The sequence below is a fragment of the Phenylobacterium sp. LH3H17 genome (assembly GCF_024298925.1).
Lineage (GTDB): Bacteria > Pseudomonadota > Alphaproteobacteria > Caulobacterales > Caulobacteraceae > Phenylobacterium.
Genome location: NZ_CP101283.1, coordinates 2,048,066 through 2,159,290, shown reverse-complemented (window position 1 = coordinate 2,159,290; position 111,225 = coordinate 2,048,066). Strand labels below are relative to the sequence as shown.

At 67.5% G+C, this 111,225-nt stretch carries 108 protein-coding genes and 3 tRNA genes; 34 read left to right on the top strand and 77 right to left on the bottom strand.

Annotated features, from left to right (window positions below):
- Window positions 1-36: 36 nt before the first annotated feature.
- The 3 genes from M9M90_RS10660 to secG form a co-directional block, all read right to left on the bottom strand.
- Window positions 37-378, bottom strand: coding sequence for an MmcQ/YjbR family DNA-binding protein (locus M9M90_RS10660; RefSeq protein ID WP_254833222.1), 342 nt, complete (start codon window positions 376-378; stop codon window positions 37-39).
- Window positions 379-405: 27 nt separating this feature from the next.
- A complete protein-coding gene (locus M9M90_RS10655) occupies window positions 406-2,046 on the bottom strand; it encodes a CTP synthase (protein ID WP_254833221.1) in 1,641 nt (546 codons plus the stop codon).
- 154 nt (window positions 2,047-2,200) lie between these two features.
- A complete protein-coding gene (secG, locus tag M9M90_RS10650; RefSeq protein ID WP_254833220.1) occupies window positions 2,201-2,647 on the bottom strand; it encodes a preprotein translocase subunit SecG in 447 nt (148 codons plus the stop codon).
- 39 nt (window positions 2,648-2,686) lie between these two features.
- Between secG and M9M90_RS10645 the strand changes: the two genes are divergently transcribed.
- A complete protein-coding gene (locus M9M90_RS10645) occupies window positions 2,687-3,274 on the top strand; it encodes a GNAT family N-acetyltransferase (RefSeq protein WP_254833219.1) in 588 nt (195 codons plus the stop codon).
- Window positions 3,275-3,299: 25 nt separating this feature from the next.
- Entirely contained in the window at window positions 3,300-3,716 is a 417-nt protein-coding gene (locus M9M90_RS10640; protein WP_254833218.1) for a VOC family protein, read from the top strand.
- Here the strand turns inward: M9M90_RS10640 and tpiA are convergent.
- The gene (gene tpiA / locus M9M90_RS10635; protein ID WP_254833217.1) at window positions 3,713-4,456 is read right to left on the bottom strand and encodes a triose-phosphate isomerase; all 744 of its coding nucleotides are present in this window, start codon (window positions 4,454-4,456) and stop codon (window positions 3,713-3,715) included. The two genes, M9M90_RS10640 and tpiA, sit on opposite strands and share 4 nt — an antisense overlap.
- A gap of 134 nt (window positions 4,457-4,590) precedes the next feature.
- Between tpiA and M9M90_RS10630 the strand changes: the two genes are divergently transcribed.
- The gene (locus M9M90_RS10630) at window positions 4,591-6,528 is read left to right on the top strand and encodes a peptidyl-prolyl cis-trans isomerase (RefSeq protein WP_254833216.1); all 1,938 of its coding nucleotides are present in this window, start codon (window positions 4,591-4,593) and stop codon (window positions 6,526-6,528) included.
- Complete coding sequence (gene trpE / locus M9M90_RS10625; RefSeq protein WP_254833215.1) at window positions 6,525-8,057, top strand: anthranilate synthase component I; 1,533 nt, start codon at window positions 6,525-6,527, stop codon at window positions 8,055-8,057. The genes M9M90_RS10630 and trpE overlap by 4 nt, the downstream gene beginning before the upstream one ends.
- On the opposite strand, the gene M9M90_RS10620 is transcribed toward trpE, so the two are convergent.
- Window positions 8,054-8,254: a hypothetical protein gene (locus M9M90_RS10620; RefSeq protein WP_254833214.1), complete on the bottom strand. Its 201-nt coding sequence runs from the start codon at window positions 8,252-8,254 to the stop codon at window positions 8,054-8,056. The two genes, trpE and M9M90_RS10620, sit on opposite strands and share 4 nt — an antisense overlap.
- A gap of 79 nt (window positions 8,255-8,333) precedes the next feature.
- Between M9M90_RS10620 and M9M90_RS10615 the strand changes: the two genes are divergently transcribed.
- The 5 genes from M9M90_RS10615 to lexA all read left to right on the top strand — a co-directional run bounded on the left by M9M90_RS10615 (window position 8,334) and on the right by lexA (window position 12,498).
- Window positions 8,334-8,924: an aminodeoxychorismate/anthranilate synthase component II gene (locus M9M90_RS10615; RefSeq protein WP_254833213.1), complete on the top strand. Its 591-nt coding sequence runs from the start codon at window positions 8,334-8,336 to the stop codon at window positions 8,922-8,924.
- 4 nt (window positions 8,925-8,928) lie between these two features.
- Complete coding sequence (gene trpD, locus M9M90_RS10610; protein WP_254833212.1) at window positions 8,929-9,945, top strand: anthranilate phosphoribosyltransferase; 1,017 nt, start codon at window positions 8,929-8,931, stop codon at window positions 9,943-9,945.
- Window positions 9,942-10,730, top strand: a complete 789-nt coding sequence (trpC, locus tag M9M90_RS10605; RefSeq protein ID WP_254833211.1) for an indole-3-glycerol phosphate synthase TrpC — start codon at window positions 9,942-9,944, stop codon at window positions 10,728-10,730. The genes trpD and trpC overlap by 4 nt, the downstream gene beginning before the upstream one ends.
- The gene (locus tag M9M90_RS10600; protein WP_254833210.1) at window positions 10,727-11,692 is read left to right on the top strand and encodes a hypothetical protein; all 966 of its coding nucleotides are present in this window, start codon (window positions 10,727-10,729) and stop codon (window positions 11,690-11,692) included. The genes trpC and M9M90_RS10600 overlap by 4 nt, the downstream gene beginning before the upstream one ends.
- A 116-nt stretch (window positions 11,693-11,808) precedes the next feature.
- Entirely contained in the window at window positions 11,809-12,498 is a 690-nt protein-coding gene (gene lexA, locus M9M90_RS10595; RefSeq protein ID WP_254833209.1) for a transcriptional repressor LexA, read from the top strand.
- On the opposite strand, the gene M9M90_RS10590 is transcribed toward lexA, so the two are convergent.
- The gene (locus tag M9M90_RS10590; protein ID WP_254833208.1) at window positions 12,479-14,515 is read right to left on the bottom strand and encodes a ComEC/Rec2 family competence protein; all 2,037 of its coding nucleotides are present in this window, start codon (window positions 14,513-14,515) and stop codon (window positions 12,479-12,481) included. The two genes, lexA and M9M90_RS10590, sit on opposite strands and share 20 nt — an antisense overlap.
- Window positions 14,516-14,669: 154 nt before the next feature.
- Here M9M90_RS10590 and gltX point away from each other — a divergent pair, with 154 nt between their 5' ends.
- From gltX to M9M90_RS10575, 3 genes are all read left to right on the top strand, one after another.
- The gene (gltX, locus tag M9M90_RS10585) at window positions 14,670-16,073 is read left to right on the top strand and encodes a glutamate--tRNA ligase (RefSeq protein WP_254833207.1); all 1,404 of its coding nucleotides are present in this window, start codon (window positions 14,670-14,672) and stop codon (window positions 16,071-16,073) included.
- 60 nt (window positions 16,074-16,133) lie between these two features.
- Window positions 16,134-17,414, top strand: coding sequence for a citrate synthase (gltA, locus tag M9M90_RS10580; protein ID WP_254833206.1), 1,281 nt, complete (start codon window positions 16,134-16,136; stop codon window positions 17,412-17,414).
- Window positions 17,415-17,503: 89 nt separating this feature from the next.
- A complete protein-coding gene (locus tag M9M90_RS10575; protein WP_254833205.1) occupies window positions 17,504-17,878 on the top strand; it encodes a hypothetical protein in 375 nt (124 codons plus the stop codon).
- On the opposite strand, the gene lpxB is transcribed toward M9M90_RS10575, so the two are convergent.
- The 15 genes from lpxB to rpsB form a co-directional block, all read right to left on the bottom strand.
- Window positions 17,819-18,985: a lipid-A-disaccharide synthase gene (lpxB, locus tag M9M90_RS10570; RefSeq protein WP_254833204.1), complete on the bottom strand. Its 1,167-nt coding sequence runs from the start codon at window positions 18,983-18,985 to the stop codon at window positions 17,819-17,821. The two genes, M9M90_RS10575 and lpxB, sit on opposite strands and share 60 nt — an antisense overlap.
- Window positions 18,982-19,824 carry an LpxI family protein gene (locus tag M9M90_RS10565; RefSeq protein ID WP_254833203.1) on the bottom strand — a complete coding sequence of 281 codons (843 nt, stop codon included), beginning with the start codon at window positions 19,822-19,824 and terminating at the stop codon, window positions 18,982-18,984. Before M9M90_RS10565 ends, lpxB begins: the two co-directional genes overlap by 4 nt.
- Window positions 19,825-19,834: 10 nt before the next feature.
- Window positions 19,835-20,626: an acyl-ACP--UDP-N-acetylglucosamine O-acyltransferase gene (gene lpxA, locus M9M90_RS10560; protein WP_254837105.1), complete on the bottom strand. Its 792-nt coding sequence runs from the start codon at window positions 20,624-20,626 to the stop codon at window positions 19,835-19,837.
- A gap of 2 nt (window positions 20,627-20,628) precedes the next feature.
- Window positions 20,629-21,099, bottom strand: a complete 471-nt coding sequence (gene fabZ / locus M9M90_RS10555; RefSeq protein ID WP_254833202.1) for a 3-hydroxyacyl-ACP dehydratase FabZ — start codon at window positions 21,097-21,099, stop codon at window positions 20,629-20,631.
- Entirely contained in the window at window positions 21,096-22,115 is a 1,020-nt protein-coding gene (gene lpxD, locus M9M90_RS10550; RefSeq protein WP_254833201.1) for a UDP-3-O-(3-hydroxymyristoyl)glucosamine N-acyltransferase, read from the bottom strand. Before lpxD ends, fabZ begins: the two co-directional genes overlap by 4 nt.
- A gap of 40 nt (window positions 22,116-22,155) precedes the next feature.
- Complete coding sequence (locus M9M90_RS10545; protein WP_254833200.1) at window positions 22,156-22,809, bottom strand: OmpH family outer membrane protein; 654 nt, start codon at window positions 22,807-22,809, stop codon at window positions 22,156-22,158.
- Window positions 22,810-22,817: 8 nt separating this feature from the next.
- Window positions 22,818-25,211, bottom strand: a complete 2,394-nt coding sequence (gene bamA / locus M9M90_RS10540; protein ID WP_254833199.1) for an outer membrane protein assembly factor BamA — start codon at window positions 25,209-25,211, stop codon at window positions 22,818-22,820.
- A 29-nt stretch (window positions 25,212-25,240) separates the two neighbouring features.
- Window positions 25,241-26,458, bottom strand: a complete 1,218-nt coding sequence (gene rseP, locus M9M90_RS10535) for an RIP metalloprotease RseP (protein WP_254833198.1) — start codon at window positions 26,456-26,458, stop codon at window positions 25,241-25,243.
- A 23-nt stretch (window positions 26,459-26,481) separates the two neighbouring features.
- Window positions 26,482-27,675 carry a 1-deoxy-D-xylulose-5-phosphate reductoisomerase gene (dxr, locus tag M9M90_RS10530; RefSeq protein ID WP_254833197.1) on the bottom strand — a complete coding sequence of 398 codons (1,194 nt, stop codon included), beginning with the start codon at window positions 27,673-27,675 and terminating at the stop codon, window positions 26,482-26,484.
- Window positions 27,663-28,529, bottom strand: a complete 867-nt coding sequence (locus tag M9M90_RS10525) for a phosphatidate cytidylyltransferase (RefSeq protein ID WP_371876840.1) — start codon at window positions 28,527-28,529, stop codon at window positions 27,663-27,665. Before M9M90_RS10525 ends, dxr begins: the two co-directional genes overlap by 13 nt.
- The gene (locus M9M90_RS10520; protein WP_254833196.1) at window positions 28,477-29,238 is read right to left on the bottom strand and encodes an isoprenyl transferase; all 762 of its coding nucleotides are present in this window, start codon (window positions 29,236-29,238) and stop codon (window positions 28,477-28,479) included. Before M9M90_RS10520 ends, M9M90_RS10525 begins: the two co-directional genes overlap by 53 nt.
- Window positions 29,239-29,275: 37 nt before the next feature.
- The gene (frr, locus tag M9M90_RS10515; protein WP_254833195.1) at window positions 29,276-29,842 is read right to left on the bottom strand and encodes a ribosome recycling factor; all 567 of its coding nucleotides are present in this window, start codon (window positions 29,840-29,842) and stop codon (window positions 29,276-29,278) included.
- Between the two features lie 37 nt (window positions 29,843-29,879).
- A complete protein-coding gene (gene pyrH, locus M9M90_RS10510) occupies window positions 29,880-30,599 on the bottom strand; it encodes a UMP kinase (protein WP_254833194.1) in 720 nt (239 codons plus the stop codon).
- Window positions 30,600-30,697: 98 nt separating this feature from the next.
- Entirely contained in the window at window positions 30,698-31,633 is a 936-nt protein-coding gene (gene tsf, locus M9M90_RS10505) for a translation elongation factor Ts (RefSeq protein WP_254833193.1), read from the bottom strand.
- Window positions 31,634-31,729: 96 nt separating this feature from the next.
- Window positions 31,730-32,641 (bottom strand): 30S ribosomal protein S2, encoded by a 912-nt coding sequence (rpsB, locus tag M9M90_RS10500; protein WP_254833192.1) that lies wholly within the window; start codon window positions 32,639-32,641, stop codon window positions 31,730-31,732.
- Between the two features lie 335 nt (window positions 32,642-32,976).
- Here rpsB and M9M90_RS10495 point away from each other — a divergent pair, with 335 nt between their 5' ends.
- Window positions 32,977-33,282 carry a hypothetical protein gene (locus tag M9M90_RS10495; protein WP_254833191.1) on the top strand — a complete coding sequence of 102 codons (306 nt, stop codon included), beginning with the start codon at window positions 32,977-32,979 and terminating at the stop codon, window positions 33,280-33,282.
- Window positions 33,283-33,286: 4 nt separating this feature from the next.
- Here M9M90_RS10495 and M9M90_RS10490 read toward each other — a convergent pair whose 3' ends face one another.
- From M9M90_RS10490 to M9M90_RS10365, 27 genes are all read right to left on the bottom strand, one after another.
- Complete coding sequence (locus tag M9M90_RS10490; RefSeq protein ID WP_254833190.1) at window positions 33,287-33,655, bottom strand: VOC family protein; 369 nt, start codon at window positions 33,653-33,655, stop codon at window positions 33,287-33,289.
- Window positions 33,656-33,659: 4 nt separating this feature from the next.
- A complete protein-coding gene (gene dnaE / locus M9M90_RS10485) occupies window positions 33,660-37,094 on the bottom strand; it encodes a DNA polymerase III subunit alpha (RefSeq protein ID WP_254833189.1) in 3,435 nt (1,144 codons plus the stop codon).
- 17 nt (window positions 37,095-37,111) lie between these two features.
- A complete protein-coding gene (gene sidA, locus M9M90_RS21290) occupies window positions 37,112-37,201 on the bottom strand; it encodes a cell division inhibitor SidA (RefSeq protein WP_082531887.1) in 90 nt (29 codons plus the stop codon).
- 132 nt (window positions 37,202-37,333) lie between these two features.
- On the bottom strand, window positions 37,334-38,023 hold the full coding sequence (locus M9M90_RS10480; protein WP_254833188.1) for an ABC transporter ATP-binding protein: 690 nt from the start codon (window positions 38,021-38,023) through the stop codon (window positions 37,334-37,336).
- The gene (locus M9M90_RS10475) at window positions 38,016-39,308 is read right to left on the bottom strand and encodes a lipoprotein-releasing ABC transporter permease subunit (protein ID WP_254833187.1); all 1,293 of its coding nucleotides are present in this window, start codon (window positions 39,306-39,308) and stop codon (window positions 38,016-38,018) included. The genes M9M90_RS10480 and M9M90_RS10475 overlap by 8 nt, the downstream gene beginning before the upstream one ends.
- Window positions 39,309-39,598: 290 nt before the next feature.
- Window positions 39,599-39,862, bottom strand: coding sequence for a DUF1467 family protein (locus M9M90_RS10470; protein WP_254833186.1), 264 nt, complete (start codon window positions 39,860-39,862; stop codon window positions 39,599-39,601).
- A complete protein-coding gene (gene mce / locus M9M90_RS10465; RefSeq protein ID WP_254833185.1) occupies window positions 39,862-40,284 on the bottom strand; it encodes a methylmalonyl-CoA epimerase in 423 nt (140 codons plus the stop codon). The genes M9M90_RS10470 and mce overlap by 1 nt, the downstream gene beginning before the upstream one ends.
- A 47-nt stretch (window positions 40,285-40,331) precedes the next feature.
- Entirely contained in the window at window positions 40,332-42,014 is a 1,683-nt protein-coding gene (locus tag M9M90_RS10460; RefSeq protein WP_254833184.1) for a ribonuclease J, read from the bottom strand.
- Window positions 42,014-42,790 (bottom strand): type III pantothenate kinase, encoded by a 777-nt coding sequence (locus M9M90_RS10455; RefSeq protein ID WP_254833183.1) that lies wholly within the window; start codon window positions 42,788-42,790, stop codon window positions 42,014-42,016. Before M9M90_RS10455 ends, M9M90_RS10460 begins: the two co-directional genes overlap by 1 nt.
- A gap of 3 nt (window positions 42,791-42,793) precedes the next feature.
- Entirely contained in the window at window positions 42,794-43,531 is a 738-nt protein-coding gene (locus M9M90_RS10450; protein WP_254833182.1) for a biotin--[acetyl-CoA-carboxylase] ligase, read from the bottom strand.
- Window positions 43,532-44,971: an NADH-quinone oxidoreductase subunit NuoN gene (gene nuoN, locus M9M90_RS10445; protein WP_254833181.1), complete on the bottom strand. Its 1,440-nt coding sequence runs from the start codon at window positions 44,969-44,971 to the stop codon at window positions 43,532-43,534.
- A 13-nt stretch (window positions 44,972-44,984) separates the two neighbouring features.
- A complete protein-coding gene (locus tag M9M90_RS10440) occupies window positions 44,985-46,469 on the bottom strand; it encodes an NADH-quinone oxidoreductase subunit M (RefSeq protein ID WP_371876839.1) in 1,485 nt (494 codons plus the stop codon).
- Window positions 46,470-46,483: 14 nt separating this feature from the next.
- On the bottom strand, window positions 46,484-48,550 hold the full coding sequence (nuoL, locus tag M9M90_RS10435) for an NADH-quinone oxidoreductase subunit L (RefSeq protein ID WP_254833179.1): 2,067 nt from the start codon (window positions 48,548-48,550) through the stop codon (window positions 46,484-46,486).
- Window positions 48,551-48,561: 11 nt separating this feature from the next.
- The gene (nuoK, locus tag M9M90_RS10430; RefSeq protein ID WP_254833178.1) at window positions 48,562-48,870 is read right to left on the bottom strand and encodes an NADH-quinone oxidoreductase subunit NuoK; all 309 of its coding nucleotides are present in this window, start codon (window positions 48,868-48,870) and stop codon (window positions 48,562-48,564) included.
- The gene (locus tag M9M90_RS10425; protein WP_254833177.1) at window positions 48,867-49,478 is read right to left on the bottom strand and encodes an NADH-quinone oxidoreductase subunit J; all 612 of its coding nucleotides are present in this window, start codon (window positions 49,476-49,478) and stop codon (window positions 48,867-48,869) included. The genes nuoK and M9M90_RS10425 overlap by 4 nt, the downstream gene beginning before the upstream one ends.
- Before the next feature lie 84 nt (window positions 49,479-49,562).
- Complete coding sequence (nuoI, locus tag M9M90_RS10420; RefSeq protein ID WP_254833176.1) at window positions 49,563-50,054, bottom strand: NADH-quinone oxidoreductase subunit NuoI; 492 nt, start codon at window positions 50,052-50,054, stop codon at window positions 49,563-49,565.
- 7 nt (window positions 50,055-50,061) lie between these two features.
- On the bottom strand, window positions 50,062-50,271 hold the full coding sequence (locus M9M90_RS10415) for a hypothetical protein (RefSeq protein ID WP_254833175.1): 210 nt from the start codon (window positions 50,269-50,271) through the stop codon (window positions 50,062-50,064).
- Window positions 50,268-51,350 carry an NADH-quinone oxidoreductase subunit NuoH gene (gene nuoH, locus M9M90_RS10410; RefSeq protein ID WP_254833174.1) on the bottom strand — a complete coding sequence of 361 codons (1,083 nt, stop codon included), beginning with the start codon at window positions 51,348-51,350 and terminating at the stop codon, window positions 50,268-50,270. The genes M9M90_RS10415 and nuoH overlap by 4 nt, the downstream gene beginning before the upstream one ends.
- Window positions 51,351-51,353: 3 nt before the next feature.
- Complete coding sequence (gene nuoG, locus M9M90_RS10405) at window positions 51,354-53,393, bottom strand: NADH-quinone oxidoreductase subunit NuoG (RefSeq protein ID WP_254833173.1); 2,040 nt, start codon at window positions 53,391-53,393, stop codon at window positions 51,354-51,356.
- 6 nt (window positions 53,394-53,399) lie between these two features.
- On the bottom strand, window positions 53,400-54,716 hold the full coding sequence (nuoF, locus tag M9M90_RS10400; protein ID WP_254833172.1) for an NADH-quinone oxidoreductase subunit NuoF: 1,317 nt from the start codon (window positions 54,714-54,716) through the stop codon (window positions 53,400-53,402).
- Window positions 54,717-54,721: 5 nt separating this feature from the next.
- Window positions 54,722-54,928: a hypothetical protein gene (locus M9M90_RS10395; RefSeq protein WP_254833171.1), complete on the bottom strand. Its 207-nt coding sequence runs from the start codon at window positions 54,926-54,928 to the stop codon at window positions 54,722-54,724.
- Window positions 54,928-55,608: an NADH-quinone oxidoreductase subunit NuoE gene (nuoE, locus tag M9M90_RS10390; protein ID WP_254833170.1), complete on the bottom strand. Its 681-nt coding sequence runs from the start codon at window positions 55,606-55,608 to the stop codon at window positions 54,928-54,930. The genes M9M90_RS10395 and nuoE overlap by 1 nt, the downstream gene beginning before the upstream one ends.
- A gap of 7 nt (window positions 55,609-55,615) precedes the next feature.
- On the bottom strand, window positions 55,616-55,966 hold the full coding sequence (locus M9M90_RS10385) for a nuclear transport factor 2 family protein (RefSeq protein WP_254833169.1): 351 nt from the start codon (window positions 55,964-55,966) through the stop codon (window positions 55,616-55,618).
- Window positions 55,963-57,177 carry an NADH-quinone oxidoreductase subunit D gene (locus tag M9M90_RS10380; protein ID WP_254833168.1) on the bottom strand — a complete coding sequence of 405 codons (1,215 nt, stop codon included), beginning with the start codon at window positions 57,175-57,177 and terminating at the stop codon, window positions 55,963-55,965. Before M9M90_RS10380 ends, M9M90_RS10385 begins: the two co-directional genes overlap by 4 nt.
- Window positions 57,177-57,794, bottom strand: a complete 618-nt coding sequence (locus M9M90_RS10375; RefSeq protein WP_254833167.1) for an NADH-quinone oxidoreductase subunit C — start codon at window positions 57,792-57,794, stop codon at window positions 57,177-57,179. Before M9M90_RS10375 ends, M9M90_RS10380 begins: the two co-directional genes overlap by 1 nt.
- Window positions 57,791-58,372, bottom strand: a complete 582-nt coding sequence (locus tag M9M90_RS10370; RefSeq protein WP_254833166.1) for an NADH-quinone oxidoreductase subunit B family protein — start codon at window positions 58,370-58,372, stop codon at window positions 57,791-57,793. Before M9M90_RS10370 ends, M9M90_RS10375 begins: the two co-directional genes overlap by 4 nt.
- A complete protein-coding gene (locus tag M9M90_RS10365; protein ID WP_254833165.1) occupies window positions 58,342-58,719 on the bottom strand; it encodes an NADH-quinone oxidoreductase subunit A in 378 nt (125 codons plus the stop codon). The genes M9M90_RS10370 and M9M90_RS10365 overlap by 31 nt, the downstream gene beginning before the upstream one ends.
- 303 nt (window positions 58,720-59,022) lie before the next feature.
- Here M9M90_RS10365 and M9M90_RS10360 point away from each other — a divergent pair.
- From M9M90_RS10360 to M9M90_RS10350, 3 genes are all read left to right on the top strand, one after another.
- Window positions 59,023-59,099: transfer RNA gene (locus M9M90_RS10360), tRNA-Asp, on the top strand.
- Window positions 59,100-59,723: 624 nt separating this feature from the next.
- Complete coding sequence (locus tag M9M90_RS10355; protein WP_254833164.1) at window positions 59,724-60,488, top strand: class I SAM-dependent methyltransferase; 765 nt, start codon at window positions 59,724-59,726, stop codon at window positions 60,486-60,488.
- 75 nt (window positions 60,489-60,563) lie between these two features.
- A complete protein-coding gene (locus tag M9M90_RS10350) occupies window positions 60,564-60,776 on the top strand; it encodes a Pr6Pr family membrane protein (RefSeq protein ID WP_254833163.1) in 213 nt (70 codons plus the stop codon).
- Here the strand turns inward: M9M90_RS10350 and M9M90_RS10345 are convergent.
- Window positions 60,773-61,333: an NADPH-dependent FMN reductase gene (locus M9M90_RS10345; protein ID WP_254833162.1), complete on the bottom strand. Its 561-nt coding sequence runs from the start codon at window positions 61,331-61,333 to the stop codon at window positions 60,773-60,775. The two genes, M9M90_RS10350 and M9M90_RS10345, sit on opposite strands and share 4 nt — an antisense overlap.
- 104 nt (window positions 61,334-61,437) lie before the next feature.
- Here M9M90_RS10345 and M9M90_RS10340 point away from each other — a divergent pair, with 104 nt between their 5' ends.
- Window positions 61,438-61,995, top strand: a complete 558-nt coding sequence (locus M9M90_RS10340; protein WP_254833161.1) for a DUF5655 domain-containing protein — start codon at window positions 61,438-61,440, stop codon at window positions 61,993-61,995.
- A gap of 5 nt (window positions 61,996-62,000) precedes the next feature.
- Here M9M90_RS10340 and M9M90_RS10335 read toward each other — a convergent pair whose 3' ends face one another.
- The 3 genes from M9M90_RS10335 to M9M90_RS10325 form a co-directional block, all read right to left on the bottom strand.
- A complete protein-coding gene (locus tag M9M90_RS10335) occupies window positions 62,001-63,923 on the bottom strand; it encodes an NAD(P)/FAD-dependent oxidoreductase (protein WP_254833160.1) in 1,923 nt (640 codons plus the stop codon).
- Between the two features lie 85 nt (window positions 63,924-64,008).
- Window positions 64,009-65,268, bottom strand: coding sequence for a cytochrome P450 (locus tag M9M90_RS10330; RefSeq protein WP_254833159.1), 1,260 nt, complete (start codon window positions 65,266-65,268; stop codon window positions 64,009-64,011).
- A 134-nt stretch (window positions 65,269-65,402) separates the two neighbouring features.
- Window positions 65,403-66,314: an aldo/keto reductase gene (locus M9M90_RS10325; protein WP_254837070.1), complete on the bottom strand. Its 912-nt coding sequence runs from the start codon at window positions 66,312-66,314 to the stop codon at window positions 65,403-65,405.
- Window positions 66,315-66,382: 68 nt separating this feature from the next.
- On the opposite strand from M9M90_RS10325, the gene M9M90_RS10320 reads away from it, so the two are divergent.
- A tRNA-Val gene (locus M9M90_RS10320) sits at window positions 66,383-66,459 on the top strand.
- A gap of 82 nt (window positions 66,460-66,541) precedes the next feature.
- Here M9M90_RS10320 and M9M90_RS10315 read toward each other — a convergent pair.
- The 3 genes from M9M90_RS10315 to clpX all read right to left on the bottom strand — a co-directional run bounded on the left by M9M90_RS10315 (window position 66,542) and on the right by clpX (window position 71,021).
- Complete coding sequence (locus tag M9M90_RS10315; RefSeq protein WP_254837069.1) at window positions 66,542-66,814, bottom strand: HU family DNA-binding protein; 273 nt, start codon at window positions 66,812-66,814, stop codon at window positions 66,542-66,544.
- A 157-nt stretch (window positions 66,815-66,971) separates the two neighbouring features.
- Window positions 66,972-69,416: an endopeptidase La gene (gene lon / locus M9M90_RS10310; RefSeq protein ID WP_254837068.1), complete on the bottom strand. Its 2,445-nt coding sequence runs from the start codon at window positions 69,414-69,416 to the stop codon at window positions 66,972-66,974.
- Window positions 69,417-69,758: 342 nt separating this feature from the next.
- Window positions 69,759-71,021, bottom strand: a complete 1,263-nt coding sequence (clpX, locus tag M9M90_RS10305; RefSeq protein ID WP_254837067.1) for an ATP-dependent Clp protease ATP-binding subunit ClpX — start codon at window positions 71,019-71,021, stop codon at window positions 69,759-69,761.
- A 326-nt stretch (window positions 71,022-71,347) separates the two neighbouring features.
- On the opposite strand from clpX, the gene M9M90_RS10300 reads away from it, so the two are divergent.
- Genes M9M90_RS10300 through M9M90_RS10290 form a run of 3 tightly spaced genes read left to right on the top strand, consistent with a single transcriptional unit; the run spans window position 71,348 to window position 72,667 of the window.
- Window positions 71,348-72,013 carry an HAD-IB family hydrolase gene (locus tag M9M90_RS10300; RefSeq protein WP_254837066.1) on the top strand — a complete coding sequence of 222 codons (666 nt, stop codon included), beginning with the start codon at window positions 71,348-71,350 and terminating at the stop codon, window positions 72,011-72,013.
- Window positions 72,010-72,408: a nucleoside triphosphate pyrophosphohydrolase gene (locus tag M9M90_RS10295; protein ID WP_254837065.1), complete on the top strand. Its 399-nt coding sequence runs from the start codon at window positions 72,010-72,012 to the stop codon at window positions 72,406-72,408. Before M9M90_RS10300 ends, M9M90_RS10295 begins: the two co-directional genes overlap by 4 nt.
- A 1-nt stretch (window position 72,409) precedes the next feature.
- A complete protein-coding gene (locus tag M9M90_RS10290) occupies window positions 72,410-72,667 on the top strand; it encodes a hypothetical protein (RefSeq protein WP_254837064.1) in 258 nt (85 codons plus the stop codon).
- A 10-nt stretch (window positions 72,668-72,677) separates the two neighbouring features.
- Here M9M90_RS10290 and M9M90_RS10285 read toward each other — a convergent pair whose 3' ends face one another.
- Both M9M90_RS10285 and tig read right to left on the bottom strand, forming a co-directional pair.
- Window positions 72,678-73,292: an ATP-dependent Clp protease proteolytic subunit gene (locus M9M90_RS10285; RefSeq protein WP_254837063.1), complete on the bottom strand. Its 615-nt coding sequence runs from the start codon at window positions 73,290-73,292 to the stop codon at window positions 72,678-72,680.
- 163 nt (window positions 73,293-73,455) lie between these two features.
- The gene (gene tig, locus M9M90_RS10280) at window positions 73,456-74,814 is read right to left on the bottom strand and encodes a trigger factor (protein ID WP_305885144.1); all 1,359 of its coding nucleotides are present in this window, start codon (window positions 74,812-74,814) and stop codon (window positions 73,456-73,458) included.
- Window positions 74,815-75,033: 219 nt separating this feature from the next.
- Between tig and M9M90_RS10275 the strand changes: the two genes are divergently transcribed.
- Window positions 75,034-75,118: transfer RNA gene (locus M9M90_RS10275), tRNA-Leu, on the top strand.
- Between the two features lie 41 nt (window positions 75,119-75,159).
- On the opposite strand, the gene M9M90_RS10270 is transcribed toward M9M90_RS10275, so the two are convergent.
- The 3 genes from M9M90_RS10270 to M9M90_RS10260 are packed head-to-tail and all read right to left on the bottom strand — an operon-like array spanning window position 75,160 to window position 78,739.
- On the bottom strand, window positions 75,160-76,605 hold the full coding sequence (locus tag M9M90_RS10270) for an NAD(P)H-hydrate dehydratase (RefSeq protein ID WP_254837061.1): 1,446 nt from the start codon (window positions 76,603-76,605) through the stop codon (window positions 75,160-75,162).
- A 21-nt stretch (window positions 76,606-76,626) separates the two neighbouring features.
- Entirely contained in the window at window positions 76,627-77,196 is a 570-nt protein-coding gene (locus M9M90_RS10265) for a histidine phosphatase family protein (protein WP_254837060.1), read from the bottom strand.
- A gap of 4 nt (window positions 77,197-77,200) precedes the next feature.
- The gene (locus tag M9M90_RS10260; RefSeq protein WP_254837059.1) at window positions 77,201-78,739 is read right to left on the bottom strand and encodes an acetyl-CoA acetyltransferase; all 1,539 of its coding nucleotides are present in this window, start codon (window positions 78,737-78,739) and stop codon (window positions 77,201-77,203) included.
- 234 nt (window positions 78,740-78,973) lie between these two features.
- On the opposite strand from M9M90_RS10260, the gene M9M90_RS10255 reads away from it, so the two are divergent.
- From M9M90_RS10255 to M9M90_RS10245, 3 genes are all read left to right on the top strand, one after another.
- Window positions 78,974-79,312, top strand: coding sequence for a P-II family nitrogen regulator (locus tag M9M90_RS10255; RefSeq protein WP_254837058.1), 339 nt, complete (start codon window positions 78,974-78,976; stop codon window positions 79,310-79,312).
- Window positions 79,313-79,349: 37 nt separating this feature from the next.
- Window positions 79,350-80,759 carry a type I glutamate--ammonia ligase gene (gene glnA / locus M9M90_RS10250; protein ID WP_254837057.1) on the top strand — a complete coding sequence of 470 codons (1,410 nt, stop codon included), beginning with the start codon at window positions 79,350-79,352 and terminating at the stop codon, window positions 80,757-80,759.
- 185 nt (window positions 80,760-80,944) lie between these two features.
- The gene (locus tag M9M90_RS10245) at window positions 80,945-83,281 is read left to right on the top strand and encodes an acylase (RefSeq protein WP_254837056.1); all 2,337 of its coding nucleotides are present in this window, start codon (window positions 80,945-80,947) and stop codon (window positions 83,279-83,281) included.
- 74 nt (window positions 83,282-83,355) lie between these two features.
- On the opposite strand, the gene M9M90_RS10240 is transcribed toward M9M90_RS10245, so the two are convergent.
- Entirely contained in the window at window positions 83,356-84,360 is a 1,005-nt protein-coding gene (locus M9M90_RS10240; protein ID WP_254837055.1) for a Gfo/Idh/MocA family protein, read from the bottom strand.
- Between the two features lie 108 nt (window positions 84,361-84,468).
- On the opposite strand from M9M90_RS10240, the gene parE reads away from it, so the two are divergent.
- From parE to M9M90_RS10220, 4 genes are all read left to right on the top strand, one after another.
- Window positions 84,469-86,508 (top strand): DNA topoisomerase IV subunit B, encoded by a 2,040-nt coding sequence (gene parE, locus M9M90_RS10235; protein ID WP_254837054.1) that lies wholly within the window; start codon window positions 84,469-84,471, stop codon window positions 86,506-86,508.
- A gap of 159 nt (window positions 86,509-86,667) precedes the next feature.
- A complete protein-coding gene (locus M9M90_RS10230) occupies window positions 86,668-88,338 on the top strand; it encodes a DEAD/DEAH box helicase (protein WP_254837053.1) in 1,671 nt (556 codons plus the stop codon).
- Between the two features lie 112 nt (window positions 88,339-88,450).
- Window positions 88,451-89,506, top strand: a complete 1,056-nt coding sequence (locus M9M90_RS10225) for a GGDEF domain-containing protein (RefSeq protein ID WP_254837052.1) — start codon at window positions 88,451-88,453, stop codon at window positions 89,504-89,506.
- Window positions 89,507-89,580: 74 nt separating this feature from the next.
- Complete coding sequence (locus tag M9M90_RS10220; protein WP_254837051.1) at window positions 89,581-90,384, top strand: enoyl-CoA hydratase/isomerase; 804 nt, start codon at window positions 89,581-89,583, stop codon at window positions 90,382-90,384.
- On the opposite strand, the gene M9M90_RS10215 is transcribed toward M9M90_RS10220, so the two are convergent.
- The 9 genes from M9M90_RS10215 to M9M90_RS10175 are packed head-to-tail and all read right to left on the bottom strand — an operon-like array spanning window position 90,381 to window position 97,612.
- Window positions 90,381-90,782, bottom strand: coding sequence for an iron-sulfur cluster assembly accessory protein (locus M9M90_RS10215; protein WP_254837050.1), 402 nt, complete (start codon window positions 90,780-90,782; stop codon window positions 90,381-90,383). The genes M9M90_RS10220 and M9M90_RS10215 overlap by 4 nt on opposite strands.
- A gap of 17 nt (window positions 90,783-90,799) precedes the next feature.
- Window positions 90,800-91,162, bottom strand: coding sequence for an SUF system Fe-S cluster assembly protein (locus tag M9M90_RS10210; RefSeq protein WP_254837049.1), 363 nt, complete (start codon window positions 91,160-91,162; stop codon window positions 90,800-90,802).
- Window positions 91,163-91,170: 8 nt separating this feature from the next.
- Window positions 91,171-92,385: a cysteine desulfurase gene (locus M9M90_RS10205; RefSeq protein ID WP_254837048.1), complete on the bottom strand. Its 1,215-nt coding sequence runs from the start codon at window positions 92,383-92,385 to the stop codon at window positions 91,171-91,173.
- On the bottom strand, window positions 92,382-93,416 hold the full coding sequence (gene sufD, locus M9M90_RS10200) for a Fe-S cluster assembly protein SufD (RefSeq protein WP_254837047.1): 1,035 nt from the start codon (window positions 93,414-93,416) through the stop codon (window positions 92,382-92,384). The genes M9M90_RS10205 and sufD overlap by 4 nt, the downstream gene beginning before the upstream one ends.
- Entirely contained in the window at window positions 93,413-94,159 is a 747-nt protein-coding gene (sufC, locus tag M9M90_RS10195) for a Fe-S cluster assembly ATPase SufC (RefSeq protein WP_254837046.1), read from the bottom strand. The genes sufD and sufC overlap by 4 nt, the downstream gene beginning before the upstream one ends.
- The gene (locus tag M9M90_RS10190) at window positions 94,159-94,563 is read right to left on the bottom strand and encodes a hypothetical protein (protein WP_254837045.1); all 405 of its coding nucleotides are present in this window, start codon (window positions 94,561-94,563) and stop codon (window positions 94,159-94,161) included. Before M9M90_RS10190 ends, sufC begins: the two co-directional genes overlap by 1 nt.
- On the bottom strand, window positions 94,560-96,029 hold the full coding sequence (gene sufB, locus M9M90_RS10185) for a Fe-S cluster assembly protein SufB (protein WP_254837044.1): 1,470 nt from the start codon (window positions 96,027-96,029) through the stop codon (window positions 94,560-94,562). Before sufB ends, M9M90_RS10190 begins: the two co-directional genes overlap by 4 nt.
- Window positions 96,030-96,041: 12 nt before the next feature.
- On the bottom strand, window positions 96,042-97,166 hold the full coding sequence (locus M9M90_RS10180; protein ID WP_254837043.1) for a cysteine desulfurase family protein: 1,125 nt from the start codon (window positions 97,164-97,166) through the stop codon (window positions 96,042-96,044).
- The gene (locus M9M90_RS10175; protein ID WP_254837042.1) at window positions 97,163-97,612 is read right to left on the bottom strand and encodes an Rrf2 family transcriptional regulator; all 450 of its coding nucleotides are present in this window, start codon (window positions 97,610-97,612) and stop codon (window positions 97,163-97,165) included. The genes M9M90_RS10180 and M9M90_RS10175 overlap by 4 nt, the downstream gene beginning before the upstream one ends.
- 167 nt (window positions 97,613-97,779) lie before the next feature.
- Here M9M90_RS10175 and M9M90_RS10170 point away from each other — a divergent pair, with 167 nt between their 5' ends.
- Window positions 97,780-98,430, top strand: coding sequence for an alpha/beta hydrolase (locus M9M90_RS10170; protein ID WP_254837041.1), 651 nt, complete (start codon window positions 97,780-97,782; stop codon window positions 98,428-98,430).
- A 38-nt stretch (window positions 98,431-98,468) separates the two neighbouring features.
- Here the strand turns inward: M9M90_RS10170 and M9M90_RS10165 are convergent, their stop codons facing one another.
- Together M9M90_RS10165 and M9M90_RS10160 are read right to left on the bottom strand one after the other, a co-directional pair.
- On the bottom strand, window positions 98,469-99,767 hold the full coding sequence (locus M9M90_RS10165) for an amidohydrolase (protein ID WP_254837040.1): 1,299 nt from the start codon (window positions 99,765-99,767) through the stop codon (window positions 98,469-98,471).
- A gap of 16 nt (window positions 99,768-99,783) precedes the next feature.
- Window positions 99,784-100,941 carry an anhydro-N-acetylmuramic acid kinase gene (locus M9M90_RS10160; RefSeq protein ID WP_254837039.1) on the bottom strand — a complete coding sequence of 386 codons (1,158 nt, stop codon included), beginning with the start codon at window positions 100,939-100,941 and terminating at the stop codon, window positions 99,784-99,786.
- A gap of 153 nt (window positions 100,942-101,094) precedes the next feature.
- Here M9M90_RS10160 and tyrS point away from each other — a divergent pair, with 153 nt between their 5' ends.
- From tyrS to M9M90_RS10140, 4 genes are all read left to right on the top strand, one after another.
- Window positions 101,095-102,420, top strand: coding sequence for a tyrosine--tRNA ligase (gene tyrS / locus M9M90_RS10155; protein ID WP_371876920.1), 1,326 nt, complete (start codon window positions 101,095-101,097; stop codon window positions 102,418-102,420).
- A gap of 15 nt (window positions 102,421-102,435) precedes the next feature.
- Window positions 102,436-102,906 (top strand): peroxiredoxin, encoded by a 471-nt coding sequence (locus tag M9M90_RS10150; protein WP_254837037.1) that lies wholly within the window; start codon window positions 102,436-102,438, stop codon window positions 102,904-102,906.
- 285 nt (window positions 102,907-103,191) lie between these two features.
- Window positions 103,192-104,352 carry a M23 family metallopeptidase gene (locus M9M90_RS10145; RefSeq protein WP_254837036.1) on the top strand — a complete coding sequence of 387 codons (1,161 nt, stop codon included), beginning with the start codon at window positions 103,192-103,194 and terminating at the stop codon, window positions 104,350-104,352.
- Window positions 104,333-104,806: a polymer-forming cytoskeletal protein gene (locus tag M9M90_RS10140; RefSeq protein WP_254837035.1), complete on the top strand. Its 474-nt coding sequence runs from the start codon at window positions 104,333-104,335 to the stop codon at window positions 104,804-104,806. The genes M9M90_RS10145 and M9M90_RS10140 overlap by 20 nt, the downstream gene beginning before the upstream one ends.
- 9 nt (window positions 104,807-104,815) lie before the next feature.
- Here the strand turns inward: M9M90_RS10140 and M9M90_RS10135 are convergent, their stop codons facing one another.
- The 5 genes from M9M90_RS10135 to M9M90_RS10115 all read right to left on the bottom strand — a co-directional run bounded on the left by M9M90_RS10135 (window position 104,816) and on the right by M9M90_RS10115 (window position 110,873).
- On the bottom strand, window positions 104,816-105,259 hold the full coding sequence (locus M9M90_RS10135) for a DUF1801 domain-containing protein (RefSeq protein WP_254837034.1): 444 nt from the start codon (window positions 105,257-105,259) through the stop codon (window positions 104,816-104,818).
- Between the two features lie 15 nt (window positions 105,260-105,274).
- On the bottom strand, window positions 105,275-105,982 hold the full coding sequence (locus M9M90_RS10130; protein ID WP_254837033.1) for a 2-phosphosulfolactate phosphatase: 708 nt from the start codon (window positions 105,980-105,982) through the stop codon (window positions 105,275-105,277).
- 70 nt (window positions 105,983-106,052) lie between these two features.
- Window positions 106,053-107,172, bottom strand: a protein-coding gene (prfB, locus tag M9M90_RS10125) for a peptide chain release factor 2 (protein ID WP_254837032.1) whose coding sequence is annotated in 2 segments (ribosomal slippage) — window positions 106,053-107,102 and window positions 107,104-107,172 — 1,119 coding nt in all. Because the reading frame shifts where the segments join, the coding sequence is not laid out codon by codon here.
- A gap of 57 nt (window positions 107,173-107,229) precedes the next feature.
- On the bottom strand, window positions 107,230-109,605 hold the full coding sequence (locus tag M9M90_RS10120) for a penicillin-binding protein 1A (RefSeq protein WP_254837031.1): 2,376 nt from the start codon (window positions 109,603-109,605) through the stop codon (window positions 107,230-107,232).
- A 98-nt stretch (window positions 109,606-109,703) separates the two neighbouring features.
- Window positions 109,704-110,873, bottom strand: coding sequence for an N-acetylmuramoyl-L-alanine amidase (locus M9M90_RS10115; RefSeq protein ID WP_254837030.1), 1,170 nt, complete (start codon window positions 110,871-110,873; stop codon window positions 109,704-109,706).
- Window positions 110,874-111,225: the final 352 nt, after the last annotated feature.

Sequence of the window (111,225 nt, the reverse complement as noted above, 5' to 3'; positions counted from 1 at the left end):
GTGAGCGCGGGTGTATGCCCCAAACCCTGCTCCGTTTCAAGCGTCGCCCGAAAACAGCTTCACGAGCCGCTTCGGCGCCACATTGGACCAGGCCAATTTCAGCAGCAAAGCCAAGGTGTCGACGTCGGTTTTCTCAAACCAGACATAGGTCCAGCCGTGCTGGGGATACCATTCGGCCTCGACGACGATCCCCGGATGGCCGGCGACCAGGTTGAGCTGATCCTCCCGATCCAGCTTCAAGACGATTCGCGGCCGATCCAGGTGGACCGTGCAGTAGATCTTCTTGTTCACCCGGAACGACGGGATGCCGTGATGGTCGGCCTCGTAGCCCTCCGGCAGGGCGAGCGCCAGGCGGCGGACATCGTCTCGGGTGAGCATACCGCGAGCCTGGCCCAGAACTCCCGCCTAGACCAGCCGGCTCCGCTCCTTGGCCGCGCCGATGAAACTGGCGAACAGCGGGTGCGGGTCGAACGGCCGGCTCTTCAGCTCGGGGTGGAACTGCACGCCGACGAACCAGGGATGGTCTGCCCGCTCGCAGATCTCCGGCAGGACCCCGTCGGGCGACAGGCCCGAGAACGCGAGGCCGGTGCGTTCGATGGCGTCGCGGTACTCGATATTGACCTCGTAGCGGTGCCTGTGGCGCTCGCTGATGGCGAGGCCGCCATAGATCTCGGCGACCTTGGAGCCGGGCGACAGGACCGCCTCATAGGCCCCCAGGCGCATGGTGCCGCCCAGGGCGTCGCCCTCCTTGCGGACCTCACGCTCGTTGCCCCGGGTCCATTCGGTCATCAGTCCGACAATGGGCTCCGATGTCGGGCCGAACTCGGTGGACGAGGCGTGCTTGATGCCAGCCAAATTCCGGGCGGCCTCGATCATGGCCATCTGCATGCCGAAACAGACGCCGAAATACGGCACCTCATGCTCGCGGGCGAACTGGACGGCGCGGATCATCCCTTCAGATCCGCGCTCCCCGAATGCGCCGGGGACCAGAACGGCATGCACGCCGGTCAGGCGCTCGGAGATCAGGCCCTCCTCCCGTTCGAAGGCCTCGCCCTCGATCCAGTCGAACTTGACCCGGACATTGTTGGCCACGCCACCATGGATCAGCGCCTCGACCAGCGACTTATAGGCGTCGGTCAGGCCGGTATATTTGCCGACGATGGCGACGTTCACCTCGCCGTCGGGATTGGTGAGCGTGTCGGAAATCGCCTGCCAGCGGGTCAGGTCGGGAGCCGGCGCGGTCTCGCTCATGCCGAACACGTCCAGCACTTCGCGGTCCAGGCCCTGGGCGTGGTAGTCCAGCGGTACGTGATAGATGTTGGTGCTGTCCATCGCCTGGATCACGGCGCTTTCGCGGACATTGCAGAACAGGCCGATCTTGCGCCGCTCGCTCGCCGGGATGGGCTGTTCGCAGCGGCATAGCAGTATGTCGGGCTGGATGCCGATGGACCGCAGCTCCTTCACCGAATGCTGGGTCGGCTTGGTTTTCATCTCGCCGGCCGTCTTGATGTAAGGCAGCAGGGTCAGGTGGATGTAGCAGGCGTGGCCGCGCGGCAATTCCTGGCCGAGCTGGCGGATCGCCTCGAAGAACGGCAGGCCCTCGATGTCGCCGACCGTGCCGCCGATCTCGACCAGCACGAAGTCGACGCCCTCACCGGGATCGGACAGCACGAAGTTGCGGATCTCGTCAGTGACGTGGGGGATCACCTGGACGGTGGCGCCCAGATAGTCGCCGCGCCGCTCCTTCTCGATGATGGTCTTGTAGATCTGGCCGGTGGTTATGTTGTCGGCCTTGGTGGCGTTGACCCCGGTGAAGCGCTCGTAGTGACCCAGGTCCAGGTCGGTCTCGGCGCCGTCGTCGGTCACGAAGACCTCGCCGTGCTGATAGGGGCTCATGGTCCCCGGATCGACGTTCAGATAGGGGTCGAGCTTACGCAGGCGGACGCCGTAGCCGCGCGCTTGCAGCAAGGCGCCGAGGGCGGCGGACGCGAGACCTTTTCCCAAGGAGGAGACCACGCCGCCGGTGATGAAAATGTACCGGGTCATGGGCGTTCAGGTTAGCTCTGATTCGGAGCCGGCGCCCCGTTCTGATTCGCATTGAGCTGTGGATCGCGCAGCTTCGGTTTGCGGCATGTTGGTCAATACATGGCTTGAGGGCCGCTTTCGCGGCCCTTGGGATGGTTTCACGATCACGCTGAACTCAGGGGTTGGACGGCGGCGGCGCGGTCGCGGGCGCGGCCGGTTGCGGCTCCTCGCCGGCGAAGGGATTGCGCACGGTGGGGGTGGGCGCGGTCAGCGGCGCGGGCGCGTCGGTGGACTGGGTCGGCGCCTGTGGGACCGGGGCGGCGGCGGGCGGCTGGTTGAGACTGTTGGGATCGATGGCGTCGATCTTCAGGCGGTCGACGACGGAGGAGGCGCCGCGTTCACGGCCGGCCATCAGGGTGAGGACCAGGCTGAGCACGAAGAAGATGCTGCCCAGGATCCAGGTGATGCGGGTGAGCAGGTCGCCCGCGCCGCGCGCGCTCATGAATCCGGTGGGTCCGCCCCCCATGCCGAGCGCGCCGCCTTCGGAGCGCTGCAGCAGCACCACGCCGATGAGCGAGATGCAGACGATGATGTGGATGGTGAGCAGAATGCCGAGCAGCATGACATGGTCCGATGCGTTCGGGCGGTCGCCCGCGCCGAAATGAAGCGCGCGCTCTACCACTGGGAAGATCGCAAGGCCATAGCTAGGGCGTCGCAGTTGCCGGGCAAGGCCATGATTCTCGAAACCGAACGCCTCAGTCTCCGGCCCCTGGAGGCCGCCGACGCCGAACTGCTGTTCCCGATCCTCAGCGATCCGGAAGTCATGGCCCACTGGGATGTGCCCGAGATCGACGATCCCGACGTGGTGCGCGAGGTGGTCGAGGGTCAGGTCGCCGACGTCGAGGCCGAGCGCGCCCTCCACTGGACCATCTGGACCCTGGAGGAAGCCGAGTTCCTGGGGGCCTGCGATCTCTCCGACATCGACCGCCGCCACAAGCGCGCCGAGATCGGTTTCATGCTGGGCCGCGGCGCCTGGGGCCAGGGCTATGCGCTGGAGGCCATGCGCGCGGTGATCGCCTTCGCCGCATCCTCGGGCTTCCGGCGGCTGAGCGCGCGGACCCACCTGGGCAACCGGCGCTCCGACGCCCTGCTCGTGAAACTGGGGTTCAACGAGGAAGGCTTGCTGCGCGGTCACGTGCTGCGCGATGGCGAACGCCGCGACTGCCGTCTGTTCGGCCTCTTGCTTTGAGGCGGGAAAGCCCGATCTGAGGCCCATGACCCAAAATCCGATCACCCTCGCTGGCTTCGACCACATCGTCCTGCGGATCCGGGACAAGGCGGCGATGGTCGCCTTCTATTCGGATGTCCTGGGCGCCAGCGTCGATTGGGACCGCCCCGAGCTCGGCCTGACCCACCTGCGTATCGGCGACGACCTCATCGACCTGGTGACCATCGACGGGCGACTCGGATCGATGGGTGGGGCCGCGCCGGGCGTCGAAGGCCGGAACCTCGACCACTTCTGCCTGCGCGTGCGCCCCTTCGACGAGGCGGCCATACGGGCGTACCTGGCGGCCCACGGCGTCAAGGTCGTCGACGAGGGCGAGCGCTACGGCGCTGACGGCGACGGGTTCTCGCTCTACCTGCAGGATCCTGAGGGCAATACGGTCGAGCTCAAGGGACCGAGCGTCTAGAGCGCCCGGATGATCGCCAGGAAGTCCTCGGCCTTCAGGGACGCGCCGCCGACCAGGGCGCCGCCGACCTCGGCCGCGTGAAGGATTTCCGCGGCGTTCGAGGGCTTCACCGAACCGCCATAGAGAATCGCCGGGGTCTTGCCGTGGTCGCCGAACATCTCGACCAGGGTGGCGCGGATGGCCACATGGACCTCCTCGATCTCGGCCGTCGAGGGCGTCAGGCCGGTGCCGATGGCCCAGACCGGCTCATAGGCCACGGAGAAGGCCTTGCCCGCCAGCTCGGCCGGCAGGGAGCCCCTCACCTGCCCGGTGACGATTTGCAGGGCCTTGCCGGCCTTGCGTTCGTCCAGGGTCTCCCCGACGCAGACGATGGGCTCGAGGCCCGCCGTCAGGGCGGCGGAGGTCTTCGCGGCGACGAGGGCGTCGGTCTCGCCATAGCCCGCGCGGCGCTCGGAGTGGCCGAGGATCACCAGGCTCGCTCCCGCGTCGGCCAGCATGGCCGCGGAGACATCGCCCGTGAAGGCGCCGGAGGTCTCTGCCCGGCAGTCCTGGCCGCCGACCAGCACCTTGGTGTCCTTGAGCGCCGCGGCGGCGCGGTCCGTCAGGGTCGCTGGCGGACAGATCGCCACTCGCGTCGTCGTCTCGCCCAGCCCGGCGGCCGTCGCGAGGGCCTCGGCCAGCGAGGCTGCGACCCCGTTCATCTTCCAATTGCCGGCGATCAGGGGGGTGGGAGCGGTCATCTGGGCCTCGTTTGCGGTGCTGCGAGGCGCGTTAAGCCATGCCGCTCTTTCTGTCACGCGCTTGCGGGGGGGAAGCCGCCTCCACTATACCCCCGTTTCCACGGCTCATGCCGAACAGGCTCAGGTTAGGTCAAATGCTCGCCGCCACACGCAGATTCGCGAAATCCTGGGTCGCCGCCGTGCTGATCGGCCTGCTGGTCGTCAGCTTCGCGATCTTCGGCATCAACGACGTGTTCAAGGGCAATTTCTCGAACGACGTTATCACCGCGGGCTCGCGCGGCGTCAGCGCCGCCGACTTCAAGCGGGAATTCGACCAGTTCCGCAAGAACGCCGAGCAGGAGATGGGCCAGCCGGTCACCGTCGAGATGGCGGTCGAGAATCGCGTGGACGCCCGAGTCCTCGAGGAGCTCGCCTCGCGGGAAGCGTTCGGGGAGCTGCTCTACAAGGCCGGCATCCGTCCGTCGGACGGCCTGATGGAGAAGGAGATCCGCAAGATCCAGGCCTTCTTCAATCCGATCTCCGGCGCCTTCGACAAGGCCCTCTACCAGCAGCGGCTGAACGAGGCCGGCCTGACTCCCGAAAAGTTCGACACCATCATGCGCGACGAGATCGCCCAGTCGCACGCCATCTCGGCCATGGTGAACGGACTGCGCGTGCCGCGCGCCTACACCGCGCTTGGCGCGGTCTACTCGCTGGAAGCCAGGGACGTGGGCTACTTCCCGATCGATCCGCGCAGCGTCGAGCAGCCGAAGCTGCCCACCGACGCCCAGCTCACAGCCTTCATGAAGCAGAACGAAGCCCAGCTCACCCGGCCCGAGCTGCGCATCCTGACCGTGGTCGCCTTCAGCCCGGCGATGATCCAGGGCGTGCTGCCGATCGACGAGGCCGAGGTCCAGAAGCGCTTTGAATTCCGCAAGGACACCCTGGCCAAGGCCGAGACCCGCTCGCTGATCCAGATTCCCGCCAAGGACGCCGCCGCGGCCAGGACCATCGCCGCGCGCCTGGCCAAGGGCGAGGACGCCGGGGCCATCGCCAAGTCCCTGGGCGTCGAGGCCATCACCTATGTCGACAAGCCGCGCACCGCGGTCGCCGATCCGCGCGTGGGCCAGGCCGCCTTCGCCCTCAAGGCCGGCGAGGTTTCCGGCCCGATCCAGGGCGCGCTCGGCTTCGCGGTGATCAGGGTCGACAAGATCACGCCCGGCCAGACCGTGACGCTGGACCAGATCCGCCCGCAGATCGAGGCCGAGCTGCGCAAGGACGCCGCATCCGAGAAGGTCTACGCCCTGAGCCAGGCCTATGAGGACGCCCGCGCCGAGGGCGCCAACCTGCCGGACGCCGCCAAGAAGGCCGGCGTGCCGGCCATGACCGTGGGTCCGGTCACCGCCCAGGGCACGGGCGCGCAAGGCCAGCCCGTGCCGGGCCTGACGCCGAAGATCCTGGAGGCCGCCTTCGGCCTGCCGGCCGGCGGCGAGAGCGACATCCAGGAGATCGGCAATGGCGAGTATTTCGCCGTCCGCGTCGACCGGGTCATCCCCAAGTCCATGCCGCCCCTGGCCGAGATCAAGCCGCAACTCATCCGCGTCTGGATGATGCAGGAGCTGGTCAAGCGCATGCAGGCCAAGGCCGACACCTTCGTCGCGCGCCTGAACAAGGGCGAGACCCTGGAGGCGGTCGCCACCGCCGCCGGGTCCAAGGTCGCCCGCGTGGTCGGCCTGGATCGGCAGAACGCCGGCCAGTCCCAGGCCTTGTCGCGCGACGCCCTGATGAAGGCGTTCGGCGCCAAGCCGGGCGAGGTCTTCGTCGCCCAGGACCCGCGCTTCGGCCTGGTGGTCGCCAAGCTCGAAGGCGTCCGCGCCCCGCCGCCGGCCAACCTCGCCCGGATCACCGAGGAGACCCGGCCGCAGATGACCATGGGCCTGTTCCGCGAGGTCGGTGAAACCGCCCGCCGTGCGGCCCGCGAAGAGGTGAAGGTCAAGATCTATCCCGACAAGGCGCGCGCGGCCCTCGGCCTCCCGCCCCTGGAAAAGGACAGCAAGGCCGGTGGCGCCGGCAAGGCGGAGAAGAGCAAGTGACCATTGAACCTGCGTTTGCGGACTTTGAGGCGAAATATGCTCAAGGCGCGCCGCAGGTAGTCTGGACCCGGCTCATCGACGACCTGGAGACCCCGGTCTCCGCCTATCTGAAGATCGCCCACGGACGGCCCTACGCCTTCCTGTTCGAGAGCGTCGAGGGCGGCGCGCACCGGGGCCGCTATTCGGTGATCGCCATGAAGCCCGACCTCGTCTGGAGGTGCCGGGGCGACAAGGCCGAGATCGCCGTCGGGCCCGACATCGAGACCGGCCGCTTCCAGTCGCAGGCCGGCGGAGCTCTGGATTCGCTGCGCGACCTGGTGGCGCGCTCGCGGTTGGACCTGCCCGAGGGCCTGCCCCCCATGTCGGCGGGGGTGTTCGGGGCCATCGGCTACGACATGATCCGGCTGGTCGAGCGCCTGCCCAACGTCAATCCCGACCCTCTGGACCTGCCCGACGGCCTGATGACCCGGCCGTCCATGGTGGCGATCTTCGACGCAATCGCCCAGGAGATCGTGCTGGTCACCACGGTGCGCCCCTCGGAGATCACCGCCAAGGCCGCCTACGAAGACGCCAAGGCTCGCCTGGCCGAGGTGATGGCCGACCTGCGGGGCTCGGCCCCGCCCCTGGCCGGCGACGGCGTGGCTCAGCCGGACAGGTTCACCACCCCCGTGAGCCGTGAGGACTATCACCGCATCGTGGCGCGGGCGAAGGACTACATCCTGGCCGGGGACATCTTCCAGGTCGTGCCCAGCCACCGGTTCCGCGCACCCTTCGCCCTGGACCCGTTCGCCCTCTACCGGTCGCTGCGGCGGACCAACCCCTCGCCGTTCCTGTTCTATCTGAACTTCGGGGACTTCCAGCTCGCGGGCTCGTCCCCTGAGATCCTAGTGCGCCTGCGCGACGGCAAGATCACCATCCGGCCCATCGCCGGCACCCGCCCCCGCGGCGCGACGCCGGAGGAGGATCGCCGGCTCGAAGCCGAGCTGATCGCCGACCCGAAGGAGCGGGCCGAGCACTTGATGCTGCTGGACCTGGGCCGCAACGACGTGGGCCGGGTCGCCATGCTGAAGAGCTCAGGCGCCAACGAGCCCCCCCAACCCTCGCGCGGCCCGCGCGTGCGGGTCACCGGATCGTTCTTCGTCGAGCGCTACAGCCACGTCATGCACCTGGTCTCCAATGTCGAGGGCGACGCGCCCGAGGGGCTGGACCCCGTCGACGTGCTGATGGCCGCCCTCCCCGCCGGTACGCTCTCGGGCGCGCCCAAGGTGCGGGCCATGGAGATCATCGACGAGCTGGAGATCGAGAAGCGCGGCATCGCCTATGCCGGGGCGGTCGGCTATTTCGGCGCTGACGGCTCGGTGGACACCTGCATCGTCCTGCGCACCGCCTGCTTCAAGGACGGGACCATGTACGTCCAGGCCGGCGGCGGGGTGGTCGCCGACAGCGACCCCGACGCCGAGTATGACGAGACCCTGCACAAGGCCCGAGCCCTGCGGCAGGCGGCCCAAGAAGCCTGGCGCTTCGTCTAGCGCGCCTTCTGCACGATGTGCGTCGTGGTCACCGGTGGGGCCAGGATCATGGCGGTGGCGAGCGCCAGGGCCGTCGAGGCGGCGAAGGCCGCGGCGATCAGGGCGGGCCAGACGCGCTCCTGGGCCTCGGGGCCGGCCAGCAACCGCCGGGCTCTGGCGATCATCACGGCGTCGAGGGCGGAATCGGGGGGCGGCATGGCCACAGCATCCCGCCAAGTTCGCGTCTCCGCAATGCGGGCTCTTGGCGCAGGCCCGGCCCCGGCCTAGAGAACCCCTATGATCCTGGTGATCGATAACTACGACAGCTTCACCTACAACCTGGTTCACTATCTGAACGAGCTGGGCGCGGAGACGCTTGTCTATCGCAACGACGCCCTGAGCGTTCAGGAGGCGCTCGGCCTTCATCCGCAGGGCGTGCTGCTATCACCCGGACCCTGCACGCCCAACGAGGCGGGCATCTGCCTGCCGCTGCTGCGCGCGGCGCCGGCGGACCTGCCGATCCTGGGCGTCTGCCTGGGCCACCAGGCCATCGGCCAGGCCTATGGCGGCGACGTGGTCCGCGCCAAGCAGGTGATGCACGGCAAGACCAGCGCCATCAGCCACACCGGCAAGGGGATCTTCAAGGGCGTGCCCAACCCCTTCACGGCGACCCGCTATCACAGCCTGTCGGTGGACCGCGACACCCTGCCCGCCGAGCTGGAGGTCACCGCCTGGACCGAGGACGGCGAGATCATGGGCTTCGCCCACCGCACCCGGCCAGTCCACGGCGTGCAGTTCCACCCTGAATCCATCGCCACCGAGGGCGGCCATTTGATGTTGGCCAACTTCCTGGAACTTGCCGGCGTCACGCCCCTGGAAGTCGCCTAGCGACATGTCAGACGCCTTCAAGCCGTTGCTGGGCCGCCTGGCCGATGGCGGGACGCTCACTGAGGACGACGCCGGAGAGTTCTTCGCGGCCTGCCTGCGCGGCGAGCCGACGCCGGCCCAAGTCGCCGCCGCCGTGACCGCCATGCGGATGCGCGGTGAGACGATCGGCGAGATCACCGCCTGCGCGCGCGCCATGCGCAAGGCCGCGGTGCATCTGGAATTGCCCTACGAGACCATGGACGTCTGCGGCACCGGCGGCGACGGCCTGCACACGCTGAACATCTCCACCGCCGTGGGCTTCGTGGTGGCCGGCGGCGGGATCAAGGTCGCCAAGCACGGCAACCGGGCCCTGTCGTCCAAGTCGGGCGCGGCCGATGTCCTGGGAGAGCTGGGCGTCAACATCTCCGCCTCGGCGATCCGCCAGCGCCAGGCCCTCGACGAGGCCGGCATCTGCTTCATGTTCGCCCAGGCGCATCATGGCGCCATGCGCCACGTCTCTCCGATCCGAGCCGAGCTGGGCTTCCGGACCATCTTCAACCTGCTGGGGCCGCTGACCAATCCGGCCGGGGCGCAACGGCAGGTCATGGGCGTGTTCGCAGATCGCTGGGTCGAGCCCCTGGCCCGCGTGCTGGGCGCCCTCGGCTCCACCCGCGCCTGGGTCGTCCACGGCGGCGGCATGGACGAGATGACCACCACGGGCGAGACCAGCGTGGCCGAGTTCCGCGACGGCCAGGTGCGGCTGTTCACCGTCACGCCCGAGGCCGTCGGCCTGCCCCGCTCGGCCCTGGCCGACCTCACAGGCGGATCGCCGGCCGAGAACGCCGCGGCCCTGAGCCACCTGCTGGACGGGGCCAAGGGCCCCTATCGCGACATCGTGCTGCTGAACGCCGCCGCGGCCTTCCTGGTCGGCGACCAGGTCGAGACCCTCCGCGACGGGGTTGAGCTGGCCGCCCAGGTCATCGATGACGGCCGGGCCAAGGCGACGCTCGCCAAGCTGGTCGCCGTCACCAACGTCCCATGAGCGACATCCTCGACAAGATCGCCGCCTACAAGCGCGACGAGGTCGCCGACCGCAAAGGCCGCCGCTCACCCGCCGACCTCGAGGCCGCCGCCAAGGCCGCCTCCCCGCCCCGCGGCTTCCGCGCCGCCCTCGAGCGCCATCACCGCCCGGGCCGCCTGGCCCTGATCGCCGAGATCAAGAAAGCCTCGCCGTCCAAGGGGCTGATCCGCGCGGACTTCGATCCACCGGCCCTGGCCCAGGCCTATGAGGCCGGCGGCGCGGCGTGCCTGTCGGTTCTCACCGACACCCCGAGCTTTCAGGGCGCCGACAGTTTTCTGACCGCCGCCCGCGACGCCGTGGCCCTGCCCGCCCTGCGCAAGGAGTTCCTGGTCGATCCCTGGCAGGTTGCGGAGTCCCGCGGCCTGGGCGCCGACGCCATCCTGGTGATCCTGGCCATGGTCGACGATGCGATGGCCGCCGACCTTATCTCGGAAGCCGCGCGGCTGGGCATGGACGCCCTGGTCGAGGTGCACGACGAGGCCGAGATGGCCCGGGCGGGAAAGCTGGGCGCCGACCTGGTGGGGGTCAATAACCGCGACCTGCGCACCTTCACCGTCGACCTGGCCATCACCGAACGGCTGGCCGCCGGTGCGCCTGCCGGCGCCCTGCTGGTCACCGAGAGCGGCCTCTTCACGCCAGCCGACGCCGCGCGGCTGGAGCGAGCCGGCGCTCGAGCCATGCTGGTGGGCGAGAGCCTGATGCGGCAGGCCGACGTCGCCGCAGCCACAAAGGCCCTGCTCGCTTGATCGGCGCGCGCCGCCGCGTCGGCGCGGCCAAGGCCCGGCAGGTGGGCAAGGCCCTGATCGCGCAGGGCGGCTGGGTCTTCCTGGTCAACGACACCCACGACTTTCTCAGTTGGCAGTTCGGCCTGAAGCGCTGGGCCCGCTCTGAACGCGACCGCGTCGCCGCCATTCTGGCCGAGCGCCAGAGGCTGATCGGGTCGGCGCCCTATCTGATGTTCATCAGCCCGGAAAAGAGCGTCGCCTATCGCGAATATCTGCCGCTCGGCCTGGACCGGCTGACGCTCTCGCGCCATCGCCCGGCCATCCTCATGACCGCCATGGCGCCCAAGGACGTGCGCTACGTGGCTGAGGCCTTCGACCGCCTGAAGCGCTTCGGTCTGCTCTATTTCCGCGGTGACACCCATGTGAACTGGCTGGGCGCCTACCACCTTTACCGTATCGCCATCGAGGCCGTGCGCGAGGCCGGCATCGCCACCCATCCCCCCAAGACCTATGGCGAGATGCGCTCCTGGATCGCGGGCATGGAGGGTGACGTCTATGTCCAGATCGACGAGGCCCAGAAGGACGAGTTCGAGGCCGAGGCCAAGCTCGGCCGGGCGCGCGGGACCATGCTGGAGCTGACCATCGCGCTCTCGGTCCGCGACGATGAGGTCAAGGCGCGCACGGTCGAGGTCCCCCACGACTACGCTGAAATCTTCGACGGCCGCGAGCTGATCATCAAGGAACAGGACGACAAGAGCCTGCCGACCGCCGTGGTGTTCCGCGACTCCACCGCCACCCTCAGTATCGACTTCCTGGCCGAGCACTTCTCTCGCTCGGTCTATGTCTGGCACGAGGGCGACGTGCTCGCCGACTTCATCGAGCGCGAGCGCCCCGACGTGGTTCTCCACTTCGTGGCCGAGCGATTCCTGGCCGTCTACCCCGCGAGCCGGCCCCTGAGTCGCCTGCCGCGGATTGCGTCCTGACGGGTTCTCGGAAAGGCCTGAAATTTCAACGGCGAAGCCGGTAACTTGACATTAACCAGGAACACCTAGAGAACATTACCAACGTTTGCGCTTTGTTCTCCAAGGGCTCGACTGCCATGCTCACCCGTAAACAGCACGAACTGCTCATGTTCATCCATGAGCGGATCAAGGAAAGCGGAGTTTCGCCTTCCTTCGACGAGATGAAGGAGGCGCTCGATCTGGCGTCCAAGTCCGGCATCCATCGGCTGATCACCGCGCTCGAGGAGCGCGGCTTCCTGCGCCGCCTGCCCCATCGGGCCCGGGCGCTGGAGGTGGTGAAGTTGCCGCAGCAGGCGACCACCACGGCCCCGCCCAAGGGCCGCTCCCCCTTCAAGCCGCAGCTGGTGGAGGCCGGTCAGGCCGCGCCGATGGTGGCCAACGACACCCGCGACCTGCCGGTCCTGGGCAAGATCGCGGCCGGCACGCCCATCGAGGCGATCCAGCAGGAACGCGACCGCCTTCCCGTTCCCGAAGTCATGCTGGGCGCGGGCGAGCACTTCGTCCTCGAGGTCCAGGGCGACTCGATGATCAACGCCGGCATCCTCGACGGCGACTATGTGGTGATCCGCAAGACCGACGCGGCCAATTCCGGCGATATCGTCGTAGCCTTGGTCATGGGCGAGGAAGCCACCTTGAAGCGACTGCGCCGCAAGGGCGCCTCCATCGCCCTGGAGGCCTCCAACCCTGCCTATGAGACCCGGATCTTCGGTCCAGACCAGATCCAGGTCCAGGGCCGTCTGGTCGGCCTCATCCGCCGCTACCACTGACCGTCCAGGGGCGCTGGCCGCGCAGGTCCTGCGCCCAGACGATCCGCCAGCCGCCCGGCTCCCGATAGAGCTCGGCCGAGCCGCCGCGCGCGAAATCGGCTGCGGTGAGCGTCAGGGCGCCTGGGCATGGCGCGGCCTCGCCGCGCACCACCACCACCTCGGCCCAATCGCAGAACAACGGCAGCTTGCGCTCGATTGTCGACGCCCGTCGGGTCATGATCGCCGCCACCCTTGGCGTCTCGACACCAGGGCGCGGCGCGCAGGACCAGCGGTCGCAGTCATAGCTGGCGTCGCGGATCGTCAGGCCCTCTTCCGGGACCGACAGGCCGCGGCGCCGCGCCCAGAGTTCGGCGGCGAACAGCTTGGCGTCAGGACGGAACAACACCGCATCGTCGCCGGCCCGCACGGCCACGGTCGAGCCGTCGGCGGCGATCCAGGCGTCCGGCGCCGGCGGCCGGGGATAGATCGCCACCGCCAGGGCAAATGGCAGGCCCAGCCAACGTAGCGGCCCCTTGCATAGACACAGCCACAGTATGCCCAGGAAGGCGGCCGCCAGGGTCCAACCCGGCGCGCTGGCGACGGTGAGCTGGGCCCCGGGCAGACCCGCCGCGGTCGCCGCGATCCGGTTCATGGTGTCGATGGCCACGTCCGCTGCGGCCAGGGGGAGCGCGCCCAGGCCCAGCGGCGCCAGGACCGCGCCAATGGCCAAGGCCGGCATCATCAGGAATGACGAGATCGGCGCCACCAGCAGGTTGGCGACGAGGCCGAAGGTGGCGACCCGGTTGAAGTGCTGCATGGCGAAGGGGCCGGTGGCCAGGCCGGCCACGAAGCTCGCCCCCAGGCTGGCCGCCGTCCAGACCCCGATCCCCTGGACGAGGCGGATCGGCCAGGGGGTGTTGATTTCCTTGGGAACCCGCGGCCAAGCCTCGGCCAGGGCCACCAGGGCGGCGGTGGCGGCGAAGGACATCTGGAAGCCCGGCTCCGAAACCGCCTCCGGATGCAGGATCAGTATGCCCAGGGCCGCGATCGCCAGGGTTCGCAGGCTGATCGCCTGACGATCGACGAGGATGGCGCCGAAGGCCGCCGCCGCGGTGATCGCCGCCCGTTCCGCCGGGCTGGGCGCGCCTGACAGCACCAGATAGGTGAGCACCGCGGCGAGGCCGGCCAGGGCCGCGGTCTTCTTCGACGAGATGCGCAGCACCGCCCAAGGCCAGGCGGCGATCAAAAGGCGCACCAGGGCGAACGTGAAGCCGCCGACGATGGCCATGTGCAGGCCGGAGATCGAGACGATGTGGGCCAGGCCCGCCGCGCGGAGGGCCTCGACCTGTTCCTTGGGTATGAAGGCCTCGTGGCCGGTGACCATGGCGGCCGCCAGCCCGCCGCTCTCCACGCCCATCTCGTCGACGATCTGCTTGGCCAGCGACCAGCGCGCCGCGTTGATCCTCATTTCCCAGGCCAGCCGCCACGGCGGCCGTTCGGCGGTCGCGATCTCGCGGACCGGGGTCAGGGCGAAACCCACCCCGCCGATGCCGTCGAAAAATGCGTCGCGGGCGAAATCGTAGGAGCCGGGGCTGGCGGGCGGCGGCGGGGCGTTCAGCATGCCGCGCAGTCGGATGGCGGCCCCCGGGGCCGGCAGGACGCCGTCGTCCTTCAAGGTGACCCGCACGCGAATCGGAGTGGCCTCGGGTTCCAGGCGGCCGACCCGGATCGGGGCCAGCAACAGGCGCGGCCCGCCCTGCCCGGGACTCGCCACGTCGACCACGAAGGCCTCAAGGCTCACCACGCCCGCCCCGGCTGGCGCTATGGGCGCTCGGACGGCCTGGGTGCGCAGCTTCGCCGCCGCAAATCCCCCCGATCCGAAGGCCAACAGGACCAGACCGACCGTGAGAACCCGGTGCGGGCTCCATCGGGTCGCGGCGAGAAGCCCGGCAGAGAAGGCCAGGGCCAGCAACGCTGTCAGGGTCAAGGGTTCGGCCGGCAAGGCGAGATAGATCGCCGCCCCGATCCCGAAGGCCACAGGCGTCCACAGGGTCCAGCGATCGGTCTGGGCGCGGGCTTGTTCACCGACCCATGCTGCGATGCGGCGAAAGCTAGGACCGGCGGGAAAGCTCGTGCTAAGACCGCGCGCGCGTCCTCGCGGCGCCGTCTCCAGCTCCAAGCCTCGAGTTTCGATGCCCGACCGTCCCGTCGTCACCCGTATCGCCCCCTCGCCCACCGGCGCGATGCACATAGGCACGGCCCGCACCGCGCTTTTCAACTGGCTATATGCACGCCATACGGGTGGAAAGTTCCTTCTTCGCATCGAGGACACCGATCGCGAGCGGTCCACGGAGGCCGCCGTCCAGGTGATCTTCGACGGCATGAAGTGGCTGGGCCTGGACGTGGACGCCGAGCCGGTGTTCCAGGCCGGCCGCGCCGACCGCCATGTCCTGGCCGCCCAGGACTTGCTGGCCAAGGGCCGCGCCTATCGCTGCTACATGAGCGTGGAAGAGACCGCAGCCGAGCGCGAGGTCGCCCGGGCCGAGGGCCGAGCCATCCGCTCGCCCTGGCGCGACGCCGACGCCAATTTCAACGACCGTCCATATGTGATCCGCTTCAAGGGTCCGCAGGACGGCGAGACTGTCGTCCATGACCGAGTGAAGGGCGACGTCTCCTTCAAGAACAAGGACCTGGACGACCTCATCCTGTTGCGCACGGACGGGAGCCCCACCTACAATCTCGCCGTGGTGGTCGACGACCATGAGATGGGGATCACCCACGTGATCCGCGGCGACGACCATCTCAACAACGCCGCGCGCCAGACCCTGATCTATCAGGCCCTGGACTGGGAGGTCCCTATCTGGGCGCACCTGCCGATGATCCACGGGCCCGACGGCTCCAAGCTCTCCAAGCGCCACGGCGCCCAGGCCGTGAGCGAATTCGACGACATGGGCTACCTGCCCGAAGCCATGCGCAATTACCTTGCGCGGCTGGGCTGGGGCCACGGCAACGACGAGATCTTCTCCGACGAGCAGGCCATTTCCTGGTTCGAGCTGGAGAACGTGGTCAGCGCTCCGGCCCGCCTGGACTGGGACAAGCTCAACCACCTGAACAACCACTACCTGCGGCTGGCGGCGATCGACCGTCTGGTCGATCTGGTGACACAGGTCCACAGGAGCCGCGATTTCCACCTGGCCGATGGCGACGCCGCGATCCTGGCGCGCACGATCCCGCTGGTTCGCGACGGCGCGAAGACCACCCTGGAGCTGGCCGACGCCACGGTCTTCGCCCTGAAGCGACGGCCGTTGGAACTGCCGGAGAAGATCCTGGGCCTGCTGACCGACGAGACCCGTGGACGCATGTCGCGGCTGCGCGACCACCTAGCCCAGCAGGACGCCTGGACGGTTCCCGACCTCGAGGCCGCCCTGCGCAGCTTCGCAGAGGCCGAGGGTGTGGGGCTGGGTAGGATCGGCCCTGCGCTGCGCGGCATGCTGTCGGGCGGAGCCCCGGCGCCTGACCTCGCGGGAGCCCTTGTAAGCCTCGGAAAAGAAGAAAGTTTAGCCCGCCTCGACGACGCGCTTTCACCGGCCGCGTAAGGCGCTATAAGGCACGCCGAACAGGCGTTTTATTTCATTGAAACCGCGGAAGGGGATGGCATGGGCGATACGGCGAAAGTGAGCTTTGACGGGAAAACCGTCGAGCTGCCGATCCTGAAAGGCACCGACGGCCCGGCGGTCGTGGATATCCGGAAGCTCTACGCCGAAGCCGACGTCTTCACCTACGATCCTGGCTTCACCTCGACCGCATCGTGCGAGAGCAAGATCACCTTCATCGACGGCGACGCGGGAATCCTCCTCCACCGCGGCTACCCGATCGACCAGCTGGCGGAGAAATCCAGCTTCCTGGAGGTCTGCTACCTGCTGCTGAACGGCGAGCTCCCGAACGCCAAGGAGTTCGAGAAGTTCAACCACAACATCACCTATCACACGATGCTGCATGAGCAGTTCGATAGGTTTTTCATGGGCTTCCGTCGGGATGCTCACCCGATGGCGATCATGGTCGGCGCCGTCGGCGCCCTCTCGGCCTTCTATCACGACAGCACCAATGTCGATGATCCCGAGCAGCGGATGATCTCGTCGCACCGGCTGATCGCCAAGATGCCGACGATCGCCGCCCGTGCCTTCAAGTACTTCCGTGGCCAGCCCTTTGTGCACCCCCGCAACGACCTCTCCTATTCGGAGAACTTCCTGCGCATGTGCTTCTCGGTGCCCGCAGAGGACTGGAAGCCCAATCCGGTCCTGACCCGCGCCATGGACCGCATCTTCATCCTGCACGCCGACCACGAGCAGAACGCGTCCACCTCGACCGTCCGCCTCGCCGGCTCGTCGGGCGCAAACCCGTTCGCCTGCATCGCGGCCGGCATCGCCTGCCTGTGGGGACCCAGCCATGGCGGCGCCAACGAAGAGGCGCTGAACATGCTCAAGGAGATCGGCACCGTCGATCGCATCCCCGAGTACGTTCAGGGCGTTAAGGACCGCCGCTACCGCCTGATGGGCTTCGGTCACCGGGTCTACAAGAACTACGACCCCCGCGCGACCGTGATGCAGAAGACCTGCCACGAGGTCCTCGCCGAGGTCGGCCTTCAGGACGACCCGCTGCTGAAGGTGGCGATGGAGCTGGAAAAGGTCGCGCTCAGCGATCCCTACTTCGTCGAGCGCAAGCTCTACCCGAACGTCGACTTCTACTCCGGCATCACCCTGCGCGCGCTCGGCTTCCCGCCCGAAATGTTCACGGTGCTGTTCGCCTTGGCCCGCACCGTGGGCTGGATCTCGCAGTGGAAGGAAATGATCGAGGACCCGTCGCAGAAGATCGGCCGTCCGCGGCAGATCTACACCGGCGCCCCCGCGCGCGATTACGTGGCCGTCGACAAGCGCTAGGCGCCATCGCCGCCAGGTTGCGCCACGACGCCATACGCCTATTGTGGAGACCCGGGCCGGGCGGTCCGGGTCATCATATGGAGCGCGTCATGACGATCATGGCCGTCTACCTGGTAAACGCCGCCACCAAGCAGAACTACGACGACATCAAGGACGCCATAGGCTGGGAAACCGCCCCGCCGGACGGCGCCCTGCTGCACTTCGTGGGCTTCGACAAGCAGGGCGCCTGCAGCGTCGAGCTGTGGGAATCCGAAGCGCAGTTCGAGGCCTATCGGCGCGACCGCTACGACCCCGCCTGCGAGCGGGCGGGCCTCGGTCGGCTCGAGGCACGGGTGCTTGAGGTGCATAACGCCGCCGCGGCGGGACCGGTCGAGACCTATATCCCGATCCTCGAGGCGGCGCGCCTAAGGCCGGGCGCGTCGATCGGCGAGCAGTTTGAGCACGGCGTCGGCGGCGGCCTCTGAGGGATCGGGGCCGTCACGTCCCATCTTGGCCAAGGCCTCATGCTGAGCCTCGATCTGGGCGTAGCGCATGCCTGGGAAGTCCAGCCGCTCGCCCACAGCGGCGGCAAGGGCCGGCCCGTTGCAGTCGTCCTGCACGAACTCCGGCGCGACGAAGTCCTGGGCGGCGATGTTGAACAGGGTGATCCAGGGCGAGCGCAGCAGCCGCTTCAGCACGAAGTGGGTGAAGTTGCCCAGCCGGTAGGCCACCACCATCGGCACCCCCGCCAGGGCCAGTTCCGTGGTCACGGTGCCGGAACAGGCCAACGCCACCGTGGCGGCCTTCATGGCGTCCAGCTTGGCGGCGTCGCCCTCCACCACATGCGCCCAGCCGCCGGCCTGGGCCTTCACGGCCTCGGCGACCGTGGACGCGGCGGGAATCACCACCTCCAGTTCGGGACGCTCCGCCTTCAGCAGCGCCACGGCCTCGGCGAAGGGCGGCAGGACCCGGGCGATCTCGCTGGGTCGGCTGCCAGGCACGACCAGCAGGACCGGCGCGTCGGGCGCAATGCCCAGGTCGTCGCGCAGCCGCGCCCCGTCGGCGTGGCTAAAGTCGACACTCAGCGCGGAATTGCCGACGAAGGTGACCGGCAGGCCCTCGGCCTCGAAATAGGGCGCATCGAATTTGTGGATTGAGAGCAGGTGGTCGACCCTGGCGGCCAGGGTCTTGGCCCGTCCAGGGCGGGTGGCCCAGACCTGGGGTCCGACATATTTCACCAGCGGCAGGTCAGGCCGGCGCTTCCGCAGTTGCTGGGCCACCCTCACGGTGAAGCCCCAGGAATCGATCAACACCACCACGTCGGGCCGCTCGCGCTCCGCCAGGGCCACGGTGTCGGCCACCCGCGCGACCACCTTGCGGTAGGCCAACAGGCCTTCCAGCAGGCCCAGGATCGAGAGTTGCGAGATGTCGAAGGGGCTCTCGACCCCCTGCGCCGCCATCTTCGAGCCGCCGACCCCGACGAAGCGGACGTCGCCGTCCAACCTCTCGCGCAGCGCCTGGGCCAGGCCCGCCCCGCGGTCGTCTCCGGAGGCCTCGGCGGCCACCAGCATGACGCAGAGGGGCTGGGTCACGGCGCGCCCGGAGGCTCCACGCCGACGATGAACAGGCCAAGCTCGTCGGCCATCTCGATCACGGCCTCGCGGTCCAGCACCAGCAGCCGGCCGGTCTCGCCCGCTATGCCCGCCAGTCCCGCCTCGGCGGCCCGTCTGATCGTGTTGAGGCCGATGGTGGGCAGGTCGATGCGGGTCTCCTGGATGGGCTTGGGAGCCTTGGCCAGGACCCCACGCGGCCTGTCGGGCGTGCCGCGGATGGCCGGCGGCAGCTTGGCCACCCGGCCCAGCATCGCGTCGGTGCCCTCCTGGGCCTCCACGGCCAGCACCAGGCCGTCGCAGACCACCGCCCCCTGCCCGACGTCCAGGCGGCCGATCTCGCGGGCCACGTGGAGGCCGCGCTGCACGTCGACCATCTGATCGGCGCTGGGGGCTATCTCGCCCAGCGGCCCGGCAGGCAGGGTCAGGTCACCCATGACCTCATGAGCGCCCTCGACGGCGAAGCCCTCTTTCTCGAACTCGCCGACCAGGGCGCGCAGCAAGGCGTCATCCCCCCTGCGCGCGGCTGCGATCACCGATGGGAGGGCCATCAGACCCCGCAGGTCGGGGGTCAGCGACTTGAAATCCGGCCGGTCGACATTGCCGACCAGGGTCACGGCGCGGCAACCGGCGCGCTTCAGCGCCTTGAAGCACTTGCCCAGCTCGGCGATGCCGATATCGGCGCCCGGGAACCGCGCGATCTCCGAGCCGGCGAAGCCCTTCAGCCGCACAATGAAGAAGGGCCGACCCGCCTGCTCGCAGTGTTCGGCGATCTCGACCGGGAGGGTCCCGCCGCCGGCGATCAATCCAAGTTTCTGCATAGGCGTCAGCCTAGACCTCGCGCTCGGGCAAGCACAGGGGGCGGCTGGCGTCGGCGCGGATGAAGTCGATGATCTCCATCACCTCGGGGCAGTCGGAATAGGTCTCCACCGTATCGTCCAGGCGCTCCTGGAAGGTGCCCTCGTCAGCGAACAGCAGCCGGTAGGCCGCGCGCATGGTGTTGATCGTCTCGCGGCTGAAGCCCCGGCGCTTGAGGCCGAGCAGGTTCAGCCCCTCCAGGTGGGCGTGGTTGCCCCAGACCGAGCCGTAGGGGATCACGTCCTTCACCACGGCCGCGAGGCCACCGATCATGGCATGGCGCCCGACACGGATGCGTTGGTGCACCGCCGCCAGCCCGCCGATGATCACGAAGTCGCCGATCTCGCAGTGGCCGCCCAGGGTCGCCTGCTTGGTGAGGATCACATTGTCCCCGACCATGCAGTCGTGGCCGACGTGGCATTCGATCATATAGAGGCCGTCGGACCCGACCTGGGTCAGGCCGCCGCCGCCCACCGTGCCGGTGTTCATCGTGGCGTGCTCGCGGATCAGATTGCGGTCGCCGATGACCAGCCGGGTGGGCTCGCCCTGATAGGCCGTGTGCTGCGGCGGACCGCCCAGAACGGCGAAGGGATGGACCACGTTGTCGGCGCCCAGCTCGGTATGGCCGTCGATCACCACATGGGAGAGCAGCTTGGTGCCCGCGCCCAGCCGGACGTTCGGACCGACGATGCTGAAGGGCCCGACGGAAACGCCGTCGGCGAGCTCGGCCTTGGCGTCGACGATGGCCGTGGGATGGACTTCGATGCTCACGGGGTCTCCACCAGCATGGCCGCGAACTCCGCCTCGGCCGCCGTCTTGTCGCCCACCAGGGCCTTGCCTTCGAATTTGAACAGGCCACCGCGCGCGCGAACCACGCGAACATTCATGCGCAGCACGTCGCCGGGCCGCACCGGGTGGCGGAAGCGGCAATTGTCGAGGGATGTGAACAGGATGGTCTTGCCTGCCCGGTCGACGTTCAGCGACTTCGACATCAGCACCGCGCCGGTCTGGGCCATGGCCTCGACGATCAGCACGCCGGGCATGACCGCGTAGTCCGGGAAGTGTCCCTGGAAGAACGGCTCATTGATCGTCACGCACTTGATGCCGACGATGGATTCGCTCTGACGATATTCCTCCGCCCGGTCGACCAGCAGGAACGGATAGCGATGCGGGATGCGTAACAGGATCTCGGAGATGTCGATGGAGGTCTGCGCCTCGACGACGGGGGCCTCGCTCATTTGTCCGATCCTTTGCGAACGCCCGCCGACTTCGAGAGCCAGGCGACTTCGCGCATCCATTTCCGAATGGGCTGGGCCGGAACCCCGCCCCAGGTCTCGCCCGCCGGCACGTTGCGGAACAGGCCCGCGGCCGCTGCGATCTGCGCGCGGTCGCCGATGCTGATGTGGTCCGCCACCCCTGCCCGGCCGCCGAAGGCGACGCCGTCGCCGATCGTGACGCTGCCGGAGATGCCCGTATAGGCCGCCATCACGCAGTTTCGTCCCACGCGTACGTTGTGTGCGATATGCACCAGGTTGTCGATCTTGGTGTTCTCGCCCACCACGGTGTCTTCAAAAGCCCCGCGGTCAACGCAACTATTGGCGCCGATTGTAACGCCGTCCTGCAGGATCACGCGTCCAAGCTGGGGCACGTCGATGACGCCCTGCGCCGCGCCCGTGGCGCCGAAGCCAGGCTCGCCGATCCGGGCTCCGGCCAGGATGCTCACCCGGTCGCCCAGCAGGGCGAAGCCGATGCTGGCGTTTGCGCCAATGACGCAGTCTCGGCCGATGGCCACGCCAGGGCCGATCACCGCATTGGCGCCGATCACGGTTCCCCGACCGACGCGTGCGCCCGGCCCGATCACCACGCCGGGGGACAGGGTCAACCCGTCCTCCAGCATGGCCTCGCGCGACACGGCCTCCGCCCCGGTGTGGCGACGCGGACGATGCAGGCGGTTGGCGGCCGCGGCGTAGGCGGCGTGCGGCATCGCGGTGATAAGGGCGGCGCACCCCTCGGGAACCAGGTCCGCGTTGCCGGCGGACACGAAGACACCGATCGGCCGGCTCTGGGCCAGGGCCTCGGCATATTTGCGGTCGGTGAGGAAGGTGACCGTGTCCGGCTGGGCCTGCGCCAGGACCGCCACGGCGCGGACCGAGCGTTCGCCCTCCGCGGCGTCAGCCAGCTTGGCGCCCGTCACCTCGGCCAGTTCGGCCAGGGTGACGGGTCCAAGGTCTTCAAAGAAACGCGGATCGGGCATCGAAATCCTTCGGCTCGACCCGGGTCTAGCGCGAGTCGGCCTACCGGCGGGGCGGCGTGGCCGGAGTTTGCGCGCCAGCCGCCGCCTGGTCCAGGCGCTCGCGGTCGAAGTTGAACTGGGTGATCTTGGCGTTGAGCGCCGTCACCACCGGACCGGAGATGTCCATGGCCGGGTTGGCGATGACCACGGCGTCGCGGGTCAGCAGCAGGCTGCATTGGCGCTGCTGGTAGACCTGGCGGATGATCGGGTCCAGCTCCTGGCCGACGCGGCCAAGGGCCTTTTGCTGGGTGGCCTGCAGCTCGCGCTCGCGCAGTTGAGCCTTGCGCTGGAAGGCGTTGGCCTTGACCTGCAGGGCCGAGGCGCGGGTTTCGAACGTATTCTGGTCGAGGGTGGCGCGCTGGCCTTCCAGGGTCTTGGCTTCGTTCTGGATGGCGGTGTCCTCGGCCTTCAGCTCGGCCTGAACCTGGGTGGCGATCTGCTGCAGGCGGGTCTGGACGTACTTGCCCACGGTCGAGGAGCCGATGGACCCTTCGAGCGAGATGATGCAGTGGCCCGGGAGCGCCGGTCCGTGGGTGACCGCAGCCGCGGCCGCGGCGGCAGGCGCCGGAGCGGCTGCCTGGGCGAATGCGGCGCTGGATGCGGACGCGGCGATGGCGGCGACACAGGTCGCCGCGACGAGGGCTTTGATCGTCATGAGTGGAATTAGAACCTGGTTGAGGTGGAAAACCGGAAGGTTTCGGTCTTGTCGTAGTTCTCTTTGGCCAAAACTTGGCTGAAGTCGAAACGAATTGGTCCCATCGGGGACCGCCAGTGGACCGAAAGACCGGCCGAGGCGCGCAGCGACAGGTCATCGACGATCGCCGGGTCGCGCGTTCCTGGCGGGTACGGCAGGTTGGTGACCGGGTTGATGGCGCCCGGCTGGTAGTTCTTGTCGGCGTCGTCCAGCAGGCCCAGCGTGCCGAAATCGGCGAACAGCCCGGCCTTGATGCCGTACTGCTCGGGCAGGCCAGTGGGTATGGCCAGCTCCACCGTGCCGATTGCGTAGGCCCGGCCGCCGAGGGCGTCGGAACGGCTGAAGTTGGTGTCGCGCGGCCCGATGCCGGCGGTCTCGAAGCCGCGGAAGTTGTTGCCGCCCTTGTAGAAGCGGTCGTTGATCCGGATCGTGTCGCCGCTGAAGCCGGCGATGAAGCCCGCCGAGCCGGAGACGTTGAGGATGAAGTCCTTGTTGAATCCATGCCACCAGCCGCCGGTCGCCTCGGTGCGGATGTAATTCACGTCGCCGCCGACTCCGGCGAAGTCCTGCGAGACGTCGAAGCGGAAGCCGCGGGTCGGATTGATCGGGTCGTTCCGACGATCATAGAGATAGGTATAGCCCACCAGCGAGGTGATGAACTTGCCGCGCTGGGCGCAGAGGGACAGCGAGACCACCTGGGCCGTACACAGCGAACTGTCGATATCGACTTCGTCGCTGCGCAGGGTGTAGCGGGTCGACATCCGGGAGGCGACCGTCAGCGGGAACGCGAAGCGGACATTGCTGCCGATGGTGTTGGTCTCGTAGGCCGAGAACTCCGAGTAATCGAGCCGATAGGCGTAGAGATCGAAGCCCGCGCCCAGGTCGCGTCCGAGGAAGCGCGGCTCGGTGAAGCCGAAGTCGATCTGCTGGCGCAGCGAACCGACCGAGACCCGGGCGCGCACGCTCTGGCCGCGGCCGCGGAAGTTCCGTTCGGTGATGCCCAGGTCGAGCACGAGTTGGTCGACCGACGAATAGCCGGCGCTGAACGACAGCTCGCCCGTGGGCTGCTCCTCGACCTTCACCTGCAAGCCCGTGCGATCGGGCGCCGAACCCGGAACCTCCTCGATATCGACTTCCTTGAAGAAGCCGAGCGCGCGGATGTTGTTCTTCGACCGGTCCACCAGGGCGCGGTTGTAGGCGTCGCCCTCCACCAGGTTCAGCTCGCGCCGGATCACATAGTCCAGGGTGCGGGTGTTGCCGGTGACGTCGATGCGCTCGACATAGACCCGCGGCCCCTCGCGGACCTGGAAGACCACGTCGACCGTATTGGTTTCCTTGTTGGCCGTGTAACGCGGACGCACGTCGACCGCGGCGAAACCCGCCGCGCCGGCTGCGAAGGTCAAGGCGTCGGTGGCCTGCTCGATCCGTTCGTCCTGGTAGGTCTCGCCGGACCGGATCGGCACGAGCTGCTGCAGGACGTTCTTGTCCAGCTTCTGGAGTTCTGTCTCGACGGTGATCTTGCCGAACCGGTACTCGACGCCCTCCTCGAGGGTGTAGGTGATCGCAAAGCCGTTCTTGTCCGGGGCCAGTTCGGCGATCGCCGAGATCACGCGGAAGTCGTAGAAGCCGCGGTTGCGATAGTGCTTGCGCAGCTGCTCCTTGTCGTACTCCAGGCGGTCCGGGTCGTAGTTGGCGTTCGACGAGAAGAACTTGAACCAGCTGGTCTGCTCGGTGACGACCACGTCGCGCAGGTCGTTGTCCGAGAATTCCTTGTTGCCCAGGAAGTTGACGCGCAGGACGCCACTCTTGGGCCCCTCGTCGATCTCGAAGATCAGGTCGACGCGCTTTTGCGGCAGCTCGACGATCTTTGGCGTGACGGTGGCCGAGATCCGACCGGACCGGCGGTAGAGCTCGACGATACGCTGGACGTCCTGCTGGACCTTGGCGCGGGTGAAGATGCCGCGCGGGCGCACCGTCACCTCATCGCGCAGCTTCTCTTCCTTCAGGCCGGAATTGCCCTCGAACACCACCTTGTTGATGATCGGGTTCTCGACGACCGTGACGATCATGTCGCCGCCCTGCAGCTCGACCTTCACGTCGGCGAACAGGTCGGTTCGGAACAGGGCCTTCAGCGCCAGGTCGGCCTTGGCCGGATCGAGGGTCTCGCCCGGCTGGATCGGCAGGTAGGAGAGCACCGTCGACTGCTCGATCCGCTCGTTGCCGCGGACGATGATCCGCTGGACCACACCGGCCTGCTGGGCCGCCTGGGCGGCGGCGAGCGTCGGGACGACAAGCGCGGTCGAGCCCATCAAGAGGGCAAGTCCGGAGGCGAGCGCGGCGCTGTGAGCGCGGGTTCTTTGCATCGTTTAAGCCGTTAGCGGAAAAGGGCGGGTCAGGAGAAGACGCCGCCGAGGATTTTGAACACACGCAGCTGTTGCAGATCGTTCCAGGTGGCGAACAACATCAATCCCAGCAACAGCGCAAGACCCACCCGGTAGCCCGCGGCCTGGACATTCGCGGCGACGGGACGCCGGGCCACGGCCTCGTAGGCGTAGAAGAGCAGGTGTCCGCCGTCCAAGACGGGGACGGGCAACAGATTCATGAAGCCGATGCTCACCGAGACGAAGGCCGCCAGCTGCAGCAGGTTGACGGCGCTGCCCAGCAACATTTCGCCGGGACTCGAGGCGCCTTCAGCGCCGGCCTGGGCCACTTTCCCAGAGATTCGGGCGATTCCCAGCGGGCCGCTGAGCTGATCGGCCGAGACCTGACCGGTCACCATGCGGCCGAGATAGTAGACGGTCGTACCCAGGGTGTCCCAGGTTCGCTCCACCCCGCCGCCGACGGCCTGAACGGGGTTGTAGCGGACGCGGATGAAGTCGCTGGCCTTCTGGGCTGGGGCGAAGCCCAACACGCCGACCCTCCGCTCGCCCGAGATCGGATCCTTGCGGATCTGCCATTCCGGCGTGGCGTTCAGGGTGAGTTCTCGGCCGCCACGGTTCACCACAAGGGGGGTAAGCACATTGGCGCGGACCTGGATGATGGTGGCGAGCTGGTCGAAGGTCTTGATGCGGGTTCCGGCGGCAGCCACCACCAGGTCGCCCGGCAGGAGGCCCGCACGCGCCGCCGGGCTGCCCGGCTGGACGCTGGCCACCTTGGCCGGCAGCACCTGCGCGCCGTAGGCCATCAGCAGACCGGCGAACAGCAGGATGGCCAGGAGGAAATTGGCGAGGGGGCCGGCGGCCACGACAATGGCCCTCTGCCACAGCGGCTTGAAGTGGAAGTAGCGGTGGATGGCGCCAGGGCCCTCGCGGCGCTCGACGTCCCGCCGCAGGCTTTCAAGGCTCTCGTGATCGGGCAGGCTGGCGGCGTTCTCATCGCCAGAGAAGCGCACATAGCCGCCGAGCGGGATCCAGCCGACCCGCCATTCGACGCCCGACTTGTCCTTCCAGACCGCCAGGGCCTTGCCGAAACCGATGGAGAACCGGTCGATGGCCACGCCGAAGCTTTTGGCCGCCAGGAAATGCCCCAGCTCGTGGATCGTCACCACAAGCCCCAGCACCAGCAGGAAGGAGATTACGAAGGTCAGAGAGGTAAGGGTGAAATCGACCACGGCGGCGGTGCTCCTCTAAGGCCTCAACGGCCCAGACCGGCCACGACGTCGTCCGCCACGCGGCGCGCCGTCGCATCGATGTGCCGGGCCCGCTCCAGGGCGTCCCCCGAGAGACCCGCCATGAGCCCCTGCCCGTCCACGCGTTGCAGGGTCCTCGCCACCGTGGCGGCAATATCCAGAAAGCCAATCTTTCGGTCAAGGAAGGCGGCCACTGCGACCTCGTTGGCGGCGTTCATCACCGCGGGCGCGGCCCCACCGGCCGCCAATGCTTCTTTCGCGATCTTCAAGGCGGGAAAACGGCGCAGGTCCGGTTCTTCGAAAGTTAGTTGTCCCGCGGCCGCCAAGTCCAGCTTGGGCGCCGGCCACGGCAGGCGATCGGGCCAGGCGAAGGCGCAGGCGATCGGCGTGCGCATATCCGGCGGTCCCAGCTGCGCCAGGGTCGAGCCGTCGGCGTATTCCACCAGGCTGTGGATGATCGATTGCGGGTGGATCAACACGTCGACCCGCTCCGCCGGCATGGCGAACAGATAGGCCGCCTCGATCATCTCGAGGCCCTTGTTCATCATGGTCGCTGAATCGACAGATATCTTGACGCCCATGTCCCACTTCGGGTGGGCCACGGCCTGTTCCGGCGTCGCGTGCTCCATTTGGCCGATCGACCAGGAGAGGAACGGGCCACCCGAGGCGGTGAGGATCAACCGCGTCACGTGCTGGGCGTTCATCGGGTCCAGCACCTGGAAGATCGCCGAGTGCTCGGAGTCGACCGGGATCACCGCCCCGCCCGCCAGCTTGGCGGTACGCAGCAGCGACGGGCCCGCGCAGACCAGGCTCTCCTTGTTGGCCAGGGCCACGACCGCCCCCGCCTTGGCCGCCGAGAGGGTCGGCGGCAGGCCAGCGAACCCCACGATCGCCGACATGACCCACTGGGCGTCGGCGGCAGCGGCCTCGGCCACGGCGCTGGCGCCGGCGGCGGCCTCGATTCCCGAGCCCTTCAACCGCTCGCGCAATTCTCCGAGCCGGGTCTCATCCTCGATCACCGCCAGTTTCGGGCGCCACCGCAGGGCCTGTTGCGCCAGGCGTTCGACGTTGCGCCCTGCGGTCAGGGCGACGAATTCGACCTCGGCCCCGGCCTTGTCGAACAGGTCAAGGGTCGAGACCCCGACCGAGCCGGTGGAGCCCAACACGCTGACACGCCGCGGCAAGGTCAATTCGCCCACCCCAGATGGTTGATGAGCCGCGCGGCGGCCAGGACGACCGCGGCGAACATCAGGCCGTCGACCCGGTCCAGCAGCCCGCCGTGGCCCGGAATCAGGTCACCGGAATCCTTCACCCCGAACCGGCGTTTCAACATCGATTCCCAAAGATCCCCCGCCATGGTGGCCAGGCCCGCCACGAACCCGATCAAGGCGCCGGCCTGCAGGCTGAGCACGATGTCGCTGAAGGCGGCCATCGCCATGCCGGCCAGGGCCGCGGCGATCAGGCCGCCGATAAAGCCCGACCAGGTCTTGTTGGGCGAGAACCGCGGCCACAGCTTGGGGCCCTTGAGCGCGCTTCCGACCGCGAAGGCCGCGATGTCGGCCGTCCAGACGACGGCGAACAGCAGCAGGGTCCACTGCCGGCCCTCGGGCATGCCACGCAGCCAGACCAGGCAGATCATCGGGATGGCGAGGTAGACCACGCCATAGGCCGCGTTGCCCGGTCGTTCCGAGACGCCTCGCGCAACCAGGGCCGAGGCCGCGGCGCCAACCGCCAGGGCTCCCCAGGCGTAGGTCATCTGGCCGAGATAGGCCAGGAAGGTCCCGGCCAGGATCGCCACCATCAGCGCCGCAGACACACGGATCGGCGCCTTGGGGGCCGTCATCGCGCCCCACTCGATGCAGAGCAGTGCGATCGCCACCGCGATCAGGACCAGGAATAGCCAGCGCACATCGTCGGCGAACCAGACGGCTCCCAGCGCCGTGGGCACCAGCACGGCGGCCGACGCCACGCGCATGCCCAGATTGGTCCAGTCGAACCTTCTAGCCTGTGGCAAGGACATCATCGGCCACGGCCCCGCCGTATCGCCGCTCACGCTTCTGGAACTCCGCGATGCCCTCGGCGAGGTGATGCGGCGTGAAGTCGGGCCAAAGGACGTCAGGGAAGACGAACTCGGAATAGGCTGACTCCCAGAGGAGGAAGTTCGACAGCCGCTGCTCGCCGCTGGTGCGGATCACCAGGTCGGGCGACGGCAGTCCGCCTGTGGAGAGGCGGTCCTCGAAGAAGGCGTCGGTGATGTCCTCCGGGGCGATCCTGCCCGCCGCGACTTCGACGGCGACGGCGCGGGCGGCGTCCACGATGTCAGCGCGGCCGCCATAGTTGAACGCCACCTGGAGAAAGAACTTGTCGTTGTGGGCTGTCTGGCGCTCGGCGCGCTCGACGATCTCCGCCACGTCCGGCGGCAGGCCTTCGCGGCGGCCCAGGATGCGGACCTTGACGCCCTCCCGGACCAGCTTATCGAGGTCAGAGTTCACGTAGAGCTTCAGGAGCCGCATGACCTCGGCCACCTCACCGGCCGGTCGGCGCCAGTTCTCCGTGGAAAAGGCGTAGAGAGTCAGCCAGCGGATGCCCTGGTCGGGCGCGGCCTCGACCACACGGCGGATGGCGTCGACGCCCTTGGGATGGCCCACCTGGCGCGGCAAGCCCCGGCGCTTAGCCCAACGGCCGTTGCCATCCATGACGATCGCAACATGCAGCGGGACGTCGGGCGCGCCCTTCGGCTGCTCTTTATCGGCGATGGTCATGGGGTTCCCGTTCGTCCTTCAACCAGACCGCGGACGATCAAACCTGCATGATCTCTTGTTCTTTGGTTTTCAAGGCTTCGTCCACCCTCTTGACCGCCTCGTCGGTGAACTTCTGGACCTCGGCCTCCATCTTGCGATGCTCGTCCTGGCTGATGGCGCCGTCCTTTTCCGCCTTCTTGAGGTCGTCATTGGCGTCCCGACGGACGTTGCGAACGGCCACCTTCTGCTGCTCGGCATACTTGCCGGCCAGCTTGGCCAGGTCACGGCGGCGCTCCTCTGTGAGCGGCGGGATGGGGATGCGCAGGTTCATCCCGTCGACCACCGGATTGAAGCCGAGGCCCGCATTCCGGATCGCCTTCTCCACCGAGACGACCAAGGCCTTGTCCCAGATGCTGACGCTGATCGAGCGCGGTTCGGGGACGCTCACCGAGCCCACCTGGTTGATCGGCACGCTTGAGCCGTAGGCGTCGACCATGACCTGGTCCAGCAGGCCGGCCGAGGCGCGTCCAGTCCGCAGCGAGGCGAACTCGTCCTTCAGGGCGAGGATCGCCTTGTCCATGCGGTCCTTATAGCTCGAAAGGACGGGCTTTTCGGTAGCGGCCATAAGGGTTTCTCCCGATCTTCTCGTTTGAGTCTCGTGGTCATGCGATGGTCGTGAAGACGCCCTGCCCCTGCAAGACCTTCATGAAATTGCCCCGCTCTCGGATGGAGAACACCACGATCGGGACGTTGTTGTCGCGCATCAGGGCGATGGCCGAGGCGTCCATGACCCGCAGGTCCTTGGCCAGGACTTCCTGATAGCTGAGCGTCTCGTAGCGCTGGGCGCTGGGGTCCTTCTTGGGATCGGCCGTGTAGACCCCATCGACGCTGGTGCCCTTGAAGAGCGCGTCGCAGCCCATCTCGGCTGTCCGCAGGGCCGCGGGTGTGTCGGTGGTGAAGAACGGCGCCCCCAGGCCCGCGGCGAAGATCACAACCCGGCCCTTTTCCAGGTGCCGCAGGGCGCGGCGACGGATGTAAGGCTCGCAGACCGCCTCCATGGGGATGGCCGACTGCACCCGGGTATAGACGCCGACCTTCTCAAGGGCGCCTTGCAGGGCGAGCGCATTCATCACCGTGGCCAGCATGCCCATATAGTCGGCGCTGGCGCGGTCCATGCCCTTCCCGGCCAGGGAGACGCCGCGGAAGATGTTGCCGCCGCCGACCACCAGGCAGAGCTCGACGCCGGCGTCGACCACTTCCTTGATGTCCTCGGCCACCGCCTCGATGGTCTTGGTGTCGATCCCGAAGAGCGCATCGCCCATCAGGACCTCGCCCGACATCTTCAAGAGGATCTTCTTGTAGCGGGGCTTGGCGTCGGGCATCGGCGGCATCCGGAGAATCTCAGGCGGTACTTACATAAACCAAGGGCGTGGTGCGCGTCGAACGCACCACGCCCTTGGGCCGTCTTTATCTTACTAACCTAGGCTTGGCCGGTCATCGAAGCCACTTCGGCGGCGAAGTCGTCGACCTTCTTCTCCACGCCCTCGCCGAGCGCGAAACGCACGAAGCCCTTCACGGACACCGGCGAGCCGGTTTCCTTGGCGGTGTCGGCCAGCAGCTGCTCGATGGTCTGGTCCGGGTTCATGACGAAGGGTTGCTTCAGCAGCACCACTTCTTCCTGCCACTTGCGGATACGGCCTTCGATCATCTTCTCGACCACTCCGATAGGCTTGCCCGATTCCAGCGCCTGGTCGGTCAGGAACTTCTTTTCCTTCTCGACGGCGGCCGGATCGAGATCGGCCTCGGTGAGCGCCAGCGGCGGGGTCGGCGTGCCGGCCACGTGCAGAGCGATCTTGCGGCCGACATCCTTCAGCACCTGCTGGTCGCCGGCGCCTTCGAGGGCCACGAGCACCCCCAGCTTGCCGACGCCATCGCCCTGCGCATTGTGCAGGTAGAGGGCGACGGCGCCTTGGGCCACGCTCAGACGCGCCGAGCGGCGCAGGCGCATGTTCTCGCCGATGGTCGCGATCATATTGGTGATCACGTCGGCGACGACCTCGCCCTTCGCGGTCTTGGCCGCCGTGATGGCGTCCACGCCCTCGACGTCCAGGGCCACCACAGCGAAGTCGCGCGCGGCGCTCTGGAAGGTGTCGTTCTTGGACACGAAGTCGGTCTCGGCGTTCAGCTCGACCAGCACGCCGGTCTTGCCGTCGTCGCTGAGCTTGCCGGCCACGAGGCCCTCGGCCGCGGCGCGGTCGGACTTCTTGGCGGCCTTGGACAGGCCCTTGGTGCGCAGCCAGTCGATCGAGGCTTCGATGTCGCCGTCGTTCTCCTGCAGCGCCTTCTTGCAGTCCATCATGCCCGCGCCGGATTTCTCGCGCAGGTCCTTGACGAGCAGAGCGGTGATTTCCGCCATGGTCAGCTCCTTCAATTCAAAGAGGTCGGCGAGGCCCGTCTAGGACCTCGCCGTGATCGTTTCGTGTCGACGGGCGCGCGGAGGCGCGCCGCCGGCCTAGTCCTTCGTCGCGGTCGGTTCAGCCGCCGGGGCTTCCGCCGCGGTGGTCTCCGGTTCGGTCGCTACCGGCTCGGGAACCGGCTCAGCGGCGACCGGCGCGGCGGCGACGGGCTCGGGAGCCGCCGCGACCGGGGCCACGGGCTCGGGCGACAGTTCACGGGCCAGGGTCGGCTCGATCGGAGCCACCGAGGCGCCCAGGTCGACGCCGGCGGCCGATTGGCCGGCGGCCAGGCCGTCGAGGACCGAGTCGGCCATCAGATCGCAGTAGAGCTGGATGGCGCGCGCGGCGTCATCGTTGCCCGGGATCGGATAGGTGATGCCGTCCGGATTGCAGTTGGTATCGAGGATGGCGATGACCGGGATGTTGAGCTTGCGGGCTTCCTGGATCGCGATCGCTTCCTTGTTGGTGTCGATCACGAACATCAGGTCGGGGATGCCGCCCATGTCCTTGATACCGCCGAGGCTCAGCTCCAGCTTGTCCCGCTCGCGGGTCATCTGCAGCAGTTCCTTCTTGGAACGGCCGACGCTGCCGTCGCCCTCTAGCAGGCCTTCCAGCTCGCGCAGGCGGGCGATGGAGCCCGAAACGGTGCGCCAGTTGGTGAGCGTGCCGCCGAGCCAGCGGTGGTTGACGTAGTACTGGGCCGAACGCTTGGCCGCGACCGCGACGGGCTCGGAGGCCTGGCGCTTGGTGCCGACGAACAGCACGCGGCCGCCGGACGCGGCGACTTCGCGAACTTTCACCAGGGCCTGGTGCAGCAGCGGGATCGACTGCGAAAGGTCGATGATGTGGATGTTCGACCGCGAGCCGAAGATGTAGCGGTCCATCTTCGGATTCCAGCGGTGGGTCTGGTGGCCGAAGTGCGCGCCAGCTTCCAGGAGCTGACGCATGGAGAATTCAGGAAGCGCCATACGCTTTAAAGTCCTTTTTCCGGTTAACCGCCGCAGGCAAACCCCCCGAGTGGGGGACCGGAATGGATATGGCGGGATGTCTCCCCGCTCATCGCCAAACACCTGCGTGTGGAATGAGGCGGGGAAATAGGGGTAAACGCCTGAAAAGGCAAGAGCCGCGGCCATGCGATGTTATGTCGTGACCCGCGGCGCCCACGGCCGCGTGCTGGTGATGGCCTCTGACGTCGAGGAGACGCGCTACACCCTGCGGATGCCGGCGGCCTTGCAGCGCCGAAACGCTCGTTCTTGAAAGCTTCACCATTTCGATGCACTCTTAGGTGGAATGGGAGCGCGACATGAAACCATTTGTAGTGTTCGGCATGGGCCTGGCGGTCTTCGCCGCGGGCGGTTTCGGTTCCTCGGGCGGGACGCTCAAAAGCCAGCCCGGGACCTTCGGTGACTATCGCGCGCCGGCCCCGGCACGCTTCGACGCCCCTGGCGCCGCAGCGCCCAAGCCCTACTCACCTCCCCGTGCCGCTCCGGCGCCCGCACCGTTCCGGCCCTATCAGGGGACCTCGACCTATTCCAACCGCGGCGGGGTGAACGCCTATCCCGCCGCGCCCAAGCCCAAGGGTTATGTCAGCCCCTACGGAAAACCCTGACCGCCTATTGGTGGACGGCTTCGAGCCGATGACCGTCCGGATCCATGACGAAAGCTGCGTAATAGGTCGGGCTGTAAGCGCGTCGCAGGCCCGGCGCGCCGCGATCGGTTCCGCCGGCGGCCAGAGCGGCGGCATGGAAGGCGTCAACCGACGCCTGGTCCGGCGCATCGAAGGCCAGGTGGAATCCAGGACCGGGCGGGCGAGCGTCGGCATGGGGAAACAGGTTGAGCTTCTCGCCCTCCCCCGGACGGCCGTAGCCCAGGCCCTTGGGATCGTCCCATAGCCGGATCCAGCCAAGCGGGAGCAGGACTGCGTCATAGAACACCCCGGCTCGGGCCAGGTCCTTCACCCCAAAGGACACATGGCCCAGCAAGGCCCTAGAGGTCCTCGACGAAGACCACGCCGGGCGAGGTCTTCAGCGCACCGCGCACGGCCCCGTCAAGGGTGAAGCGGCCGGGCAGCTTGACCTCCACCTCGCGGCCCCCCTCGACCCCAGCCACCAGGATGATCTCGCCGCCTCGGGCGTTGACCGAGCCTTCCAACCGCTTCTTCAGCGCCTCGATCTCGGCGCTCCGCGGCGCCAGGTGCACGCGCAGGCCGGCCACGGCGTTCTCGATCGCCTTCTCCACCGGCTCGGCGTCGTCCCCGAAGAAGCGCACCTCGCCGTCCTTGGCCTTGGCGCGGACCTTGATGGCCACTGCCTTGCCAGGCTCCAGCAGGTCGCGACACCTGCGCAGAGCCTCTGGCGGGAACAGCACCTCGTATTCGCCGGTGGGATCGGACAGGGTCACGAAGGCGAACTTCTCGCCCGAGGATTGCGAGGCCCGTTCCTGCTTGCGGCGGACGACACCGGCCATGCGGAAGGCCTCCGATCCCGCCTCGGCCTTGGGAATGACGTCGGCCAGCAGGTCGGTGCGCCGGCGCCGAAGCGCCTCGACCATGTCGTCCAGCGGGTGGCCGGAGAGATAGAAGCCGACGGCGGCCAGTTCCTCATCCAGGCGCTGGACCGGGGTCCACTGCTCAACCTTGGGCAGGCGTGGGCGCTGGGCCTCCTGGTCGCCGCCGAACAGCGAAGCCTGGGAAGAGGCGCGATCGGCGGCCATGCTCTGGCCGTGGCCGGCCAGCACGTCGGCCGCGGCCAGGATCTGGGCGCGGTTGGGATGCAGGCCGTCGAAGGCGCCGGCGCGAGCCAGTGTCTCGAACGCGCGCTTGTTCACCTGCTTGGGATCGACCCGCTCGACGAAATCGAACAGGTCGCGGAACGGCCCGCCTTCCCGACGCACCGCCACCACATGCTCCATGGCCTGCAGGCCCAGATTGCGGATCCCGCCCAGCGCATAGAGCACCTCCCCGTCTTCCACTTCGAAGTCGGCGCCCGAGCGGTTCACATCGGGGGCATGCATCTTCACCCCGAAGCGCTTGGCGTCCTGGTAGAAGACCGCGAGCTTTTCGGTGTTGGAGATGTCGAGGCTCATGGAGGCGGCGAAGAACTCCGCCGGCGTATTGGCCTTCAACCAGGCCGTCTGATAGCCGATCAGGGCGTAGGGCGCGGCATGCGACTTGTTGAAGCCGTAGCCCGAGAACTTGGCCATCAGCTCGAACAGGGTCTCAGCCAGGTCCTTGGGCACGCCGCGCTCGGCGGCTCCGGTGGCGAAACGGACCCGCTGCTGGTCCATTTCCTCCTTCTTCTTCTTGCCCATGGCGCGCCGCAGCAGATCGGCCTCTCCCAGGCTGTAGCCCGCCATGATGCGGGCGATGTTCATCACCTGCTCCTGGTAGACGATCACCCCGTAGGTGTCGGTCAGCACCGGCTCCAGCAGGGGGTGATAGACGTTCAGCGGCTTGCGGCCGGCCTTACAGTCCACATAGGCCGGGATTGAATCCATCGGGCCCGGCCGATAGAGCGAGATCAGCGCCGTGACCTCTTCCAGCGAATTGGGCCGAAGCTGGCGCAGCGTGTCGCGCATGCCCTGCCCTTCCAGCTGGAACACCCCGACTGTCTGGCCCGAGGCCATCAGCTCATAGGACTTGGCGTCGTCCAACGGCAGCTGCTCGAGCGGGAAGTCCGCACCGCGCTTGGCCAGATGCTTCATGGCCCGGTCGATCACGGTCAGCGTTTTCAGGCCCAGGAAGTCGAACTTCACCAGGCCCGCGCTCTCGACCCACTTCATGTTGAACTGGGTGGCGGGGAACTCCGACCTCGGGTCGCGGTAGAGCGGCGACAACTCAGTCAGAGGGCGGTCGGCGATCACCACGCCTGCGGCGTGGGTCGAGGCGTTGCGGTAGAGGCCTTCGAGCTGCAGGGCCACGTCGAGAAGCTGGGCGACGGCTTCGTCTTCCTCCTTGGCCTGCTGCAGGCGCGGCTCGATCTCGATGGCCTTGGCCAGGGTCACCGGATTGGCGGGGTTGGCGGGCACCATCTTGGCCAGCCGGTCCACCTGGCCCAGGGGAAGCTGCAGCACCCGGCCCACATCGCGAAGCACCGCGCGGGCCTGCAGGGTGCCGAAGGTGATGATCTGGGCGACGCGATCGCGGCCATAGTGCTGCTGCACATAGCCGATCACCTCTTCGCGCCGCTCCTGGCAGAAGTCGATATCGAAGTCGGGCATGGAGACCCGCTCGGGGTTCAGGAACCGTTCGAAGATCAGCCCGTAGCGGATCGGGTCCAGGCCGGTGATCAGCAGCGACCAGGCCACCAGCGAACCGGCCCCGGAGCCCCGCCCAGGCCCCACCGGAATGCCCTGGGCCACGGCCCATTTCATGAAGTCCGAAACGATCAGGAAGTAGCCGGAGAAGCCCATGGACTGGATGACGCCAATCTCGCGCTCCAGCCGCTGCCAGTAGACGTCCTCGTCCTGCGAGAGCTTGTGGCCGACCAGGCGCCTGCGCAGGCCCTCGCGGGCCTGTTCGGCCAGTTCCTCGGCCTCGGTGCGCCCGCCCACCGTGGGGAACCGCGGCAGGATCGGGTCGCGCTTCTTGACCATGAAGGCGCAGCGCCGGGCGATGTCGAGGGTGTTGTCGCAAGCCTCCGGCAGGTCGGCGAACAGGGCCCGCATGGTCTCGGCGGTCTTGAAATAATGCTCGGGCGTGACCCGGCGGCGCTCTTCCTGACTGATGAAGGCGCCGTCGGCGATGCACAGCAGCGCCTCGTGGGCGGCGTACATCTCCTGCTTGGCGAAATAGACGTCGTTGGTGGCGACCAACGGCAGGTCGTTCTCATAGGCGAAGGCCACCAGTTCCGGCTCCGCGGCCGCCTGGGCCGCCATGCCGTGACGCTGGAGCTCCACATAGAACCGGTCGCCGAACACCGCCGCCATCTCGGCGAGCGCAGCCTTGCCTTCGGCGGCCTTGCCCTGAGCGAACAGCGGATCGATCGGACCATCGACGCCGCCCGAGAGCAGGATCAGACCCTCGGCATGGCGCGCAACCATCTCCCAGGACACCGAAACGTCCTCGGTCCCGTCGGCCTGCAGATAGGCGGCCGAGGAAAGCTCGCTGAGATTTAGATAGCCCCGCTCGCTCTGGGCCAGCAGCAGGATGGTGGGGACCTTCGACCAGCGGTCGGTCTGGCCGCCCCCAATTCCGGTCACCGGCAGTGCGCAACCGACGATCGGCTGGACGCCCGTCTCCTTGGTGATGACGGAGAACTCCAACGCCCCGAACAGGTTGGCCCGGTCGGTCAGGGCCACGGCCGGCATCTCGGCCTTGGCGGCGAGCTCGCCGATCTTCTCGGCCTTGATCGCGCCTTCCAGCAACGAATAGGCCGATCGGACCCGCAGGTGGACGAAGCCTTCGTTCACCGCGTCGCTCACCTGGAAACCCCCGTCTGCTAGGCCGCCAACTGGGCCACGGCGCACATCATCCAGACAAACCCCGCCACCGACACAAAGGCCAGTGATTCCCGAGCCAAACGAACCATTTGCGACGCCCCCTCTGTGGATGTTCTGTGAATGTTCTTATTCTTGTTTTGTTCTCATCCGTCAAGAGGGCAATTCAGGTCTCACTCCACTCATCGCCAACTAAGCGCGGTGATCGGGTGTGGCGGGAGCCCCTATGCTCTCGTCTGCTCTTCCAGCTTGCCGTCCTTCAGCGCCACCACCCGGTCCATGTGGCGGGCGAGCTCAAGGTTGTGGGTGGCGACCAAGGCCGCGACCCCGGTCTTGCGCGCCAGGTCGTAGAGGCTCTCGAACACCGCCGCGGAGGTGGCGGGGTCGAGGTTCCCGGTGGGCTCGTCGGCCAGCAGGAGGCGCGGCGCGTTGGCGAGCGCCCGGGCGATGGCCACCCGCTGCTGTTCGCCGCCCGACATCTGGGCCGGCTGGTGATCGACCCGCTCGGCCAGGCCCAGGGTGGTCAGGAGCTCCAGCGCGCGCGCGCGCGCGGCCTTGCGCGAACGCCCGGCGATCATCTGTGGCAGGGCGACGTTGTCGAGCGCGGTGAACTCGGCCAGGAGATGGTGCGCCTGGTAGACGAAGCCGATCGCGGCCAGGCGGACCCGGGTGCGCTGGCGGTCGCTGAGGTCGGAACAGTCGCGGCCCTCGATATGGATCTCGCCGGCGTCGGGATGCTCCAGCAGGCCCGCGGCGTGCAGCAGCGAGGACTTGCCCGAACCCGACGGCCCGATCAGGCCGACGATCTCGCCCGGTTTCACGTCGAGCGCGGCGCCGTCCAGCACCACAAGAGTACGGTCGCCGCTCTTGTAGGTGCGGCGCAGGCCGCGGATGGAGAGGACAGGCTCACTCATAGCGGAGCGCCTCCACCGGATCGAGGCGCGAGGCGCGCCAGGCGGGCGGCAAGGTCGCCAGGAACGACATGGCCAAGGCCCAGAAGGTGATCACGCCGACCTCCCGCCAGTCGATCTTGGCCGGGATGCGGCTGAGGAAATAGATGTCCGAGGAGAAGACCTGGGCGCCGGTGACCCACTCCACCGCCTGCTGGATCTCGCCGATGAAGATGCAGAAAAGGGAGCCGATCACCAGGCCGGCCAGGGTGCCCAGCACCCCCACCGCCGCGCCGGCCATGAAGAAGATGCGCAGGATCGACCCCTGCCCGGCGCCCATGGTCCGCAGGATGGCGATGTCGCGGCCCTTGTTCTTCACCAGCATCACCAGGCCCGAGATGATGTTCATGGCCGCGATGGCGACCAGCATCATCAGGATCAGCCGCATGACGTTGCGCTCGACCTTGAGCGCCCCCCAGTAGGACGCGTTCTTCTCGGTCCAGTCCGTGAGCAGCGCCGCGGGGCCGGCGACCTTGGCCAGGTCGGGCTTCATGGCCACGGACTCGTCGGGGTCTTCCAGCTTGATCTCGACATAGTCGATCCCGGTCTCACGTCCGAAGAACAGCTGGGCCTGTTCCAGGGGCATGTAGATGAAGGTCTGGTCGTACTCGCTCATGCCGACGGTGAAGGTGCCGGCCACCGTGTAGGTCTTGCGCAAGGGCGTGCCGCCGAAGGCCGTGGCGCCGCCGACCGGCGAAACCAGGCTGAGCGCGTCGCCGGGCTGGACGCCTAGGGCCTGGGCCAGGCGGTCGCCCACCAGGATCAGGTCGCCGCCATACTCGCCCTCGCCGAAGCCGGCCATGGAGCCGCGAGTGATGTTGTCGGAGACCAGCCTGGTGGCCTTGAGGTCCCTGGGCGTGATGCCGCGCACGATGGCGCCGCTGATCTGGCCATTGCCCAGCGCCATGGCCTGGGCCTCGACCACCGGAGTCACCTGGATCACCCCGGGCATCTGGCCGATACGCGCGATCATGGCGTCCCGGTCGGGAGAGTTCAGCACCCCGCCCGCGACGTAGAGATGGCCGGAAAAACCGAGGATCCGCGACAGCAGTTCGGTGCGGAAGCCGTTCATCACGCTCATGACGATGATCAGCACCGCCACGGCCAGCATGATGCCGACGAAGGAGATGATGGAGATCAGCGCCACCCCGCCCTGGCTGCGCTTGGCGCGCAGGTAGCGCGTGGCCACGGCGCGCTCCCACTGGCCGAAGGGCGGCGCGCGGCCGTTGGTGCTGGCGGTCATGCTCATAAGTCGGAATCGCCCCGTCGAGCTCGTTCAACGGCCCTGTTAGCCATTGGTTCGCCAGCTAGGCAATGAAAGGCGCGAAAAGAAGGCCGCCCAGGGAGGTGGGCGGCCTTCAGTCGTCGGGGAAAACGCCACGGCAGTTCCGGAGAGCCGCTCGTGCCTGTGACCATGGATAGCCGCGATCGCGGCGGCCGGCGCGGGGCGTGGCTCCCGTCAAGGAAGGTTCGTGCATTTCGCCCAAAAACTGGGCGCGCAGCGTGCGGACGCGGCGAAACCGCCGCCAAGTCGGGCGCCTAGGTCCAGCTCGCGGGCAGCGGCGGCAGGACGATCAGCCGGAAGTGCAGCACCAGGAAGAGGATCGTCCACAGGATCGCGGCGATCCAGGTGGTGGTGAAGAACTTCTTCCTGAGCTTGGGGTCGACCGGCGCGCCCGGATCGCCGCCGTCGCCTTTGTTGATCCCCGCTTCAGCGTGGCTGACGACGCCCAGCGGCAGGATGGCGAACAACACGGTCCACCAGATGGTCAGGAAGATCGCGATGCCGGTGGCGATACCCATCAGTGAGCGTCCTTCGGGGTTTCCATCAGCTCGACCAGCACGCCGCCCATGTTCTTCGGATGGACGAAGATCACCGGCACGCCGTGCGCCCCGATGCGGGGCTTGCCGTCGTTGAGCACCGTGGCGCCCTTGGCCTGCATGTCGTCGCGAGCGACGATGATGTCGGGCACCTCGAAGCAGACATGGTGCTGGCCGCCCTTGGGATTCTTGGCCAGGAAAGCGTGGATCGGCGAGGCCTCGCCATAGGGCTCGATCAGCTCGATCTGGCTGTTGGGCAGGTCGACGAAGCAGACATAGACCCCCTGCTCTTCCAGGATCTTGGTCTCGCTGACCTGAGTGGCGCCCAGCATGTCGCGATACATGGCGACGGACTCGGCGATGGAAGGGGTCGCGATCCCCACGTGGTTCAGTCTTCCGATCATGGCGTCCCTATAGACCTGTCAGCGGCGAGGCGCGAGATCACGCTGCGTCACACCCGCAATACCGTGGTCTCCACCACGGGCCGCTTTCCCCAGATGCGCTGGCTGGCCTTCTTCACGGCCCGCGACAGGGCCATCTCGACCTCGGAATCGATCTCGCGCTGGTCGCCCTTGAGCTTGCCGAAGGCCGTCTCGGCATCCTCGGCCAGGTCGTCCAGCACCTCGTCCATCGAATAGTCTTCGTCGGCCGGGAGACCCAGGGCCTTGACCCGCGGGCCCGAGACGATCTTGCCGCGTCCGTCCAGCACCACGGAGACCGCCAGCACGCCGTTATAGGCCGCGTGGCGACGCTCGCGCAGGGCGTCGCCGTTCTCAGGGGTCAGGAAACCGGCGTCCACATAGATGCGGCCCGCCGGGACCTCGTCGATGATCTCGGCGCGGCCGGGGGCCAGGCGGACCATGTCGCCGTTGCGCGGGGCCACTGTCTGCTTGACCTGCAGGTCCTTGGCGAAGGCGGCGTGCTCCAGCAGGTGGCGGCGCTCGCCGTGGGTGGGCACCGCGATCTCCGGGCGAGCCCAGGCGTACATGCGGGCCAGCTCGTCGCGGCAGGGGTGGCCGGAGACGTGGATCCCCGGATGATCGCGCTCCGTGTAGAGCCGCACCCCGCGATCGGCGAGGCGGTTCTGCAGGTTGCGGATCGGCACCTCGTTGCCGGGAATGACCCGCGAGGAGAAGACGCAGGCGTCGCCCGCCCCCAGCTTCACATGCTGGTGGGTCCCGTCGGCGATCCGCGAGAGGGCCGCGCGGGGTTCACCCTGGCTGCCGGTGCAGAGATAGAGGATCTTGTCGTCGGGGAAGTGCCTGGCCTCGCCGTCGGTGAGGAACTCCTTGATGTCGGAGAACAGGCCGACCGACTTGGCCGCCGCCGCCATCCGGTGCATCGAGCGGCCGACCAGGCAGACGCGGCGGCCCGCGGCCTCCCCCGCTCGGATGATCGAGTCCATGCGCGCCACGTTGGAGGCGAAACAGGCCACCGCCACCTTGCCGGTCAGGCCGGAGATCAGCTTGGCCATGGCGTCCCGGACGTCGGCCTCCGACCCCGCCTCGCCGTCGACGAAGACGTTTGTGGAGTCGCAGACCATGGCCAGGACGCCCTCGTCGCCTAACCTGCGGATTGCGCCTTCGTCGGTCACCGAGCCCAGCACGGGATCGGGGTCGATCTTCCAGTCGCCGGTGTGGAGGATGGTGCCCAGCGGGGTGCGGATCGCCAGGCCGTTAGGCTCGGGGATCGAATGGGTCAGGGTGATGAGGTCGATCTCGAAGGGACCGAGCTTGATGGTTCCGCCCAGCGGGACCTCGGTGATCTCGGCGTCGGCGGAGTCCTCGTTCTCGCGCAGCTTCTCGCGCAGCAGGAAGGCGGTGAACGGCGTGGCGTACAGCGGCGCGCGCAGGCGCGGCCACAGCCAGGCCACGGCGCCGATGTGGTCCTCATGGGCGTGGGTCAGCACGATGCCCAGGATGTCCTTGGCGTGGGCCTCGATGAACTCCGGGTCGGGCAGGATAATTTCCACGCCAGGCGTGGTCTGGTCGCCGAACGTGACGCCCAGGTCGACCACGATCCACTTGCGCGCATGCGGAGGGCCGTAGCCGTAGAGATTGAAGTTCATGCCGATCTCGTTCGAGCCGCCGAGCGGCAGGAAGACGAGTTCGTCGGTGGGTTTTACTTTGGTCATTACGTCCTTGCCGCCGTGTTCCGGCGGTGAATTTCAAGAAGGCCGCGGATCGTCAGATCCGGGTCGAAGTGGTCGATGGCGAGCGTCGCCCCATGGAACAGGGACGCCACGCCGCCCGTGGCGACCACGGTCATGGGTTCGTCGCGTTCGGCCTTGATCCGGGCGATCAGGCCCTCGATCAGGGCCACATAGCCCCAGAAGACACCCGACTGCATGGCGCCGACGGTGTCCTTGCCGACCACATGCTGGGGTTTCTGGATCGCCACCCGCGGCAACTTTGCCGCCGCCGTGTGCAACGCTTCCATAGATAGGTTGATCCCAGGCGCGATCACACCCCCCTCGAACCCACCATCCGCGGCGATGACGTCGAAGGTGGTCGCCGTGCCCGAGTCGATGACGATCAGCGGGCCCGGATAGACGATGTGCGCGCCCAGCGCGTTCACCAGCCGGTCGGCGCCGGCCTCTGACGGCTTGTCGATCCGTACTTCGATGCCCAGGTCCGCGTTCTCGCCGATCACCAGGGGTTCGACGTGCAGGTAGCGCCGGGCCAGGTTGCGCAGGTTGAAGATCGACTGCGGCACCACGCTGGAAATGATCGCCGCGTCCAGCACTCCGAACTGCAGGCCCGCCATGTTCAGCAGCTGCGACAGCCAGACCGCGTATTCGTCGGCGGTGCGGCTGGGATCGGTGGCCGCGCGCCACTGGGCGATCCAGGTCTCGCCGTCGTGCACGGCGAACAGCGTGTTGGTGTTGCCCTGCTCGATGGCCAGCAGCATGGGTCAGGCCCCTCCGAAAAAGACGTCGCCGGCGGTTATGCGCAAGATCGCGCCGTCGTCCAGCTTCAGGCGCAGGGCGCCGTCGGAATCCAGGCCCAGCGCAACACCCCGGATGGTCTGGTTGGGCAGGCGCGCTTCGCAGGCTTCGCCCAGTCCGTGGGCCTTGGCGGTCCACCCCGTAGCGATGGGGGCGAAGCCCTCGCGCGTCCAGGCCGCGCGCCAATGCTCGAACCGGGTGGCCAGCACCTCCAGGGCGTCGAGCGGCGCCGGCGGCGGGACGGTCATGTGCTCGGCGAAGGACGTGGCCGGCCGCTCCACGTCCTGCGGGGCGTGGGCCAGGTTGATACCGATACCAACCGCCAGCCAGAGCAGGCCATCGGGGCCGACGCCGGACTCGACCAGGATGCCGACCGCCTTGCGGCCATGCACCAGGACGTCATTGGGCCATTTCAGCTGGGCGGCGCCGGGACCCAGGCAGGTCTCGGCGAGATCCGCGGCGGCGAGCGCGGCGACGAAGGATATCTGAGCAGCCTCGCCGGCGGGCTTGTCGGTGGTGAGCAGCAGGGTGGCGGCCAGGTTGCCGCTCGCGGTCTGCCAGGATCGGCCGCGGCGGCCGCGCCCCGCCGTCTGCGTCAGGGCGGTGATCCACACCGGGCCGCCCTCCCCCGCCTCGGCGCGGCGGCGCGCCTCGGCGTTGGTGGAATCGAGTTCGTCGTAGGCTTCGATCGGCGGGTGCGCCACCTAGCTCAGGCCGAACGCCGCGGCGGCCGCGTGGGCCAGCGGATCGATGAAGATCAGCGCGCCCAGCACCAGGGGGAAGCTGAACAGGGCCGCCCCATAGGCGATAGCGCGGGCCTCGCCCGGGATGGCGTCCGTCTGGCTGGGGGCCGTGTCGAACCACATGGTCTTGATCAGGCGCAGATAATAGAAGGCCGCCACCACGCTGCCGACCAGGCCCAGCACCGCGGCGATCTGGATCATCGGGTCCTGCACGCCGATGGCCGCCTTGAAGACGTAGAACTTCGCCCAGAAGCCGGAGAACGGCGGCAGGCCCAGGGCCGATAGCGAAAACGCGGTCATGGCCAGCGCGATGCCCGGACGCTGTTTGAACAGCCCCGCCATGTCGTCGATGGTCTCCATGGCCACGCCGGCGCGGCTGAGCGCGGTCAGGCAGGCGAAGAATCCGGTGACGTCGACCATGTAGAGCACCATGAAGACCAGCATGGCCTGGACGCCCTCGGCGTTGCCCGCCGCCAAGCCCAGGATCGCGTAGCCGACATTGGCGATGGAGGAATAGGCCCAGAGCCGCTTGAGGTTCTTCTGGGCAAGGCCGGCGAAGGCGCCCACGAAGATCGAGAACAGGGCGATGACCACCAGCACCTGACGCCACTGGTCGATGGCGCCTTCGAAACCCTCGGTGAGGACCCGGGCGAACAGCACCATGGCCGCCAGCTTGGGCGCGGCGGCGAAGAAGGCCACGACCGGGGTCGGAGCGCCCTCATAGACGTCGGGCGTCCACATGTGGAACGGGGCGGCGGACACCTTGAAGGCCAGACCGCAGATCAGGAAGATCAGGCCGAATAGCACCCCAGTGTTGGCGCCCGAAGTCACCGCCACGGCGATGTCGGTGAACAGGGTCGAGCCGGCGAACCCATAGATCAGCGAGGCCCCGTAGAGCAGCAGGCCCGAGGAGAGCGCGCCCAGTACGAAGTACTTGAGGCCGGCTTCCGACGCCTTGGCGTTTTCACGGTGCATGGCGGCCAGGACGTAGAGGGCCAGGGACTGCAGTTCGACGCCGACATAGAGCGAGATCAGGTCGCCGGCCGAGGCCATCATGCCCATGCCCAGCGCGGCCAGCAGGACCAGGACCGGGAACTCGAAGTTCCGCACCGACTGGCGCTCGAACCACTTCTGGCCCAGCGGCAGGGCCACGGCGCTGGCCAGGTAGATCGCCACCTTGGCGAAGGCCGAGGCCTGGTCGGAGATCATGCCGCCGGAGAAACCGCGGCCGAGCGGGCCGACGGCCGCGGCCCAGGTCGCGCCCAGCAGCACCAGGATCGACGCCCACATGATCGCCGTGGTGCTGCGCGGCGAGAAGGCGCCGGCCACCAGCAGGACGAGGGCTCCGCCGGCGAGGATCAGTTCCGGGACGGCGAGGGAGAGGGAGGTCTCGAAGTTCATCTGGTGGTCTTCCTCACCCGCCGATGGCCGCGCGATAGATCGCGGCGAGGTTGTCGACCGAGGCTTGGGTCAGATCGAGGACGGCGGCCGGATAGACGCCGAGGTACAGGGTGGACGCGATCAGCGGCGCGAAGATCGCCACCTCGCGCCAGTCGAGGTCGGTGATGTCGGCCAGCGCAGGATTGGTGATCTCGCCGAAGATGACCCGACGATAGAGGCTGAGCGCATAGACCGCGGAGAAGATCACTCCGGTGGCGGCCACGACCGCCGTCCAGGTCGAGACCTGGTAGACCCCGACCATGGTGGTGATCTCGCCGATGAAGCCCGAGGTGCCCGGCAGTCCCACATTGCCCATGGTGAAAAGCATGAAGGTCGCCGCGTACCACGGCATGCGGTTCACCAGCCCGCCGTAGAAGGCGATCTCGCGGGTGTGCATGCGGTCATAGACGACGCCGACGCAGAGGAAGAGCGCACCCGAGATCACCCCGTGGCTCAGCATCTGGAAGATCGCGCCCTGGATGCCGACGGCGTTGCCGGCGAAGATCCCCATGGTCACGAAGCCCATGTGAGCCACCGACGAATAGGCGATCAGCTTCTTGATGTCGGTCTGCCGGAAGGCGACCAGCGAGGTGTAAACCACCGCGATGACGCTCAGCGCGAAGACCAGCGGCGCGAAATAGTCCGAGGCCTGCGGGAACATCGGCAGGCTGAAGCGCAGGAAGCCATAGCCGCCCATCTTCAAGAGGATGCCGGCCAGGATGACCGAGCCCGCCGTGGGCGCCTCGACGTGGGCGTCGGGCAGCCAGGTGTGGACCGGCCACATCGGCATCTTCACCGCGAACGAGGCGAAGAAGGCCAGCCACAGCCAGGTCTGCAGCTCGGGGGCGAACTTGTAGACCATCAGCTCGGGGATCGAGGAGGTCCCGGCGATCCCGATCATGGCGAGGATCGCCGCCAGCATCAGGACCGAGCCCAGCAGGGTGTAGAGGAAGAACTTGTAGGCCGCGTAGACCCGGTTCTTGCCGCCCCAGATCCCGATGATCAGGAACATCGGCACCAGGCCGAATTCGAAGAAGGCGTAGAACAGCACCAGGTCCAGGGCGCAGAACACGCCGATCACCAGGGTCTCGAGGACCAGGAAGGCGACCATGTATTCCGGCACGCGCTTCTCGATCGTCTTCCAGGAGGCGGCGATACAGATCGGCATGAGGAAGGCGGTCAGCAGGACGAACAGGATCGAGATCCCGTCCACCCCCATCCGGTAGTGGATGCCCGCGAACCAGACTGCGTCCTCCAGGAACTGGAATCCCGGATTGGCCGGGTCGAACTCGGCCACCAGCAGGATGGAGAGCGCCAGGGTCGCGAGCGTCGTGACGAGCGCGATCCACTTGGAGGCCGAGACGACACGCGCCTCGTCCTTGGACGCCGCGCGGAGCAGCAGGATGGCCGCCACCCCGATCAGCGGGGCGAAGGTGACGAGGGAGAGAATGCCGGTCATCGGATCGTCCCCCCTCAAGCCCACTGGATCAGCGCGTAGGTCAGGAGACCCGCCACGCCGAGCAGCATCACGAATGCATAGTGGTAGACGTAGCCGGTCTGCGCCCGGCCGGCCGCCCGGCCCACCGCATAGGACACCGCCGAGACGCCGTCGGGGCCGAAGCCGTCGATGATCTTCTGGTCGCCGCCCTTCCAGAACAGGTCGCCCAGGAACTTGGCCGCACGCACGAAAGTCGCCTCATAGAGCTCGTCGAAGAACCACTTGTTGTAGAGGAAGGTCCACAGCGGGCCCTTCCGCGCGGCGATGGCGGCTCCCATGCCCTCGCGCAGGATGTAGACGTAGTAGGCGCCGGCGAAGCCGATCGCCGAGACCGCCAGCGGCGCCCACTTCACCCACGTCGGCGAATGGTGGGCGTGCTCCAGGACGTGGTTGTCCGCGCCGTTGAAGATCGCCCCGCGCCAGAATTCCTTCCAGCCCTCGCCGACGAAGTGGTCGACGAAGAAGTAGCCGGCGGCCAGCGCCCCGACCGCCAGCAGCATGATCGGGACCAGCATCGACCACGGGCTCTCATGGGGCTTGTGGTCGTGGCCGTGCCCATGATCGTGGTCCGGCAACGGCTCGTCGTGTGTCTCGATCTGGGCATGGCTGGCATGGTCGTCGGCCGCGTGGTGGTGGTGGTCGTCGTGACCCCACTTGGGCGTGCCGTGGAAGGTCATGAAGGCCAGGCGCCACGAGTAGAAGGCGGTGAGGCCGGCGGCGAAGACGCTGACCACGAACGCGAAATAGGCCACTCCGCCCATCTGCTGGCCGGCCGCGAAGGCGGCCTCGATGATCGTGTCCTTGGAATAGAAGCCCGCGAAGCCGAGGTGCAGGCTGGGAATGCCGAAGCCGGTGATGGCCAGGGTCCCGATGGTCATGACCGCATAGGTGATCGGCAGGTGCTTCCACAGCCCGCCCATCTTCCGCATGTCCTGCTCGTGGTGCATGCCGTGGATCACCGAGCCCGCGCCGAGGAACAGCAGCGCCTTGAAGAAGGCGTGGGTGAACAGGTGGAACATGGCCGCCTGATAGGCGCCCACGCCGGCGGCGAAGAACATGTAGCCGAGCTGCGAACAGGTCGAATAGGCGATGACCCGCTTGATGTCGTTCTGCGCCAGGCCGACCGTGGCCGCGAACAGGGCCGTCACCGCGCCGACCAGGGTGACAATCTGCTTGGCGTAGGGCGCGTACTCGAACATCGGCGACAGCAGGCAGACCATGTAGACGCCGGCGGTGACCATGGTCGCGGCATGGATCAGGGCCGAGACCGGGGTCGGGCCCTCCATGGCGTCCGGCAGCCAGGTGTGCAGGAAGAACTGCGCCGACTTGCCCATGGCGCCGACGAACAGCAGGGCGCAGGCGAGATCCACGGCGTGCCAGTAGGAACCCGCGAACCACCAGGCGGTGTTGGCGAACTCGGGCACCCGCGGGAAGATCTCGGCGAACTGGATCGAGCCGAACATCCAGTAGACGGTCATGATGCCGAGCGCGAAGCCGAAGTCGCCCACACGGTTGACCACGAAAGCCTTGATCGAAGCGGCGTTGGCGGTGGGTTTCTTGAACCAGAATCCGATCAGCAGGTAGCTGGCCAGGCCCACCCCTTCCCAGCCGAAAAACAGCTGCATGAAGTCGGCGGCGGTCACCAGGGCCAGCATGGCGAAGGTGAACAGCGACAGGTAGGCGAAGAACCGGGGCTTGCTGTCGTCCTCGGCCATGTAGCCCCACGAATAGATGTGGACCAGGGACGAGACGCTGGTGACCACCACCAGCATCACGGCCGACAGGCCGTCCAGCCGGATCGACCAGTTGGACTGGAAGTCTCCGATATTGATGAAGGGCAGGAACTCCAGGGTGAAGGGCTCCAGCCCACCCCAGGTCCACTGCGCGAAGATCACCCAGGAGAAGACGGCGGCCAGCAGCAGCAGGCCGGTGGTGATGGCCTCGGAGGCCACATTGCCGATGCGGCGGCCGAACAGGCCCGCGATGATCGCGCCCACCAGGGGGGCGAAGACCACGGTCGTGATGAGGGACGAAGGGGTCATGGAAAGGTCGCTCAGCCCTTCATCATCGAAACGTCGTCCACGGCGATGTCGCCGCGGTTACGGAAGAAGGTGACGAGGATGGCCAGGCCGACGGCGGCCTCGGCCGCGGCGACAGTCAGCACGAACATGGCGAAGATCTGCCCGACCACGTTGTGCAGATAGACCGAGAAGGCCACCAGGTTGATGTTCACCGCCAGCAGGATCAGCTCGATCGACATCAGGATGACGATGATGTTCTTGCGGTTCACGAAGATGCCGAAGACCCCGATGGTGAACAGGATCGCGGCGACCGAGAGATAGTGGGTCAGCCCGATGGTCATTGGTCGATCCCCTGCCCCGACTTGATCTGGACGATGCGCATGCCGCTCTTGGGGCTGCGGGCCACCTGGTCGGCGATCACCTGGCGTCGGACGCCGGGCTTATGGCGCAGGGTGAGCACGATGGCGCCGATCATGGCCACCAGCAGCACCAGTCCCGCGGCCTGGAAGAAGTAGACATAGTCGGTGTAGAGCACCCGCCCGATGGTCTCGGCGTTGCTCACGTCGGTATGGACGGTCGGCGTGTCGTTGAGACTGGCCGCGCCCTGGGTCGCGACGGCGGTGGCCACCACGATCATCTCGATGGCCAGGATCCCGGCCACCAGACCGCCCAGCGGCATGTAGCGGGCGAAGCCCTGGCGCAGGGCGGCGAAATCGACGTCCAGCATCATGACGACGAACAGGAACAACACCGCCACGGCGCCGACATAGACGACCACCAGCAGCATGGCGAGGAACTCGGCCCCGAGGGTCACGAACAGCCCCGCGGCCGAGAAGAAGCTGAGGATCAGGAACAGCACCGAGTGCACGGGATTGCGCGATGAGACCACCGCGAATCCGGAGCCTACGGTCACCGCCGCCAGCAGGTAAAATGCGATCGCCAAGGCCATGACGGCTCTTCTCAGCCCCTCAGTTTCAGTGTCGTCCGGCCTCAGGCCGGCGAGCTTATTTCGTCTCGGAATCGCGCCCCGTGCTTAGCGGTAGGGCGCGTCCAGTTCCAGGTTCTTCGCGATTTGCCGCTCCCAACGATCCCCGTTCGCAAGCAGGCGTTCCTTGTCGTAATAGAGTTCTTCGCGCGTCTCGACCGCGTACTCGATGTTCGGCCCTTCGACGATGGCGTCGACCGGGCAGGCCTCCTGGCAGAGGCCGCAATAGATGCACTTGACCATGTCGATGTCGTAGCGGGTCGTGCGCCGGCTGCCGTCGTCGCGCGGCTCGGCCTCGATGGTGATGGCCTGGGCCGGGCAGATGGCCTCGCACAGCTTGCAGGCGATGCAGCGCTCTTCCCCGTTGGGATAGCGGCGCAGCACGTGCTCGCCACGGAACCGCGGAGACTGCGGATTGCGCTCATGCGGATACTGCACCGTCGCCTTGGGGCGGACCATGTACTGCATGGCCATACCGAAGGCGCCGAGGAAGTCCATCAGCGCCGCGCCTTTGATGGCCTGTGAGATGCGCTGCATCATCTGGCGCTCACTTTCCCTTACACACGAAGTCGGCGAGCCGCTTGCCGGAGCTCTGCGGCCGCTGGACGATCTCCCCGCCCTGCTTCACGCAGGCGTCGCGGGCTTGTTTCAGCGCATCGTAATTGGCCACATTGCCCACCGTCGCGCCCGACTCCACCGAGCTGGTCGCGCAGGCGCCGAGCGCCAGTGTCGCCGCGAGGATCACCAGGCCCCTCATGCCGAGGCCGGTCCGAACACGCGCCAGGCCGCAACCAGGACCACGGCCACCAGCGAGGTCGGCAGGAACACCTTCCAACCCAGCCGCATGAGCTGATCGTAGCGGTAGCGGGGCACGATGGCCTTGGCCATGGCGATCAGGAAGAAGAAGAAGCAGATCTTCATGACGAACCACATCAGGCCGTAGAAGCTCTGCACCGTCGGCGGCCAGTCGTGGACGAAGGCGAAATCGATCGGCGCCTGCCAGCCGCCGAAGAACAGCAGCGAGATCAGCGCGCACATCAGCACGATGCTGACCAGTTCGCCGATCATGAACAGCAGGAAGGGGCTGGAGGAGTATTCCACCTGATAGCCGGCCACGAGCTCGGACTCGGCTTCCGGCAGGTCGAAGGGCGGGCGATTGGTCTCGGCCAGGGCCGAGATGAAGAAGATCACCGCCATCGGGATCATGACCAGGGCGATGGGCAGGCCGGTGAGGCCGTCGCCGCCCAGGAAGTACCAGTTCCAGAACCCGCCGGCCTGCTGCTCAACGATGGTCTGCAGGTTCATGGTGCCGGCCAGCAGGATCACGGTGACGATCACGAAGCCGATGGAGACCTCATAGGAAACCATCTGCGCCGCCGAACGAAGGCTGCCCAGGAACGGGTACTTCGAGTTCGAGGCCCAGCCGCCCATGATGATGCCGTAGACGCCCAGCGAGCTGATCGCGAACAGATACAACACCCCGACATTGATGTTGGAGACCACCCAGCCGGGCGCGAACGGGATCACCGCCCAGCCGACCATGGCCAGGGTGAAGGTCAGAACCGGAGCCAGCAGGAAAACGAACTTGTCGGCTCCGTCGGGAATCACCAGTTCCTTCAGTACGAACTTGATGAGGTCGGCGAAGGACTGGAGCAGTCCGAACGGACCGACGACATTGGGACCCTTCCGCATCTGCACGCCCGCCCAGATCTTGCGGTCGGCCAGCATGAAGAAGGCCAGGGCCACGAGCAGGGGCAGGATCACCGCCATGATCTGGGCGACGGTGATCAGGGTCCAGCCGCCCGGGGTGGTCCAGAAATTGGTGGTGGGATCCATGCCCTACTCCGCCGCGATCTTGGCGGCGCCGGAGACCACGGCGGCGCATTCGGCCATCGTCACGCTGGCGCGGGCGATGGGGTTGGTCAGGTGGAACGCCTTGATGGGGCTCGAGAACGGCTTGTCCGACGCCGTCCCCTTGGTCCCCAGCGCGGCGAAATCGATGACGGCCGGCGCAGCCGGCACATAGTCGATCTGGCCGAAGGTCGGATGGTCCTCGAACAGCTTGGCGCGAAGTTGGGCCAGGGTGTCGTACGGCAGGGTCGCGCCCAGGCGGTCGGACAGGGCGCGCAGCACCGACCAGTCCTCACGGGCCTCGCCCTTGGGGAACACGGCGCGGAAGCCCATCTGCACCCGGCCCTCGGTGTTGACGTATAGGCCGTCCTTTTCGGTGTAGGCGGCGCCGGGCAGGATGACGTCGGCCTTGTGGGCTCCGGCGTCGCCATGGGTGCCCAGATAGACGGTGAAGGCCTTGGAGACCGAGATGTCGATCTCGTCTGCGCCCAGCAGGAAGAGCACGTCCAGAGCGCCGGCTGCGGCCATGTCGCGGGCGCTCTTGCCGCCCTCGGGGGGGACGAAGCCCATGTCGAGGCCGCCAACCCGGGACGCCGCTGTATGCAGCACGTTCCAGGTCAGGCCGAAGGTCTTGGCCGCTGCCGCTGCGGCGGCCAGCACGGCGGCGCCGTCCTCGCGGCCCAGCGCCCCGGTCCCGACGATGATCGCCGGGGCCTTGGCGTCCCGGAGCACCTTGACGAAGTCGCTCTTGGCCTTGGCCAGGCCCGACAGGCTCTCAGGTCCGGCGCCTAGGTAGTCGTAGCCATAGGTGAGGTCGGCCTGTTCGCCGATCACGCCCACCCGCAGGGCGCCGGCCAGCCAGCGCTTGCGCAGGCGAGCGTTGAACACCGGCGCCTCGAGGCGCGGATTGGCCCCCACGATGAGGATCGCGTCGGCGTTCTCGATCCCGGCGATGGTGGAGTTGAACAGCCAGCTCTCGCGCGGACCGGCGCCGAGCGCCATGCCGTCCTGCCGGCAGTCGATGTTCTTGACGCCAAGCGACCCGAACAGGTCCTTGGCGGCCTTCATGGACTCCGCGTCCTGCAGGTCACCGGCGATCACCCCGACACGGTCGGGACTGGCGGCCTTGATCTTGGACGCCACCAGGTCGAGGGCCTCGGCCCAGCTCGCCGGCTGCAGGCGGCCGTCCTTGCGGACATAGGGCTGGTCAAGGCGTTGACGCAGCAGGCCATCCACGGCGTAGCGGGTCTTGTCGCTGATCCACTCCTCGTTGATGTCCTCGTTGAGGCGGGGCAGCACGCGCAGCACCGCGGGGCCGCGGCTGTCGACGCGGATCGCCGAGCCCAGGGCGTCCATCACGTCGACGCTCTCGGTCTTCTTCAGCTCCCAGGGCCGGGCGTTGAAGGCGTAGGGCTTGGAGGTCAGGGCGCCGACCGGGCAGAGGTCGATCACATTGGCCGAGAGTTCCGACGTCACCGATTTGTCGAGATAGGTCGTGATTTCAACATCTTCGCCGCGGGAGATGAGACCGATTTCCGGCACGCCCGCCACCTCGGTGATGAAGCGGACGCAGCGGGTGCACTGGATGCAGCGCGTCATGACCGTCTTGATCAACGGCCCCATGAACTTCTCTTCGACGGCGCGCTTGTTGTCGGCGTAGCGGCTGTCGTCCCGGCCATAGCCCATGGCCTGGTCCTGCAGGTCGCACTCCCCGCCCTGGTCGCAGATCGGGCAGTCCAGGGGGTGGTTGATCAGCAGGAACTCCATCACCCCTTCCCGGGCCTTCTTGACCATGGGGGAGTTGGTGATGATCTCCTGGCCCTCGGCGGCCGGCAGGGCGCACGAGGCCTGGGGCTTCGGCGGGCCAGGCTTAACCTCGACCAGGCACATGCGGCAGTTGCCGGCGATGCTGAGGCGTTCGTGATAGCAGAAGCGCGGGATCTCTTCCCCGGCCAGCTCCGCCACCTGCAGAACCGTCATGCCGGGTTCGAACTCGACCTCGACGCCGTTGACCTTCGCTATGGGCATGCCGGGTTACTCCGCCGCTTCCAGGGACGCGCCCTGAACGTGCGGCTTGCCGATGCGGTAATTGGTGATCCGCTCCTCCACCTCGTGGCGGAAGTGGCGGAACAGGCCCTGGATCGGCCAGGCGGCCGCGTCGCCCAGGCCGCAGATGGTGTGGCCCTCGACCTGGCTGGCGACGTCCAGCAGCATGTCGATCTCGCGCATCTCGGCCTCGCCGGTGGCCATGCGCTCCATGACCCGCCACATCCAGCCGGTGCCTTCGCGGCAGGGCGTGCACTGGCCGCAGCTCTCGTGCTTGTAGAAGTAGGACGCGCGCGCGATGGCGCGGACAAGGTCGGCGTCCTTGTCCATGACGATCATGGTGGCGGTGCCTAGGCCCGACCGGCGCGCGGCCAGGTCGTCGAAATCCATCAGGGCTTCCTCGGCCTCTTCCGCCGGGATCATCCGCATGGAGATGCCGCCGGGGATCACGGCCTTGAGGTTGCCCCAACCGCCGCGCACGCCGCCGAAGTGGTCCTCGATCAGCTGGCGCATGGGGATCGACATGGTCTCCTCGACCACGCAGGGCTTGTTGACGTGGCCCGAGGCCGCCATCAGCTTGATGCCCGAGTTCTTCGGCCGCCCGAAGCCCGCGAACCAGCCGGCGCCACGGCGCAGAATCGAACCCACGACCGCGATCGACTCGACGTTGTTGATGGTGGTCGGGGCGCCATAGATGCCGGCGCCGGCCGGGAACGGCGGCTTCAGGCGCGGTTGGCCCTTCTTGCCTTCCAGGCTCTCCATCAGCGCAGTCTCGTCGCCGCAGATATAGGCCCCGGCGCCGTGGGTGACGTGGAGGTCGAAGTCCCAGCCGTGGATGTTGCCCTTGCCGATCAGCCTGGCGTCGTAGGCCTGGCGGATCGCGGCCTCGAGGCGCTCGCGCTCATGCACGTATTCGCCACGGATATAGATATAGGCGGTGTGGGCGCGGATGGCGTAGCTGGCGACCAGGCACCCCTCGATCAGCAGGTGCGGATCGTTGCGGATGATCTCCCGGTCCTTGCAGGCGCCGGGCTCGGACTCGTCGGCGTTGACCACCAGGAAGTGGGGCCGTTCGCTCTCGGCCTTCGGCATGAAGGTCCATTTGAGACCCGTGGGGAACCCCCCACCGCCCCGCCCGCGCAGGCCCGATTCCTTGATCTGCTCGCAGATCCATTCCGGGGTCTGGGCCAGCATCTCGCGGGTGGCGTTCCAGCAGCCGCGAGTCTTCGCACCTTCCAGGCCCCAATCGTGGACGCCATAGAGGTTGGTGAAGATGCGGTCCTTGTCTTCGAGGATGCCGACCAAGGCCCCTACACTCCCTTTTTCGCGGAACGAACGCCCGCGATGAACCAGATCTGGGCGGCAAGCCCAGCGATGAGCGCCGCCACGAACACATAGACCAGCCAGTCCACGCCCTTGCCGAAGGCGCCATAGGCCGCGGCGGCGGCCACGATCCCGCAGACCGCGTCGACGGCGACCATGACCTTCAGTCGGCGCTTGGTGGCTTCGAGATCCATCAGGTGGCCGGAGCCTTGGCCTTGCCCTTGGGCGCGGCGTTGGGCAGCGACTTGATCGGCTTGGCGGCCGAGCCGTCATAGAGCTTCGGATCGGTGAGCACGAGCGGCCCGCCCTCGGGAGAAGAACCCTGGCGGCCGATCATCGAGCCCGGCGCGGGCGGCTTGCCGGCGGCAAAGTCGTCCAGCAATTTGTCCAGGATCTCGACCGTCAGGTCCTCGTAGTAATAGTCGTTGATCGCGGCCATGGGCGCGTTCGAGCAGGCGCCCAGGCACTCGACTTCCTGCCAGTAGAACTTGCCGTCGGCCGAGCGGTGGTCCTTGGGACCGATCCGCGTCTTGCAGTGGGCCATCAGCTCGTTGGCGCCGCGCAGGGCGCAGGGCGTCGTGCCGCACACCTGCACAAGGGCGTGGGTGCCCACCTGCTCCAGCATGAACATGGTGTAGAAGGTCGCGACCTCCAGCACCCGGATCTGCGGCATGCCCAACAGGGCGGCCACGGCGCGGATGGCGGGTTCGGAAACCCAGCCCTCCTGCTTCTGGATCAGCCACAGGATCGGGATCACGGCCGACTGCTGCCGGCCTTGCGGGTACTTCGAAATCCACCACTGCGCCTGCTTGGCGCTCTCTTTCGAGAACTCGAAGCTGGCGGGCTGGTTCGGCGAGAGGCGACGGACGCTCAAACGTTCCTCACTTCACAAAGTCGACGCGGACGATCTTGGCGTCGGCGATCGTGTAGATGGCCGCGACCTCGAAGGTGTCGCCGCCGGGCGTGCGGCTGACCCGCTCGTGGTCGATCACCGTATTGCCGATGACCATGCGGTTGAGCAGTTCAGCCTTGTTCTGGGGAAAGTCGGCGAAAACCTGGGTGTACTTCGCGCGGTAAGCCGCGATGCCGGAGATGGTCACCGCGCCATTCAGGTCGGCGACCACGATGTCGTCGGCGAAGCAGGCGCAATGGCCGTCCAGATCCTGGTCGTTGTAAGCCTCGAGTTGGGCCTCGGCCACGTCGAACGGGCTGATGCAGGCGGGGGCGCTCACCGGTCTATCTCCCCGAACACGATATCGAGCGAGCCCAGGATGGCGGAGACGTCGGCCAGCATGTGGCCGCGGTTTATCCAGTCCATGGCCATCAGGTGCGGATAGCCCGGCGCGCGGATCTTGCAGCGGTAGGGCTTGTTCGTCCCGTTGCTCACCAGATAGACGCCGAACTCGCCCTTGGGCGCCTCGACGCAGGCATAGACCTCGCCCGGCGGGGTGTGGAAGCCCTCGGTATAGAGCTTGAAGTGGTGGATCAGCGCTTCCATCGAGCGTTTCATCTCACCGCGGCGGGGGGGCGAGACCTTGTTGTCCTCGGTCAGCACCGGGCCAGGGGTCTTTTTCAGCCGCTCCACGCACTGGAGGATGATCTTCGTCGACTCGCGCATCTCCTGCATCCGGCAGAGATAGCGGTCGTAGCAGTCGCCGTTCACGCCCAGCGGGATGTCAAACTCGAAGTCGTCATAGCATTCGTAGGGCTGACTGCGACGCAGGTCCCAGGCGATGCCCGAGCCGCGCACCATGACGCCGGAGAAGCCCCACTTGATGGCCTCGTCCTTGGTCACCACGCCGATGTCGACGTTGCGCTGCTTGAAGATGCGGTTGCCCGTGATCAGCCTGTCGATGTCGGCCATCGGCCGGGCGAAGGCCGTGGCCCAGTCGCCGATGTCGTTGACCAGGGCCTCGGGCAGGTCCTGGTGGACCCCGCCGGGCCGGAAATAGTTGGCGTGGAGCCGCGCCCCGCAGGCGCGCTCGTAGAACACCATCAGCTTCTCGCGCTCTTCGAAGCCCCACAACGGCGGGGTGAGCGCGCCGACGTCCATGGCCTGGGTGGTGACATTGAGCAGGTGGTTCAGGATCCGGCCGATCTCCGAGAACATCACCCGGATCAGGCTGCCGCGGATCGGAACCTCGATCCCCATGAGCTTCTCGATGGCCAGGCAGAAGGCGTGCTCCTGGTTCATCGGCGCCACGTAGTCGAGGCGGTCGAAATAGGGGATGTTCTGGAGGTAGGTCCGGTACTCCATCAGCTTTTCGGTGCCGCGATGCAGCAGGCCGATGTGCGGGTCGACCCGCTCGACGATCTCCCCGTCCAACTCCAGGACCAGACGCAGGACGCCGTGGGCCGCGGGATGCTGCGGGCCGAAATTGATGTTGAACTTGCGGACCGGGGTCTCCGGCACGTGCGGGGTCAGCGAAGCGTCGTCAGCCATCACTTCGCCTCCACTTTTTCGTCGCCGGGCAGCACGTAGTCCGCGCCCTCCCAGGGCGAGAGGAAGTCCCAGTTGCGATACTCGACCGACTTCACCGGCTCGTAGACCACGCGCTTGAGTTCGTCGTCGTAGCGCAGCTCCACATAGCCGGTCATCGGGAAGTCCTTGCGGAGCGGATGGCCGTGGAAGCCGTAGTCGGTGAGGATGCGGCGCAGGTCCGGATGGCCCTCGAAGAAGACGCCGTACATGTCGAAGGCCTCGCGCTCGAACCAGTCGGCGCAGGGATAGACCCCGGTCACGGTCGGGACGGGCGTGTCCTCGTCGGTCTCGATCTTCAGCCGGACCCTGTGGTTCTTCGTCAGGGACAGCAGGTGGTAGACCACGTCGAACCGCCGGACGCGCTCGGGATAGTCCACGCCGCAGAGGTCGATGAGCTGCTGGAACTGATAGTCCTGGTGGTCGCGCAGATAGGTCAGCGCCTCCACGATCCGCGGCAGCGGCGCGGTCAGGGTCAGCTCGCCAAAGGCCACGGAATGGCCGGCGATCGCGCCGGCGCTGTTGGCCACGATCGCCTGGCCCAGCATCTCCATCTGGTCGGAGGTCTGCGGCCAGCTCATCGCTCGATGGTCCCGGTGCGGCGGATCTTCTTCTGCAGCTGCAGCACGCCGTAGACCAAGGCCTCGGCGGTGGGCGGGCAGCCCGGCACATAGATGTCCACGGGCACGATCCGATCGCAGCCGCGCACCACGGAATAGGAGAAGTAGTAGTAGCCCCCGCCGTTGGCGCACGAGCCCATGGAGATCACGTAGCGCGGCTCCGGCATCTGGTCGTAGACCTTGCGCAGGGCCGGAGCCATCTTGTTGCAGAGCGTGCCGGCGACGATCATCACGTCCGACTGGCGCGGGCTGGCGCGGGGGGCGAAGCCGTAGCGCTCCAGGTCGTAGCGGGGCATCGAGGCCTGCATCATCTCGACCGCGCAGCAGGCGAGACCAAAGGTCATCCACATCAGCGAACCGGTGCGCGCCCAGGTGATCAGGTCGTCGGCCGCCGCGGTGATGAAGCCCTTGTCGGCCAGCTCACCGGAGATCCCGTCAAAGAACGGGTCATGGGCCTTGGGATTATAGCCTTCGACCGTGGTGCGGCCGGCAGCGCCCGCAGGAACGATTATTCCCATTCCAGGGCTCCCTTCTTCCATTCGTAGATGAAGCCCACGGTGAGCACGCCCAGGAAGGTCATCATCGACCAGAAGGCGAATTGGCTGGCCTCCTGCGGCAGCTTCATCAGCGCCACGGCCCAGGGGAACAGGAACGCCACTTCCAGGTCGAAGATGATGAATAGGATCGAGACCAGGTAGAACCGCACGTCGAATTTCATCCGCGCGTCGTCGAACGCGTTGAACCCGCACTCATATGTGGAGAGCTTCTCCGGGTCCGGGGCCTTGGGAGCCAGGACCGCCGAAGCGATGATGAAAACCAGACCCAGGGCTCCCGCGATCCCCAGGAAGATCACGATGGGCAGGTACTGCAGAAGGAAGGCGTTCATGGAATCCTCAAGCGGAGTCGGGGCCCTTCTAGACCACGTCGGCGGCGGGTTCAAACGGCGGTTTGCGCTGCGAAAAGCCTTGTCGCCTCAATAGTTGCGAGTAGCTCTCAACAAGCCTGACCACGGAACGCCGGTCTTTGTCCGCGCCCTTGTGAGCCACGGCCTGGACTGGGTCGCCGAGGAGCTCGAACGGGCCACAGGGTGCGTCATTCCGCGCTTCATTCGCCGATCTCCGCAGAGACTCGTTGACACGATTCCGCCTCGGACATATCAGACGCGCCTCGCGGTCACCGCGAGCCGTATGCGGATGTAGCTCAGTTGGTTAGAGCGCCGGCCTGTCACGCCGGAGGTCGCGGGTTCGAGTCCCGTCATTCGCGCCATACGTCGTAAGGGCTTGCGGCGCTCCCGAAAACCTCACTCCAATCTGTTCCAAGGCCTCCGTTCCAAATCGTTTTCGCGGACCGTGGGCGGTTCGACAGGTCGGCTATACGCCTACTTTCTCGTTGCGTTGGCCTTAGGCGCATGACGCTTGAGCACCCTACCCCAGCGCGCGCCAAGTCGTCGGGCTGACGATGCGGCCGGAGCGCCCGCCGACTTCGATCGGACCCTGATTGCCGCCGAGGCCCTTGCGTTCAACAGGGCCGACGTGTGCTTCGCGATCAAGCCCTAGGAAGAACAGATCATCCGCCGGATCGCGCCTGAAACGAAGGCCGTATCCATGCCCATGGCGGTGGAGATGGGACTGTACTCCACGTCGCGCTCAGAATCCCTTGCGCGGGCGCCGTCAGATTGTGCCGAGCAAGTTGGACGGCCGACCGAAAACCTTACCGGTTCTCCCCGCCTGTCACGCTGGAGGCCGCGGGTTGGAGTCCCCTCATTCGCGTCACGTCTTTCCCCCAGGAAGTAGTGGACTAGCAACTTGCCCCACGTCGTGCGCGTCACCAGTAGTTGATCTGTCGACCGCCAGCCGCCAGGGTCTCAGACTAAGCGATCTGGGGCTGCACATGCTTGATCTGGCGCGGCGGGTGACCAAGAAATTGCTGCGGAAGCGGGCCGCCCGGCCTCTGTTCGACTCGTTGGCGCTTTCCCCGGATGAGGCGGAGGCTCGAAAGTCCGCCGATCCGGGCCCGCTGGAGACGTTGTTCTTCGCCAACCAGGGGAAGTTGGCCCACAAGTGGATCAGCTATCTGCCGTTCTACGATGAGATGCTCGCGCCCTACCGGGGTAAACCCGTCAAGATGCTTGAGATTGGAGTCTTCCGGGGCGGTTCGCTGGAGCTCTGGCGCAGCTTTTTCGGTCCTCAGGCGACGATCTACGGCATCGATATCAATCCGGAATGCGCGGGCTTCGCCGATCCCCCGAACCAGGTCCGCATCGGTTCACAGGCCGACCCCGAATTCCTCCGGCGGGTCGTGGACGAGATGGGCGCCCCGGACATCGTCCTGGACGACGGGTCCCACGTCGCCAGTCACCAATTGGCCAGTTTCCGCACTCTGTTCCCCTTGCTGAAGACCGGCGGCCTCTACATCATCGAGGACATGCACACCTCGTACTGGCCCGAGCATGAAGGCGGTTACGCGCGACGCGGGACGGCGGTGGACCTCACCAAGACCCTCATCGACGATATGCATGCCTGGCACCATCTGGTCGGACCGCGGGAGGTTTTCGCACCGAAGGAAGAGATCGGCCGGATTACCGTCGAGGACTCCATCGTCGCCGTCCACAAGGTCGCGCGCCTGCGGCCGGGCCACTACAAGACCGGCGGCTGACCTCGCCGGCGGCGGTTTGACTTGTTCTGTTGGACTGGCTGCTGTTCACGCCGAAGCGCACCCTGCGCTGGGTCTATGTCTGGCCCTGGCTGGTCTTCCCCCCTGGCCTATGGGGCTTACAGCGTCTGGCGGGGTCCCCATGCCGACTTTTACCCCTACCCGTTCCTGGATGTCTCCAAGCTCGGCCTGGAGCGGGTCGCGATGAACATGGCGGGTATGACCGGGGTCTTCTTTGTCCTCGGCCTGGTCTTCATCGCCATCGACCGCTCGGCGAAGTCGCGGGGCTAGGCCCGCAGCGGCTTCAGGGCTCCGGCCCAGCGCGCCAGTTCGTCCAGCATGCCCGGGGCGGCCTTCGCCTGGCCCTCCGTGGGCGTGAAGACCTTTTCGGCATCGATCTGGAGGCCGACCATCGGAATGGCCACGGCCTCAGGGATGGGCATGATCTTTACGCTGGTCAACATCAGCTTCTCCATCTGCACAGCGCGAAGCCCGCCCGAGGCGCCGCCATAGCTGACGAAGCTCGCCGGCTTGTGATTCCACTCGAAGAACAGGTAGTTCAGCGCGTTCACGAAGGCCGGTGGCGGGCTGAAATTGTATTCCGGCGTGACGAACACGAAGGCGTCGGCGGCCTCCACGCTGGCGCTCCAGGCCTTGGTGTGGTCGTGCTGGTAGTTGCGCAGCCGCGGATGGTGCGGCTCGTCGAAGACGGGCAGATTGAAGGCGGCCAGATCCACCAGTTCCGCCTCGAAGCCCCCGTGGGCCTGGGCCGCACCGTGGAACCAGCGGCCTATCGAGGGCCCGATCCGTCCCGGCCGGGTCGAGCAGATGACGATGTTGAGCTTCACGGGGGCGCCTCGCTGTACGAACGGCGCGCACCATACACGGCCGGGGCGACGACGGTCGGCGTTTGGTGCACATTCTTACCGTGCGAGTTCGCGGGAGCATGGCGATGACGGAAGATCCCCTGGCCGGCTATTCCTCGAGCCTCGAGGCCAAGACCGGCAAGAGTCTGGAAGCCTGGGCGTTGATCGCCAAGGGCTTCGGCCTGGAGAAACACGGCGAGATCGTTGCGCGGCTAAAAGCCGACCACGGCCTGACCCACGGCTACGCCAACACCATTACGCTCAAGGCCCGGGAGTCCGACGCCGCCTCGATCGGCGAGGACGCCCTGGTCGAGCAGATGTTCGCAGGCCCGAAGGCGGCGATCCGGCCGGCCTATGACGCGGTGATGGCCCTGGTGGCGGAACTGGGCGACGAGGTCGAGCACGCGCCGAAGAAGGGCTACACCAGCCTGCGCCGAAAAAAGCAGTTCGCCCTCGTCCAACCCTCGACCAAGGATCGGCTGGACCTGGGCCTGATCCTCAAGGGCGATCCCCCGGCCGGACGGCTGGAGGCCGCCGGCTCCTGGAACGCCATGGTGACCCACCGCGTGCGCATCGCCTCGCCCACTGAGGTGGACGGCGAGATCGCCGTATGGCTGCGCGAGGCCTACGGGCGGGCGGGGTAAAGCCCCTACCCCACCAGCTCGGCGCTCTTGGTGAGCACGAAGTCCTGCGGATCGGGCGCCAGGGTGGCGCGCCAGTAGTCGACCAGGGCGAAGGGCCAGTTCTGCGTCACCCGGCCCGCCTCGTTCTTGTACCAGCTCGTCACCTGCGGGGCGCCCCAGGCCATCAGGCTGTTGCCCCGGTCGACCTTGATGTTGAAGGCGTCGTGGACCTCGCGCTTCGGTTCCATGGCCGCGGCTCCCGTCTGGGCCAGCAGCTTCAGGCAGCCCAGGATGTAGCGGACGCTGCACTCCGAGAAGAACACGATCGAGCCATTGACCACGATATTGGTGTTGGGCCCGTAGATCATGAAAAGGTTCGGGAAACCGGGCGTGGTCATGCCCAGATAGGCGCGCGGGTCGCCCGCCCAGGTCTCGTGCAGATCGGCCCCCTGGCGGCCCTTGATCTTCATCGGCCACAGGAACTTCGAGGCGTGGAATCCCGTGCCGTAGATGATCACGTCGAAGTCGCGCGCCTGGCCGTCGGCGGTGACGATGCCGGCGGGCGTGACCTCTGAGATGCCCTCGGTGACCAGCTCGACATTGTCGCGCTTGAGCGCCTCCAGCCAGACACCGTTGTCCAGCAAGGCGCGCTTGCCGCCTGGCGGATAGGTGGGGATGATCTTGGCAACCAGGTCCGGGCGGTCGGGCGCCTGGGCGGCGATGGCCGCGGCGATCATTTCCCGGAAGCCCAGGTTCAGCTCGCTGACAGCTGTCGTCGGCCCTTTCCAGGCCGGATCGGCGGTGACCATGGGCAGCAGCCCGTCGGTCACCATCCAGAACATCCAGAACCGGTACCATTTGTCGTAGAACGGCACGTGCTCCATCAGCCAGTTCATCCCCTCGGGGACGTCCTCGTGATAGTGCGGCACCGGAAAGCCCCAGGGCGGGGTGCGCTGGAACACGCTCAGGCTGGCGACCTTGCCGACGATCTCCGGCACGAACTGGAAGGCGCTGGCGCCGGTGCCGATCACCGCCACCCGCTTGCCGGCCAGGTCCACGTCATGGCGCCACTCGGCGGAATGGAAGGACGGCCCCTTGAAGCTTTCGCGGCCCTTGATGTCGGGGAAGCGCGGGCGGTTGAGCTGGCCCACGGCGGTGATCACCGCATTGGCCTCCACATGCTCGACCCCCGAAGGCGTGTTCAAGCGCACCTTCCAGACCGCGCGGTCCTCGTCCCAGGCCATCTCCTCGACCACGGTCTCGAAGCGGACCTTCTTCTTGATGTCGTAGCGGCCAGCCACCCCGCGGAAATAGTCCAGCAGGACGGGCTGGGTGGAGAAGTGCTGCGGCCAGAAGTGGTTCGGCTCGAAGCTGTAGGAATAGATGTGGTTGGACGAGTCGACCCGGCAGCCCGGATAGGTGTTTTCCAGCCAGGTCCCCCCGACGTCGGGATTCTTGTCGACGATCTCGAAGGGCACGCCGGCCTGGGTCAGGCGGATGGCGGCCAGCAGGCCCGACATGCCGGCGCCGACCACCAGGACATTGAGCTTCCGCGCCGCGGCCTTGAGCTCCGGCGTGGTCCAGTTCGGGTCCTTGGTGCTGTGGCCATCGATGGCCAGCTCGTCGGTGAGGAAGTCGCCGTAGCCCTCCGGAATCTCCGCCCCGGCCACGAAGTTCATCATCTGGTGGAGGACGTCGGGCGCCGGAATCGCCGCCATGGGCGTCTTGCCGGTCAGATAGGCGGTGATCGCGACCTTGGCCGCGGCGCGCATCTTGGCCTGCTCTTCCTCGGGGACCCCGGTCTCGCCGCGCGACAGCGGTGTGTAGGTGGGCCGCCACTCGGGCCGCAGCCAGCCTGTATCCCCGGTCAGATGCACAAGCGCCGCAGAGAGCGCCGGCAGGTGCGCCGTCTCCAGCGCCTGATCGAGGGGCTCCAGATCCACCGCCATGTTCGTGTCCGCCCTTAGGTTATCGCTGTTCTTGAGGCCAGCTTACGCCTCTGAAGGACGAGCGAAAGGGCGCCGTCGCGTCAGGTCACGGCGCGATCCGCACCGGCAGGGTCTCGTAGCCATTCACAAAGCTCGAGCGGACGCGTTTGGGTTCGCCGACCACCTCGATACGGTCGAAGCGCTTGAGGATCTCCTCCCAGACCACCCGCAGCTGCATCTCGGCCAGGCGGTTGCCGACACAGCGGTGGATGCCGAAGCCGAACGACAGGTGCTGGCGCGGCCGGGCCCGGTCGATGAGGAACCGCTCCGGGGTCTCGATGACCTCCTCGTCGCGGTTGCCCGAGACGTACCACATGACCACCTTGTCGCCCTTGCGGATGGTCTTGCCGCCCAGCTCGATGTCCTCCAGCGCCGTGCGGCGCATGTGGGCGAGCGGGGTCTGCCACCGGATGATTTCCGAGACCATGCTCGGGATCAGCGACGGATCGGCGCGCAGCTTGGCGTACTGGTCCGGGTTCTCGTTCAGCGCCAGCAGGCCGCCGCTGATCGAGTTGCGGGTGGTGTCGTTGCCGCCGACGATCAGCAGGATGATGTTCCCGAGATATTCGTCGGGAGTCATGTTCCGCGTCGCCTCGCCGTGGGCCAGCATGGAGATCAGGTCGCCGGCCGGCGGGGCGTTGACCCGCTGGTTCCATAGCTGCGTGAACTCGGCCAGGCACTGCATCAGCTCTTCCTGCCGAGCCTCTTCGGTCTCGCAGAGGCCGCCGGGCATCGGCAGGGTGGTGGCCACGTCCGACCAGCGGGTCAGCTTGCGGCGCTGCTCGAACGGGAAGTCGAACAGGGTGGCCAGCATCTGGGTGGTGAGCTCGATGGAGACCCGGTCGACCCAGTCGAAGGTCTCGCCGCGCGGCAGCGCGTCCAGGATCTTGGCCGCCCGTTCGCGGATGATCGGCTCCAGCACTTGCAGGTTGGCCGGCGAGACCACCGGGCTGACGGTCTTGCGCTGCACGTCGTGCTTGGGCGGATCCATGGCGATGAAGCTGGGACGCCGCAGGTCCGGCCGGGCGTCGCGGATGGTGATCCCGCCCAGCGCCGCCTCCGACGAGAACACCCCGTGGTTCGTGTCCACGGCCATGATGTCGTTGTACTTGGTGATCGACCAGTAGGGGCCGAACTCACTGTCCTTGCACCAGTGAACCGGCTCCTCCCGGCGGAGGCGCTCGAAATAGGGCCAGTGGGTGTTGGTGCGGAACAGCTCCGGATCGCCCGGATTGAACTCTTCAAGCGGCAGGGAATAGGCCCGTGCCCTCGCCTCGTCGGCCAGTTTCATCGCGCCGTCAGCCATGGCGATCGCTCCCGTGGTCGACGCCAGGTCCGCGGCCGGTGGGCCGTCGCGGCGTCTTATGGGACGATGAAACGCCAATCCGCGCGCCGGAACAACGCTCGTCGAATCCAAACTTTGTTCGGTTTCCCGGGAATTTAGCCGCCCTGGGCTCTGCGGATCGCGGCCCGGGCGGGTTCCGGCAGTGTAATGCCCGACGCGGCAAGATTGTCTCGCAGATGCGCCAGGCGCGTGGCGCCGACCACGGCGCTGCTGACATTCGGGTCGGCCAGCACATAGGCCAGGGCCGCCTGGGCGCCAGTCATGCCGGGAATGTCGCCCAGGAAGCCGAACCGCGCGCCCTTGGCGATGTCGGCCCGGTGGTTCTTCAAGGCGCGCAGGGCGTACCAGACGTCCCGAGGGGCGCGCAGCTTCAGGACCTGGCCGCCGGTATGGCCCATGGCCAGGGCCATGCCGGCCAGGACGCCCTTCCCCTGCCCCGCCGCCTCGGCGATCAGCGGCGCACGCTCGGGGCGCAGGACATTGTAGTCGACCATGACCACGTCGATCTCCGCCCGGCCGGCGGCGAGGGCGACCACCTGCGGATCGAAGCTGTTCACCCCCAGGGCGCGGATCAGGCCGCGACGCTTGAGCCCGGAAATCCTGTCGAGAAATGCATCGGTCAGCTCGCCCAGGGCCGGCCCGTGCAATTGCAGCAGCGGCAGAGCCTCGAGGCCGAGGTTTCTCAAACTGGCCTCGACGCTGGCCTCGATGGCGGTCGGGTCGAAGTCGCGGACCACCCGGCGACCGTCATGGCGGGTGCCGGCCTTGGTGGCGATCACTAGGCCGTCGGTCGCCCTGCCCTTCAGCGCCCGACCCAGCCGCGGCTCGGCGTTCCCTTCGGAGTAGGCCGCGCCGGTGTCGAACAGGGTGACGCCCCCCTCGAGCGCGGCGTGCACGAGCCTGATCGCCTCGCGCTCGTCAAAGGCCCGCTTGCCCCACCAGCTCGCGCAGCCGAACCCGATCTCGGAAACGGAGAAGCCGGTCGATCCTAGGGGGCGGTAGCGCATGGGCGCGGCGGCGTCCTTCGATGCCGGGACTTGATGAGCCCGCCGAAGGCTGGCCTAAGGAGGCCGAAGGGCGGCTAGCTCAGCTGGTCAGAGCACCTGGTTTACACCCAGGGGGTCGGGGGTTCGAACCCCTCGCCGCCCACCAGTCATCGGGACGACGTAACAAACGAAAAGGGCGGCCGCCGGGTACGGCGGCCGCCCTTAGATCTCTTAGCCCACGGCTCGCCTTAGTTCAGCGAGCTCTTCAGGCCTTCACCGACGCGGAAGCGCGCCGTCTTCGACGCCGGACGGTTCACCGTTTCACCGGTGCGCGGGTTACGCGCGGTGCCCGCCGCGCGGTTCACCGGCACGAAACTGCCGAACCCGACGAGCCGGACTTCCTGTCCGCCCTTGAGCGACGCCGTGACGCTCTCGATGAACGCTTCCAGCGCGTCTTTCGCTTGCGCCTTATTGAGGCCCGCCTTGTCGGCGATCGCCGTGACGAGTTCGGCCTTAGTCATGTTCCTGTCTCTCCCAGCCCGTTATCTCACCGCGAACCTCTCGCGGACTCGCGAGGCTGCTTCGCGTTGCGCGATTATGGCGGTCTCGTTACGCGCGTCAAACGAAGGCGGCGCGGGAATCCCCCGCGCCGCCTAGTTTTTTACGGTTTTTCCCCAATCAGTGGGTGATAACCGACTCCACATCCCCTTCCTCGACGGCAACCGATACCGGCGGCTGGTCGGCGGGGTTCCATTCGATGGGAATCGGCGCCCGGATCAGGGCGTGCGAAAGCACCTCGTCGACGGTGGAAACCGGGATGATTTCCAAGGCGGACCTCACGTTCTCCGGGATATCGGCCAGATCCTTGAGGTTCTGCTGCGGGATCAAAACCGTCTTGACGCCCGAGCGGAGGGCCGCAAGCAGCTTCTCCTTCAGCCCGCCGATGGCGGTGACCCGGCCGCGCAGGGTGACCTCGCCGGTCATGGCGATGTCGCTGCGGATCGGGATCCCGGTCAGGACCGAGACGATGGCGGTCGCCATCGCCGCGCCGGCCGAGGGGCCGTCCTTGGGGGTCGCGCCGTCCGGCACGTGGATGTGCACGTCGGTCTTCTCGAACAGCGGCGGCTCGATGCCGAAATGGGTCGCCCGCGAACGCACATAGGAGTTCGCCGCGGAGATCGATTCCTTCATCACGTCCTTCAGGTTGCCCGTGATGGACATGCGGCCCTTGCCCGGCATCTTGACCGCCTCGATGGTCAGGATGTCGCCGCCGAAGTCGGTATAGGCCAGGCCCGTGATGATCCCGACCTGATCCTCTTCGTCGGTCTCGCCGTGGGTGTACTTGCGGACGCCCGCGTACTTGGCCAGCAGCTCGTCGTCGATGGTGATCGAGACCACCGGCTTTTCCTTGGTCTCCGGTGTGGTTTCCAAGGCCGCCTTCGCCGCCGCGCGCGACAGGTCGCGGACGGCCTTGCGGGCCAGGTTGCCCAGTTCCCGCTCCAGCGACCGCACGCCGGCTTCCCGGGTGTAGTAGCGGATCAGGTCATGGATGGCCTGGTCGGGGACGATGAACTCTTCCGGCTTCAGCCCATGGTCCTTGGTCAGCTTGGGCAGGACGTGGCGCTTGGCGATCTCCACCTTCTCGTCCTCGGTGTAGCCGGGGATGCGGATGATCTCCATGCGGTCCAGCAGCGGCTGGGGCATGTTGAGGCTGTTGGCCGTGGTGACGAACATCACCGGCGACAGGTCGTAGTCCACCTCGAGATAGTGGTCGGCGAAGGTGGAGTTCTGCGACGGGTCCAGCACCTCGAGCAGGGCCGAGGCCGGGTCGCCCCGGTAGTCGCTGCCCATCTTGTCGATCTCGTCGAGCAGGAAGAATGCGTTGGTCGACTTGGCCTTCTTCATCGACTGGATGATCTTGCCGGGCATGGAGCCGATATAGGTCCGGCGGTGACCGCGGATCTCGGCCTCGTCGCGCACCCCGCCCAGGGACACCCGGACGAACTCGCGATTGGTGGCCTCGGCCAGCGATTTGCCAAGCGAGGTCTTACCCACGCCGGGCGGACCGACGAGGCAGAGGATCGGGCCCTTAAGCGAGCCGGTCCGGGCCTGGACGGCCAGGTATTCCAGGATCCGTTCCTTGACCTTTTCCAGCCCGTAGTGGTCGCGGTCCAGGACCGCCTCGGCCACGTCCAGGTCGATCGGCTTGGTCTTGGCCTTGCCCCAGGGGATGGACAGCAGCCAATCGAGGTAGTTCCGCACGACCGTGGATTCGGCGGACATCGGGCTCATGTTGCGCAGTTTCTTCAGCTCGCCGTCGGCCTTGGTCCGGGCCTCCTTGGAGAGCTTCGTGCGCTTGATGCGCTTTTCCAGCTCGACCAGTTCGTCGCGTTGGTCGTCCTGCTCGCCCAGCTCGCGCTGGATGGCCTTCATCTGCTCGTTCAGATAGTACTCGCGCTGGGTCTTCTCCATCTGGCGCTTCACGCGGTTACGGATCTTCTTTTCCGTCTGCATGACGCTGATCTCGCCCTCCATCAGGGCGTAGACCTTCTCCAGGCGCTTCACGACATTGAAGATCTCCAGCAGGGCCTGCTTCTCGGCGATCTTCACCGAGAGGTGGCTGGCGATGCGGTCGGCGAGTTCACCGGGCGCGTCGACCTGGGGCATCGAGGCCAGCGCCTCGGGCGGGACCTTCTTGTTCAGTTTGACGTAGTTCTCGAACTGCTCGACGACCGCGCGCGACAGCGCCTCGGCCTCCGCGGAAGCCCCGCCGTCCTCGGTGATGAAGGCGATCTCGGCCTCGTAATAGTCCGCCTGGTCGGTGAATCGCGACACGGCGGCCCGCGCCTTGCCCTCGACCAGCACCTTCACGGTGCCGTCGGGAAGCTTCAGCAGTTGCAGGACCGTGGCGACCACGCCGACGTCATAGATGGCCTCGGGCGACGGATCGTCGTCGTCCTTGTCCTTCTGAGTCGCCAGGAGGATCTGTTTGCCTTCGCCCCGCATCGCCTCTTCAAGCGCGCGTACGGACTTCTCCCGGCCCACGAAGAGCGGCACCGGTTGATGCGGAAACACGACTATGTCCCGCAGCGGTAGAATCGGAAGGGTCTTGATCTCGGACATGTACTTTCAACTCCTGCCGGCCGGTTTGGTTACGGGCTCGGCTCCCGGACCGCGGTCACATCAGACGATGCGTCTGAGTCGGACGGCCCGTCCGCCACACCGGGCGGCTATGCAGCGCTTTTATGTGGACGCTTCGCGCGCGCATTCAAGCGCAGCAGGAAGGGTGCGACCCCAAGTGTCTACGAAGTGTGACCAGGGAGACTCAGGCTTTCGGCCCCGCCTGCGACCAGGCGTCGCGGCCGAATTCGCCTTGGACGAGGAGGCTCATCGGCCAACCGTACAAGAAAAAGGCCTCGCGGCGCATGTCCGCGAGGCCCTTGTCCAAATTGGTTCGCGCCGGTCCTAGGCCGCGCCGCCCTTGTCGCGACGCTCGGCGTAGATGACCAGCGGCTGGGCGCGGCCCTCGACCACCTCGGCGTTGACGACCACTTCCTCGACGCCGTCATAGGTCGGCAGCTCGTACATCGTATCGAGCAGGATGCCTTCCAGGATCGAGCGCAGGCCGCGCGCGCCGGTCTTGCGGATGATGGCCTTGCGGGCCACCGCGTTGAGCGCGTCGTCGGTGAAGGTCAGGCCGACATTCTCCATGTCGAACAGACGCTGGTACTGCTTGACGAAGGCGTTCTTCGGCTCGGTGAGGATCTTCACCAGGGCAGGTTCGTCCAGGTCGTCCAGCGTGGCGATGACCGGCAGGCGGCCGACGAACTCCGGGATCAGGCCGAAGCGCAGCAGGTCGTCCGGCTCGACCTGGCGGAAGATCTGGCCGGTGCGGCGATCGTCGGGATCGGAGACCTTGGCGCCGAAGCCGATCGAAGTGCCCTGGCCGCGCGCCGAGATGATCTTCTCGAGGCCGGCGAAGGCCCCGCCGCAGATGAAGAGGATATTGGTGGTGTCGACCTGCAGGAATTCCTGCTGGGGATGCTTGCGCCCGCCCTGCGGCGGCACCGAGGCGACGGTGCCTTCCATGATCTTCAGCAGCGCTTGCTGCACGCCCTCGCCCGACACGTCGCGGGTGATCGAGGGGTTGTCCGACTTGCGGCTGATCTTGTCGACCTCGTCGATATAGACGATGCCGCGCTGCGCCCGCTCGACATTGTAGTCGGCCGACTGGAGCAGCTTGAGGATGATGTTCTCGACATCCTCGCCGACATAGCCGGCCTCGGTGAGCGTCGTGGCGTCGGCCACGGTGAAGGGCACGTCGATGATTCGGGCCAGGGTCTGGGCCAGCAGGGTCTTGCCGGTGCCGGTCGGACCGATCAGCAGGATGTTGGCCTTGCCCAGTTCGACGTCGTTGTTCTTCGTCGCGTGGTTGAGGCGCTTGTAGTGATTGTGCACCGCGACCGCGAGCACCTTCTTGGCATGATCTTGCCCGATCACGTAATCGTCGAGGACTTCTCGGATTTCCTTGGGAGTCGGAACACCGTCCTTAGACTTCACAAAGGAAATCTTGTGCTCTTCGCGGATGATATCCATGCACAGCTCGACGCATTCATCGCAGATGAACACGGTCGGGCCCGCGATTAACTTGCGGACCTCATGCTGGCTCTTGCCGCAGAAAGAGCAATACAGTGTGCTCTTGGAGTCCCCGCTCGCGGCCTTGGTCATGGTCGTTTCTCACTCTCTCGACGACACCGACGGGTCGCTGTCGACGTCCGCCCCGAAGGCGTTCCTGACGCCATCATTGCAGGATACGCGCCGGGGGTTGTCTAATCCTTGACATTCCCCGATCCGAGCAACGATCACAAGCCTTCCGCGGGCTGTAGTGACATTTGGCGGCGGGGCGCCCGATGGCGGGGCGTTCCGAATCCGTAGATGGGATTGTCCCGCATCGGTACAAGAGAACCGTCGCGGACGTCGCGCAAGACCTTCCCCCGGGGCGGACGCGACGCCCGGCGGCAAGTTGAGCTAACCGACGGCGCTTTGGGGACAAGATGGCGAGACGAAACCTTAGGAGCATCGGCGCCTCGTCGAACCAATCCTTGGACGAGCAGATCGAGGACGCCGGCGTCGTGGCGTTCGACTTCGACGGCACCCTGACCACTCGCGACAGCTTCACGGCGTTCCTCAAATGGCGAGCCGGCAAGCGCCGATATCAGTTGGGGATGGTTCGACTCGCGCCCGCGGCCCTGGCCTATGTGGGACATCGCAACCGCGGCAGGATCAAGGCCGCCGCCGTGCGTGAATTCCTCGCCGGAGCAAGCCGCGAGGCCATCGAGGCCGACGCCCGGGCCTTCGCTGAGGTCATGGCGGCCCGCCTGCTGCGGCCCGACGCCGTGGCGACGTGGCGGCGCTGGCGCCAGCGCCGGGCCAAGCTGGTGATCGTCACCGCTTCCCCCGACATTGTGGTCGCCCCCTTCGCCCGCGGCCTGGGCGCAGACCTGCTCATCGGCACCGAACTCGCCTTCGACGCCGACGGGCGCGCGACGGGCGGGTTTTCGACCGCGAATTGCCGGGGGCCGGAGAAGGTCCGGCGTCTGCGCGAGGTCTTTGGCGACGACATCCGCCTGGATGCGGCCTATGGCGACACAAGCGGCGATCGCGAGATGCTGGGGATCGCCGACGAGACCGGATATCGCGTCTTCACGGAGAAGCCGTGAGCATCCTCCGTTTCCGAGTCGGCAAGCTTATCCGCGACAAGCTGCCGCAGATCATGCGCGACCAGGGCCTGGCCGTCTTCGACCGGCGGCTGGACGACGCGGACTTCGTGGCGGCGCTCAAGGACAAGCTGGTCGAGGAGGCCCGGGAGGCCCAGGCCGCGACGGACGCGCGCGAGCTCACCGATGAGTTGGCCGACCTCAGCGAGGTGATGCTGGCCCTGGCCACCGCCCAGGGCCTGACCCTGGCCGACATCGAAGACCGGCGCCTGGCCAAACGCGCCGAGCGCGGCGGATTCGACGACCGGGTCTACAATGCCGCCGTCGAGGCCGAGACCGGCCTGGCAGCGGCCGACTACTATCTGGCCCGACCGTCGCAATACCCACGGGAGGACTGAGATGCGGCACGCGGGCCAGGCTGCCCTGGACGCCCTGGAGCCCCTGCTCGCCCGGCTGCGCGCCCTGCCCGGCCTGACCGAGAAGTCGCGAGGCGTCTTCTACCGCAAGTCCAAGGCATTCCTGCATTTCCACGAGGACCCGACCGGCCTCTTCGCCGATATACGCAACGCCGCGGGCGACGACTTCGATCGCTTCGAGGTGACGCACGAAAACGGCCGTGAAGCACTCTTCACGGCCGCATCGCAGCGTCTCAGCTAGGTCGGGCCGGTCAGTCTTCGGCGCGCGTCTCGTAAACGTGGTCGACGAGGCCCCACTCCTTGGCCTCCTCGGCGGTCATGAAGGTGTCGCGGTCGAGCTTCTCCTCGACCTCCTCGAATGTCCGACCGGTGTGCTTGGCGTAGATCTCGTTCAGGCGGCGCTTGGTCTTGATGATGTCCTCGGCGTGGCGCTCGATGTCCGAGGCCTTGCCGGAATAGCCGCCCGAGGGCTGGTGAACCATGATCCGGGCGTTGGGCAGGCTGATCCGATGATCCTTGGCGCCGGCCATCAGCAGGAACGAACCCATCGAGGCGGCCATGCCCATGCACAGGGTCACCACCGGCGACTTGATGTATTGCATGGTGTCGTAGATCGCGAGGCCGGACGTCACCACTCCCCCGGGGGAGTTGATGTACATCTGGATCTCCTTCTTCGGGTTCTCGGCCTCGAGGTACAGGAGCTGGGCGCAGATGAGCGCCGACATGCCGTCCTCGACCGGACCGTTCAGGAAGATCACCCGTTCCTTCAGGAGGCGGGAGAAGATGTCGAAAGCGCGCTCGCCGCGACTGGTCTGCTCCACCACCATCGGAACGAGATTCAGCGCGGTGATTTGCGGGTCACGCATAAAGGAAGCCTCTCTCGAATGATGCGACTCTGCGGGCAGGGCCGCGTTCCCCTCCGATATCGCGTGGCGGAGGGGCCGTTGCAAGGTGACCAATGGTCCTAAAGAAAATCCCTCCCCGGACCGGGGAGGGATCTGATCGTGCGGAAAGCCGGCCGCGGCGGTGCTAGGCGCCATAGCCCTCGGGCATGTCGTCTTCCTTCAGCAGCTCTTCCTTGGAGACCTTCTGGTCCTTCACCTTGGCCTGGCCGACGATCAGGTCGACGACCTTGTCCTCGAAGATCGGGGCTCGGAGCTGGGCCTGGAAGTTCTGGTCCTTCATGAACATGTCGAAAATCTGCTGCGCCTGGGCCCCATAGCGGCGGGCCTCCTGGACGGCGGCGTTCTGCATCTCCTCGTTGGTCACCTGGACATTGTTGGTCCGGCCGATCTCGGCCAGCACCAGTCCGAGGCGGACGCGACGCTCGGCGATCTTGCGATACTCGCCCTGCAGCTGGTCGTCGGTCTTTTCGGCGTCTTCCGGCGGCAGGCCGCCACGGTCCTTGTCCTGCTGCACCTGTTGCCAGATGGACGCGAACTCGGCCTCGACCATCTTCGGCGGCAGCGGGAAGTCGTGCTTCTCGTCCAGGATGTCGAGCAGGGCGCGCTTCAGCTTGAAGCGCGAGGCGCCGGCGTACTGGCTCTCGAGGTTGGTCTTCAGCAATTCCTTGAGCTTCTCGAGGCTCTCGACGCCCAGGCGCTCGGCCATGGCGTCGTCGGCCTTGGCGTCGACCGGAGCCTTGACCTCTTTGACGGTGGTCTCGAACTCCGCATCCTTGCCGGCCAGCTGGGCGGCCTGGTAGTCCGCCGGGAACGCCACCTTCACGGTGACCACGTCGCCGGCCTTGGCGCCGATCAGCTGGTCCTCGAAGCCGGGGATGAAGCTGCCCGAACCCAGCACCAGGTCGGTGTCGGAGCCCGTGCCGCCCTCGAAGGCCACGCCGTCGATGCGGCCGATGAAGTCGATGACGACCTGGTCGTCCTTCTTGGCCTTCACCGACTTGCCGGTACGCGGCTCATAGGTGCGGTTCTGCTTGGCCAGTTCGTCGAGCGCCTCGTCCACTTCCTTGTCGGTCGGCTCATAGACCGGGCGCTTCAGGGAGATCTTGGTGAGGTCGGTCGGCTCGAACTCGGGCATCACCTCGATGGCCAGTTCGTAGGCCAGGTCGGCCGCGCCTTCGATCACCTTCTCGAAGTCGCCTTCCGGCTTCAGGTCCGGCTCGCCCGCGGGGCGCAGGTTGTTGTCGGTCAGCACCTTCTGGCTGGACTCGTTGATGGCCTGTTGGACCACCTCGGCCATCAAGGCCTTGCCGTGCAGGCGGCGCACGTGGGCGGCCGGCACCTTGCCCGGGCGGAAGCCCTTGATGTTGAGCGTGGGCGTGATCTCGGTGATCCGCGCCTCCAGGCGCTCATTGAGGTCCGCCACGGGAACGGTCACGCCAAAAACCTTGCTCAGGCCTTCGCCGGACTTTTCAACGATCTGCATCGACATTCTTGAACTTCCGGAGTGAGGCGCGTCACGCGCGCCGTCAGATCCGCCCTGAGATGAAAGGACAATCGCCGCCGAACAAGCGGCGGCGAGCGGGCGCTCTTATGTCATGGCAACCCTGCGGCTCCAAGTCCAAAGACGGGCGGCGCGCGGACCGGCCGTGAGCCGCTCCGCCTTGCCATTGCGGCCGGCAAATGCTTATCCGGCGCCTGGAACGCGGGCGTGGCGGAATTGGTAGACGCACTGGATTTAGGTTCCAGCGCCGCAAGGCGTGGAGGTTCGAGTCCTCTCGCCCGCACCATCGCAGCCGTCCAGGCTCCGATCAGATCCAAGGCGGCGGGTTCATCGGGTGTCGTAAAGCCGACGCAGCACCCCGGGAACCAGGCCCGGAAGGTCCTCGGCGATCAGGCCGGGGCCATGGGAGTCGGCGGCCTCGGCGTGGATCCAGGCGCCCGCGCAGGCGGCCTCGAAACTGCCCATGCCCTGGGCGATCAGACCGCCGATCAGCCCCGCCAGGACGTCCCCCGACCCGGCGGTGGCCAGCCATGGCGAGCCATTGGTATTGACCGCCACTCGACCGTCCGGCGCGGCGATCACCGTGTCGGGCCCCTTCAACAGGACGATGGCGTCGGCCCGCGCCGCGGCGCGCCGGGCCGCTGCGATCCGCTCCGGTGAGTCCCTGAGCAGGCCGGGGAACAGGCGGTCGAACTCCCCCGGATGGGGGGTGAGAACGTCGTCCACATCCAACACCGAGAAGAGCTCCTCGGGATCGTCACGGAACACGGTGATAGCGTCGGCGTCGAGGATCAGGGCCGCGCCGGTGCGCGCCAGGGCCAGGACGTTCATCAGGGTGGCTTCGCTGACCCCCGCGGCCGGCCCGATGATCGCGGCGTCCACGTCGGCGGCGAGTTGCTCCAGCTCCGCCTCGGTGTCGAAAGGCCGGAGCATGACCGCCTCCAGATGGGCGGCGTTGACCGCCACCGCCTCTGACGGCGACAGCAGGGTCACCAGGCCCGCCCCGATCCGCAGGCCGCCCCGCGCCGCCAGCCGCGCCGCGCCCGTGCTCCACGCCTCGCCGGAGACGACCACCAGCCGCCCGCGCGCGTGCTTGTGCGAACCCGGGCCCGGCCAGGGAAAGACCGGCAGCCATAGCTCCGGACCGTTCTCGACCAGGTCGCCGGCCATCTCGGTCAGCCCGATGTCGGCGACGATCACCTCGCCGCACAGGCTGTGGCCGGGCTCCAGCACGTGGGCCAGCTTCTTGGCGTGGAAGGTCACGGTCAGGCCGGCGCAGACCGCCGCGCCCTGCGGCCGGCCCGTATCGCCCGGCACCCCGCTCGGGACATCGATGGCCACGACGCTCTCGGGCCGATCGGCCAGGCGTGAGGCCACGGCCGCCGCTTCGCCGTTCATCGGACGTGACAGGCCGGCTCCGAACAAGGCGTCGACGAACAGCCGCGCCTCGAGCGGGGCGTCGAACGGTGCGACAGGCCCGTCCCACCGCGCCGCCGCGAACTTGGCGTCCGCTGTTTCGGGCGGAGCCAGGGCGCGCACCTCCACCGGCCAGCCGCGTTCCTTCAGCAGGCGGGCGACCACATAGCCGTCGCCGCCGTTGTTGCCCGGCCCGCATAGAACGGCGACCGGCCGCAGGGAAAAGCGTTCGACGATGGCGTCGGCGACCGCGGCCCCCGCCCGCTCCATCAACTCCTGGCCCGGCGTTCCCGCCGCGATGGCGGCGCGGTCGGCGGCGGCGATCTCGGCCACCGTATGGATCTTGCGCGCCGCCAACACCGATCTCCCGGAAGACTGTTAGAGAACCCCGGTGGAGGCTTCGCGCCCCTTGGCCACCAGGGTCAAGCTGGCCCCGTCGGTTTCGAGGGTGGAGATCGAGGCGTGGTCGGGTCGGAAGACCAGGACGCGCTCATCCTCCTCCAGTTGCGACATCACCGCATTGATCGCCACATAGTGAGAGAACACTGCCGTGTCGCCCCGCGCCTGCAGCGAGGCGACGATCTCGCGTCGCCAGGCGTCGTAGTCGAGATCGCCAACCACGTCCTTCCACCTGCCCTGGAACACCCCCCGCAGCCAGGCCGGCCGCTCGGCCGCCGACAGGGCCTTGGGCGTCGGGATCTCGCCCACCGAAGGATCGATCTCCACATCGACGCCAAGCGCCTCGGCGGTGGGGTGCGCCGTCTCTCGGCAGCGGCGCAAGGGCGAGGACACCACCCGGCTGGGCCGATCGGCCGGCGGCAGGGACAGGAGGAAGTCCCGGGCGGCCTCCGCCTGGGCCCTCCCCGCCTCGTCCAGTCCCGGGTCTTCGTCGGCCTCGCCCCAGGTGGAGGCGGGCTTGCCGTGGCGGATCAGGTAGAGTCGCGACATCAAATCAATCCGGAAAGAATATGTTGCGGGCGTCGTCGTCGGAGCGGCCGACTGTCCCCTTGCGTCCGACCGCCTCGGTCGCCTCCAGACCGGACAGCGTCGCCGCGTCGGTCGGGGTGTTGGCGACGAAGCGGCGGCCCTCGGAATCCCGGCCGACCACGATGCCCATCATATAGCCCTCGCGGCCGTGGACGACCGTGAAGGTTTCGATCGTAGCCGCACCTTTCGGTCTTTCTATGACGGCCGGGTGCGGCAAGGCGTCGATCTGGTCCTGGATCACCTTGGGGTCCTGGCGCTCGAAGGCGCCCTTCAGCGGCCGGGTCGAATAGATCCCCGTCGACTGCTTTGTCAGGTACCAGCCGTTGGCGGTGACCAGGCCATAGGACCCCGGGTCGTCCCGCAGCCGCTGCATCATCACGGCGATGGAGTGCATGGCGTAGTTGTTGCCGGGCCCGCCCATGTACGGCAGGCCGCCGGTCACCGTCAGGCCGCGCGGATCATCTAGCGCCAGGCCCAGTTCCTCCGCGCCGATCTCCACCGCCACCGGGAAGCAGGAATAGAGGTCGATGTGCCCGATGTCGTCCAGGCCGATCCCGGCCATCTCCAGGGCCCGCTTGCCGGTCAGGCGCATGGCCGGACTGGAATGGAAGTTCTGGCGGTCGGTGGGATACCAGAGGTCGCACGCGTCGGCGCAACCGTGCAGGTAGACGAGGCGATCCTCAGCCACGCCCAGCGCCCGGGCCTTGGCCAGGCTGGTGACGATGACCCCGGCCGACTGGTCCACCTCCATGATGGCGTTGAGGTACTTGGGATAGGGGAAGCCCACCATCCGGTTGCGGTCGGTGACGGTGACCAGCTCTTCGGCCGAGCGCTCCACCGGGAACCACGCCTCGGGGTTCTTCGCCGCAACCTTGGTGAAGGGCGCGAACAGCTCCCCAAGCCGCTTCTGGTGATCGGGAATTGAACGGCCGTCGCGGGCGCGCAGAGCGTTCTCGAACAGGGGATAGCAGTTGATGGGCCGCGCCAGGCCGTGCGCGGCCTCGTAGGGCGTGACCCCATTGCGCGGGTCGCCGACCCGGTCGGGAGGCGGCAGGTCGTCCTCGACATCGTCCCAGTTGTCGAAGCCCAGACCGCGTTGCAGACGCTTGGTGGCCGAACCCAGGAACTCGCAGCCGACCACCAGGGCGAACTCCGTCTGCCCCTTGGCGATGCGCTCGGCGACGAGATTGATCATTTGCTGGGGGCTGTTGCCGCCCATGTGGGAATAGATCGCGTGACGCGGAGTGGCCCCGAGCCACCTGGCCAGGGTCGCCGGCGGATTGGTCGAGTGCGGGACCACGCGCGCGCCGCCCGGGGCGTCGATCGTGAAGCCGACCACGGCCAGGGTGTCGATCCCGGCCAGGGCTCCAGCCGGCAGTCCGGCATCTTCCGCCGCGCGTTCCGCCGCAATCTTCAGCAAAGCGGTCGGCGACGGCGACTCGCCCGGTTCGCCTCGATAGGTGAATTGACCTGCTCCGATGAGAACCGGCGTCCTGGCGTCCATTTTCGAGCCCCTCCCGGGCCTGGTTGGCGGCGATCCTAGGCGCCCGCGCGCCGCTCACAAGGCGATTTGCCCCGTGGTCGAATTGTGGGCGCCTGTCGCCTATTTTTCAGGCAATGATCTTGGCATAACCGCCGTAGCGTCAGGCAAGCCGGGCTTGCCCTTGTCGTCGGCCATAGGAGCATGCTCGTAACCCCGGCCGCCCCGGGGCGGTGTGCGTGCGAGTGAAGTCGAGCCATGAAGAAGATCGAAGCCATCATCAAGCCGTTCAAGCTGGACGAGGTGAAGGAAGCCCTTCAGGAACTCGGCGTGCAGGGCATGACCGTCCTGGAGGCCAAGGGCTACGGCCGCCAGAAGGGTCATACCGAACTCTATCGGGGCGCCGAATACGTGGTCGACTTCCTGCCGAAGATCAAAATCGAGGTGGTCGTGGCCGACGACCAGCTCGATCCGGCCCTGGAGGCGATCGTGGGCGCAGCCCGGACTGGCCGCATCGGGGACGGCAAGATCTTCGTGTCGGAAATTACCGACGTGCTGCGGATCCGCACCGGCGAGACCGGCGCCGCGGCCGTCTAGACGAACTCATCGAGACTTACTTCAAGGGGATATTGTAATGGCGACCGCCAAGGACATTCTGGACCAGATCAAAGAGAAGGACGTGAAATACGTCGACGTGCGCTTCACCGACATTCGCGGGAAGATGCAGCACGTGACCTTCGACATCGACCTGGTCGACGAGGACTTCCTGACCGACGGCACGATGTTCGACGGTTCGTCGATCGCCGGCTGGAAGGCGATCAACGAAAGCGACATGAAGCTGCGGCCGGACCTGTCGACCGCGATCATCGACCCCTTCTACCAGCAGACCACGCTCTGCCTGTTCTGCGACGTGGTGAACCCGGACACCGGCACCCCCTACGATCGTGACCCGCGCTCCATTGCCAAGGCGGCGCTGAACTTCGTTAAGGCCTCGGGCATCGGCGACACCGTGTTCTTTGGCCCGGAAGCCGAGTTCTTCATCTTCGACGACGTGAAGTGGTCCACCGACCCGCACAATACCGGCTACTCATACGACGCCAGCGAACTGCCGGTGAACACGAGCAAGGCCTATCCCGAAGGCAATATGGGCCACCGGCCCGGGCCTAAGGGCGGCTACTTCCCGGTGAACCCGGTCGACTCGGGCCAGGACCTGCGCGGCGAAATGCTGGCGGTCATGGGCGAACTGGGCATGAAGCCGGAAAAGCACCACCACGAGGTGGCGCCGGCCCAGCACGAGCTCGGCCTGAAGTTCGACACCATGATCGTCATGGCCGACCGCCTGCAGCTCTACAAGTACGTGATCCACAACGTGGCCGCGGCCTACGGCAAGACGGCGACCTTCATGGCCAAGCCGATGTTCGCCGACAACGGGTCGGGCATGCACGTCCACCAGTCGATCTGGGGCGACGGCAAGCCGCTGTTCGCCGGCGACAAGTACGCCGGCCTGTCGCAAATGTGCCTGTGGTACATCGGCGGCATCATCAAGCACGCCAAGGCGATCAACGCCTTCGCGAACTCGACCACCAACTCCTACAAGCGCCTGGTGCCCGGCTACGAAGCCCCGGTGAAGCTGGCCTATTCGGCCCGCAACCGCTCGGCCTCCATCCGCATCCCGCACGTGGACAGCCCCAAGGGCAAGCGCCTCGAAGCCCGCTTCCCGGATCCGATGGGCAACCCGTACCTCACCTTCACCGCCCTGCTGATGGCCGGCATCGACGGCATCATCAACCAGATCGATCCGGGCGCGCCGGCCGACAAGAACCTCTACGACCTGCCGCCCCGCGAACAGAAGAAGATCCCGGAAGTCTGCGGCTCGCTCAAGGAAGCCCTTGAGAACCTGGACAAGGACCGCGGCTTCCTGAAGGCCGGCGGCGTGATGAACGACGACTTCATCGACGCCTATATCGAGCTGAAGATGGAAGAGGTCATGCGCCTCGCCCTCCACCCTCACCCGGTTGAATTCGACATGTACTACAAGTGCTAAGCTGCTTCTCCTGAAGCGACGGCGAAGGGCCGCGGAGCAATCCGCGGCCCTTTTTCGTGACGGCTGACGCCTATGTCCCGCAGGACGCAATCCGATCCTGAGGCTTCACCGTTGACGGACGGCGTTCGAATAGCCGTCATCGCCCCACTGCGCGACGATCTCGAACGCCGCCAAGGGGAAACGCCATGAAGATGATCCGCAATTCGACGGCGGTTGCGCTCGTGCTGACCGCAGGCTTGGCCGGCGCCGCCGAGGCGGCGCGCTACGAGGTCGAGGTCGTCCGCACCAGGTACGGCATCCCGCACGTCACCGCGGCCGACTACGGCGGCCTGGGCTACGGCCAGGCCTACGCATTCGCCCAGGACAATGTCTGCCTGATCGCCGACAAGATCGTCACCGTGATCGGCGAGCGGTCCCGGCATTTCGGTGTGGACGGGGTGACCACGGTCGCCTTCGCCGACATCAAGAACCTGGAGAGCGACTTCTTCTTCAAGGCCGCCCTCGACATCGCGCCCCTGCGCGCGGCCTTCGCGCGATCCAGCAAGAACTATCGTGAGCTCGTGACCGGCTATGTGGCCGGCTACAACCGATTCCTGCGCGACACGCCGCGCGACAAGCTGCCCGAACCCTGCCGCGGCAAGGACTGGGTGCGGCCGATCGGCATCGACGACATGCTGCGCCTCAACGAGGAGCGGATGATCCAGGCCAGCGGCGGAGCCTGGCTACGCCAGACCAATGCGGCGGCTCCGCCCGGCGCCGCGGCGCCCAAGTCCCTGGCGGCGCTCGGCCTACCCGAGCCCGCGGAGACTTTCGGCCTTGGGAGCAACGGGTGGGCGTTCGGCCGCGAGGTCACGGCCAACCGGTCGGGCCTGCTGCTGGGCAATCCCCACTTCCCTTGGGAGACCACCAACCGGTTTTACGAGCTGCACCTGACCATTCCCGGCGAGACCGACGTCATGGGCGTAACCATCGCCGGGGCGCCGGGCATGTCGATCGGGTTCAACAAGGATGTGGCCTGGACCCACACGGTCTCCACCGACCGCCACTTCACCCTGTTCGAGTTGGCGCTCGATCCGGCCGATCCGACCGCCTACCTGGTCGACGGCAAGCGCCGGAGAATGACCCGCAAGGATGTGACGGTCGAGACTCCGACCGGCCCGCAGACCCGCCGCTACTACTCCACCCAATACGGCGCGGTGGTGGTCGTGCCTCAGGCGGGGCTCGGCTGGAGCGCCCAGACCGCCTACGCGATCAGGGACGCCAACAGGTCCAACCTTCGTTCCGGCGACACCTGGCTGGCCATCACCCGCGCGAAGTCGGTGGGGGAGATCAGGGCGATCGCCACCAGAACCCTGGGCATCCCCTGGGTGAACACAATCGCCGCCGATCGCCACGGCGACGCCCTCTATGCCGACATCACCGCCACGCCGAACGTCTCGGCCGAGAAGCTGAAGGCGTGCGCGCCCAGCGCCCCGGCCGCCGCCCTCGCCGCCCTCGCCGCCGGCCGCATCTATGTCCTGGATGGCTCTCGCGCGGCCTGTGACTGGGACGTGGCGGCCGGGACCGTCGCGCCCGGTCTCATGCCGGGGAACGCCATGCCCTCGGCGATCCGCACCGACTACGTCGCCAACAGCAATGACAGCTACTGGCTGGCCAATCCCAAGGCTCCCCTGCCCGCCTTCTCCCCGTTGATCGGTCCGACCGCCACCGCCCAGGGTCTGCGGACCCGGTCCGGCATCGTGGAGATTGAGCGCCGCCTGGCCGGCGTGGACGGCCTGGAGGGCAGGACCTTCGACGTGGAGAGGGTCAAGACCATGCTGTTCTGGAACCGCAACCTGGCCGCCGACCTCTTCCTGGACGACGCGCTGAAGGCCTGCGCGGGCGCCCCGACCGTGACCACGGCGGCCGGCAAGACCGTCGACCTTGCCCCGGCCTGCGCCATCCTCGCCGGATGGGACCGGCGGATGGACAACGACAGCGTCGGCGCCATGCTGTTCGTCGAGTTCTGGCGCCTGGCCGAACGCAACCCGACCCTGTTCGCCACGCCCTTCGACGCCGCTGATCCCGTCAACACCCCGCGCGGCCTGAAATCCGACGCCGACAGCGCCGCCAAGCTCGCCCAAGCCCTGGCCGCCGCCGTGGAGCTGATGGACCGCCAGAAGCTTGCGCTGGACGCGCCCTATGGCTCCGTCCATTTCGCTGTCCGCGGCGAGCGTAGGATCCCGGTGCACGGCGGGGAAGGAACAGCCGGCGTCCTCAACGCCCAGCAGTCGCGGTTCGTGCCGGCTGTGGGCGGCTACGTGCCCTATCACGGCTCCAGCTACATCCAGGTGGTGACCTTCGACGAAAAGGGCCCGGTGGCCGACGCGGTGCTGTCCTATTCACAGTCCACCGATCCGGCCTCGCCGCACCACGCCGACCAGACCGAACTGTATTCGAAGAAGGGCTGGCATAGGCTGCCCTTCCACAAGGCCGACGTCGCCGCCGATATGATCGGGCCGGCGCTGAAGCTTTCGGAATAGACGATCAGGTCGGGCGACGGACTCCATGGCGCCCCCATTCGACCACCGCGAACCTGGGCCCTCGCCGCGCCACGCTAGTTCAAGGTCTTGAGGCCGCCCAGGCGCGCGGCGGCCTTGATCGCGTCCATGGCGGTCATCTGGGCGACGGCGTCTGCGCCGCCGGTGAGCGGCGGGAGCCCGCCCCGGACCGCGGCGACGAAAGCGCGGAGCTGGAAGTCGTAGGTGGGATCGCGGGTCACGGTCTCGCGCCGGCCACCCTCGCCTTCCCGTGTGACCTCCAACATGTGGCCCATCTGCGGCGCGAGCGGATTGATCACCTTCAGGCTTCCCTCCAGTCCGGTGATCTCCAGGCTCGCGCGAACCGGGCCGGCCATGTCGCAGGTCAGCTCGGCGATCACCCCGCCCGGGAAGTTCAGGATGGCGTGGGTGGAGATGTCTACGCCCGAGGCCCCCAGCACCGACTCCGCCTGGGCGCCGAGCGGCTCGGCGCCGGCCACCGTCCGCGCCCAGTGCAGGCAATAGGTCCCGAGGTCCATCAGGGCGCCGCCGCCCAGGGCCGAAACGTAGCGCAGTTCGTCGCCGGTCTCGGCGATGGAGGTGGTGAACACCGCCTCCATGCGGCGCACCGCGCCGATCTCGCCGCTGGCGCAGATCTCCAGCACCCGGGCGAACAGCGGGTGGTAGCGGTAGTGGAAGGCTTCCATGAGCACGAGACCCGCCGCCCGGGCGGCGTCGGTCATGGCGCGGGCCTCGGCCGCATTGAGCGCGAACGGCTTCTCGCACAACACCGGCTTACCGACCTTGAGCGCGGCGATGGTCAGGTCTGCGTGCCGTGACGGCGGCAGGGCGTTGTAGATCGCCTCGACCTCCGGGTGGGCGATCAGGGCCTCGTAGCTGTCCAGGGCGATGGGGATGGCGTGCTCGATGGCGTAGGCCGTGGCCCGCGCCTGGTCGCGGGCGGCCACGGCCACCACCTGGGCCGCGCCGGTCGCAGTGGCGGGCGCGATCAGGGCCGGGGGCGCGATCCGCGCCGCGCCGAGAATGCCGATCCGCAGTGGTCTTGCCTGTCCGGCGCCCATCTCCCTTTCCTCCACAGCCTGTGACGACACGGCCCCCTGGCGTGCATTGCCATGGCCCAGGCCGCGATTCATATGGTGCGGTCTCGAATCGTTCCACTTTCAGGTCTCATGTCCAAGGCCCTTCCCCAAGCATCCCTGTTCGACGACGCCCTGAACCCGGCGCCGGCCGCTCCGCTGGCCGAAAGCCATGAGCCGCGCGCCGATCCCGCCGTCACCGGCGGCTATTCGGCCAAGGACATCGAGGTGCTGGAGGGGCTGGAACCGGTTCGCAAGCGCCCGGGCATGTACATCGGCGGCACGGACGAGCGCGCCCTGCACCATCTGTTCGCCGAGGTGCTGGACAACGCCATGGACGAGGCCGTCGCCGGCCACGCCAAAGTGATCGAGGTGCGGCTGGAGGCCGACGGCACGCTCAGCGTCAAGGACGACGGCCGCGGCATCCCGGTCGACCCGCACCCGAAGCATCCGGGCAAGTCGGCCCTGGAAGTGATCATGACCGTCCTGCACTCGGGCGGGAAATTCTCTGGCAAGGCCTACGAGACCTCCGGCGGCCTGCACGGGGTCGGCGTCTCGGTGGTCAATGCGCTCTCCGAACATGTGGAGGTCACCGCCTGGAAGGACGGCTTCGAGTGGCGCCAGGCCTTCAGCCGCGGCAAACCGCTCGGCCCGATCGCGAAGGGCGCGCCAACACGCAAGAAGGGCACGGCGATCAGCTTCCTGCCGGATGCGACGATTTTCGGCGAGGGCGCGGCCTTCAAGCCGGCCCGCCTCTACAGGATGGCGAGGTCCAAGGCCTATCTGTTCGGCGGAGTCGAGATCCGCTGGAGCTGCGATCCCTCGCGCATCCACGACCAGACCCCGGCAGAAGCGACCTTCCGGTTCCCCAACGGCTTGGCCGACTTCCTGGCCGAGCGGGTCAAGGGCATCGAGACCGTGACGCCGGAGCCGTTCGCCGGGCGCATCGAGCGCAAGGCCGAGGGCGGTGCGGTGGAATGGGCGCTCGCCTGGACCCCGGCCGGGTTCGGCGAGGCCGACGGCTTCATGCAGTCCTACTGCAACACCGTGCCGACGCCCGAGGGTGGGACCCATGAGGCCGGCCTGCGCGCGGCCCTGGTCCGCGGCCTCAAGGCCTATGCGGAACTCACCGGCGAGAAGCGCGGCGGCATCCTGACCGCCGAGGACGTGGTGGCCCAGGCCGGCGCCCTGATCAGCGTCTTCGTGCGCAATCCCGAATTTCAGGGCCAGACCAAGGAGCGCCTGTCGTCGGCCGACGCCCAGAAGCTGGTCGAGAACGCCCTGCGCGATCCGTTCGACCACTGGCTGACCGCCCAGCCCAAGGTCGCCAGCGCCCTGTTGGAATTCGTCATCGAGCGCGCCGAGGAACGGCTGAAGCGCCGCCGCGACAAGGAAGTCGCGCGCGCCTCGGCCACGCGCAAGCTGCGGTTGCCAGGCAAGCTGGCCGACTGTTCGGGCCAGGCTACCGACGGCACCGAGATCTTCCTGGTCGAGGGCGACAGCGCCGGCGGCTCGGCCAAGCAGGCCCGCGACCGCCGCACCCAGGCGATCCTGCCCCTGCGCGGCAAGATCCTGAACGTCGCCTCGGCGTCCCTGGACAAGATGTTCGCCAACAAGGAGCTCACCGACCTGATGCTGGCGCTCGGCGTTCAGGGCGGGGCGAAGTTCAAGGAAGAGGACCTGCGCTACGAGCGCGTGGTGATCATGACCGACGCCGACGTCGACGGCGCCCACATCGCCTCGCTGCTGATCACCTTCTTCTACCGGACCATGCCCAACCTGATCCGATCGGGCCGACTCTATCTGGCCCTGCCCCCGCTCTATCGCCTGAGCCACGGCGGCAAAATCATCTATGCCCGCGACGACGCCCATCGCGAGGAGCTGCTGGCCACCGAGTTCAAGGGCAAGAAGCCGGAGATCGGCCGCTTCAAGGGCCTGGGCGAGATGATGCCCGCCCAGCTCAAGGAAACCACCATGGACCCCAAGCGCCGGACCCTGGCGCGGGTCACCCTGCCCCGCGCCGAGGAGGCGGTGGAGGAGCTGGTCGAGGCGCTGATGGGCCGTAAACCGGAGTCGCGTTTCCGCTTCATCCAGGAGAACGCCGAGTTCGTCACGGGCGATCTGGACGTCTAGCCGACGCCGACAATGTTCGGCCCCTTGAACCATAAGTGACAGAACGCGTTTGACTTGAAGGCGGCAGACCGTATCTTCCGCCGCGCGCGACGATCGCCGTCCGCGCCGCCGCGGCTTGTGCTCCCCTTCGGGCGGGCCATCCGCCCCACTTGCAATTGAATGACTGAATTTTCCGAACTGGGCTTATCGCCCGCGACTTTGAAGGCCGTGGCCGACACCGGCTACACCACCGCTACACCGATCCAGGCCGAGGCCATCCCCGTCGCCCTGCAGGGCCGCGATGTGCTGGGCATCGCCCAGACCGGCACCGGCAAGACGGCCGCCTTCACCCTGCCGATGATCGACCGGCTGGCCGCCGGCCGCTCCAAGGCGCGCATGCCGCGCGCCCTGGTCATCGCGCCCACCCGCGAACTGGCCGATCAGGTCTCCGCCTCCTTCGAGAAGTACGCCAAGGGCCAGAAGCAGAAGCTCTCCTGGGCGCTGCTGATCGGCGGCGTGTCCTTCGGCGACCAGGAGCTGAAGCTCGACCGCGGCGTCGACGTGCTGATCGCCACCCCCGGCCGCCTGCTCGACCACTTCGAGCGCGGCAAGCTGCTGATGACCGGCGTGCAGATCATGGTGGTCGACGAAGCCGACCGCATGCTGGACATGGGGTTCATCCCCGACATCGAGCGCATCTTCAAGCTGACCCCGGCCAAGAAGCAGACCCTGTTCTTCTCGGCCACCATGCCCCCGGAAATCACCCGGCTCACCAAGCAGTTCCTGAACGATCCGGTGCGGATCGAGGCCACGCGGCCGGCCACGACGGCGGAGACCATCTCCCAGTACGTCGTGCGGCTGCCGACCTCCGACCCGAAGGCCAAGCGCACCGCCCTGCGGATGCTGATCGGCGCGGATGACGTGCGCAACGGCATCGTCTTCTGCAACCGCAAGTCCGAGGTCGATATCGTCGCCAAGTCGCTGAAGGCCCACGGCCTGGACGCAGCCCCCATCCACGGCGACCTGGACCAAGCCACGCGGATGCGCACCCTGGAGGCCTTCCGCAAGGGGGAGCTGAAGCTCCTCTGCGCCTCCGACGTCGCCGCCCGCGGCCTGGACGTTCCCGACGTCAGCCACGTCTTCAACTATGACGTCCCGCACCACGCCGACGACTATGTGCACCGGATCGGCCGCACCGGCCGGGCCGGCCGCAGCGGCAAGGCCTACATGATCGTCACCCCCGCCGACTCCCAGAACATCGCGAAGGTTCTGAAGCTGATCGGCAAGGATCCCGAGGAAGTCGTGCTGGAAGGCGTCGACTTCGCCGCCATCAAGGACGAGCGCCGCGCCGAAGGCCGTGGCGGCCGCGAACGCGGCGGCGGTGGTCGTGAGCGCAGCAGCTCGCGCGATCGCGCCCCGCGCGGCGAACAGCGCAGCCGTCCCCACGCCCCCCACGGCCAGACCGCGTCCATGGAGCCGATCACGTCTCCGATGGTCGCCCCGGTCACCGAGGAGACCCAGGCCCCGCCGCCGCGCAGCCGCGCGCGCAAGCCGCAGGTCGAGGCGCAGCAGCCCGAGGCCGCACCCGCCCCGGCCCTCCGCGAGGAACGCCCGGCGCGTGAAGATCGCCCCGCGCGCGAGGAACGTCCGGAACGCGCCGAGCGGCCTGCCCGCGCCGAGCGCCCGGAGCGGCCCCGCCGCAACGAACGCGAAGAGCGTCCGCGTCGCGAGAGCCGCGACGACCGCCCCCGTCGCGACGATCCCGAGGATCGCGGCGTGGTGGGGTTCGGCTCCGACACGCCGGCCTTCCTGATGCGCGCCCCGCCCCGGCTTCCTCCCGTCGACGAATAATTCGACGGGATCGTTCAGCCTTAACGCCTCATTCGACTCTGGGGTCTAGGGTCTCGTTCCAGTTTGGGGAATCTGGCAAAACGCCGATCTCCAGAATCGGGGAACGGGAAGAATGTCCGCCAATATCGACAACAAGCTACGGGGACCGGGGGCATACGCCCTGGCGCGCGAAGTTGTGGAGGCGATGGAGGCCCATCAGGTCTGGCCGACCCCGGTCAATTTCGAGCTCTGGACCCACTTCGTGGCGGAGCCAGACAGCGAGCTGGGCCGCGAGATCACCCGCCTGATTTCGGTCGGCGAGGCCTTCACCGATCATCTGGCCGATGAACTGGCCGCGGCCTACCTCCCGAAGGCCAAACTCACCGAACAGATCCGCGACGCCGGTGACGCGCTCAGCAAGGAGCTGATCTCGGTCAGCCGCGCTATCGAGAGCGCCCAGAAGTCGAGCGAGGCCTATGGCCAGACCCTGGCCAGCGCTTCGACCTCCCTCGCCGCCGATCGCCAGCCCGAAGAACTGAAGGCCATGGTCGACACCCTGGCCTCAGCGACCAAGCGCGTGCAGCGCGAGAACAAGTCGCTGGAAAAGCGCCTGGCCGAGTCGACCACCGAGGTCGCTCGCCTGCGCGAGCACCTGGAACAGGTCCGTCGGGACGCCACCACAGACGGCCTGACCCAGCTCGCCAACCGCAAGGCCTTCGACGAGGAGTTGGAGCGCGCCTGCGCGGAGGCCGACGCCGACGGCCACACCGTGACTCTGGCGGTCATCGACATCGACCACTTCAAGAACTTCAACGACACCTGGGGCCACCAGACCGGCGACCAGGTGATCCGCTACGTCGCCAGCGTCATCGGCCGCGTCGGCGCCCCACCCCGCTTCGCCGCCCGCTACGGCGGCGAGGAATTCGCCCTGATCTTCCCGCGCGAGACTGCCGACGCGGCGGCCCTGGTGCTGGAGGAGATCCGTGAAGAGGTCTCGTCGCGGATCCTGAAGCGCCGCTCGACCAACGACGATCTGGGCGCCGTGACCGTCTCGGCCGGCGTCGCCCAGCTGCGCCGCGGCGAGAGCGCCCATAGCCTGATGGAGCGGTCCGACACCGCTCTCTACGCCTCAAAGCGGTCGGGCCGGAACCTGGTGACCAACGCAGAGATCGTCGCCGACGCCGCCTAGGGGTCTGATTTCCGCTAGCATGACGTGAGGGTATGGCCGCTTAGAATGCGCCGACATCGCATTCGGAGGACGCCGTGGCCTATTCCAAGCTCAAGACATCGGTCGCTGACGGCATTGGCGTCGTCACCCTCACGGACCCCGCCACCCTGAACGCCGCCGGTCTCGACCTGATGGCCGAGCTCGGAGAAGCGTTCAAGGCTATGGCGGCGGACGCCTCGGTGCGCTGCGTGGTGCTGACCGGCGAAGGCCGCGGCTTCTGCTCCGGCGCCAACCTCTCGGGACGCGCAGGGGGCGTGGGCTCCGAGACGCCCGATCCCGAGGGCCCCGACGCCGGGGCGGCGCTGGAGAGCGTCTACAACCCATTTGTGAGTTCGATCCGCGACTTCCCGGTCCCCATCGTCACGGCGGTGAACGGGGTGGCGGCCGGAGTCGGCTGTTCGTTGGCCCTGATGGGCGACATCATCGTGGCCGCAGAGAGCGCCTATTTCATGCAAGCCTTCCGCCGCATCGGCCTGGTGCCGGACGGCGGCTCGACCTACCTCCTGCCTCGCCTGATCGGCAAGGCGCGGGCCATGGAGATGGCCCTGCTCGGCGAGCGCCTGCCGGCCAAGACCGCGTTGGAGTGGGGCCTGATAAATCGCTGCGTCCCCGACGATCAGCTGATGGACACGGCCATGGAACTGGCCAAGGCGTTGGCCACCGGTCCCAAGTCGCTGGGCGCCACCCGCAAGCTGATCTGGGACAGCCTGGACGAGGCATGGGCCGAGCAGATCCACGCCGAGCGGATGGCCCAAAAGTTCGCCGGACGCACCGAGGACAGCCGCGAGGGCGTGCTGGCCTTCCTGCAGAAGCGCCCCGCCGAGTTCAAGGGCCGCTAGACGTCGGTCTCGGCGGCCGGCTGGATCGTGACGCTCTCGCCGCAACCGCAGGCGTCGGTCTCGTTGGGGTTCTTGAACACGAACTTGGCCGAGAGCTTGTTGGCCTCGTAGTCGATCACGGTGCCGATCAGGAACAGGATCGCCTTGGGCTCGATCAGTATGGTGACGCCCTTGTCCTCGACCACCTCGTCGAGCGGCCCGGCGGCCTCGGCATACTCGATGATGTACTCGGAACCTGCACAACCGCCGTTTTTCACACCCACCCTTAGCCCCGCATAGGGCTTCTCCGCCTTGCCCATGATCTCCCGCACGCGCGCCGCGGCGGCGTCGGTCAGGGTGACCACCTTGGGCCGAGGGCGGCGGGCGCGAGGGGCGGCGGTGAGGTTCAGGTCGGTCATGTGCTGCCTATATGGGTTCAGAACATGTTCAATTGAAGTTTCGCCTCATCCGACATCCGCGAGGGATCCCAGGGCGGGTCGAATACAAGGTCGACCTTCACCTGACCGATGCCGGGGATTTCGCGCACCGCGTCCTCGACCCAGCCGGGCATCTCGCCGGCCACCGGGCAGCCGGGGGCGGTGAGCGTCATGTCGATGGCGACGTTCTTCTCGTCCGAGACGTCGACCTTGTAGATCAGGCCCAGCTCGTAGATGTCGACCGGGATTTCCGGGTCGAACACCGTCTTGAGCTTCTCGATGAGCTGATCGGTGAGCGCGTCGAGCTCGCCCTGGCTCAGGGGCGTCGTCGAGGTCGGCTCGATGGCGGAGGCGTCATCCATGATCATGCTCAAGCAAAAAAGGCCCGGGTACGGTCGAGGGCGTCGACGAATGCGTCGACCTCCCCTTCCGTATTATATAGGGCGAAAGAGGCGCGCGCCGAGGACGTGACCCCGAAACGCTTCATCAGGGGCTCGGCGCAATGGGTTCCGGCGCGGACGGCCACGCCGTAGCGGTCGAGGATCTGGGCCACGTCGTGGGCGTGGGCGCCGTCGACGGTGAAGGACAGGATCGCACCCTTACCCGGCGCCTCGCCGATCACGCGCAGCCAGTTGGCCCCGTTCAGCCGCTCGCGGACCCGGGCGTAGAGCCCGGCCTCGTGGGCGGCGACCGCCTCGCGGTCCAGGCCGTTCAGCCACTCGATCGCCGCGCCCAGGCCGATGGCTTCCAGGATCGGCGGCGTGCCGGCTTCGAAGCGATGCGGCGGGTCCGCATAGGTGATCTTGTCGAGGCTGACCTCGGCGATCATCTCCCCGCCGCCCTGGTAGGGCCGCAGCGCGGCCAGCTCGGCGGCCTTGCCGTAGAGGATGCCGATACCGGTGGGGCCATACAGCTTGTGGCCAGAGAAGACATAGAAGTCGACGTCCAGCGCCTTCACGTCCACCGCCTGGTGGACGATGGCCTGGCAGCCGTCCAGCAGCACCTTGGCGCCGGCCGCGTGGGCCTGGGCGATCACCTCGGCCACCGGATTGACCGTGCCCAACACGTTGGACATGTGGGTCAGCGCCACGACCTTGGTCTTGTCGGTCAGCATGCCCGGCAGGGCGTCGATGTCGAGGCGGCCGTCGTCGAGGACGGGGATGAACTTCAGGACCACGCCCTGGCGTTCGCGCAGGAAGTGCCACGGTACGATATTGGCGTGGTGCTCCATCTCGCTGAGCAGGATTTCATCGCCGGCCTTGAGCGTCGCGCCCAGGCTCGACGCCACCAGATTGATCGCCTCGGTGCCGCCCTTGGTGAAGACGACTTCGCCAAGCTCGGCGTTGATGAAGCTCGCCACCGACTTGCGGGCGGCCTCGTAGGCGTCGGTGGTCTCGTTGGCCAGGGTGTGCAGGCCGCGGTGGACGTTGGAATAGGAGCTTTCCATGCACCGGCTCATGGCCGAGATCACCGCCCGCGGCTTCTGAGCGGAGGCGGCGCTGTCCAGATAGACCAGCGGCCTGCCGTTGACCTGGCGGGTGAGGATCGGGAACTCGCGGCGGACCTGCTCGACGTCGAAGGTCATGACGCCGCCTTCAGCCGATCGGCGGCCCAGACGCGCGCCACCTCTCGGGCGCCCTCGTGCTCGATCCGCTCGACCACTTCGCCGACGAAGGCCTCGATCAGCATGGCCCGCGCCGTCTCGTGGGGCATGCCGCGCTGCATGGCGTAGAACAGTGCCTGTTCGTCCAGGGCCCCGATGGTGTTGCCGTGGGCGCACTGTACGTCGTCTGCGAAGATCAGCAGCTCAGGCTTGGCGTCGACCTCGGCCTTGTCCGACAGGATCAGCGCATTGTGCGCCATCCGCGCGTCGGTGCGGTCGGCGCCGGGGGCCACCCGGATCCGTCCCTGGAAGACGCCGCGCGACTGGTCGCGAACCACGCCCTTGGTGAGCTGGACGGTGGTCCCATCGACGCCTTGATGCTCGACCACCGTGGTCAGATCGGCATGGCGCTTGTCGGCCAGCAGATAGGCGCTGTCGAGCCGCAGGCTGGCGCCGGCGCCTGGATGGTTCACCCGGGTTTCGATGCGCTGGCGGCGCGCGCCGTCGGTGAGCACGGTCTGGGCGAAGCTGGCGCCCGCGCCCAGCGCCACCTCGGCCTGGGAGACGCTGACGCCCTCGGCGCCGTCGGCGGCCAGGACTATGCGTTCAAGGCGGGCATTGGCGCCCACCGTGATCTGCAGGTCGTGGTTGGCCAGATAGTCGGCCCCGTCGCCCTCATAACTCTCCAGCAGGATCAGGTGCGCGCCCTCGGCGACCTCGATCCGGGCCGAGGCGGCGTGCGAACCGCCGCCGAGCGCGGCGAAATGCAGGGACACCACATAGGGCTGAGCCGACGCGCTGCGCACGACAACCGGGTCGCTGGCGTTGACCACGTGGATCGGCAGGTTGGCCAGGGCGGCGAAGGGTCCCGCCGGCGCCTCGCCGTCAAAGGCCGGCGACGGCTCGGGCATGACCCGCAGCAGTCCGCGCAGGTCGGTCCACTTCCAATCCTCGTCGCGCTTGGACGGAAGCTGGGCGACGTCACCGGTCTTGAGGGCGGTCGCCAGGCTCACGCAGCCCTCGCGTACTTGTCGTAGCCTTCGCGCTCCAGCTCAAGAGCGAGGTCGGGGCCGCCCGAGGCGGCGATCCGGCCGCCGGCCAGAACGTGGACGCGGTCGGGTTTGATGTAGTCCAGCAGCCGCTGATAGTGGGTGATCACCAGCATGGCTCGGTCGGGGGAGCGCATGGCGTTCACGCCATCGGCGACGATCTTCAGGGCGTCGATATCGAGGCCGGAATCGGTCTCGTCAAGGATGAGGAATCGAGGCGAAAGCATCGCCATTTGAAAGATTTCCATCCGCTTCTTCTCGCCACCGGAGAAGCCGACATTGAGCGCCCGCTTCAGCATCTCGAAGTCGATCTTCAGCGAGGCGGCCGTGGTCCGCGCGAGCTTCAGGAACTCCGGCGCGGTGACCTCGGGCTCGCCGCGCGCCTTGCGCTGGGCGTTCATGGCCGTGCGGATGAAGGTCAGAGCGGGGACGCCCGGGATCTCGAGCGGATACTGGAAGGAAAGAAAGACGCCGCGGGCGGCCCGTTCGCTGGGATCCAGCGCCAGCAGGTCCTCGCCATCGAGCGTGGCGGTCCCCTGGGTGACCTCATAGCCCCCACGGCCGGTCAGGACGTAGGACAGGGTCGATTTTCCGGCCCCGTTCGGCCCCATGATGGCGTGCACTTCGCCGGCCGGGACATCGAGGGTCAGGCCCTTCAGGATCGGCTTGTCGTCGACGCTGGCGTGCAGGTTCTCGATCTTCAGCATCAGACGGTCTCGTCGGCCAGGTACTGGGCCATCACCTCGAGGGCCTGCTCGACGGTCTGGACCGTCTGCTGCTTGCGCGGGGCGGCGGTGGACGTGGAGGCCGAACGCTTGTCGGCCGAACGCACCGTGGCGGTCCCGGCCTCGAAATAGGCGTCGATCAGATAGTCCTCGTGGTTGAGGCTGACCGTGTAGCGCCGGCGATCCAGGGTCAGGCCCTTCTCGCGCAGGAAGCCGACGTCTGCGGAAAGCGCTTCGTGCAGCTGCTCGGCCCGGGCCAGGTCCTCTTCCTGTTGCCGGCGTTCGGCCTCCTCCCGCTCGTGACGGGCGGCGTCACGTTTGGCGTGTTCGGCTTCGAAGGCGCGGCGAAAGGACATGGCGAGGTTCTCGAGGGTTGCGAGGGTCATCCGACGGACCCTTCAAGGGAAATGGCGACGAGCTTCTGGGCTTCCACGGCGAACTCCATGGGGAGCTCCTGGAGCACCTCCTTGACGAAGCCGTTGACCAGCAGTTGGACGGCCTCCTCCTGCGAGAGCCCGCGCTGCATGGCGTAGAACAGCTGGTCTTCGGAAAGCTTGGTGGTGGTGGCCTCGTGCTCGAAGACGCACTGGCCGTTACGCGCCTCGACATAGGGGACGGTATGGGCGGCGCATTCCTTGCCGATCAGGAGGGAGTCGCACTGGGTGAAGTTGCGCGCGCCCTTGGCCTTTGGATGGGCCGAGACCAGGCCGCGATAGGTGTTTGACGACCGGCCCGCCGAGATGCCCTTGGAGATGATCCGCGAGCGGGTGCCCTCGCCCAGGTGGATCATCTTGGTGCCAGTGTCGGCCTGCTGGCGGCCGTTGGTGATGGCGATGGAATAGAATTCGCCGACGCTGTCCTTCCCGCGCAGGACGCAGGACGGGTACTTCCAGGTGATCGCCGAGCCGGTCTCGACCTGGGTCCAGGACACCTTGGAACGGTCGCCGCGGCAGTCGGCGCGCTTGGTGACGAAGTTGTAGATCCCGCCCTTGCCGGTCTCCGGATCGCCCGGATACCAGTTCTGGACTGTGGAATATTTGATCTCGGCGTCGTCCAGGACGATCAGCTCGACCACCGCGGCGTGGAGCTGGTTCTCATCGCGCATGGGGGCGGTGCAGCCCTCCAGGTAAGAGACGTAGGAGCCCTTGTCGGCGATGATCAGGGTGCGTTCGAACTGGCCGCTGTTCTCCGCATTGATGCGGAAATAGGTGGAGAGCTCCATCGGGCAGCGCACGCCCGGCGGCACATAGACGAAGCTGCCGTCGGAGAAGACAGCGGCATTCAGGCAGGCGTAGTAGTTGTCCGAGACCGGGACCACCGATCCCAGGTACTGCTTCACCAGCTCGGGGTGCTCGCGGATCGCCTCGCTCATCGAGCAGAAGATCACGCCGACCTGAGCCAGCTCCTTCTTGAAGGTGGTGACCACCGAGACGGAGTCGAACACTGCGTCGACGGCGTATTTTGGCGCGCCCACGACCCCGGCCAGCACCTCCTGCTCGCGCAGCGGGATGCCCAGCTTGGCGTAGGTGGCCAGGATGTCAGGGTCGACCTCGTCGAGGCTCTGCGGACCGGTCTTCTCCTTCGGCGCGGCGTAGTAGTAGCTGTCCTGGTAGTCGATCCGCGGGAAGGCGACCTTGGCCCATTGCGGCTCGTCCATGGCCAGCCAGCGCTCATAGGCGTCGAGGCGCCAGTCCAGCATCCACTGGGGCTCGTCCTTCTTGGCCGAGATGAAGCGCACGATGTCGGGCGACAGGCCCTTGGGTGCGAAGTCCTGCTCGATGTCGGTGACAAAGCCGTGCTTGTACTTCTCGAGGCTCTCGACGTGTTCGATGGTCTGTTTGACAGCGGCCATGGGCTTACCTCCTCACGCCGCCGGCGCGCGACGCGCGGCGTGACGGATTTCACTCCAGGCGTCCACGAAGGCCGCCCAATCGTTTTCTGTCGTACCCCAGCCGCCCGAGACGCGGATGGCGGATTCGGCCAGTTCGCCGAGCCCCATGGCCGACAGCACGTGGCTGGCCTTGACCTTGCCGGACGAACAGGCCGAGCCGGCGCTGACCATGAAGCCGGCGAGGTCGAGCTTCATCACCTGCAGGTCGGAGGGATGGCCCGGCGTGGCGACACAGAGGGTGTTGGGCAGGCGCGGCGAGCTCTCGGCGATGACCACGGCGCCCTGCGCCTTGAGCTGCTCGGCCGCGATGTCGCGCATCGGGGCCTGGTCGTTCACGTCGCGCATCGCGGCCATGGCGGCGGCGCCGAAGCCCGCGATCCCGGGCACGTTCTCGGTCCCGGCCCGGCGTCCCCGCTCCTGCCCGCCGCCGTGCTGGCGGCGGACCAGGGTGGCGCGGGGTCCGAAGGTCAGGGCGCCCACGCCCTGCGGCCCGCCCAGCTTGTGGGCCGACGTCGAGAGGGTGTCGGCGCCCAGGGCGCGGCTGTCCGTCGCGATCTTGCCCGCCGCCTGGATGGCGTCCACATGCAGCCACCCCTCGGCGGCGCGGACGATCTCGGAGGCCTCACGGACCGGCTGGATCACGCCGGTTTCGTTGTTGGCCAGCATCAAGGCCACGAACGGCCGGCCGTCGGCGGCGTCCCAGCGCGCCAGCCGCTCAGACAGCCAGGCCAGGTCGGCGAGGCCGTCGGCGCCGACCGGCAGGATCTCGACCGCCATGCCGCTGGCCTTGGCGGTCTCCAGCACGCTGTCGTGCTCGATGGCGCTGACGATCAGGCGCCTGGAGCCGGTGGCCACGGCGCTATCGACGGCCAGCGCATTGGCCTCGGTGCCGCCGGAGGTGAAGACCACTGTGGAGGCGGGACCGCCGATCAGAGCGGCGACCTCGGTGCGGGCCTGCTCGACCAGGGCCCGGGCGGCTCGGCCCGCCGCGTGGATCGAGGAGGGATTGCCGCCCATGGCGCAGGCGCGGGTCACCGCCTCCAGCGCCTCGGGGCGCAGCGGCGCGGTGGCGTTGTAGTCGAGATAGACCCGGGTCATGCCGCCTCCACATGCGAGGGGCCCAACCGACCGGTGACGACGTCGGCCAGGGAGACGGACGCCAGGTAAGTTTCGAGTTGCCGCCCCATCTCTTCCCACAGGTCGTGGGTCAGGCAGCGCTCGCCCTTCAGCATGCAGCCCTTGCCCTTGGCGCTGCAGCGGGTGGCGCGCAGGGGCTCGTCGACGGCCAGCACGATGTCGGCGATGTTGGTTTCCTCGGCCGAACGCACCAGCCGATAGCCGCCGCCGGGACCGCGCAGGCTGCGCACCAGGCCGCGGCGGCGCAGGCGGGCGAAGAGCTGCTCCAGATAGGAGAGGGAGATCTGTTGGCGGGCGGCGATTTCCGACAGGGCCACGGCGCGGTCGCCCTCGCTGAGCGCACCTTGCCGGCGCGCGAGGTCGGCCATGGCCATCACCGCATATCGTCCCTTGGTCGAGAGGCGCATGTCGCTCCTGCTGGCCCGCACGATTTTTCGAGCATTTCGCGCGGCCCCTATGTTACAGGCCCCGCCTTGCAGCGGGACTTGTCGCCGGTACGGGCCGACGGTCGCGACTTAGGAAGACCCAGCGCGTTAGTCAAGTATTGGGCGGCGCGCATGACGAGAGGACGAGCATGCCAGAGGTGGTTCTGACCGGTGCGGCCGGGCGGATCGAGGGCCGGTATTCGGCGGGCAAGACCCCCACCGCTCCTATTGCGCTGATCCTGCACCCGCACCCCAAGGCCGGCGGCCAGATGAACCATCCGGTGGCCGTGCAACTGTTTCACCTGTTCATGAAGCGCGGCTTTTCGACCCTGCGGTTCAACTTCCGCGGCGTGGGCCGCAGCCAGGGCGAGTTCGACTCAGGCATCGGCGAACTGGCCGACGCCGCCACGGCGCTGGACTGGCTGCAATCGACCAACCCCGCGGCCTCGCAGTGCTGGGTGGCCGGCTATTCGTTCGGCGCCTGGGTGGGCATGCAGCTCTTGATGCGTCGTCCCGAGACCGACGGCTTCATCTCGGTCTCACCGCCCACCAACATGTACGACTTCAGCTTCCTGGCCCCCTGCCCGGCCTCCGGCCTGATCCTGCACGGCGGCGCCGACACCGTGGTGCCGCCGGTCGAGGTCGAGCGCGTGGTCTCCAAGCTGCGCACCCAGAAGGGCATCGTCATCGACCACGAGGTGATCGAGGGCGCCACCCACTTCTGGGCCGAGAACCTGCCGGACGTGGAGCAGCGCGTCGGGGCCTATCTCGACAAGCGCATCGCCGCCGATCCGATCTAGGCCCTGTCCCTCCTCACAAGGAGGAGGGACAAACCGTTCTAGCTCCCCTTCAGGAAATCCAGCGCCATCAGCGCCTGGGCGCGGACTCCTGCCTCCATGGCCGCTTCGTCCACGTCGAAGAACGGCGAGTGGTTGCCGCCCTTCGGGAAGCCGACGCCCAGATGGTAGAAGAAGCCCGGGACCTCCTTCTGGAAGTAGGAGAAGTCCTCGGCGCCCATGATGTAGTCGATGTCGTCGACGACCTTCCCCCCGGTCGCCCGCGCCAGGGTCGGCTTCATCCGAGCCGTCAAGGCGCGATCGTTGTCCGTCACCGGGTTGGGCGTGCCCCAGATGAACTTCGCCGTGGCGCCGTAGCGTTCCGAGATTGAGGCCACCGCCTTCTCCGCCCGGGCGATCACGTCGGTGCGCATTCCCGGATCGAAGGTTCGCAGGGTGCCGGTCATCGCCATGTCCTCGGGGATGATGTTGTAGCGCAGGCCCCCATGCAGCGTGGCCACGGTCAGCACCGTCGGGGTCTTGGAGACGTTGATCTGACGGGAAGCGATCTGGTTGAAGGCCGTGACGATGTCGGCCGTCAGCGACGACATGTCGATGCCTTGCCAGGGCATGGAGCCGTGCGCCTGGCGCCCCTTCAGCTGGATCTCGAAGCGGTCCGAGGCCGCCATCATCGGGCCGGGGCGCCAGACGATGGCCCCAACAGGACCGGGGAAGGCGTGCAGGCCGAAGATCGCGTCGACCTTGGGGCTCTTCAACACACCTTCCTTGACCATCAGGGTCGCGCCGCCCTCCTCGCCCGCGGGCGGGCCCTCCTCGGCCGGCTGGAAGATAAAGACCACCGTGCCCTCGACCTGGTCCTTCATCCCCGCCAGCACCTCGGCCGCGCCCATCAGGATCGCCACGTGGCTGTCATGGCCGCAGGCGTGCATCACCGGCACGGTTTGGCCGTTGTACTGGGCGGTGACCTTGGAGGCGAAGGGAAGCCCCGTTTGCTCGGCCACCGGCAGGGCGTCCATGTCGGCGCGCAGCGCGACCACCTTGCCGGGCTTGGCGCCCTTCAGGATCCCCACCACGCCGGTCTTGCCGACGCCGGTGCGCACCTCGAAGCCGAGCTTGCGCAGGTGGTCGGCGACGATCTTGGCGGTCCGCACCTCGCTGTTGCCCAGCTCGGGATGCTCGTGGAAGTCGCGCCGCCAGGCGACGACCTTGGGCTGCATCGCCTTGGCCGCGGCGAACACGGCCGCGTCGTAGGGCTGGGGCGTCGGCTTCTCCTGGGCCTGCGCCCCCGTGGTCAGTGCGAACGCCGCGGCCGCTCCGGCCAGCCAATAGGCCTTGGACATAGATGAACTCCCCGATTCATGCCGTTGGTCGGGCGACGCGCCCGCCGGTCATGGGCGCGGTGACGCCCGTGGTCTTTGGATATGAGATCGCCAGGCCGCGCAGGGTGCGCGCCGCGAGATAGGCGAAGGCCTCAGCCTCGATGGAATCGCCGCGCCAGCCATGATCCTCCGCGCGCGTCACCGGAACAGCCAGCCGTTCGGCGAAGGCCTTCATAAGCTGCGGATTGTGCCGTCCGCCGCCGCACACGACCAGCTCCGTCGGCACGCCGCCCATCAGCTCGAAGCCCAGCTTGACCGCCTCTGCGGTGAAGGCCGTCAGGGTGGCGGCGGCGTCCTCGAGCTGCAGCTTGTCCAGCGGCGCCAGCGGGAAGTCGTGACGGTCGAGCGACTTGGGCGGCGGGGCTTTGAAATAGGGATGGTCCAGCAGTCCGCGCAGCACGGTCTCGTCCACCTGGCCGACGCTGGCGAACTTGCCGCCCGCGTCGTAGCGGCCGGCGCCGCGCCCCTGGACCAGCAGGTCGAGCATGCCGTTGCCAGGCCCGGTGTCGAAGGCGGCGATGTCGCCGGTCTCCGACCAGAATGTGACATTGGCCACCCCACCCACATTGAGGATGGCCAGGGGCGGCTTCAGCCCCGCGGTCCGGGCCCGCGCCAGGTGGTAGATCGGCGTCAGCGGGGCGCCGTCCCCGCCGGCGGCCACGTCGGCGGCGCGGAAGTCGTAGGCCACGGGCACGCCCGCGGCGTCGGCCAGCCACTGGGCGTCACCAAGCTGGACCGTTCGCCCGAGGCGCCCCTCGACCGGACGTTCATGCAGCACGGTCTGGCCGTGCATGCCGATCAGGTCGATGTCGGACCAGGTCAGGCCGTGGTCCGCCAGGAATCCCTCGGCGGCCTCGAAGTGGTCGCGGGCCACGGCGGCGGCGGTTTCCCGGAAGATCTCCGGCTCCGGCGCGCCGCGTGGCCACTGCAGGGCCTGGCGGGTGGCCTCCAGGATGAGATCGCGCAGGGCGTCGGTCAGCTTGCGCTCGCCCGCCGGGCCGAACGCCGCGATCGTCTCGCCGTCCGTCTCCAGGATCGCCATGTCGCAGGCGTCCAGCGACGTGCCGGTCATGAACCCGAGGACTCGCATGGAGAGCTTGACTGCCATGCCCTCGCGCCGGTAGCTAGCGGCCATGATCGAACGCCGCTCCGCCAACCCGGCCAGCTATTACCGCCTGCCCTAAAGCAGGCGCGGTTCGATCCCTTGCGCCTACCTCACCAGGTCGGCGCCTATCTCATCCCAGAGAAAAGACGGTCTCCGGCCTCCCGCCGACCAGGAGCCTGTCAGATGTCCCTCGAAATGCTTGCAGACCGCGTGTTAGAGCGCCCTGCGTCTTCGCCAGAGTTATCGCCCATGTCCGCCGACCAGAACTTCAAGTCCCAGTTCCTGCGCGTTATGCAGGAGCGTGGCTACATCCACCAGATCACCCATCCGGCGGAGCTGGATGAAGCCGCGGCCAAGGGGACGATCACCGCCTACATCGGCTTCGACGCCACGGCGTCCAGCCTGCACGTCGGCCATCTGATCCAGATCATGATGCTGCGCCGCCTGCAGCAGGCCGGCCACAAGCCGATCGTGCTGATGGGCGGCGGCACCACCAAGGTGGGTGATCCGACCGACAAGGACGGCCAGCGCCCGCTGCTGACCCACGATCAGATCCAGGCCAACATCGCCACCATCAAGGGCACGTTCGAGCGCTTCCTCACCTTCGGCGACGGACCGACCGACGCGGTCATGGTCGACAATGACGATTGGCTGTCGAAGTTCGGATACGTCGAGTTTCTGCGGGACTACGGAGTCCATTTCACGATCAACCGGATGCTGGCCTTCGACAGCGTCAAGGCCCGGCTCGACCGCGAGCAGCCGATGACCTTCCTCGAGTTCAACTACATGCTGATGCAGTCTGTGGACTTCCTGGAGCTGGAACGGAAGCACGGCTGCCTGCTGCAGATGGGCGGCTCCGACCAGTGGGGCAATATCGTCAACGGGGTCGAACTGATCCGCCGGGTGGACCAGAAGCCGTCCTTCGGCCTGACCACCCCCCTGCTCTCCACGGCCTCCGGCCAGAAGATGGGCAAGACCGTGGGCGGCGCCGTCTGGCTCAACGCCGACATGCGCAGCCCGTACGACTACTGGCAGTTCTGGCGCAACACCGAGGACGCCGACGTGGGCCGCTTCATGAAGCTGTTCACCGATCTGCCCATGGCGGAGATCGCCCGCTACGAGGCCATGCAGGGCGCGGAGATCAACGAGGCCAAGAAGGTGCTGGCCAACACGGCCACCACCCTGCTGCACGGCGCCGACGCGGCCCAGGCCGCGGCGGAAGCGGCGCGCGTGGCCTTCGAAGTCGGCAGCGTGTCGGATGACATGCCGACCCACGAGGTTCCCGCCGCCGAACTGGAGGCCGGCATCGTGCTCGCGGCCCTGGCCGCGGACGCCGGCCTGGCCGCGTCGCGCGGCGAGGCGCGCCGCCTGGCCCAAGGTGGCGGCCTGCGGGTCAACGACAAGGCCGAGACCGACGCCAACCGCGCCATCACCTCCGCCGATCTGGTCGACGGCGTGGTCAAGCTGGCGGCCGGTAAGAAGAAGATCGTCCTGGTGAAGCCCGTCTAGGCCTGGAGAGACGCGATGTCCGAACTGACCGAAGGCGCCCAGGCGCCCGACTTCGAACTGGCCGGGGCGAACGGCCCCATCACGCTCGCCGGCTTCAAGGGCAAGCCGCTGGTGGTCTATTTCTACCCGAAGGACGACACCCCCGGCTGCACGAAGGAATCACAGCAGTTCAGCGCCTTGGCGGCCGATTTCGCCAAGGCGGGCGCTTCGGTTCTCGGCGTTTCGAAGGACAGCCTGGCTCGTCACGCGAAATTTACAGCCAAGTACGACCTCACCGTGCCCCTCGGTTCCGATCCGGAAGGAACCATGATCGAGGCCTATGGGTCCTGGATCGAGAAGAGCCTCTATGGCCGCCAGTACATGGGCATCGACCGCTCCACCTTCCTGATCGGCGCCGACGGCAAGCTGGTCCGAATCTGGCGCAAGGTCCGAGTCGACGGCCATGCCGAAGCAGTCCTCGAGGCCGTGAAATCCCTTAAAGCTTAAGCGTGTCGCGGTGCGGCCGACGGCCGCATCGCCGCGCTTGGGCCTGGCCGGAAGAAACCCCGGGCCCCGCTCCAAATGTTGTAGATATGTCGCGCCATCCGGCGATCTGGGCCTTGGCGGGCAAGGCGGCGCGAACGGCCCTAGCTTGGCCGTTCAGCTCTCGTTAACCAACGTCGTTGATAGTCACCAGACTCAGGCCCCTTGCCCTCGCGGCGCGAAGGGTCTTGCGCGGCCTCCAATTCTCACTGCATATCCGCGGGACCAAAAAGTTCCGTAGCCGACGCGGTGGAAATGACACGCTTTGCGCGCCTTCGCCGATCGCTTGATGAGCTATTTCCCGAGAGACATATCTATGTCCGCTCCGGCGGGGAAATGCGGGCGTTCGTACTGACCACAGGCAAACAGCTGGCCGGCGCCGGCACGGTGGCGGCTGGCGCACTGTGGATGGGCGTCTGCACCGCGGCCATGCTGGTCAACGCCATGGCGATTTCGGGTCACGACCAGGAATTGGCCCGCATGCAGGCCAAGTCCGAGCGCCTGGTCGCTGATCGCGAAGCTCGCCTGAACAGCGCCGTGGCCCAGCTGACCGCCGCCGAGGGCGGCGTGGATCAGCTGGCCATCACGGTCGAGAAGCGCCACGCGGCGCTCGCCATGCTGCTCAGCGACATTAAGGACGCCCCCGGCGTCGCCACCGCCCTGGCCCCCACCATCCAGAAGGCGAGCAACATCCCAGCCACCGTCAGTCCCATGCGCCGCATCGAGCTGGTGCGCGCGGGCCAGGAACGGCTGATCGATGCGGCCGACGACTTCGCCAAGACCCGGGCCGACCGGCTGCGGCTGGCCTTCCGGCTGGCCGGCCTGACGCCGTCGTCCTACGTGCCCAAGGGCGGCTCGCTGGGCGGACCGCTGATCGAGGCCAAGGATCCCCGGGCCCTCGCCGCCGTCCTGGACGTGGACGAGGGCTTCGCCCAGCGCATCCAGCACGCGGCGACCAACCTCTCCGAGGCCGGCGCCCTGGCCGAGGCCGCGCAGAACCTGCCCTTCGCCCGCCCGGTCTCCACCGGCACCAGCAGCGGCTTCGGCGTCCGCTTCGATCCCTTCACCCGTCGCCCGGCCTTCCATTCGGGCCTGGACTTCACCGGCGGCTATAACTTCCCGATCCAGTCCACCGCGCCGGGCGTGGTGTCGTTCACCGGTGTCCGGTCGGGCTATGGCAACACCATCGAGATCGACCACGGCCGCGGCTTCAAGACCCGCTACGCCCACCTCCAGGCCATCGCTGTCCGTCCCGGCCAGCGCGTGGCCGTGGGCCAGCGGATCGGAGCCATGGGCTCGACGGGCCGTTCCACCGGCCCGCACCTGCATTACGAGGTTTGGGTCAACGGACGGGCCCAGAACCCCGGCCGTTACGTGAAGGCGGGCGACTATGTTCTCCAGGGCGACTAAGGGCACCTCCGACAAGCTGGTTCCGGACATGGCGGCGCCTCCCGAGGCGAGCCGCAAGGCTCCACGGGCCCCCTCGCTGATCTCCGACAACATCACCATCGAAGGCAGCGTCATCGGCGAGGGCGAATTGCAGATCGACGGCGTGGTGCGCGGCGAGGTCCGGGTGGACAAGGTCACCATCGGCGAAACCGGCCACGTGGAGGGCGCGATCTTCGCCGAGGTCGTCGAGACCCGCGGCCGGGTCATCGGCCAGATCAGCGCCAAGCAGGTGCGCCTGCACGGCACGGCCTATGTGGACGGCGATATCACCCACGAACAACTGGCCATGGAATCGGGCGCCTTCTTCCAGGGGCGCAGCCTGAAGTTCCAGCGTCCCGCCGCGCCGCCCGCCATCTCCGCCCCGACCCTGGTCTCGGAGACCGAGGTCCGCGAGCCCAGCGCCCAGGTGGGCTGAGACCACCCCTCAGGGTTCGGACCTGAGTCGCATCTGGATGTCCTCATAGGCCGCGGATACGAGGTCCCGCAGGGCATCGGGGTTCACCGGCCGCCCTGCGCCAAGCTCCACATGCCGCATGCGCTTGCCAGCGCCTTCCAGCAGACCCTGCGGGTCGTCGAGCATGGCGCCGCGGAAGAATCCAACATTCACATGGGCCTTGAACGCATTGACGTAGCCAAAAGGCGCGTCCGCGACGCAGGCGACCGGGCAGCCATCGTGCAAGAGCTCCACGACGTCGGGGCCGCAGCCCCGCATGTGATCGAACCAGACTCGCGCAAGCCGCCGCAGCTCGTCCGCCGGCTCCGGGAGTCGGGCGTCGATCTCGGGGCCGATCCGGACCACGCCGGCGAACCAGGCGTCGACTTCGGGGTCTCGCTGGACGGCGCCGGAGAGCCGGAAGAGCTGGCTCATCTGACATCCTCGGGGTTAGGCCGCGTCCTCATAGGCGCCGTTCTTCAGCACCGGCGCGCAATGGCTGACATCCAGCTCCAGCGCGATCTCCACATCCAATTCGTGGCCGCGGTCGCTCAACTCCCGGCCCGACATGCAGTCGCCGATGAGGGCCGGCAGGTCGGACCTGGCGCAGCGGAACGCCTCGCAGGCCACCCGGGCCTCCGCCGACATGGCCAGGCCCAGAGCCTCGATCACCGCCCCGGCGCCGATCAGGTCCTCGATGGCCGGCCTCAGCGACCCGTCCGGCCAGCGTTCGCCGGCCGGGATGACCGCGATGTCGTGGCCCTCGGCCAGGGTCCGCGCCTTGGCCGCCACGGCCGAAGCATTGCGCAGGCAGCCGGCCAGCACCACGGCGCGTCCCCCGGCCAGGGAGAGGCGCGAACCGTTCGGCGACGGGAGCAACAGACGTTCGCCGGGGTTGAGCTTCCGCAGGCTGGCCGGTGACAAGCTGAGCTGACCCCCTGCCCTCCGACTGGCAGCGAGGCGCGCGCCCACCCGCACGGCCTCGTCCCTGGCGGCGTCCTCGTCGCCGTATGGGAAGGGATAGATCTTGGCATGCCGATGGACCGCCACATCGACGGCGGTGGAGAAGGACAGCACGTCGACGATCACCAGCACGGCGCACCGCTCACGCAGCGCCTCGACCCCGTGCAGCCCCCATTCGCAGCGGACCTTCTGCATCGCAACCCGCTCCTCGCTGAACGCCCAAATCAAGACGCCTCACGGGCCCGAATTGCAAACGTCGCCGTGGCTAGGCGCCAGCGTCGCGCGTCGAGCCGACCCGCTGGGCCAGGGAGGCGCCCATGAACTCGTCGAGGTCGCCGTCCAGCACCCCCTGGGTGTCGGAGGTCTCCACCTCGGTCCGCAGGTCCTTGACCATCTGGTAGGGCTGCAGGACGTAGCTGCGGATCTGGTGGCCCCAGCCGATGTCTGTCTTCTGGTCGGCGATCGCCTGGGCCTCGGCCTCGCGCCGCTGCAGCTCCAGCTCGTAGAGCCGGGCGCGCAGCATCTTCCAGGCTTCCTCGCGGTTCTGGTGCTGGGATCGCCCAGCCTGGCAGGCCACCGCCACCCCGGTCGGGATGTGGGTCAGGCGCACCGCCGAGTCGGTCTTGTTGATGTGCTGGCCGCCCGCGCCGGAGGCCCGGTAGGTGTCGGTGCGCACGTCGGACGGGTTGATCTCGATCTCGATGGTGTCGTCGACCACGGGATAGACCCAGACCGAGGCGAAGCTGGTGTGGCGCTTGGCGGCGGCGTCGAAGGGCGAGATGCGCACCAGGCGATGCACCCCGGCCTCGGTCTTCAGCCAGCCGTAGGCGTTGGGTCCCTTGATCTGCAGGGTCACCGACTTTATGCCGGCCTGTTCGCCCGAGGTCTCTTCCAGGAAGTCGACGGTCATGCCGTGCGCGTTGGCCCAGCGGGTGTACATGCGCAGCAGCATGCCGGCCCAGTCGTTGGATTCCGTGCCGCCGGCCCCGGAATTGATCTCCATGAAGGCGTCGTTGCCGTCAGCCTCGCCCGAAAGCAGGGCCTCCAGCTCGGCGCGGGCGGCGCGCTCCTTGATGCCCTTCAACTGGGCGCGGGCTTCCTCGAGGGAGGCTTCGTCGCCCTCCTCGTCGGCCATCTCAGCGTAGCCGATGGCGTCGGCCAGGTCGCGCTCGAGCGACTTCACCGCCTCGATCTGGGCGGCGAGCTTGGAGCGTTCGCGGGTGGTGGCCTGGGCCGAGGCGGCGTTGTCCCACAGGGTGGGATCCTCGACGCGGGCGTTCAGTTCATCGAGTTTGCGGAGGGCCGGTTCCCAGTCAAAGACGCCTCCTGAGCAGGTCGATCGACTGCTCGATGTCGGCCTTGGCGGCCTCGACATCCACTCTCATGGGAAATCTCCGAACCAGACGTACTCTGGGGTCGCGGCAGATAGCGCGCGTCGAGCCTCAATACAATCCGGTCATGTCGTCAGGCTTCTTCGCCGCCGGCGGCGGCGTGGCGTTGGGGGTCAGCTTCCCGTCGGGCCAGACCTGGTTGTAGGGCTGCGGCCCGACGCTGGGCGCGGCGGCGCTGGGCAGCCTCACCTGCGGTTCCGTGCCCGGGCGGAAGGCCTCGCGGATGCCGCGCACCATGGCGAACTTGGCGTTGGTGGGCGCCTTGAACTCGGTCTTTGGCAGGTCCCTGGCCGCCTCGGCCATGAACTCGGTGAAGATCGGCACGGCCGCGGTGGTCCCCGTCTCGCCGGTGCCCAGGCTGCGGTTGTCGTCGAACCCGACGAAGATCCCGGCCACGATCTGCGGCGTGAAGCCCACGAACCAGGCGCTGCGGTACTCGTTGGTGGTGCCGGTCTTGCCGCCCACCGGCCGGTCCAGGACCAGGGCCGAGGTCGCGGTGCCCCGCTGGACGACGCCCTGCAGCATGGAGGTGATCTGGTAGGCGGTGATCGGGTCCATCACCTGATCGCCGCCGGGCGGCACGCGGGGGCTCTCGTCGCCGTTGAAGCCGACGCCGCAACGGGGGCATTCGCGCTTGTCGGCCCGGAAGATCGTCTCGCCGTTGCGATCCTGGACCAGCTCGATCAGGTGCGGCTCGATGCGGCGTCCGCCATTGACGAAGGAGGCGTAGGCCGAGGTCAGCTTGAAGGGCGTGGTTTCCCCCGCCCCCAGCGCCATGGCCAGCACCTTGTCCATGTCCTTGACCACGCCCATCCGCTTGGCCAGTTCGCTGATCTTGGTCATGCCAACGCCCTGGGCCAGGCGCACGGTCATGGCGTTGCGCGACAGCTCTAGGCCGCGACGCAGGGTGAGCGCGCCGTAGTACTTCTTGTTGTAGTTCTCCGGCGTCCAGTTCTGGCCGGCGGCGCCCTTCAGCGTGATCGCCGAGTCCATCACCACGCTGGACGGGGTGTAGCCGTTCTCCAGCGCCGCGGCGTAGACGATCGGCTTGAAGGCCGAGCCCGGCTGGCGCATCGCCTGGGTCGCGCGGTTGAAGTTCGACAGCGAGAACGAATAGCCGCCCACCATGGCCAGGACCCGCCCGGAATTGGGCTCCATGGCCACCAGGGCGCCGTTGACGATCGGCACCTGGCGCAGGTGGAAGCCGCCGCTCTCGGCAGGCTCGACGAAGATCAGGTCCCCGACATTGAGACCCTTGCCGGCCCGGGCCCAGGTCACGTCCTGGCTGATGATCCCGCCGGTCATTCCGCTGTCGGCGGTCTTGACCCGCACCGTCGTCCCCGACGACTCGGTCACCAGGGCCGCGCGCCAGTCGCGGCGCTCGGCCGGCGGCTTCATCTTCTTGGCCATGGCCTCCCAGCCATCGGCCACCTCGACCCGGCCCCAGGCTCCCCGCCAGCCGTGCCGACGGTCATAGGCCTCAAGCCCGTTCATCAGCGCCACCCGCGCGGCGGTCTGCAGGCGCGGATCGAGAGTGGTGCGCATGTAGTAGCCGCCCTCGTTCAGGCGCGGCCCCAGGGTGGCCAGGCCTCGGCGGCGGACCTCCTCGACGAAGAAGTCGCCGTCGCGGTACTTAGCGCGGCTAGGGGCGTTCTGGACCTTCAGGTCCTCACGCTTGGCGGCCTCGGCGGCCTGTCGGCTGACCCAGCCCAGGCCAGCCATCTCGTCCAGGATCCAGTTGCGGCGGATGATCGCCTGCTGCTTGCGGCGGAGGGGGTGGTAGTTGTCCGGCCCCTTGGGCAGGGCCGCCAGATAGGCGCTCTCGGCCAGGGTGAGGTCCGAGATAGACTTTCCGAAATAATTGTAGGCCGCCGCGCCCACCCCGTAGGACCGGTAGCCCAGCCAGATCTCGTTCAGATAGAGCTCGAGGATCTGCTCCTTGTTGAGCGTCTTCTCCAGCCGCCCGGCCAGGATGGCTTCCTTCAGCTTGCGCCCCACCGTGGCGTCGCTGGTCAGCAACACGTTCTTGGCCACCTGCTGGGTGATGGTCGAGCCGCCCTCCAGTCGCCGGCCCTGGGCCGCGTTCTGGACGTTCTTGGCCATGGCCCGCACCAGGCCGAGGGTGTCGACCCCGGCGTGGCGGAAGAAGTTGCGATCCTCGGCCGCCAGGAAGGCCTGAGCGAGTTGCGGCGGCATGGCGTCATAGGGCACGTAGATGCGCCGCTCGCGGGAGAATTCCCCGATCAGCACCCCATCCCAGGCATAGGCGCGGGTGGCGGTGGGCGGGCGATAGTCCACCAGGTCGCCCGCGTCGGGCATGTCATGGAAAAGCCATGCCGCGTAGATGGCGACGGAGAACCCGGCCAAGGCGATTGCGCTCAGCACGGCGACGCCGGCGATCGCGACCCATCTTTCGGGGGGATTCAAGACTGACTGACCTCCGCGGGCCGCCGGGCCACGCTAAGATTCTGATCTAGCGTGCATCGCTGCGGGCGCCAACGGCCCTAAGCGCGCAGATCAGCCGATCAGCGGGCGGCGAGACGGGTCTGCTGGCCGAAATAGTCGTCGATGGCGTCGCCAACGCCGCCCATCAGGCGGCTGCGGCTGCCGGCGTCACGCAGCGTGGCTTCGTCGGCGGGATTGGTGATGAAGCCCATCTCCAGCAGCACGGCGGGCACGTCGGGGGCCAGCAGCACGGCCAGGCCCGCCTCGCGGTGGCTGCGGCGCAGCAGTTGCTGGTGGTCGTCGATCCGCGACAACAGCACCTCGGCGAAGGTCGCCGAGCGGTTGCGGGTCATGCGCTGGGTCAGGTCCAGCAGGATCGTCGAGACCCCGTTGTCGCCATGGGTTCCGGCGCGCATGAACCAGTCGTCCTTGTTGACGAACTTGGCCGAGCGGCCGCTGGCGCGATCGGCCAGGGTGTACACGCTGGCGCCGCGCAGGCTCGAATCGGTGCCCGAGTCGGCGTGTAGCGAGATGAACAGGTCGGCGTCGGCGCGCCGGGCGATCTTCACCCGGATGTCGTGGGCGACATAGACGTCCGAATCACGGGTCATCACGACCTTGTAGCGCCCGGTCTTTTCCAGGCGGGTCTTGAGCGCCCGGGCCGCGGCCAGGGTCACATCCTTCTCATTGCCCGTCGCGCCCTTGGCGCCCGGGTCCTTACCGCCGTGGCCGGCGTCGATGACGATGACCTTCTTCAGCGATAGCGGCGGCGCAGTGACCGGAACCACGGGCAGGGGCGCGGAGGTCATGCGCACGCCGGCGGCGACCATGGTTCGGGTCGGCGGCGCCTTGGCGGCCAGGTCGATCACATAGCGGTAATTGCCGATCCCATCGGCCGGCGGCAGCAGGAACCGGCGCTTGACGACCACGTCGGCGGCGAGATCGACCCGCAGTCGGGCTCCCGCGGCCCCTTGATCCACAACCCAATTCTTGACGAGACCGAGTCCCGCGCCCTGCAGCGGACCCTCCACCGAGGCGCCGCTCAGGTTCAGAACGAGCCGGCGGTCCTGCGCGCCGTCCGAGGCGATCCTGCCCGTGGCCGAGCGGTTCATGTCGATGACGATGCGGGTCTCGACCTGGTCTCCGCCCAGGCGGACCTTCAGAATCCCGGCGGTGACGCTGGCGGCCTGGGCCGCGGCGACGACGGCCAGGCAGCAGACGCCCGCGGCCGCAGCGGCCAGCACGCGCACGCTATTCGCCCGAAACAGTCCGCCAACCCGCGCGAACATCCAACCCCACACGCAACAGTTTGAATCTGAACCGTCATATAGCCTTAAGCGGCATGGACAAACGGTTAACCCGCGTGGGTCGCGAGCACGACGACCGCGCCGCTTTCCTTTTGTCGCTTAGTGTAGCAATGTCGCGCCGCGCTGGAGCGCGCCTTGCGTCGCAAGGCCGCAGTCCGCGCGAAGCCAGCGTCAGCTCATCGCCCCTCGGCGACGACGCATCATCCGATCCGCGTCCCGCTGAGTGGGGCGCGCCTGGGAACACACCAATGGGCAGCGCCGCTCGAGCCCCTTTCCGGCCTACCGCCCGCGATGT

Bases quoted from the DNA above. Each gene is read 5' to 3' on its own strand.
- M9M90_RS10660 (WP_254833222.1), bottom strand. From the start codon at position 378: ATGCTCACCCGAGACGATGTCCGCCGCCTGGCGCTCGCCCTGCCGGAG.
- M9M90_RS10655 (WP_254833221.1), bottom strand. From the start codon at position 2,046: ATGACCCGGTACATTTTCATCACCGGCGGCGTGGTCTCCTCCTTGGGA.
- secG (WP_254833220.1), bottom strand. From the start codon at position 2,647: ATGCTGCTCGGCATTCTGCTCACCATCCACATCATCGTCTGCATCTCG.
- M9M90_RS10645 (WP_254833219.1), top strand. From the start codon at position 2,687: ATGAAGCGCGCGCTCTACCACTGGGAAGATCGCAAGGCCATAGCTAGG.
- M9M90_RS10640 (WP_254833218.1), top strand. From the start codon at position 3,300: ATGACCCAAAATCCGATCACCCTCGCTGGCTTCGACCACATCGTCCTG.
- tpiA (WP_254833217.1), bottom strand. From the start codon at position 4,456: ATGACCGCTCCCACCCCCCTGATCGCCGGCAATTGGAAGATGAACGGG.
- M9M90_RS10630 (WP_254833216.1), top strand. From the start codon at position 4,591: ATGCTCGCCGCCACACGCAGATTCGCGAAATCCTGGGTCGCCGCCGTG.
- M9M90_RS10620 (WP_254833214.1), bottom strand. From the start codon at position 8,254: ATGCCGCCCCCCGATTCCGCCCTCGACGCCGTGATGATCGCCAGAGCC.
- M9M90_RS10615 (WP_254833213.1), top strand. From the start codon at position 8,334: ATGATCCTGGTGATCGATAACTACGACAGCTTCACCTACAACCTGGTT.
- trpD (WP_254833212.1), top strand. From the start codon at position 8,929: ATGTCAGACGCCTTCAAGCCGTTGCTGGGCCGCCTGGCCGATGGCGGG.
- trpC (WP_254833211.1), top strand. From the start codon at position 9,942: ATGAGCGACATCCTCGACAAGATCGCCGCCTACAAGCGCGACGAGGTC.
- lexA (WP_254833209.1), top strand. From the start codon at position 11,809: ATGCTCACCCGTAAACAGCACGAACTGCTCATGTTCATCCATGAGCGG.
- gltX (WP_254833207.1), top strand. From the start codon at position 14,670: ATGCCCGACCGTCCCGTCGTCACCCGTATCGCCCCCTCGCCCACCGGC.
- gltA (WP_254833206.1), top strand. From the start codon at position 16,134: ATGGGCGATACGGCGAAAGTGAGCTTTGACGGGAAAACCGTCGAGCTG.
- M9M90_RS10575 (WP_254833205.1), top strand. From the start codon at position 17,504: ATGACGATCATGGCCGTCTACCTGGTAAACGCCGCCACCAAGCAGAAC.
- M9M90_RS10565 (WP_254833203.1), bottom strand. From the start codon at position 19,824: ATGCAGAAACTTGGATTGATCGCCGGCGGCGGGACCCTCCCGGTCGAG.
- fabZ (WP_254833202.1), bottom strand. From the start codon at position 21,099: ATGAGCGAGGCCCCCGTCGTCGAGGCGCAGACCTCCATCGACATCTCC.
- lpxD (WP_254833201.1), bottom strand. From the start codon at position 22,115: ATGCCCGATCCGCGTTTCTTTGAAGACCTTGGACCCGTCACCCTGGCC.
- M9M90_RS10545 (WP_254833200.1), bottom strand. From the start codon at position 22,809: ATGACGATCAAAGCCCTCGTCGCGGCGACCTGTGTCGCCGCCATCGCC.
- bamA (WP_254833199.1), bottom strand. From the start codon at position 25,211: ATGCAAAGAACCCGCGCTCACAGCGCCGCGCTCGCCTCCGGACTTGCC.
- M9M90_RS10520 (WP_254833196.1), bottom strand. From the start codon at position 29,238: ATGACCATCGCCGATAAAGAGCAGCCGAAGGGCGCGCCCGACGTCCCG.
- frr (WP_254833195.1), bottom strand. From the start codon at position 29,842: ATGGCCGCTACCGAAAAGCCCGTCCTTTCGAGCTATAAGGACCGCATG.
- pyrH (WP_254833194.1), bottom strand. From the start codon at position 30,599: ATGCCCGACGCCAAGCCCCGCTACAAGAAGATCCTCTTGAAGATGTCG.
- tsf (WP_254833193.1), bottom strand. From the start codon at position 31,633: ATGGCGGAAATCACCGCTCTGCTCGTCAAGGACCTGCGCGAGAAATCC.
- rpsB (WP_254833192.1), bottom strand. From the start codon at position 32,641: ATGGCGCTTCCTGAATTCTCCATGCGTCAGCTCCTGGAAGCTGGCGCG.
- M9M90_RS10495 (WP_254833191.1), top strand. From the start codon at position 32,977: ATGAAACCATTTGTAGTGTTCGGCATGGGCCTGGCGGTCTTCGCCGCG.
- sidA (WP_082531887.1), bottom strand. From the start codon at position 37,201: ATGGTTCGTTTGGCTCGGGAATCACTGGCCTTTGTGTCGGTGGCGGGG.
- M9M90_RS10480 (WP_254833188.1), bottom strand. From the start codon at position 38,023: ATGAGTGAGCCTGTCCTCTCCATCCGCGGCCTGCGCCGCACCTACAAG.
- M9M90_RS10475 (WP_254833187.1), bottom strand. From the start codon at position 39,308: ATGAGCATGACCGCCAGCACCAACGGCCGCGCGCCGCCCTTCGGCCAG.
- M9M90_RS10470 (WP_254833186.1), bottom strand. From the start codon at position 39,862: ATGGGTATCGCCACCGGCATCGCGATCTTCCTGACCATCTGGTGGACC.
- mce (WP_254833185.1), bottom strand. From the start codon at position 40,284: ATGATCGGAAGACTGAACCACGTGGGGATCGCGACCCCTTCCATCGCC.
- M9M90_RS10460 (WP_254833184.1), bottom strand. From the start codon at position 42,014: ATGACCAAAGTAAAACCCACCGACGAACTCGTCTTCCTGCCGCTCGGC.
- M9M90_RS10455 (WP_254833183.1), bottom strand. From the start codon at position 42,790: ATGCTGCTGGCCATCGAGCAGGGCAACACCAACACGCTGTTCGCCGTG.
- nuoN (WP_254833181.1), bottom strand. From the start codon at position 44,971: ATGAACTTCGAGACCTCCCTCTCCCTCGCCGTCCCGGAACTGATCCTC.
- M9M90_RS10440 (WP_371876839.1), bottom strand. From the start codon at position 46,469: ATGACCGGCATTCTCTCCCTCGTCACCTTCGCCCCGCTGATCGGGGTG.
- nuoL (WP_254833179.1), bottom strand. From the start codon at position 48,550: ATGACCCCTTCGTCCCTCATCACGACCGTGGTCTTCGCCCCCCTGGTG.
- nuoK (WP_254833178.1), bottom strand. From the start codon at position 48,870: ATGACCATCGGGCTGACCCACTATCTCTCGGTCGCCGCGATCCTGTTC.
- M9M90_RS10425 (WP_254833177.1), bottom strand. From the start codon at position 49,478: ATGGCCTTGGCGATCGCATTTTACCTGCTGGCGGCGGTGACCGTAGGC.
- nuoI (WP_254833176.1), bottom strand. From the start codon at position 50,054: ATGATGCAGCGCATCTCACAGGCCATCAAAGGCGCGGCGCTGATGGAC.
- M9M90_RS10415 (WP_254833175.1), bottom strand. From the start codon at position 50,271: ATGAGGGGCCTGGTGATCCTCGCGGCGACACTGGCGCTCGGCGCCTGC.
- nuoH (WP_254833174.1), bottom strand. From the start codon at position 51,350: ATGGATCCCACCACCAATTTCTGGACCACCCCGGGCGGCTGGACCCTG.
- nuoG (WP_254833173.1), bottom strand. From the start codon at position 53,393: ATGCCCATAGCGAAGGTCAACGGCGTCGAGGTCGAGTTCGAACCCGGC.
- M9M90_RS10395 (WP_254833171.1), bottom strand. From the start codon at position 54,928: ATGGATCTCGAAGCCACCAAGCGCCGACTGAAGGTCATGGTCGCCGTC.
- M9M90_RS10380 (WP_254833168.1), bottom strand. From the start codon at position 57,177: ATGGCTGACGACGCTTCGCTGACCCCGCACGTGCCGGAGACCCCGGTC.
- M9M90_RS10375 (WP_254833167.1), bottom strand. From the start codon at position 57,794: ATGAGCTGGCCGCAGACCTCCGACCAGATGGAGATGCTGGGCCAGGCG.
- M9M90_RS10370 (WP_254833166.1), bottom strand. From the start codon at position 58,372: ATGGAAGAAGGGAGCCCTGGAATGGGAATAATCGTTCCTGCGGGCGCT.
- M9M90_RS10365 (WP_254833165.1), bottom strand. From the start codon at position 58,719: ATGAACGCCTTCCTTCTGCAGTACCTGCCCATCGTGATCTTCCTGGGG.
- M9M90_RS10355 (WP_254833164.1), top strand. From the start codon at position 59,724: ATGCTTGATCTGGCGCGGCGGGTGACCAAGAAATTGCTGCGGAAGCGG.
- M9M90_RS10350 (WP_254833163.1), top strand. From the start codon at position 60,564: ATGTCTGGCCCTGGCTGGTCTTCCCCCCTGGCCTATGGGGCTTACAGC.
- M9M90_RS10340 (WP_254833161.1), top strand. From the start codon at position 61,438: ATGACGGAAGATCCCCTGGCCGGCTATTCCTCGAGCCTCGAGGCCAAG.
- M9M90_RS10335 (WP_254833160.1), bottom strand. From the start codon at position 63,923: ATGGCGGTGGATCTGGAGCCCCTCGATCAGGCGCTGGAGACGGCGCAC.
- M9M90_RS10330 (WP_254833159.1), bottom strand. From the start codon at position 65,268: ATGGCTGACGGCGCGATGAAACTGGCCGACGAGGCGAGGGCACGGGCC.
- M9M90_RS10325 (WP_254837070.1), bottom strand. From the start codon at position 66,314: ATGCGCTACCGCCCCCTAGGATCGACCGGCTTCTCCGTTTCCGAGATC.
- M9M90_RS10315 (WP_254837069.1), bottom strand. From the start codon at position 66,814: ATGACTAAGGCCGAACTCGTCACGGCGATCGCCGACAAGGCGGGCCTC.
- lon (WP_254837068.1), bottom strand. From the start codon at position 69,416: ATGTCCGAGATCAAGACCCTTCCGATTCTACCGCTGCGGGACATAGTC.
- clpX (WP_254837067.1), bottom strand. From the start codon at position 71,021: ATGACCAAGGCCGCGAGCGGGGACTCCAAGAGCACACTGTATTGCTCT.
- M9M90_RS10300 (WP_254837066.1), top strand. From the start codon at position 71,348: ATGGCGAGACGAAACCTTAGGAGCATCGGCGCCTCGTCGAACCAATCC.
- M9M90_RS10290 (WP_254837064.1), top strand. From the start codon at position 72,410: ATGCGGCACGCGGGCCAGGCTGCCCTGGACGCCCTGGAGCCCCTGCTC.
- M9M90_RS10285 (WP_254837063.1), bottom strand. From the start codon at position 73,292: ATGCGTGACCCGCAAATCACCGCGCTGAATCTCGTTCCGATGGTGGTG.
- tig (WP_305885144.1), bottom strand. From the start codon at position 74,814: ATGCAGATCGTTGAAAAGTCCGGCGAAGGCCTGAGCAAGGTTTTTGGC.
- M9M90_RS10265 (WP_254837060.1), bottom strand. From the start codon at position 77,196: ATGTCGCGACTCTACCTGATCCGCCACGGCAAGCCCGCCTCCACCTGG.
- M9M90_RS10260 (WP_254837059.1), bottom strand. From the start codon at position 78,739: ATGGACGCCAGGACGCCGGTTCTCATCGGAGCAGGTCAATTCACCTAT.
- M9M90_RS10255 (WP_254837058.1), top strand. From the start codon at position 78,974: ATGAAGAAGATCGAAGCCATCATCAAGCCGTTCAAGCTGGACGAGGTG.
- glnA (WP_254837057.1), top strand. From the start codon at position 79,350: ATGGCGACCGCCAAGGACATTCTGGACCAGATCAAAGAGAAGGACGTG.
- M9M90_RS10245 (WP_254837056.1), top strand. From the start codon at position 80,945: ATGAAGATGATCCGCAATTCGACGGCGGTTGCGCTCGTGCTGACCGCA.
- M9M90_RS10240 (WP_254837055.1), bottom strand. From the start codon at position 84,360: ATGGGCGCCGGACAGGCAAGACCACTGCGGATCGGCATTCTCGGCGCG.
- parE (WP_254837054.1), top strand. From the start codon at position 84,469: ATGTCCAAGGCCCTTCCCCAAGCATCCCTGTTCGACGACGCCCTGAAC.
- M9M90_RS10230 (WP_254837053.1), top strand. From the start codon at position 86,668: ATGACTGAATTTTCCGAACTGGGCTTATCGCCCGCGACTTTGAAGGCC.
- M9M90_RS10225 (WP_254837052.1), top strand. From the start codon at position 88,451: ATGTCCGCCAATATCGACAACAAGCTACGGGGACCGGGGGCATACGCC.
- M9M90_RS10215 (WP_254837050.1), bottom strand. From the start codon at position 90,782: ATGACCGACCTGAACCTCACCGCCGCCCCTCGCGCCCGCCGCCCTCGG.
- M9M90_RS10210 (WP_254837049.1), bottom strand. From the start codon at position 91,162: ATGGATGACGCCTCCGCCATCGAGCCGACCTCGACGACGCCCCTGAGC.
- M9M90_RS10205 (WP_254837048.1), bottom strand. From the start codon at position 92,385: ATGACCTTCGACGTCGAGCAGGTCCGCCGCGAGTTCCCGATCCTCACC.
- sufC (WP_254837046.1), bottom strand. From the start codon at position 94,159: ATGCTGAAGATCGAGAACCTGCACGCCAGCGTCGACGACAAGCCGATC.
- M9M90_RS10190 (WP_254837045.1), bottom strand. From the start codon at position 94,563: ATGACCCTCGCAACCCTCGAGAACCTCGCCATGTCCTTTCGCCGCGCC.
- sufB (WP_254837044.1), bottom strand. From the start codon at position 96,029: ATGGCCGCTGTCAAACAGACCATCGAACACGTCGAGAGCCTCGAGAAG.
- M9M90_RS10180 (WP_254837043.1), bottom strand. From the start codon at position 97,166: ATGACCCGGGTCTATCTCGACTACAACGCCACCGCGCCGCTGCGCCCC.
- M9M90_RS10175 (WP_254837042.1), bottom strand. From the start codon at position 97,612: ATGCGCCTCTCGACCAAGGGACGATATGCGGTGATGGCCATGGCCGAC.
- M9M90_RS10170 (WP_254837041.1), top strand. From the start codon at position 97,780: ATGCCAGAGGTGGTTCTGACCGGTGCGGCCGGGCGGATCGAGGGCCGG.
- M9M90_RS10165 (WP_254837040.1), bottom strand. From the start codon at position 99,767: ATGTCCAAGGCCTATTGGCTGGCCGGAGCGGCCGCGGCGTTCGCACTG.
- M9M90_RS10160 (WP_254837039.1), bottom strand. From the start codon at position 100,941: ATGGCCGCTAGCTACCGGCGCGAGGGCATGGCAGTCAAGCTCTCCATG.
- tyrS (WP_371876920.1), top strand. From the start codon at position 101,095: ATGTCCCTCGAAATGCTTGCAGACCGCGTGTTAGAGCGCCCTGCGTCT.
- M9M90_RS10150 (WP_254837037.1), top strand. From the start codon at position 102,436: ATGTCCGAACTGACCGAAGGCGCCCAGGCGCCCGACTTCGAACTGGCC.
- M9M90_RS10140 (WP_254837035.1), top strand. From the start codon at position 104,333: ATGTTCTCCAGGGCGACTAAGGGCACCTCCGACAAGCTGGTTCCGGAC.
- M9M90_RS10135 (WP_254837034.1), bottom strand. From the start codon at position 105,259: ATGAGCCAGCTCTTCCGGCTCTCCGGCGCCGTCCAGCGAGACCCCGAA.
- M9M90_RS10130 (WP_254837033.1), bottom strand. From the start codon at position 105,982: ATGCAGAAGGTCCGCTGCGAATGGGGGCTGCACGGGGTCGAGGCGCTG.